A 109768-nucleotide genomic window follows, 5' to 3' on the forward strand; every position below is an offset into this window, starting at 1 on the left:
CTCGCCCCCGCCGACCTCGCCGGAGGCGGCGGCCTCGAAGAGGCCCTGCGCGCCCTCGCCGCCCGCGAGGCGACGGCCTTCCGGGTCGACGGGACCCCGGTGCCGCTGCCCGACCGCGTGCAGGCGGCGCTGCTGCGGATCGCCCAGGGCGCCCTCGCCAACATCCGCGAGCACGCCGACGCCGACTCCGCCGCCCTCACCCTCACGTACCTCGACGACCAGGTGGTCCTGGACGTCGCCGACGACGGCCGCGGCTTCGACCCGGCGCTCGCGCGCGAGCGGGCCGAGCGGGGTCACGGCCTGCCCGCGATGCGGGTGCGCGCCCAACAGCTCGGTGGCACCCTGACGGTCGAGTCCACCCCGGGCGAGGGCACGGTGCTCTCCGCCGCGATCCCGCTCCCCCTGGAGTCCTGATGTCCGTACGGATCCTCCTCTGCGACGACCACGTCGTCGTCCGCGCCGGCCTGCTCGCGCTGCTCGGCAGCACCCCCGACATCGAGGTGGTGGGCGAGGCGGGCAGCGGCGAGGAGGCCGTCGCGATGGCGGCGAAGCTCAAGCCGGACGTCGTCCTGATGGACCTCCAGCTCGGCGCGGGCATCGACGGCGTGGAGGCGACCCGGCGGATCGCGCCCACCGGCGTCCACGTCCTGGTCCTCACCACGTACGACACGGACGCGGACATCACGCGGGCGATCGAGGCGGGTGCGACGGGCTACCTGCTGAAGGCCGAGCGGCCCGAGGAGCTGTTCGCCGCGATCCACTCCGCCGCCCAGGGCCGCACGGCCCTCTCCCCGCCGGTCGCCAGCCGGGTCATGGACCGCATGCGGGGCGCGGCGGGCCCCTCGCTCACCGACCGGGAGCGGGACATCCTCGGACAGCTGGGGCGCGGCCTCGGCAACCGGGAGATCGCGCGGGCGCTGTTCATCAGCGAGGCGACGGTGAAGACGCACCTCGGCCGCATCTACGCCAAGCTCGGCGTCGACACCCGGGCCGGCGCGGTCGCGGTGGCGAAGGAACGCCGACTGCTGCCGTAGCCCGTTGGGCTGGCCCCCGGCGCCGTTCCCCGGCACCGCACGGCCTCCCACTGCTACCGTGCGTCGTCACTCGACCGCACGGTGTCATGTCTCAGTGGGAGCGCACGTGAAGCTCGCGATCGTCGGCGGCGGACCCGCCGGCCTCTACCTCTCGATCCTGCTGAAGCGGCAGGATCCGTCCCACGACATCACCGTGTACGAACGGAACCCGGCGGGCTCCACGTACGGCTGGGGCGTGACGTACTGGGCGGGGCTCCTCGACAAGCTGCGCGCCGGCGACCCCGAGTCCGCGGCCGCCGTCGCCGAGGCGTCCGTGACCTGGACCGACGGGGTCGCCATCGTCCGCGACGAGCGGACCGTCCACCGCGGCGACGCGGGCTTCGGCATCGGACGGCGACGGATGCTCGCACTGCTCGCCGACCGCGCCGAGGACCTCGGCGTACGGGTCGGGTTCGAGCACGGCATCCCCGGCCCGGACGCGCCCGAACTGGCCGGCGCGGGCCTGGTCGTCGCCGCCGACGGCGTCAACAGCGCGCTCCGCGAGGCGCACGCCGACCACTTCGGCAGCGAGGTCACCAGCGGCCGCAACCAGTACATCTGGCTCGGCACCACCAAGGTCTTCGACTCCTTCAGCTTCGCCTTCAAGGAGACCGAGCACGGCTGGATCTGGTGCTACGCCTACGGCTTCAGCGGCGAGCGCTCCACCTGCGTCGTCGAGTGCTCCCCGGAGACCTGGACCGGCCTCGGCCTCGACACGCGCGGCGAGGCCGACAGCCTGAACCTCCTGGAGAAGCTCTTCCACGACCTCCTCGACGGGCACGAGCTGATCGGCCGCGAACGCGCCGACGACGCCGCCCGCTGGCTGACCTTCCGCACCCTCACCAACCGGGTCTGGCACCGGGACAACCTCGTCCTCCTCGGCGACGCCGCCCACACCACCCACTACTCGATCGGCGCGGGCACCACCCTCGCCCTGGAGGACGCGCTCGTCCTCGCGGACGTCCTGCGCGCCCCCGGCGACCTCGACGCCGCCCTCACCGCGTACGGCAGGCGCCGGCGCGCCGAACTCGTCTCCGCGCAGAGCGCCGCCCGCTACAGCGCCCAGTGGTACGAGAACCTCCCGCGCTACATGAACCTGGAACCGGCCAAGATGTTCGCGCTCCTCGGCCAGCGCCACTCACCGCTGCTCCCGCACGTCCCGCCGCAGCTGTACTACCGGATCGACCGGGCCGCCGGACAACTGGAGCCCCTGCGCCGCCTCAAGCGCTGGCTGGGCCCCCGGGTGGCCCGGGCGGCGCACGGGCGCCGCTGAGCCCCGCACCGGCTCACACGTCCCGGCGGTGGACGGCGAGGAAGGCCACCGTCACGGCGCCCGCCGCCCAGGCCGCGTACACGGTCCACGCCCCGCCGGCGGTCCACGGATGGTCCACCGGCACCGGCGACACCCCGACCTCGGTGAGCCGCTTCCACGCCCCCTGCGGCAGGGCGTGCAGGAACACCGCGCCCCAGCGGTTGCGCTCGTCCATCAGGGCCGGCAGCAGGAGCAGCACACCGGTCAGGGAGACGATCGTCGTCGCGGTGTGCCGCAGCAGCGCCCCGAGGCCGAAGCCGGCGAGGGCGCACACCGGAGCGAGGAGCGCCGACGCGGCGACGGCCCGCAGCACGCCTTCGTCGCCGATCGCCATGCCGACGTCCCGGCCGTCGAGCACGGCCTGCGTGACGGCGAACGAGACCCCGGCGACCAGCGCGCCGTACGCCAGCATCACGGTGGCGAGGACGAGCGTCTTCGCCGCGACGACGGACCGGCGGGCCGGGACGGCCGCGAAGGTCGTCCGGATCTGACCCGTGCCGTACTCACCGACGATCACCAGCGCTCCGATCGAGCCGGTCGCGAGGGTGAAGACCATGGCCCCGCCGAGCGTGAACGCGTCGCGCATCGCCCAGACCGGCACGAAGAGCTCCTTGATGCCGTCCGAGTAGTTCGGGTAGTTGCGGTGGTCGGCGAGGGTCGCGTTGAGGTTGACGCCGAGGACGGCGACCGCGCCGACGGCGAAGGCCCAGGGCGTGGAGCGGAGCGACCACAGTTTCGTCCACTCGGCTGCGAGCAGGTCGCGGAAACGGGCGTGCGGCATCAGCGGTACTCCACACTGTCGGCGGTGAGCTCCATGAACGTCTCTTCGAGGGAGGAGGCGTGCGCGGTCAGTTCGGCGAGCGGGATGCCGTGCCGGAAGGCGAGGAGGCCGATCCGGTCCGCGTCGGCCCCGGTCACGGCGAGGCGTCCTCCTCGGTGCCGCACGGTCGCCCCCTCGGCCTCCAGGGCGTCGACGAGGCTCCGGGCGGCCGCCGGGTCGGCCGTCCGCACGGTCACGCTCCGGCGGGTGCCGCGCGCGGCGAAGGCGGCCACGCTCTCGGCCGCGATGAGCCGGCCGCGGCCGATGACGACGAGGTCGTCGGCGGTGTGTTCCATCTCGCTCATCAGATGGCTGGAGACGAACACCGTCCGGCCCTCGGCGGCGAGCCGCCGGAACAGCCCCCGCGCCCACAGGACGCCCTCCGGATCCAGGCCGTTGACCGGCTCGTCGAAAAGGAGCACGGGTGGGTCGCCGAGCAACGCGGCGGCGATGCCGAGGCGTTGCCTCATGCCGAGCGAGTAACCGCCGATCCGCCGCCGCCCCGCCCCGCCGAGCCCGACCTCGTCGAGGACCTCGCCGACCCGACGGCGCGGAATGCCGTTGGTGCGGGCGAGCGCCACCAGATGCGCTTCGGCGGTCCGGCCGCCGTGCACGTCGTGCGCGTCGAGCAGCGCACCGACGTGCCGCAGCCCGCGCGGCAGCTCCCGGAACCGCCGCCCGTCGACGGTGGCCGTCCCGGACGTCGGCTCGTTCAGCCCCAGGATCAGCCGCAGGGCCGTCGACTTCCCGGCCCCGTTGGGCCCGAGGAAGCCGGTCACCCGCCCGGGCTTCACGCTGAAGCTGAGCCGATCGACGGCGAGACGACCGGCGGCGGGGCGGTCGGCGGCGGGGCCCGTATCGGCCCCGGGGGCGGCGGCGGACACCGTACGGCCGGCGGCGGGACCGGCGGTGGACGCCGGTCGACGGATCCCGCCGACGCGCCGGAACCGGCTCGGACGGCCGTAGCGCTTGGTCAGTTCGTGGACTTCGATCATGCGACCCACGGTGACCGTCCGGCACCCCCCGGCACATCGGCCCGGCGGCCACAACCCGCCCGAGGGGGCAGCCCGGAGGCGTACGCCCGCAGGGCGATGTCCCGGCGTACGGCCACGCCTACGATCGGGGCCATGCCCGCCACCCCGACCGACCGCCCGCCCCACGACCGGGTGGCGGCGACCCTCGCCTGGGGCACGGCCGTCGCCCACCCCCTCCTGTTCCTCGCCGGCCTCCGGACCGGCCCGTACCGCCCCACCGAGCTGCGGTTCTTCCTCACCGCCGTCGCCGTGGGCCTGACACTGCCCCTGGTGCGCCGCAACCCGCCCGCCGCGCTCGGACTGCTGCTCGCCGGAATGCTCGCGGCGGCGACGACCCGCCCGGACGCCGTGTTCCTCTACCTTCCGGTCCTCGCCGCCGACGCCGTCGTCGGCCGGATCGCCCTCCTGTACCCGCTCCGGATCCTGCTGCCCACCGCCCTCGGCGCGCTCGGCGCCCAGATCGCGGCCGCGACCTACACCACCTCGGGGCAGGACGTCTTCGTCAGCACCGTCGTGGCCCTCGCGCTCGCCCTGCTCACCGCCGGACTCCTCGGCCGGTCCGTACGCGAACGGCGCAGCCACGCGGCGGAGTTGCGCGTCGCGACCGCCGCCGAGGCCGTCGCCGCCGAACGGCTCAGGATCGCCCGTGAACTGCACGACGTCGTCGCGCACAGCATCGGCGTCATCGCCATCCAGGCGGGCGTCGGCCGCCGGGTCATCGACACCCGGCCCGCCGAGGCCCGCAACGCCCTCGCCACCATCGAGACCACCGGCCGGGAGACCCTCGCCGGTCTGCGCCGCACCCTGGGCGCGCTGCGCGGTGCCGCCGCCGACGGCCGCCCCGCACCCCGCGACCCGGCGCCCGGCCTCGCCGACCTGGAACGGCTCGCCGCCTCCACGGCGGACGCGGGGGTACGGGTCGAACTGCGGCACCTCGGCAACCCCGACGTGTCGCTCCCGCCGGAGGTCGACCTCGCCGCGTACCGGATCGTGCAGGAGTCCCTCACCAACGTCGTCCGGCACGCGGCCGTCCCCACCTGCCGGGTGACGGTGGAGCGGCGCGCCGACACCCTGCTCGTCGAGATCGCCGACGACGGCCGCGGCACGCCCTGCGCGGAGCCCGGCGGCGGCTACGGCCTCGTCGGGATGCGCGAACGCGCCGCGCTCCTCGGCGGCAGCCTCAGCGCGGGCCCCCGGCCCGGCGGCGGCTTCCACGTCACGGCACTGCTGCCGCTGCCCGACCTCCTGGAAGGAACCCCCGCCCCGTGAGTCCCCGCATCCGCGTCCTCCTCGTCGACGACCAGCCACTGGTCCGGGCCGGGCTGCGCGTCCTCATGGCCGACACCCCCGACCTCGAGGTCGTCGGCGAGGCCGGCTCCGGCACGGAGGCGGTCGCCCTGTCCCGGAACCTCGGGCCCGACGTGGTGCTGATGGACGTGCGGATGCCCGGCATGGACGGCATCGAGGCCACCCGGATCGTCACGGCGGGACCCGGGGCGCCGCGCGTCCTCGTCCTGACCACCTTCGACGACGACGCGTACGTGTACGGCGCGCTCCGCTCCGGTGCGAGCGGCTTCCTCGTCAAGGACATGGCCCTCGACGACATCCTCCACGCGATCCGGGTGGTGGCCTCCGGCGACGCCCTGATCGCACCGGGCGTGACCCGCCGCCTGATCCAGGAGTTCGCGGCGCGCCCGGAACCCCGGGCGGTCCGGGGCGTGCCGCGCGGCCTCGACGGGGTCACCGAACGCGAACGGGAGGTCCTCGCCCTCGTCGGCCGGGGCCTCTCGAACGGCGAGATCGCGGAACGGCTCCACATCAGCGCGGCCACCGCGAAGGCGCACGTGGCGCGCCTCCTCTCCAAGCTGGACGCGCGCGACCGGGTGCAGCTGGTGATCCTCGCGTACGAGACGGAGCTGGTGCCGTGACACCATCGGTCCCGTGCTCGACATCGGCTACTCCCTCTCGCGTCGCTTCCCCGACCCGCCGCAGACCGACTACCGCCACGCGGACGTCCACGCCCTGCGCCACGACCTGTTCTGCGGGGACGTGTACCTCGCCGACACGGAGACCGACCGCGAGGTGTCCACGTCCTGGGGATGGGTGCCGGTGCTCGACTTCGCGTGGGCGCTGTGCGACATCGTCGAGCAGCTCGACCGGGACCCGCGCGGCAGCCGCGCCGCGCAGCCGCAGTACGCGGAGCTCGACTTCACCGAGTCCACGGACCGGATGCTCTTCGAGCGCCGCTTCGGATGGGTGGACGTCGAGGCCGACTGGATGCCGGGCGACGAGCCGCCGGTCACCTTCAACCACGCCGAGCTGCGGCGCGAGGCGCGGGACTTCCTGCACGACCTGATCGCGGACCTCACGGACATGCACGAGGGCCTGGCGGACAACCCCGCCATCTGGACCCTCCAGTCCCGCTTCCCCCGCCTGCCCTAGCCCGCGTACGGGACGGCGGGACGGCATCCCCCGTACGGGCACCGTTCCGTCCCCACGCCCCCCGTTGTGGGCGCGCCCTGCTGGGCGGCGCCCCTTCCGCCACCGCCGTGTGGGCGCGCGCCCGCCGGGGCCGGTCCCCCTGCCCGTGTGGGCAATCGTCCCGCCGGGCGAGGGGGGTCCCCCTGCTCGCCCCAGCGGAACGACTGCCCACAACAGGGCGCGAGGGGGCACCGCCCCGGCGGGCGCGCGCCCACGACGGGGGGCGCGGGAGCGGGCACCGTCCCCGGGGTGCCCGCACGCGGCGGGCGCCGCAGGCCGGGGTCACCCCTCCACCCGCACCCCCAGCCACGCCGCCAGCACCGGTGCCAGGTCCAGGAGTTGCGTCGCGGAGATCACCGCGCCCGCCAGGGACTCCACCCCCCGCGCGATCTCGAGGCGCTGCACCCCCCGCAGGTCCACGTCCGTGAGCCGCGCCCCCGTGAAGTCCACGCCCGTGAGCACGCAGTCCACGAACTCGACCCGCTCCAGGACCGCGCCCCCGAAGTCCGGCTCGCTCAGCACGCAGCCCTCGAAGACGACGTCCTTCAGCTTCGCCGCCCGCAGGTTGAGGTAGTCGCTCTTGCCGCCCCGGACGACGACCCGCTCCAGGACCGCCCCGTGCAGCTGCGCCCCGCCGAGCCGCGCCTCCACGAGTTCCACGTCCCGCAGCTGCGCCCCGGCGAGCTCGGTGCCCACCCCCCGTACCCCCGTCAGCACCGAGTCGAGGAACCGCGCCCCCGTGAGCCGCGTGCCGTCGAGCCCGCACTCGCGCAGCGCGCAATCCAGGAACCGGGCTCCTTCCCCCGACTGGCCCGCCAGGTCGAGCCCGGCCAGTTCGAGGCCGTCGTAGTCCCCGTCCGGTGCGAGCCCGCCGCCGTACGCCTCCAGGGGCGGCAGCCGGACCTCCGGCCGCCGTGCCCCCGCCACCTTCTTCTTGCGTGTCGCCGCCATGCCCCCATCGTGAGGTACGCCACTGACAACGCCCCGATGTCACATCCCGGGCCCCGCCGTCCGTCCCCGCTGTGAGACCGACACGAGGAGACGGACATGCGGAAGCTCACGATCATCGGCGGCGGCTTCGCCGGACTGACCGCCGCCCTCACGGCCGCCGAGGCCGGCACCGAGGTGACCGTCCACGAGGCGCACCGGACGCTCGGCGGCCGCGCGCGGACGGCCGACGGCCCGTACCGCACGAACGAGGGCCCGCACGCCCTCTACAGCGGCGGCCCCCACTGGACCTGGCTGAAGCAGCGCGGCCTCCTCGGCCCGCTCGCCGCGCTGCCGGCCGCCGAGGCCCTCCGGTTCCGCTTCCACCGCGACGGCGCCCTGCGCCGCACCCCGCCGTTCGGCCTGTTGCGCCAGGCCCGCCGTAAGGCCGAACAGGCCCCGGTGGAGCTCGACTTCCACACCTGGGCGACGGGCCTCGCGGGCGAGCGCACCGCGCGCGTGGCCGCGGCGTACAGCGGGGTCGCCCTCTTCCACCACGATCCCGGCTCCCTCTCGGCCCGCTTCGTGCAGGAGCGGCTGCACCGGGCCGCCGCCCTGCCGCCCGAGGCGCACTACGTCCGGGGAGGCTGGGGCGAGTTGATCGAGCGGATGGCCACGCGCGCGCGTGAACTGGGCGTACGGATCGAGACCTCGTCCCGGGTCGACGCCCTGCCGCTCGGCGGCGGTCCGGTGATCGTCGCGACCGCCCTGCCGGCGGCCGCCCGGCTCCTCGGCGACCCGTCGCTGGCCTGGGAGGGCGGCCGCACGGTCCTGTTCGACCTGGCGCTGCGCCGGCGGAAGGGCGACCCGTTCGTGGTCTCCGACCTGGACGCGCCGGGCTGGATCGAGCGGTTCACGGCGCAGGACCCCTCGCTGGCCCCCGCGGGACGGCAGCTGATCCAGGCGCAGTTGCCGATCGGCCCCGACGCGTCGAAGGCGGACGGCGTCGCCCATGCGGAACGGCTGCTCGACCTCGGCTTCCCGGGCTGGCGGGAGCGGACGGTGTGGCGTCGGGAGTCCGTCTCCCAGGGCCGTACGGGAGCGGTGGACCGCCCGGGCACGACCTGGCGCGACCGGCCGGCCGTCGACCGGGGCGACGGGGTGTACCTGGTGGGGGACGGGGTGGCGGCGCCGGGCGTGCTGTCGGAGGTGTCGTTCACGAGCGCGGTCGAGGCGGTGTCGCTGGCCCTGCGCGCGGACCTCCCGCTGAGGCGCCGCCTTGACCTCGAGCGCGCTTGAGGTCGGAGGCTGGGCACTCCGGTCCATCCGCACAACGACAGGGGAACGCCATGCACGCCATCCGCCTCCACGCCTTCGGCCCCGCCGAGAACCTCACCTACGAGGAGACGCCCGACCCCGTGCCGGGCCCCGGCCAGGTACGCGTCCGGGTCGCGGCGGCCGGCGTGCACCTCCTCGACACCGTCCTCCGCGAAGGCGCCACGGGGCCCTTCCCCGCGCCCGCCGAGCTCCCCACGATCCCCGGCCGCGAGGTCGCCGGCACCGTCGACGCCCTCGGCGAGGGCACCGACCCGGTCTGGCTCGGCCGGCGGGTCGTCGTCCACCTCGGCATGAACCCCGGCGGTTACGCCGAACTCGCCGTCGCCGACGCCGCCCGCCTGCACGCCCTGCCCGACCACCTCGGCGAGGCGGAGGCCGTCGCCATGATCGGCACCGGCCGCACGACCCTGGGCATCCTGGGATTCACCGAGCTCGGGCCCGACTCGGTCGCGATCGTCCCGGCCGCCGCCGGCGGCATCGGCACCCTGCTCGTCCAGTACGCCAAGAACGCCGGCGCCACCGTCATCGGCCTCGCCGGCGGCCCCGCGAAGGTCGCCCTCGTCGAGGCGAACGGCGCCGACCTGGCCGTCGACTACAAGCGGCCCGACTGGCCGGAGAAGGTCCGCGCGTACCTGGGCGACCGTCCGGCGACCGTCGTCTTCGACTCGGTCGGCGGCGCCACCGGCCGCGCCGCCGTCGACCTGCTCGGCAAGGGCGGACAGCACCTGGTCTTCGGCTGGTCCGGGGCCGGGCTCCACGACGGCGAACCGCTCGTCTTCACCGAGGAGGAGCTCACCGCCCGCGGGATCACCTCGGAGTCCGTCCTCGGCCCCGTCATGATCCAGAAGGCGGGCGGCGACATCCGCACCCTCGAACTCGCCGCCCTCGAAGCCGCCGCCACCGGCCGCCTCCGCCCGGCGCTCCACCGGTTCCCCCTCGCGCGGGCGGCGGAGGCCCACCGCACCCTGGAGAACCGGGGCACGACGGGCAAGGTGGTCCTGATCCCGTAGCGGGCAGCGGACGGCGGACGGCGGGCCGGGCGTCAGACGCCCAGCACGTCCCAGGAGTGCGCCTTGAACTCCTTCGTGAAGTCGGGGTGGTCCTCCCACATCCGGGCGACGGAGCGCAGCACGTCCCAGTTGTGCTCCAGCGCCTGGTCGACGACCTGCCGCAGCTCCGGCGCCGTCTCCCGCTTCTCCACGAGCCCGTTCACCGCCGACGCGGCCTGCACGGTGTAGCGCAGGGCCCGCAGCGCCCTCGACGTGTCGTCCATGCCGAATCCGTGGTCGCTGCCGTTGGCGGGGTCGAAGAGCGGCGTCAGCCGCGCCTCGATGAAGCCGGTGATCCGCTGGAACCGCTGCTCAATGTCCATGCCCCCTTCCTACACCGTCGCCCCGCCCAGCTCCGCCAGGGCCCCGTCCGTCAGCCGGTAGACCGTCCACTCGTCCTGCGGACGGGCGCCCAGCGACTCGTAGAAGTCGATCGAGGGCCGGTTCCAGTTCAGTACGGACCATTCCAGGCGCTCGTAGCCGCGCTCGACGCAGATGCGGGCCAGTTCGCGCAGCAGGGCCTTGCCGTGGCCGCCGCCCCGGGCCTCCGGGCGGACGTACAGGTCCTCCAGGTAGATGCCGTGGACCCCGCGCCAGGTCGAGAAGTTGAGGAACCAGAGCGCGAAGCCCACCGCCTCGCCCGCCTCCGTCTCGGCGATGTGCGCGAAGGCGGCGGGACGCTCGCCGAACAGGGCCTCGTGGAGCTGTTCGGGAGTCGTACGGACCTCGTCGAGGGCCTTCTCGTACTCGGCGAGGTCACGGATCAGGGCGTGGATGACGGGGACGTCGGCAGGCGTGGCTGTACGGATCATGCCCCCAGCCTGCCCGGCGCCACACCCTCCTGGCCAGCAGGATCCGCGCGACGGGCCCCCCGCCCCGCGTCCCGCCCTCCCGGGCCGGCAGGTGTCGTCCTCCGTCGAGCCGTTCCAGGAGCGGCGTCCCCGTCGGCGGTCCGCGTCACCGGCAGCACCGGCGAGGCCGTCCCGTACATCGACGGCCCGGACGGCCGCAACCCCCACCGGTCGAGGAAATGCGCGGCCCGGCCCGGCAGGGCGTCGATGAAGGCCCGACCCGCGTTTCCGTTGAACCGGAACTGCGTCTTCACCGGTTCTTCCGGAATCCCGATCACCCCGGAATGCTGGACACCGGCACACCGAGGGCGTGCCGCACGCACCCGCGTCATCCCCTTCGGCTCACTTCGGCTCACGAGGAACAGCATGAGCAGCACGGTCACGGTCAACGGCGGAATATCGTTCTGGTACGCGCAGCAGGGCGCCCCCGCGCCCCGCGAACCGCTCCCCGGCGACACCGCCGCCGACGTCTGCATCGTCGGCGGCGGATACACGGGACTGTGGACCGCCTACTACCTCAAGAAGGCCGTCCCCTTCCTCAACATCACCGTCCTCGAAGCCAAGTTCTGCGGATACGGCGCCTCCGGCCGCAACGGCGGCTGGCTCTACAACGGCATCGCCGGCCGCGACCGCTACGCCAGGCTCCACGGCCACGAGGCCGCCGTCCGCCTCCAGCAGGCCATGAACACCACCGTCACCGAGGTCCTCGACGTCTGCGACGCCGAGAAGATCGACGCCGACCAGCACCGCGGCGGCGTCCTGGAGGTGGCCCTCTCCCCCGCCCAGTTCGCCCGCCTCAAGGCCTTCCACGCCGCCGAACTCGCCTTCGGCGAGACCGACCGCGAGCTGTACGGCGCCCGCGAGACCGCCGGACGCATCCGCGTCGCCGGGGCCGTCGGCTCCTCCTGGACCCCGCACGGCGCCCGCCTCCACCCGGTCAAGCTCGTCCAGGGCCTCGCGGCGACCGTCGAGGCGCTCGGCGTCACGATCCACGAGTCGACCCCCGTCACCGAGATCAAGCCGAAGCACGCGATCACCCCGTACGGCACCGTCCGCGCCCCGTACGTCCTGCGCTGCACCGAGGGCTTCACCGCCTCCCTCGCCGGCCAGCGCCGCACCTGGCTCCCCATGAACTCCTCGATGATCGCCACCGAGCCCCTCACCGACGCCCAGTGGGAGTCCGTCGGCTGGGACGGCCGCGAGACCCTCGGCGACATGGCCCACGCCTACATGTACGCGCAGCGCACCGCCGACGGCCGCATCGCGCTCGGCGGCCGGGGCGTCCCGTACCGCTTCGGCTCGAAGACCGACAACGACGGCCGCACCCAGGCCCGGACCGTCGACGCCCTCCGCGAGATCCTGATCCGCTTCTTCCCGCAGCTGGCGGGCGTACGGATCGACCACGCGTGGTCCGGCGTCCTCGGCGTCCCCCGCGACTGGTGCGCCACCGTCACCCTCGACCGCTCCACCGGCCTCGGCTGGGCCGGCGGCTACGTCGGCTCCGGCGTCGCCACCGCCAACCTCGCGGCCCGCACCCTCCGCGACCTGATCCAGCAGGACTCGGGCCAGTCGGGCCCCACCGACCTCACGTCCCTCCCCTGGGTCGGTCACAAGGTCCGCAAGTGGGAGCCGGAGCCGCTGCGCTGGCTCGGCGTCCAGACCATGTACGCCGCCTTCCGGGGCGCCGACCGCCGCGAGACGACGGGCCGCACGGCGGCCACGGACCGGGTGGCGGTCCTGGCGAACCGCCTGAGCGGCCGCTGAGGAACACGCCGGGCGGGGCGCGTACCGCGCGCACCCGCCCGGCGGACCGGGCCCCACCCTGCGGACCGGCTCCCCACCCCGCGGACCGGCTCCCCACCCCGCGGACCGGCTCCCCACCCGGCGGACAGGGCCCCACCCCGCGGACCGGCTCCCCACCCGGGGGACAGGCCCGGCCTACTCCACCTCGATGCCGAAGTCCCCCACGAGCTCCTCGAGCCCGCCCCGGTACCCCTTCCCGCCGAGGACGAAGTCCCAGTCCCCGCCGGCCCGCCGCCGGAACGACCCGAGGACGAGCGCCTTCTCCCCCGGCCGCCCGTCGGACACCTCCAGCCGGTCGAGCTCGGCGCCCGCGTCGTCCCGCAGCCGTATCCCGGCCTCCGTGAACCCGCCCAGGTCCGCGTCGGGGTTCACCTCCGGGTCCACGGCCGCCACCAGGACCAGCCGGTCCGCCCGCGCGGGCAGCGCGTCGAAGCCGACCCGCACGGCCGCGCGGTCACCGGGGGCGGCCGCCACCACGGCGACCGAACCGTCCGGTGTCGCGGGGTTGTTGAAGAAGACGAACCACTCGTCGCCGAGGACCCGGTTCCCGGCGCAGACCAGCGCGCAGACGTCGAGGACCGCGGACCCCGACCACACCATTCCGAGCAGGCTGAAGTCCTCGGCGGCCTCGGCGGGAGCGGACGCGGGCACGGGCGCGGACCCGGACGCCAGCGGTCGGGCGGCCCCGCCCAACCGGCCCCGCAGACCGTGCTGGTGCAGCAGGTCCACCAGCTCGGTCCCCGAGATCAGCGTCAGCGGCTTGCCGTTGGCGAAGGCGTACGAGCCGGGCCCGAACTTCGACGTCGTGACGAGGACGCCCTTGTTGGCCCCCTTGTCCTGCACGGTCCCGAACAGGTCCCGTACGGCGCTCGGCGGCACGGTGTTCCGGTACCGCTTCACCTGCACCACGATCGACCCGCCGCTGATCGGATCGGGATCCAGCGCCTCCACGTCGACCCCGCCGTCACCCGACCGCCGCGTGGTCACCGCCTGGAGCCCCCGGGCCCGGAACAGCTCGGCCACGAGCCCCTCGAAGGCGATCGGATCCATGGCGAGCAGGTCCGGCTCCTCACCGTCCCCCCGGGACACCACGTCCGAGCCGACCTGGCCCGGCAGCCTCAGCGGCTCCACCGCCGCCCGCTCGTCCGGCTTCGCCGACAGACGGCCCCCGAGCGCCCCCGTCAGGCAGTCCACGGCCGCCACCAGCTCCAGGTTCAGCCGCTCGAAGGCCTGCCGCTCCACGACCACGGACGCCACGCACACCCGCGCGTCCAGGCCCGTCGCCGGGTTCACCCCGCTCACGTACCCGTTCAGCGCCACCCCGTCGAGCGCCCCGAAGCGATCCGCGGCGAACAGCTCCCGCACCGCGAGCAGCACGCTCTGCGCCAACACGTCCCGGTACAGCGCCCGCCGCTGCGTCACCGGCCGCGGGACCTCCCTCTCCTGGTCGGTGCTCGGCAGGTACTTGACCCCCTTGGCCCCCGGAACCACCTCGTACCCGGGCAGGTCCCAGTCGAGGACGAGCCCGCGTCCGGCCCGGTCGTAGGCGGCCGACACCTCGCGGGGAAACCCCTCGGGCCAGGCGGTCGACGCGAACAGCACGGCGGAGAAGTACTCGACGACCGTGTCGGCGTCCCCGTTCCGCAGGGCCGTGCCGGTCCCGTCGATCCCGCTGTTGTGGGCGCGCACCTCGGCGAGACGGGCGGCCGCCCAGGCGTCGTACTCCCGCCGGTACGCGGCGAGTTGCTCGACCCGCCGCGCCTCGGCGGCCTGCGCCGCGTACCAGTCGCGCTCGAACCGGGCCCGCGCGTCCCGCTCGGCCTGGGCACGACCGGAGGGCGTCCAGGCGGACTGCGCCTGGTAGAGGCGCTGATCGGGCATGGCGACGGGCTCGGCGAGCGGGCCGGGCGAGAAGGGCGCGACGTCCTCGGCGCGACGCAGGGACTCCACGGAGAAGGCGGGCGCGCGGCAGCCGGCCGCGAGCAGCCCCTCGAGGAGGGCGACCCGCTCCTCCAACTCGCGGGTGCGCCGCAGGGCGTCGGCTTCCCGCTGCTGCCGATAGGCGGCCCGCTGCTCCCGCTGCATCCGGGCGACGTCCCGCTCGTACGCCCGCTGCGCCCGCTCGGCGTCCCGCTGCTGCCGCAGCACCGCCTGGTGCTGCCCCTCCCGCTGCCTCTGCGCCACCCGCTGCTGCTCGGCCCACACCCCGATCAGCCCACCGGAACGCCGACTCATCCCCGCACCCCTCCCACGCCCCGACCACCCGCACGCCCCCCGTGTCGCACAAGTGTCCCTGACGGCGGCGGGCCGGGGCACGAGAACGCCGGAGTGCTCCCGCCTTCGTCGCACCCGCGGCCGCCGCCGACGGATCCGCGCCCCGGGAGCGGTCGCCGGGATCACGGCCCCGACCGCCGTACCGCAGGATCCGAACGGAGGTGGCCGTGGAACGACACCTGCTGGAAACGCTGTTAGCGGGTAATAACAAGGCGTCCGTGACGGCCCTGGCCACCCTCCGCAGCGGCGCCACCCATTGGGCGGCGGACCGGGCACCCCCGCCGGAGTCTTCGAGCACCGGCTTCGGCGCATGCGCACGCGCGGACTCGAACCCCTCGGGCCGGAACGAGCGGTGCGGACTCCTCCACGAACACGGCCGGCCCGTGCGCACAGGGCTGGTCGACGCCGCCGATCGGACATGGACCACCCCGCTCCTCCTCACCGAGGACGGCGGCACCCTGGTGGCCTGCGCCGACTGGCCACCACCACCGCCGGTCACCGGGAAGCCACCGCTCCAGGAGGGAGGATGGTGCTCATGCGCGCTCTTTTCGACCCCCCTGGGCCTCGCCGCGTCTCGCCGGGCGAGTACCCAGTGTGGGATCAGGCTCTCGCCCTTCTGAACCGGGACCTGGGGGCGACGCTTCCCCAGCTGGAACCCCTGCAGCTGCTGGCCCTTCCGTCCTATGACGCGGATGAGCCGGAGAACGTCTACGTCGCCATGGCCAACGGCGAGTGGCACGGCAACCACTTGGATCCGAACTCACAGGACAGCCTTGCCTCTGCACCGGCGAGCGTCGCCGATGCCGCGCAGGAGACCGTCATGGAGCTTCTGTGGCAGGCGTGGCCCCTCTGCCCCGAGCATGGCCTGGGCATGCATCCAAGGGAGGACACCGAAGAGCGACTGTCCTGGTGGTGCGCGGGAGAACGGTTGCGTCGCGGCCCGGCTCATGTCCACGCGGCCGTGGGTGCACTCGACGCTTTGGGAGCGTCGATCCGTACACGGTCTTGAAAACCGTCGTGGCAGCGATGTCACCGTGGTTTCGAATCCCACACCCACCCCAGGTGAACGGCCTCTGACCAGGATCCGTGGTTGGGGACCGTCGGCTTGTCCAGTGCCGCATCAGGGAACGTTTGTCCTGTTACGACGTGCCGTCCGGGTACTGCCGTCACCGGGAACTGTCCGGCCGATCACGGTCGCGTTCCATCGGGCGGAATGCCCTGGGTGGATGCCCTGGAGATCGAGAACCCCTGGACGCCCGCCCACCAAGCAGTGGAGTCGAGCGACCACACCACGCTCACGCGCATCCTCGACGAGGGAGCCGACGTTGACGAGGTCTGCTGCCAGATGACCGAAGACCCCCGACCAAGATCGGTCGGGGGTCTTCGCGTCTCCTACCCGGAGCCCCCTGTCGGGTTCGAACCGACGACCCCCGCTTTACAAGAGCGGTGCTCTGGCCAGCTGAGCTAAGGAGGCAGCAAGTGAAGTGTAACCAACCCGGCCCCGCCGGCGGTCGGAAATCTCACGGGGCCGCGGGTGCTGACAGATCGGCCTTCGCCAGGTAGCGTCGCCCGGAGTTCACCCTGGTGGACTAGACCTCAATCCTTCCTTTACTCGGATCGTCCGGCACGTTCCTGCCGGTGAAGGGACGCATCACCATGGCTTCCGTCACGTTCGACAAGGCCACCCGGGTCTACCCGGGTGCCACCAAGCCCTCCGTCGACCAGCTCGACATCGAGATCGCGGACGGCGAGTTCCTCGTCCTCGTCGGCCCCTCCGGCTGTGGCAAGTCGACCTCCCTGCGCATGCTCGCGGGTCTCGAGGACGTCAACGCCGGCTCCATCCGCATCGGTGACCGCGACGTCACGCACCTGCCGCCGAAGGACCGGGACATCGCGATGGTGTTCCAGAACTACGCGCTGTACCCGCACATGACCGTCGCCGACAACATGGGCTTCGCGCTCAAGATCGCGGGCGTCAACAAGTCCGAGATCCGCGCCAAGGTCGAGGAGGCGGCGAAGATCCTCGACCTCACCGAGTACCTGGACCGCAAGCCGAAGGCGCTCTCCGGCGGTCAGCGGCAGCGTGTCGCGATGGGCCGCGCCATCGTCCGCGAGCCGCAGGTCTTCCTCATGGACGAGCCCCTGTCGAACCTCGACGCCAAGCTCCGCGTCTCCACCCGTACGCAGATCGCCGGTCTGCAGCGCCGCCTGGGCATCACCACGGTCTACGTCACCCACGACCAGACCGAGGCCCTCACCATGGGCGACCGCGTCGCCGTCCTGAAGGACGGTCTGCTCCAGCAGGTCGATTCGCCGCGCAACATGTACGACAAGCCCGCGAACCTCTTCGTCGCCGGCTTCATCGGCTCCCCGGCCATGAACCTGGTCGAGGTCCCGATCACCGACGGCGGCGTGAAGTTCGGCAACAGCGTCGTCCCCGTCTCCCGCGACGCGATCGCCGCCGCGTCCGCCAAGGGCGACACCACGGTGACGGTCGGCGTCCGTCCCGAGCACTTCGACGTCTCGGGCCCGACGAGCAAGGACGGCCTGGCGGTGACGGTCAACGTCGTCGAGGAGCTGGGCTCGGACGGCTTCGTGTACGGCGCCACCCGCGTCGGCGGCGAGGACAAGGACCTGGTGGTCCGCGTCGGCGGCCGTGACGTGCCCGCCAAGGGCTCCACGCTGCACGTCGTCCCGCGCGCCGCCGAGCTGCACGTCTTCTCGACCTCCACGGGCGAGCGCCTCAGCGGCTGAGAACGTCCACGGGCGCGTCGCGGCGACCGGGACGCGCCCCGGGCTCTGCCGTACGGCCCCGCATCTGTCGCAGATGCGGGGCCGTTCGTTTAAACGGGCTTACCCCGGAAAACCCCGGCATTCGGGGCCCCGTCCCGCCCTCGCGTCAACACGGAATTCGAAAAGCCGCCTCGAACCATCCCTCGCGAGAGTGACTAAATGTCGCCATATCACTACCGGCCGCTACGCTCGCCTGCGTGACGCACACTGCCCGCCGAATCGGCCGCTCTCTCGCCCTCGTCCTGCCCGTCGTCCTGGTGCTCTCGGGAACGCTCGCGGTGTCCGCCGTTCCGTGGGCCGGCCAGGACTCCGGGACCCAGCTCACCGCGTCCTCCACGGACGTCTCCACCCGGGCCAAGTCCCGTGCCCCACAGGATATTCTCCGCGACCAGCTCCTCGCGGAGCTTCAGGAGAAGGACCCGGGCACGGCCCTCACCCACCTCCAGCGCGAGGTGGAGAACCGGCCCTCCCTCGCCCGGCACTGCTTCTCCATCGCCCGGGCCCTCGGCCGCGCCGCCGTGGAGCACTACGGCCCCGCGCGCGCCCAGTCCTTCTCCCGCCCGGTCTGCGACACCTCGTACGCGACCGGCGTGATGCGCGCGAGCTGAACGCACGCGCGCTGAACGGCCTGACGCATACCGGGCGCCTATCGTTCCCCGTATGCACACCACTCCGACGCAGGCCGTGGTCCTGGCGGGCGGCCAGGGCTCACGGCTCCGCCCGTACACCGACGACCGCCCCAAGCCGATGGTCGAGATCCCGGGCACCGGGACCCCGATCATCGGCCATCAGCTTTCCTGGCTGGCCGCCGAGGGCGTGACGGACGCCGTCGTCTCCTGCGGCCACCTCGCCGAGGTGCTCCAGGAGTGGCTGGCCTCCGCGGACCTGCCGCTGAGGGTGACGACGGTCGTCGAGACCGAACCCCTCGGCCGCGGTGGCGGCCTCAAGTACGCCGCCACGCACCTGCCCGCCCCGGACCGGCCCTGGTACGCCACCAACGGCGACATCTGGACCCGCTTCTCGCTGCGCGAGATGGCCGCCTTCCACACGGAGCGGGACGCCCTCGCGACGCTCGCCCTGGCCCGCCCCCGCATCCCGTGGGGCGCCGTCGAGACCGACACCTTCGGGAACATCACCGACTTCATCGAGGCGCCGCCCTCGCCGTTCCTGATCAACGCGGGCGTGTACGTCTTCTCCGCGGCCTTCGCCGAACTCCTCCCCGACGTCGGCGACCACGAGCGGGCCACCTTCCCCCGCCTCGCCCGCGAACGCCGCCTGGCGGGCTTCCCGCTGCCCCACGGCGCGTACTGGAGGGCCATCGACACCGCCAAGGACCTGACGGAGGCCGCCAAGGAACTGGCCGCCCGGAAGGCCTGACCCGCGGACGCGCGGGAAGGGCGGCACCGCCTCCTCGCGGTGCCGCCCTTCCCGTTCCCGTACCGGCGTCAGCCCAGCAGGCCGCCGATCGGGTTCCGCGCGCCGCCCGTCGTCGAGCCGCTCTCGGACGGGGTGCTGGTGGAGCCCGTCGAACCGCCGCTCGTCGTGCCGCCGGTGGTGCCGGCCGGGCTGTCGCTGGTGGTGGGCGGCGGCGCCGGCTCGGACTTCGGGGGCGTACGGCTGGTGGTGCCGCCGGTGCTCGTGCCCTGGGTGGCGGTCGGCCGCTGCTCCTGGGTCCGGGTGGACTCGCGGGTCGACTCGGTGGGGCGGGTGGCCTCCTGGGTCTCCTCCTCGCTCCGCACGGGCGCCTCGCTGGTCGCGGTGGCGGGCTCGGGCGCGGTGGAGGCGGCCTTCGACGGGGCGCTGCGCGTCGGCTCCTGGGGGAGCGGCCGGCCGGGGAGGTGGTTGATCGGGTCGTCGTTGGGGCCGGGAACGGTGACCATCTCGGTGGAGCGGACGGCGCCGCCGAGGACGGAGCCGACGAGGAGGGTGAGGCCGACGACGACGGCGGCGAGGAGGGTGCTGCGGCGGGTGACGCGGCGGCGGAGGTCCCAGAGTTCGGCGCGGGGGCCGAGGGTGCGCCAGGCCTCGCCGGCGAGGCGGCCGTCGAGGGAGTAGACGGGGGCGCCGGCGATGATCAGCGGGGACCAGGCGGCCAGGTAGATGATGTCGGCGGAGTCGTAGACCGGGACGGTCTTCCAGCTGACGGTCAGGAGGAGGGCGGCGGAGAGCAGGCCGCCGACGACGGCGGCGACGCGCTGCCAGAGTCCGAGGACCGTGAGGACGCCGACGACGACCTGGAGGAAGGCGACGGTGAGTCCGGCGCCGACGGGGTGCTGGAGGGCGAAGTCGCGCAGCGGTTCGGCGAGCGCCCAGGGGTGCAGGGAGTTGAGCCACTTCACCATGGAGCCGCGCTCGCCGCCGTCGAAGTAGACGGGGTCGCAGAGCTTGCCCATGCCCGCGTAGATGGAGATGAAGCCCAGGAAGACGCGGAGCGGGAGGAGGACGACGCCGAGGTTCATCCGGCGTCCGGGGTAGTAGGCGTGCCGGACGTTGTCCTGTCCGTGGCGCTGCGCGGTCCGGGCGCCCGGCTCGTCCTGCTCGTACGGCTCGGCGGGTTCGGGCCCGAGGTCGTACAGCTCGTCGTAGGCGCCCTCGGCGCGGCGCATCGGCGGCAGCAGGGGCGGGGCCCCGGCGGGCACCACCGGGGTGGCCGTGGTGGTGTCGACGCGCGGGATGGCCTGGGTGTCCCCGACGCCGTGGCCGCCGTGCCCGGGGGGTTCGAGCGTGGAGACGGACGACTCGCGCACGGCCTGGAGGAGGCCGGTCGCGCCCGGCGCGGACTTCCCGGTCCACACGACGGGGCGACGGCGCGGGCCGGCCGCGCCCGCTCCGGACAGGGCGGCGGTACGGGCCGCGAACTTCGGCTGCGGGGCCGGCGCGAGCCGCACACGGAAGCTGGCGTGGTTCACGATCACCTGGGCGGGATCGGAATCCACCTTGACCATGCTCAGCGCGGGCTGATCGTCGAACCCCGGCCGGGGCGTTCTGGTGTCCACACTCATCTAACCGAGTGATGTGCGGTTAGGACACTGCCTTGACGGTTGCCAAATGTCCGAGACCCGTCAAGATCACGGCCGGGGCGCGTCCCTCGTTCGGGTCAGCCCATGCGGCGGCGGGCCGCCTCGTAGAGGACGACACCGGCGGCGACACCGGCGTTGAGCGACTCGGCGCCGCCCGGCATCGGGATGCGGACGAGGAAGTCGCAGGTCTCGCCGACGAGACGGGAGAGGCCCTTGCCCTCGGAGCCGACCACGATGACGACCGGGCCGGCCAGCTCCTCCAGCTCGTGGACCTCGCGGTCGCCGTCGGCGGCGAGGCCGACGACCGTGAGGCCGGCCTTCTGGTACTGCTCCAGGCAGCGGGTCAGGTTGGTGGCGCGGGCGACCGGGGTGCGGGCGGCGGTGCCGGCCGAGGTCTTCCAGGCACCGGCGGTCATGCCGGCGGCGCGCCGCTCGGGGACGACGACGCCGTGGCCGCCGAAGGCGGAGACGGAGCGGACGACGGCGCCGAGGTTGCGCGGGTCGGTGACGCCGTCGAGGGCGACGATCAGCGGGTCCTCGTGGTCGTCGAAGGCGGCCGCGGCGAGGTCCTCGGGATGCGCGTACTCGTACGGCGGGACCTGGAGGACGAGGCCCTGGTGGTTGAGGCCGTTCGTCATCCGGTCGAGCTCGGGGCGCGGCGCCTCCATGATGTTGATGTTGCCGCGGCCGGTGGCGAGGTTGAGGGCCTCGCGCACGCGCTCGTCGTTGTCGATGAACTGCTGCACGTACAGCGTCGTGGCGGGCACGCCGTCGCGCAGGGCCTCGAAGACCGGGTTGCGGCCGACGACCATCTCGGACAGGCCCTTGCCGCCGCGGCGGACGACGGGCTTGCGCTTGGCCGCGTTCCGGGCCATCGCGTTGGAGACGCGGTACGCCTTGTGGCCCTTGCGGTTCTCGGCCTTGGGCGTCGGGCCCTTGCCTTCGAGGCCCTTGCGCCGCTGGCCACCGCTGCCGACCGTCGCACCCTTCTTGTTGGACGTGCGACGGTTCCTGCGCTGGCTGTTCCCGGCCATGACTACCCGATTTCCTCTGCTGACGTACGAAGTCTGTAACTGAAGTGTGCCGCCCGGAGTCCCGAGCGGCACTTCTTCTAACGGTTGCCCAGCGTCCAGCGGGGGCCGTCGGGGCTGTCCTCGATGGCGAGGCCGGACTGGGCCAGCTGGTCGCGGATCGCGTCCGCGGTCGCCCAGTCCTTGCGCTCGCGCGCCGACTCGCGCTGCTGGAGCACGAGGCGCACGAGGGTGTCGACGACGCCGTGGAGCTCCTCGCCGCCACCGGACTCCTCGGCCCAGTGCGGGTCGAGCGGGTCCAGGCCGAGGACGCCGAGCATGGCGCGGACCTCGGCGAGGCGGGCGATGGCCTCGTCCTTGTCGTCCGCGGCCAGGGCGCTGTTGCCCTGGCGGACGGTGGTGTGGATGATCGCCAGCGCGTGCGGCACGCCCAGGTCGTCGTCCATGGCCTCGGCGAAGGCGGGCGGCACCTCGGCGGCGGGGGCGACGGTCGTCCCGGCCTTCTCGGTGGCGCGCTGGACGAAGCCCTCGATGCGGGCGAACGCCGACTCGGCCTCGCGCAGGGACTCCTCGCTGTACTCGATCATCGAGCGGTAGTGCGGGGTGCCCAGGTAGTAGCGGAGCACGATGGGGCGCCAGTTCTTCACCATCTCGGACACCAGCACGCTGTTGCCGAGCGACTTCGACATCTTCTCGCCGCTCATGGTGACCCAGGCGTTGTGCACCCAGTACCGGGCGAACTCGTCGCCGAAGGCCTTGGCCTGGGCGATCTCGTTCTCGTGGTGCGGGAAGATCAGGTCGAGGCCGCCGCCGTGGACGTCGAAGGCTGAGCCCAGGTACTTGTGGGCCATGGCCGAGCACTCCAGGTGCCAGCCGGGACGGCCGCGGCCCCACGGCGTCTCCCAGTCGGGCTCGCCCGGCTTGGTCGCCTTCCACATGGCGAAGTCACGCGGGTCGCGCTTGCCGGTGATGCCTTCCTCGGCGGGCTGGCGGAGGTCGTCGATGTCCTGGTTGGACAGCTCCAGGTACCCCGGGAAGGAGCGCACGTCGAAGTAGACGCTGCCGTCCGCCTCGTAGGCGTGGCCGCGCTCGATCAGGCCCCGCATCATCTCGATCATCTCGGGGACGTGACCGGTGGCGCGGGGCTCGTAGGTCGGCGGGAGGCAGCCGAGCGCCTCGTAACCGGCGTTGAACGCGCGCTCGTTCTCGTAGCCGATGGACCACCAGGGACGGCCCTGCTCGGCGCCCTTCCTGATGATCTTGTCGTCGATGTCGGTGACGTTGCGGACGAACGTGACGTCGTAGCCGCGGTACGCGAACCAGCGGCGCATGATGTCGAAGTTCAGCCCCGACCTGATGTGGCCGATGTGCGGGGCCGCCTGCACGGTGGCACCACAGAGGTAGATCGAGACGCGGCCCGGCGTGAGCGGGGTGAAGTCACGGATCTGCCGGGCGCTGGTGTCGTACAGGCGAATGGTCACCACACCAGGGTAGTGGGCGCGTGGTGGTGCCCCGCGACCTGATCGGGGTCACGGATGACGTTTTTCACCGGCACCGGCGGCTCACGAGCGGGCCACGGGGTACACGAGGGCGGTCGCGAGGGCGGCGAGGCCCTCCGCGCGGCCGGTGAGGCCGAGTCCGTCCGTGGTGGTGCCGGAGACGGAGACGGGTGCGCCCGCCGCCTCGCTCAGCGCCTTCTGGGCCTCGTCGCGACGCTTGCCGATCTTGGGGCGGACCCCGACGACCTGCACGGCGATGTTCCCGATCTCGTACCCCTCGGCGCGCACGATGCGGGCGGCCTCGGCGAGCAGGGTGACGCCGGAGGCACCGGACCACTCGGGGCGCGAGGTCCCGAAGTGGGCGCCGAGGTCGCCGACGCCGGCGGCGGAGAAGAGCGCGTCGCAGGCGGCGTGGGCGGCGACGTCACCGTCGGAGTGCCCGGCGAGGCCGTACCCGTCGCTGTCGGGGCCTTCCCAGAGCAGGCCGGCGCACCACAGTTCGCGGCCCTCCTCGAAGGCGTGGACGTCGGTGCCGATGCCGGTCCGGGGAAGAAGCGGCGGCTCAGAAGCCATCGTTGGCCCTCCTGCGGGCGAGTACGGCCTCGGCGAGGACGAGGTCGAGGGGGCGGGTCACCTTGAAGGCCTCTTCGTGGCCGGGCACGACGACGACGGGCGCGCCGAGCTTCTCGACCATGCCGGCGTCGTCGGTGGCGCCCTCACCGGTGAGGGCGACGGTGGCGTGGGCGTTGACCAGGGTGTCGTGGTCGAAACCCTGCGGGGTCTGGACGGCGCGGAGGCGGGCGCGGACCGGGGTGGCGACGACCTGCTCGGGGTCGCCGGGCTTCTCGGCCGGCTCGACCTCCTTGACGGTGTCGGCGACGGGCAGCGCGGGGACGACGGCGACCGCCCCGTCCCGTACGGCCTCGATGACGGCGTCCACGGTCTCGACGGGGACCAGGGGGCGGGCCGCGTCGTGGACGAGGACGGTGGTGACGCCCTCGGGAAGCGCCTGAAGGCCGAGGTGGACGGACTCCTGGCGGGTCTCGCCGCCGGGGACGACGAGGTAGTCGGTCCGCTCGGGCAGGGCGTGGGCGTCGAGGAGGTTCTTGACCTCGGCCGCCCCGTCGGGGGGTGCGACCACGACGACGAGCGAGACCGCGCGGGAGGCGGCCATCGCGCGGACGGCGTGGATGAGCATGGGGGTGCCGTTCAGCGCGCGGAGCGCCTTGGGGGCGCCCGGGCCGAGGCGTACGCCCCGCCCTGCGGCCGGGATCACCACGGCGGTACGACGGGGACGCTCTTCGTCTGACATCGGTTGCACTCCGGCAGGTTTGTTTCCGCGGCCGACATGGGTATGGCCTTCACCGTGCCGGACGCTCCGCCTTGACCGGGCCCTTTCCGTGACGACGGTCGAGGCGTGGCCGCGTCGGCACAGGGGCTCGGACGTGGAGAAGTTCAGGGGGTGCGGGTCACTGCAGCGGTGCGGTCACGTGGACGGGCCGCATGGGTATGCGGACATGCCGCAGCGCCCGGCGACAGCACTGTGTGGATCACAGTACGCCAGCGGGCACCGCGGCATCGCTCACTACATTCGCCACTTCACGTGCTGCACCGCGGAGTCGCGGCTCAGGACGCGAGGACCTCGTCGAGGAGGGCCTCGGCCTTGTCCTCGTTCGTGTTCTCCGCGAGGGCCAGCTCGCTCACCAGAATCTGCCGAGCCTTGGCGAGCATGCGCTTCTCACCTGCGGAAAGTCCGCGCTCGCGCTCACGACGCCACAGGTCGCGCACCACTTCGGCGACCTTGATGACATCGCCGGAGGCGAGCTTCTCGAGATTTGCCTTGTAGCGACGGGACCAGTTCGTCGGCTCTTCGGCGTACGGCGCGCGCAGCACCTCGAAGACCCGGTCCAGCCCGTCCTGACCGACCACGTCGCGAACACCGACGAACTCCGCATTGTCCGCCGGCACGCGAACCGTCAGGTCGCCCTGCGCGACCTTGAGCACCAAGTAGGTCTTGTCCACGCCTTTGATCTGGCGAGTTTCGATGGCCTCGATCAGCGCGGCCCCGTGATGGGGATAGACCACGGTGTCGCCAACCTTGAACGTCATGTGACAGGTACCCCTTCCGTGGCTATCCAGGGTAACACGGATTCGGCTTCTTCTGAATGGCGTTTTCGCAGGTCAGGGCATATCTCGGGGCTTGACAACGGCGACACGGACGTGCTGCGGAGGGCTTCCGGAGGACGGTATTCGCAGGTCGGAGCGGCTGTGCGGACGGAGAGAAACGCGCACGTTACACCTACCCGGAGGCTCCCCGAGAGGGCCTGATGCCCCGTTTTGTCTGGTTCGGAGTGGCCTTCTTCACCTACTCCGTTCGAGGATCGCTCACCCGCACGGGGGCATGCGGGGGTGATTCCCGAAATTGATCAGTGGACATCAAGCGACACCGGTGCGGGATTTTCCCCGGGAGCGGCTGCGGAGAATGCGGGGACGCCTCCGAATTGATCAAGGCGGTTATGTGAACAACAGGTCAATGGGTCGTGATCCGGCCACATGGGCGGGTACGCGACGAGCGCGCCGACCGGCCGACGGCGAGCCGCGGGAGGGCCCCCGCGGGCCCCCGGCAGCGCCCCCGGAGACGGCTCCGTCCGGTTAGGGGCGGGTCGGGTGCGGGACGCGGAGCGAGGCTCGGTAACCTAAGCGCGCTGACACACCCTTAGCTGTCCCTCGGTTCCCACGCCCGTCCGTACGTCCTAGGAGATGCCGCCGCCGTGAGCCGCAGCCTTCGACGCGGCGCCCTCGCCGCCACCGCCATCGCTCTCTCCGTCGCCGCGCTGTCCGCCTGTGGTGCGGGCAACGACGCGCAGACGCTGCAAGTACGCCCGGACAACGCCGCCGTCACGGTGGACGACGTCAAGATCCAGAACGCGCTGGTCGTCACCCAGCCCGAGCCCGGCGCCAAGGGCCCGGCCGTCGTCTCGGCCAGCGTCTTCAACAACGGCGGCACGCCGCAGACCATCGACGCGATCACCCTGCCCGGCACGAAGGCCGTCGTGCAGCTGAAGGCGGCCGAGGGCACCGGCCCGATCACCGTCCCGGCCCACGGCTCCGTCCTGATCGGCGGCAAGGGCAACGCCTCCGCCGTCATCGAGAACGGCTCCGAGGCCGCCCGCAACGGCGACGCCCAGAACGTCGTCTTCAAGCTGAGCAAGACCGGCGACGTCGCCCTGAACGCCTTCATCGTCCCGGCGACGAGCTACTTCAAGGACTTCGGCCCCGAGGCCGTCCCGGCCGCCCCGACCACCGCCCCGGCCGCCACGCCGACCGGCACGCCGGCGACGCCGGCCTCCCCGGCGACGCCGTCGGGCGAGCCGACGACCGCCGGTCACTGAGGCACCCGGACGTACGCCGAAGGGGCGCCCCCGGACGGGGGCGCCCCTTCGGCGCGTGCACGACGGTCGTCTACGGCTCGAACTTGTACCCCAGGCCCCGCACCGTCACCAGGTACCGCGGCGCGCCCGGGTCCGGCTCGATCTTGGCGCGGAGGCGCTTGACGTGGACGTCGAGGGTCTTGGTGTCGCCGACGTAGTCCGCGCCCCACACCCGGTCGATGAGCTGCATGCGGGTCAGCACGCGGCCCGCGTTGCGCAGCAGCATCTCCAGGAGGTCGAACTCCTTCAGCGGCAGGTCGACCTTGCCGCCGGAGACCGTCACCACGTGGCGGTCGACGTCCATGCGGACCGGGCCGGCCTCCAGGGCCGCCGGGGCGACCTCCTCCGGCTCCCCGCGGCGGCGCAGCACCGCGCGGATGCGGGCGACCAGCTCGCGCGAGGAGAAGGGCTTGGTCACGTAGTCGTCGGCCCCTATCTCCAGGCCGACGACCTTGTCGATCTCGCTGTCCTTGGCGGTCACCATGATCACCGGGACGTTCGAGCGGCCGCGCAGCTGGCGGCACACCTCGGTGCCGGGCAGGCCCGGAAGCATCAGGTCGAGGAGGACGAGGTCGGCTCCGTTGCGCTCGAACTCGTCGAGGCCGTCGGGCCCGGTGGCCGCGACGGCGACCTCGAAGCCTTCCTTGCGGAGCATGTACGACAGGGCGTCGCTGAAGGATTCCTCATCCTCGACGACGAGCACTCGGGTCACGGAAGGACCTCCGGGGCGGGAAGCGGTTCGGTCATGAGATCGGGGGTGGCGGAAGAGTCGGGCCGGCGGTCCCGTACGGCGCCCGCCTCGGGCAGCCGCAAGGTGAAGGTGGAGCCCTGGCCCTCGGTGCTCCAGACGGTGACCTCCCCGCCGTGGGAGGCGGCCACGTGCTTGACGATGGCCAGGCCGAGTCCCGTACCGCCGGTGGCACGGGAGCGCGCCGGGTCGACGCGGTAGAAGCGCTCGAAGACGCGCTCCTTGTCCTTGTCGGGGATGCCGATGCCCTGGTCGGTGACGGCTATCTCGATCACGTCGCCGGCGGGCGCGGCGACGCGGCGGGCGGCGATGCCCACCCTCGTACGGGCCGGTGAGTAGTTGACGGCGTTCTCGACGAGGTTGCCGAGGGCCGCGGCGAGCTGGCCCCGGCTGCCCCACACGTGCAGGCCGGCGGCGCCGCCGGAGACCATGGTGATCTGCTTGGTGGAGGCCGGCTGCCGGGAGCGGTCGATCGCCTCGGCGACGAGCTCGTCCACGGAGACCGGCTCGGAGTCGTCCAGCGGGTCGTCGTTCTGCACGCGGGAGAGGTCGATGATCTCCTGCACGAGGTTGGTGAGGCGGGTCGCCTCGATCTGCATCCGGCCGGCGAAGCGGGTGACCGCCTCGGGGTCGTCCGAGGCGTCCATGACCGCTTCGGAGAGCAGGGAGAGCGCGCCGACGGGAGTCTTGAGCTCATGGCTCACGTTGGCGACGAAGTCGCGTCGCACCGCTTCGATGCGGCGGGCCTCGGTGAGGTCCTCGACCAGGAGCAGCACGAGCCGCGAGCCCAGCGGGGCGACCCGGGCGGAGACGGCGAGGGCCTCGCCGCGTCCGCTGCCGCGCCGGGCCAGGTCCAGCTCCACCTGCCGTATCTCCCCGTCGCGGCGGGTGTCGCGGGCCATGTTGAGCATGGGCTCGACCGCCAGCTTGCCGCCTCGGACCAGGCCGAGCGCGTACGCCGCCGAGCTGGCCTTCACCACGGAGTCGCTCTCGTCGAGGACGACCGCGGAGGAGCGCAGCACGGACAGCACGGTGTCGACGCCGGGCGGGAGCACGGCATCGGTGTGCAGGGAGGAGCGGGTGGGGCGCGCGTGGTCGCGCTCGCTCCAGCGGAACGCCAGCATGGCGATCACGCCGGTGCACACGCCGGCGATCGCTGCCAATGCGGCGACCGCCGCGTTCACGTCCATGTCCCCAAGGTTATGCGGGCTCAGGGACACTCTCCCAGCCGTCCGAGTGGCTGCTCGAACAGTCGTCGCCCAGAGTTCACCGAGGAGATGCGGCTGGTTCATTTGTCCCGGCGGGCGGAACGGCGCGCGTCGCCCAGAGTTCACCTGGGGGAAAGTGCCGGTTCACATCAGGGGGTGGAACCGGACGCACAGGGGGCCGAACGTGGGAGCGTGGGGGTCCGAAGCCCCACCCGGACCCCGGAGCTTTGCGTAGAGAGGGACATCCATGCGGGACGCGTACCACGAGGAACTGGACTCGATCGGCGAGGGCCTGGTCGAGATGGCCCGGCTCGTCGGGTCGGCGATCGGGCGCGCCACGACGGCGATGCTCGACGCGGACCTCAAGCTCGCGGAGAGCGTGATCGCGGCGGACCAGAAGGTCGACGACCTCCAGCACGACCTGGAGGCGCGGGCGATAGCGCTGCTGGCCCGGCAGCAGCCGGTGGCGACGGATCTGCGGATCGTGGTGACCTCGCTGCGGATGAGCGCCGACCTGGAGCGCTCCGGCGACCTGGCGCAGCACGTGGCGAAGCTGGCGCGGCTGCGGTTCCCGGACACGGCGGTGCCGCGGGACCTGCACGCGACCATCCTGGAGATGGGGCAGCTGGCGCAGCGCCTGATGGCGAAGGCGGCGGAGGTCATCATCACGAAGGACGTCGACCTGGCGCTCCAGCTGGAGCAGGACGACGACGAGATGGACCTGCTGCACCGGACGCTCTTCCAGCACCTGATGGACGACCGCTGGAAGCACGGCATCGAGACGGCCGTGGACGTGACGCTGCTCGGCCGGTACTACGAGCGGTTCGCGGACCACGCGGTGTCGGTGGCGAAGCGCGTCGTGTACCTGGTGACGGGGGAGCACGCGGACGAGCTGCAGGCGGCGGACGCGCCGGTGGAGGGCGCGTAGGCGCACGGGCGCCCGTGCGCCGTTGATGCGCCGGTCCGGGCGGGCATGCAATGGGGGGAGGCGAAGTCCGCCTCGAACAGGGAGGGACCCCCATGGCCGATTCCCCCATGCCGACCGACTCCACGCCGGAGCCGCCGCGTGAGGCGGTGTTCCTGCCCGTGCTCGGCGCCTGCGGCTGCGGCTCGGGCTGCGGATGCGGCTGCCAGTCGGGCTCCCCGTGCCAGTGCGGGGGCTGCTCGGGCTGACCGGTGGGCGGGGGTGGGGCGCGGCTTCCGCACCCCACCCCCGCCCCTGTGTCACAGGCCCCCACCGCCCCTGCCCATCGAGCACGCCGACGATCAGCCGCAGCCGGGCGTTCTCCCCGGAGGCGCGGGCCTCCGCGGTCGGTCCCGGTGAAGACCACCGCGTACGCGTCGGTGTCGTCGTGCGGCGCGAAGGCCTGCTCGAAGGCGTTCCGGGCCGGCGGCGTCCGGGGCGGCGGTGAGGGCGAGCGCGCCGCAGACGGCGGCGACGGAACGGCGGAGACGCGCGGGGTCCCGTTTCGACGGAGACGACCGGGGGCGCTCCGTCCCGGCCCCTCTCCCCCACCCCACGAGCTGCGCACCGCGGCCGGAAGGTTTCGTCCTCACCCGTCCGGCGCAGGGACGGGCGGTCCTACGGGGTGAAGACCTCTTCGAGACGGTGGACCGCCCCGTCGCCCCCGGTCTCGTACCGGAAGACCAGCCCCGAGTCGGGGTGGGCGTTCACCCAGTCGATCAGCTCCTGCACGCCGATCCGCCGGTTCTCGGTGCCGGCGACGATCGGGTTGGTGGCGGTGACGTACGCGGCCTGGTCGAGGGCCCAGCGGCTCTCCTCACCGGTGACGACGAACGGCCCTCCGTCGGAGTCCGCCGCACCGCACCCCCAAGCCCCGTGCTGCACCACGAGGTTCACCTTGCCCGTACTGCCGTCGAGCTCCTCGATCCGGTAGAGGGCGAACTCGTCGGGGTCGACGTCGTCGGGCCCGGGCGTCGAGTCGACACAGGCGGGTGCGGGCGCGGTGGTCTTGGGCTTCGGTGCGGGCGCGGGCTCGGAGGTCTTCGGGGCGGCCGGCTTCTTCACGGCCGGAGCGACGGTCGGGGCGGCGGTGGGAGCGGCGGTCGGCGTGCCGCCCCCGCCCGATCCGCCCGATCCGGCCGATTCACCCGCCCCGCCCGATCCGGCCGATCCGGGAGCCGCGGTGCTCGCGGCCGGCGCGCTCGGCGCGGCACCACCGGCGGCGGCACCGCCCTGCTGGCACCCGGTGAGCACGGCGGCGAGCGCGCCGGCGGCGAGCGCGAGGACGACGGGTCTGAGACGGTCGGCGTTCATCGGGAAGCCCCTCTTTCACGGGCGGCCGTCCACACGGCCGCCCCCTGGCCGGAACGTAGCAACGCCCCGCTTCCGGGCACAGCTCCTCACCCCGCGATGTCACACACCTGGTACGCCCTCCGGACAGTCCCTGGAACAAGGGGCCCGCGCCCCACGGCTGGACGGCTCCCCCCCCCTCGCCCCTGCCTGCCCTGCGCCCCGACGACGCGTACCGCCCCGGCCGCATGACGGCGCGCCGCCCGTCGACCCGGGCGCCGCGCGGTCCCGTCGTCCTGACGGCCCGCAGGACGGCCCCGCCGCACGAAGAAGCCCCCTTCCCGCGGTCCTTGCCGCGGGAAGGGGGCTTCTTCGTGGGCAGGGTTACTTCTTGCCCTGGTTCTTGATCCGACCTGGGGTGGTATCGGGCTGTTGGCCCCTGACCTGCGGCTCAGCGGTCATGATCTGTCACGGTTGGCCGCCCTCGATCGCCCTTCCACGGCCCAGACACGGCCCAGAGGCCGGCTACTTCCGCTTCTTCTTCGCCTTGCGCTTCTGAACCTCGTAGGAGGACCACTCGCCGCGGTGGCGGTCACACCTGGACGCTCCGATCATGGCAAGGCGCTGACACCGAGTCCCCTTCTGCGTGAGCGCTCCGCACTTGGACTGCGTTCGAGCCACTACTCCCCCTGGTGCCATCAGACGGACAGACCAGCAGAGTGTGTCGAGCGCTCCTGGCTCTGCGGAAGGCGCATGCGGGCGCATGACACCTGTCCGCAGGGGCATTGGGGCGCGCAACAGGTGAGAACACCTCTTTAGGAGTTCGATCGGTCTGACGCCGTCAGGGTCGGGCTACTGCTCGCAGACGCCGCGAGGAGCCGTGGGGGACTGCCGTCATCCACCGTCGTTGATGTCAGCCGTGGATGTCGGCTGCCGCCGATCCGCGAACGGCCGCCGATAGTCCGAGGCGTCCCCGACGGGGGGATAGTCCCTGCCGAACATCACGTAGACGGGGTTCTCGGCGTCTCCGGCTTCCAGCGCCAGGCAGATGTCCACGTCGTGGTTGGCGAACCGGTGCAGGTACTGGACGAACAGCTCCAGCTCCTCATCGGACAGCCGCTCGTCGTGCCGCTCGTTGTGCATGCCGCCCACCCCCATCAACCACTACCGGCCGGGACGGACGATACCCGGGCCGAAACAGACAGGCGGCTCCTGGGCGGCCACCGCTACCGTGCGGGCATGGGGAGAAGGCGAAAAGACTGGCGGGACAGCCTCGGGACACCGAAGACATTCGTCCTGTACCGCACGCCCGACGTGTGGCGCTATGCCATGTACTTCTCCGGCGGCATCGTCGACGGCTACCTCGCTGAGCCCAAGGCTGACAGCGAACTCGCCGAAGCTCAGACAGCCGCACACGACAAGGCCGAGGAACTGGCCGGCCGACCGCTCGCGATCCGCTGGGAGGCAAGCGACAAACCAGGCTGGTGGATGGGAGCCATCACGACTGACGCAGGAGAGTCAGTCTAGGACTGGCTCCGACTGATGGGGATCTCGTAGACGATCTCGCACAGGGCGGCCGGTACGACGATGTCCGCCGTCTCCACAGGACGCCCTTGGTCGCTGTAGTACGTCCGCCGGATGTGCGTGACGAGCGCGGCCTTCTGGATCCCGAGAAGTGAAGCCTCCTCGGCAGTCGCTTGCCGAGGTTCCGGCTGCTCGACGGCATGGCTGACCGTGACGCCGATCTCGGCCATCCGGTTCACAACACCGGCCCCGGCATGCGGCCCGCCCTCGGGAAGGACGACGAGGGTCCCGCCGGTGAGGTCGTACGGCTCCCAGCTCGTGGACAGCTGCACGGGGCGTCCATCGGCGAGGAACTCGTACACCGTCCGGACGCACAGCTCACCCTCATCGATCCCGAGCCGTGCAGCGATCTCCACCGGCGCGGGCACCTTCGCATCGGTCCTGCTCTCCCAGCCGCCCTTCCTACCCACGGCCTTCATGTCGGCCCGGAACGGCGACCCGTCAGGCTGCTCGCGCGCCGCAGACCGAACCATCCGCACCCGGCGCCGGGGCTCGGCCACGTAGGTCCCGGACCCGGCCCGCCCCTCCAACACGCCCTGGGAGATCAGCAACTCCTGGGCCCGACGGACGACGTTCTCGCCCACCCCGCACTCCTGGCCGATCTGGGCCCGAGAGGGCAGCCGGTCTCCAGGAGTCCACTCGTGCTCCGCGATCCGCCGCCGCAGTTCCTCGGCGATGCGGAGATAGGGCGGCTGCTCAGGCATATAGAAAATCTAGTCCACTAGCTCTAATCTAGTTAACTAGCTTCACTCAAAGTGATCGCCGGTGACGGAGGCTGCCCTGTGCCTGCTCCAGAAGTAAGCGCGGAGGCCCTCGCCGCCCGGTTGTCAGCCGTCGGACTCACCACACGCGTGGAAGAGCACCCGCGGCATACATCGATCGAAGCGGAGGTACCGGAGTCCCTCCCCGCCGAGACATGGCGGGAGGTCCTGGAAGTCGTGGCTGCGGCGGACCGATTCGGTCTCCTGGCCACCAGCCTGGGCGGCCGCACGCTCTGGGCCGCCGTGAACAAAGTGGTCCCCGCGACGGGCGTTGTCCGGGGACCTGGCCATCAGCGATAGGAGCTGATCAGCGTGTTCAACCGTATCCGCCGCGCCATCAGGCGCACCAGAGAGCGGTACGCCCAAAGGGCCCGGCACCGCGAGACCTTAACGACCCGCCCGACGCTCGTCCTTCCCATGCCGTCCGACGAACTGACCCTGTTCCTGCTGCAGCTCGGAAACCGCACGGACCTCCTCCCCGGCGAGGAGACGACACTCGTCCGCCCGTACGTCCTGGCCGTCGAGCAGCGCACCCGGCAGAGCTCGCCACCGGTCCCACAGCACCTCCTCGCCCGCACCTGCTTCGCGCCAGCGGAGGCCCACGGATGACCCGCGTCCCCACGGCGGTGACCACGCCCTACTGGTCCAGCGCGTGCCGGATCGGCACGCACCATGAGTGCGCGCACTCCTCCCCGAGGACGGCGCCGATCGGCATCCCGGTCGTCTATGAGGCGTGCGGCTGCTCCTGCCACTCCGCGGACACGGCGCCGGAGGCGGCCTCGTGAACGGCTTTCCTTCGGGCGGCGTACTCGCCTCCCCGGACGAGATCACCACGGCCACGGTGCAGCGCGGCGGCGTGATCCAAATTGGCGGCCAACCGTGCCGAGTAGCTGACCTCCGCCAACTGCCCGCCGGAGCCAAGCGCCTTCTCTTCGAGTCGGGCGAACTCCTGACGATGCACACCCGTACGCGCCTGATCACCTTACGGGTGCTCAGAAGGTGGTGATCGCCCCATGCCGTCCCTCCCCACGCCATCGCCGCCGACCTCAGGACCCAGATCACCGCTGGCCACCTCAAGGCCGGCGAACGCCTCCCTTCGGAGCCCCGACTCGCCACGGATTACAAGGTCAGCACCCCGACCCTGCGCAGCGCCCTGGCGCTCCTCCAGGCCGAGGGCCTGATCGAGAAGATCCACGGCAAGGGCAACTTCGTCCGCCACCCCCTTCGCAGACTTACGTACACGGGAGGCCGCCTCACCCCGGACGCAGACCTCCACGTCACGATCCGCACAACCAACCTCTGAGCACGCGGCGACTTGATCCCCCTACTCAAGGTCCCCTCGCGCACGCCACTGACGGAGTTCCTCTACCTCACTCACCAGAGCGAGTCGCCGCACAGCCTGGCCCGCATCTACGTGCCGCAAGACCTGACGCCGGCCGAACTGCCGTGGTGTCGACCCGGGTGGGCGGACACCCGAGAAACGGTCACGGCCCGACTCCCCACCCCGGAAGAGGCCTCCACCCTCCGGATCAGCTCGACGCTGGCCGTCCTCGCGATCACTCGCGTCTCATCCGACACCACCGGCCGCGTGGTCGAGGCGGCCCGCCTGGTCCTCCCTGGCGACCGCGCCAACGCACTCTTCATCACCCATCACACGACCGAAGGGAGGGGAACGGAAGGATGACAGCCCACAGCGAGTTCCGCCTCCTCCCGTGGTCGGGCCCCGACGGGAAGCCCTGCTACCTGAGCACCGACGACGACAACAGCCACCTGTCCCGCCTGGCCGACAAAACCGAAGCGCTCCACCTCGGCTTGGCAGCTGAGCTCCTGGACTACGTGGCCGACGTACTCGGCCGAGATGAGCTTGACCTGCAAGAGCTGAGCGCGCTGGCAGCGGACCTTACCGAAGCCTTGCGGAGCACACTCCGCGTAGCGGAAAGCCGCGCGCACCGCCTGTTGGCTCCGGCCCCGGACACCTGCGCCGATGTCATCGGCCCCACGCTGTCGGCGGCGGCCTTCGGCTGACGAGCGATACCCCAGCAACAAGGAGGAGCCCCGGACCCAGTCCGGGGCTTCATCCCTGGACTTGTGCACGTATGACTTCCGCAGTTTTAGTGATCCCCGGGTGCCAGCACGAGGCCGCTGGGTCGATCAGGCGCTACGGCGTGCAGAACGAAGACGGTTCCCTTGATTGCCCTGTGCGCCGCAACACCTAGTCACCGAGCTGATTGCCGCGCGCTCGAGCGATGTGCGGAGGCGGCACTCGGGCGGGTGAACCTGCGCTGCCACGTCCGAGATTTGGGGCTCATGGTAACAAAAACCTCATATCACCCCCGAGCCAGGCAAAGAATCAGATCAGCAGACAGGGGGTGGCTTGCCATGTTAAGCATGTGAGTTCAGGTGATCTGCGGGTGGGGAGCGAGCGTGTTTCTTAGTGATCTGGCGAATCTTTGCGGAACGCAGGGAACGTGGGCCGGCCTCATCTCTGAGTCGAAGGGCGTACGCGAAGAACGCGCGCCGAAGGCAAACTACGTCATCCCCGAGATGCGTATCGCGCATGCCAGTAATCCGGTGACCCCCTCCCTCATTCTCATCACAGCGCCAGCTGCCGTGGGAAAAACCACTGCGGCACGTTACCTGAGCCACAAGCTCAAGGCTCCTATCGTCGACCTCTCGACACTTCACGTAGGAAGTAACGCACTTGAAGGCGCATTGTGGAAGTCAATGGGTCCGGGGCAAGCTGGCCGCTTTGTCGAGGAAATGAAAGGCGGGCGAGCGACTCTTATTATCGACGCTCTAGATGAGGCGGAGATTCGATCTGGGTCGGCAAATTTTCAGGCCTTCCTCCGAGACGTCGCAGAGACTGCCTCCGATATGTCGGACAGGCCTGCGATGATTATGCTATCTCGGGCCGAAAGTGCAAGGTCTTTGACCGACCTCTTTAGAGAGCGAGGCCTCCAATACTCCCACTTTGAAATCCTCCCTTTCGGGCGCTTTCAGGCTGAGACGTATTTGGATTCCCGCATGGTTGAGGTGTATGCAGCCTCAGGGAAGGAAGCCGTACATCGCCGATACCAGCGCCCCTATGAAAGGGCGCGGGACACTCTGTTTTCTCTGCTGGCTTCTGTCATCTCTAGCGAAAGCTCGGATATCTGGGAAGATCCGCCTGTTCGAGATTTCCTCGGCTACGCTCCCGTCCTGGATGTTGCAGCAGAATTTCTGGCGGTGGATAATTTCACAACGCTGCATCGAGATTTCTCATCTTCAGGAGCGGCGGAAGGCACAGCGCATTGGCACCTCGTCGCACAGGTAATTGATCACCTATTGGTTCGGGAGCAAGAAAAGTTCGTAACCCAATTTATTGAAACCTCCGAGTTCGAGTCTTTCGGGGATCAGAGGCTGCCAGCCGCGCTCTACACCCCTGAGGAACAGTGCACGCGCCTCCTTGATTACGTCGAGAATATTTCGACTGCGGTAGAGCTTCCAGCAATTCTTCCCGATCGCCTGAGGGAGCCCTATGAAGTCGCCGTTACGGCGCAGTTGGTGAATCACCCCTTCGTGCGGGGCTCTGGATGGTTCAATGTAATCTTCCGTGATTACGTCACTGCACGCTCTCTAGCGAGCGTCACTACCGCAGGCGATTCCGGGGCGGTCATTCGGAGGCGATTGCTCTCCTCTGAGTGGAAGCATTCTCCGATGTTTGCCTATTTCACGCACGCTCTAACGCGAGTTCAAGGGGAGCCAGTCAGCTCGTGTCACTCCGAGCTGTTCGGCGCTCTCTATGAATCTTTCAAGTCGATGTGTATCGCAGGGGAAACTCTTCATTTCACCGCTTCGAGATCCGGAAATAGGATCCTCTCTTCTTACGCGGTATCGTCGAGTTTGCAAGGTGTAGCGCCTACTACCATGGGCCCTCTGGTCTTCGCCTCGCATGAGGGAAATTCGACCTTGACGTTCCCGCGCGAGCTGAGCCATGCGACGATTTACGAGGTTCCGGAGGTGATGCTTGGGGGTGAAGGCAGCTCCTTTAAGTTCGGGCCAAGCGTCTTCATCTCTTGCCACGACCTTCTCGTGATGGCTAGGGATATTCAAGTCTTCGGCACATCGGATGAGTCCGAAATGCCGGTGCTGTTGAACGTTGCAAACCTCATCAGCGATAACGTAAAAATCAGGGTAGAGTCCACGCATCTTCACGTTTTGTGTGATGAATTGACCTACCCTTGGACGCAGTACCAGAAGAAGCTAAACCCTTCCGAGCTTCTTTCGAACGCTCACGAAGCATCAGCGCTTTACCTTGAGATGCGGCGCATTGTTTTGCGATTCAAGGATGCGAAGAAGGGTGAGGCTGCGCTCTACCAGCCATTCGTAGACAATCTCGTGATCGGCGAGAATCGTCGAGCGCGTACGGCCTTAAATTTCCTAGAAAGCATTGGCTGTGTCGAGCTGCGAAACAGTATGTACTTGCTTGACCTTACGGAGTTCGCCAAGCTGGGGATTTCGCGGCCCCAGCTCCGCGATCTTGAAATGTCGGATGCGGTGGTAGCGGTCAGTCGTAGACTCGTCGAGTTCGGGTCGCGATAGCGGCGTTAGCTGAGGAATCGGTACGCTTGACTGCCGCATCGGGCCCTGCCGTTTCCGAGGACGACAGGGCCCGCAGGATGAAGAGTTGCCCTTACTGCGAGCGGGCCGTCGTTTCCGTTCCGCCCTTCGTTAGTTCTTTAAGTTCACCTGGAACTTCGAATAGATTGCGCAGTAGTTGGGTAGTGAAACGAAGTGCCCGTTCTGCAGTTTCTTGGTCCACCCGCTCATCGCTCGCATGAGCGCCCACATTACCGATAGATCTGATGTGGTGGAGCAGCGGCCCAAATGATTGCGTGACGTGGCCGTTGGAGATCAGCTTTTCGATGCTCCTCATGAGAATCTTTTCTCGGATCTCATAGTGAGCTGCGGCAGCTTCCAACGTGCGCCTGAGTTGAACAGCAGCGGCGTCTGGCACTCCGACGCGAAGCACAAGCAGGGCGTCATTGTAATAGCGTGCCACGTCCTCTGGCAGGTGGTTGATGGCTGTCTTGGCGTGAGATGAAGTCGGCACTACCTCGTAGGCTTTGGTGTCATCACTGTCGGGGACCCCGTGACGCACCAAGACGGCGTTGCCGCATGCTGGGCAACCGAGTGTCGCCCAGAACTTGCGCTCGCCCCACTTGTTAACCACTTGCTGGTCGACATTGATAGTCGTGAGTCGAGTATTGGTGAGACCGCACCAAGGGCAGTCTCGGAATGAGTATCGTTCGTCCCAAGGCATGAAAAGAGAATAGTTGGGCGGCAGGAGCTGACGGGCGTCTTTCCGAAAGGTCGGTGGAGCGGGTTTGGCCGGTGGCCTGCCCGGGCTGGGGTCGAGCATGAGTAGGGGGCCGTACGCTGGTTGGCAACTCGGTCAGGCTTTGGGCCTGACCGCAATGTGATCGAGTGGCCCCCTGGTCTTGCTCGACGCGGGTCCCTGACCGGGGAGGTGGCTAAAGCCGTGGAGCCGACCGGTTCCAGTCACAGAGGGGTTTCCCATCAATCTGAGCCGTCAGGCGTGCGGCCGGCGGTCGGGCTGGAGCGGGGGCGGAGACAGGAGCGCAGGCCCGGGCGACGGGCCGCGCGCGCCGCGCCGTGCGCGGCGGGTGCCTTGATGAGGTAGAGAAATCTGTAACAACTCCAGTGCCCTTATGGGTGGATGTACGCGATCGTGGCGTCGTCATGCTGTTTGCTTCGCGGCCATCGGCTGAGGTCGGAGTCGGATGCTTCCGCTTCACGGACCTGCCGGAGCACGTCGTGGGGACCACCGTGGCTGAGCAAGGTCATGTAGCCCTGCCAGTCGGTTGAGCGGAAGGTCGTCGCGAGTCGCCCAGCGCCGTCGGTCAGTAGGGCTGCGCCTTGGACCCGGGATGTACTCTCCGAGCCGGTGCCGGAGCGGGAGAAGGGGTAGCAGAGCCACGCCTCCGCGCGTGAGCACGGGATGCACGCGCTGCGGCACTTCTACGCCTCGGTGCTCCTGGACGCCGGAGAGAACATCAAGGCCCTGGCGGAGTACCTGGGGCACTCCGACCCCGGCCTGACGCTGCGCGTGTACGCGCACCTCATGCCGAGCAGCCGGGAGCGCACCCGAAAAGCCGTGGCTGACGTCTTCGAGGGCGCGTACGCTCCCCGCCACCAAGGAACTGGGGGGCGGGATGAATGACGGGGACGAGACCGAGTACATCACCCTGATCTGCGATGACCCGGCCTTCGATGTCGTGCTCCTCGACTGCGGGCCGCGTGAGGTGGACGTGGTCCGGGCCGTACGTCAGGTGACGGGGCTCAGCCTCTGGCACAGCAGGGTGCTCACGCGTCAGGTTCCCGTCACCGTCCTGGACACCTGGCCCGAGGACCTAGCCGACGATGCCGTCGCCGTACTGCGAAGCGCCGGCGCCTGGGCCGAAGCCAGGCAGAAACCGGAGTCCGCCGAGATTACGGCCCCGTCCCCCTGACGGCCCACAGACGGCCCCGGAGCACGAAGAAGCCCCCTCCCAGCGGAGAAACCGCAGGTAGGGGGCTCTTTCTTGGGTAAGAGTTACTTCTTGCCCTGGTTCTTGACGGCCTCGATGGCGGCCGCCGCGGCCTCCGGGTCGAGGTAGGTGCCGCCCGGGTTGAGGGGCTTGAAGTTCTCGTCCAGCTCGTAGGAGAGCGGGATGCCCGTCGGGATGTTGAGGCCCGCGATGTCGGCGTCCGAGATGCCGTCCAGGTGCTTCACCAGGGCGCGGAGGCTGTTGCCGTGGGCAGCGACCAGGACCGTGCGGCCGGCGAGGAGGTCCGGGACGATCGAGTCGTACCAGTAGGGGAGCATCCGCTCGACGACGTCCTTGAGGCACTCGGTCCGCGGGCGCAGCTCCGGCGGGATCGTCTGGTAGCGGGCGTCGTGGGCCTGCGCGTACTCGCTGTCGTCGGACAGGGCCGGCGGCGGGGTGTCGTACGAGCGGCGCCACAGCATGAACTGCTCCTCGCCGAACTCGGCGAGCGTCTGGGCCTTGTCCTTGCCCTGGAGGGCGCCGTAGTGGCGCTCGTTGAGGCGCCACGAGCGGCTGACCGGGATCCAGTGGCGGTCGGCGGCCTCGAGGGCGAGCTGCGCGGTGCGGATGGCGCGCTTCTGGAGGGAGGTGTGCAGCACGTCGGGCAGCAGGCCGGCGTCCTTGAGCAGCTCGCCGCCGCGCGTCGCCTCCTTCTCGCCCTTGGCGGTGAGGTTCACGTCCACCCATCCGGTGAACAGGTTCTTCTCGTTCCACTCGCTCTCGCCGTGGCGGAGGAGGATCAGCTTGTACGGTGCGTCGGCCATGCGTACGAGCCTAATAGACCGCTGACGATTGACGCGCGTCGTCAATTCGCTGGCGTCCGACGTATGAGATGCGTAAGTTACGAGAGCCGGAAGCAGGGCTTACGCACCACAGGGGGCCGCCACACATGTCCATCGATTCGCTCAGACGATCAGCCCGGGCGACGGTCTCCGGCCTTCCCCAGGGCTTCTGGTGGCTCTGGCTTTCGACCCTGGTCAACCGGACCGGTGCCTTCGTCCTGACCTTCCTCTCCCTCTACCTGACCGTCGAGCTCGGGCACTCCGCCTGGTTCGCCGGACTCGTCGTCGCCCTCCACGGCCTCGGCGGCGTGGCCGGATCCCCGCTCGGCGGCATGCTCACCGACCGCTGGGGCCGCCGGCCCACCATGGTCTCCATGCACCTCGCGGCCGCCGGCTGCGCCCTGCTGCTCGCCTTCGTCACCAGCGCCTGGGGCATCGCCCTCGTCGTGCTCCTCATGGGCGCCGCCATGCAGGCCGTCCGCCCCTCCATCAACGCGACCATCGCCGACATGGTCCCCGCCCACGACGTGCGCCGGGCCTACGCCCTCAACTACTGGGCCCTCAACCTCGGCTTCGCCATCGCCTCCATCGGCGGCGGTGCCGCCGCCTTCCTCGGCTACCGCACCCTCTTCGTCGTCGACGCCGTCGCCACCCTCCTCTGCGCCGTCATCGTCTTCCTCCGGCTCCCCGAGACCCGTCCCGAGGCCGCCGTCGACAAGCAGGGCGAGCCGGTCGCCGAGGAGAAGGTCAGCATGCTCACCGTGCTGCGCGACGCGCCCTTCCGCACGCTCGTCCTCCTCAACCTCCTCGTCTGCCTCGTCTTCACCGCCCCGTGGATCGGCCTGCCCCTCACCATGGCGGGCCAGGGCCTTGCCCCCTCCTCGTACGGCGTCGTCATCGCCGTCAACGGCATCGTGATCGTCGGCTTCCAACTGCTCGTCAACAAGCTGACCGACAAGCGTTCCCCGGTCCTGCTGCTGACCCTCTCCGCCCTCCTCTTCGCCCTCGGCACCGGCGCCACCGCCCTGGCGGGCTCCCCCGTCGCCTTCGCCGCGACCGTGGTCGTCTGGACGGTCGGCGAGATGATCCACGTCCCGACGAACGCCGCCGCCACCGCCCGCCTCGCCCCCGAGCACGCCCGGGGCCGCTACCAGGGCGTGATGGGCATGTCCTGGGCCGTCGCCGGCTTCGTCGCCCCGATCGGCGCCGGCGCGATCGTCGACGGGCCCGGGCCGGACGTCCTCTGGGCCGTGACCACCGCGATCGGCGTCGCCGCCGCCGTCGGGTACTTCACGCGGCTGCGGAGGGCTCTCTCCGAGGAGACCGAGAAGGACTCCGTGCCCGCCGTTCCCGTCGCCGAGGGCCCCGCGCCCTCCGCCCCCGTCGCCGAGGACCCCGCGCCCCCCGCCCCCGTGGCCCAGGCCCCGGTGCCGTCCGCTCCCGTCGCCGAGGGCGCCCCCGCCGAAGGCGCCGCGCCCTCCTCCGTCAGCGCCTGACCCCGGCCGTCCCGTCGTGGGCCGCCCAGCCGGCCAGGGCGAACCCCGTCCCCTCCCTGCGCACTTCGGCGGCGCCCGCCCCGCCGAAGTGCGCGGGGACGACCAGTTCCCCGTCGTCCGCCGCCCGTTCGAGGATCCGGCGGCGGCTGGTCGCCGCCCCCGCCGCGTCCAGGCAGAAACAGCTCGCGCGCGTCGGGTCGAGGATCTGCACGGGGCTGTGGAGGAGGTCGCCGACGAAGACCGCGCGGTCGCTCCCGGAGGCCAGCCGCAGCACGGCGGAGCCCGGCGTGTGACCGGGCGCCGACTCCAGGACGAGGTTCTCGTCGATGCGGTGGGAGCCGTCCCAGAGCGTGACCAGACCGGCGCGGTGCACGGGCGCCACGCTGTCCTCGTAGATCAGCCGGTCCTCCTCCCGGAGGCCGCCGCCGTACGCGTTCGCCGGGCCGAAGTGGAAGTCGTCGGCGGCCGGGAGGAGATAACGGGCGTTCGGGAACGTCGGCGCCCATTCCCCTTCCGCGTCCCGCGTGTTCCAGCCGACGTGGTCCGCGTGCAGATGGGTGTTGACGACGACGTCCACGTCCTCGGGGCCGATGCCCGCCCGCTCCAGACGGCCGAGGAAACCGTCCTGCCGCCGGTGGAAGTGCGGTGAGTGCGGCCGCTCCCGCCCGTCGCCCACGCCGGTGTCGACCAGGACGGTCCGTCCCCCGCTGCGCAGCACCCAGGTCTGCAGCGCCATGACCGCGTCGTCGCTCTCCGGCGCCCAGTGGTCCGGCGCCAGCCACTCCTCGTTGTCCTTCCACACCTCGGGCCCGGCGTCCGGGACGAGGGTGCGGGCGGGCGCGAACGGCCCCTGCCACTCGACGACCCGGATGATCTCGACGTCCCCCAGGACGATGGTCTGCGCGCTCTCGTTCGTCATGCGACCGACAGTAGGGAGGGGCCGGTGAGCCCCTCAATGCTCCAGCCGATCCTCCGGATGCGCAGAACGCTCACCTCCGCTGTCGGCGCTTCGGTACGCTCCCGGCCATGGACGTGGTGAGCGACGCGATCTCGGCCGTACGCGTCGGGCGGCCCTCCTCCGAACGGGTGCGGGTCGGCGGACGCTGGTGCGCGCGGTTCGACCCCTACGACGGAGCGGGCTTCCACGTCGTCCTCAGGGGCGGCTGCTGGCTCCTGCCCGACGGCGGCGAACCGGTCGTGCTCGGCGCGGGCGACGCGGTGCTGCTGCCGCACGGCACCGGCCACGTCATCGCCGACGCGCCCGCCGACGCGGCGACGGTGGCCCGGGCGGTGCCCTTCGACCGGTGGGCCGACGGGAGCCTTCCGCGCCCGACCCGGACGGCCGGTCACGGGCGCGAGGTCGAGATGGTCTGCGGCAAGTACCGGCTCGACCGCAGCCACGTGCACCCGCTCCTCGCGGAACTCCCGCCGCTCGTCCACCTGCCGGCCCGCGCCGACGGCGATCCCGGACTCAGGGGCGCCATCGCCCTCCTGGCGGGTGAGCTGGAGGAACAGCGACCGGGCGCCTCCCTCGCCCTCCCCAGCCTGCTCGACCTGCTGTTCGTCTACATGGTCCGGTCCTGGACGGCCGAGAGCACGGACGGGACGTGGCCCGCGGCCCTGGGCGACCGGGTGGCCGCCGCCGCGCTGCGCGCCCTGCACGCCGATCCGGCCGCGCCCTGGACGGTCGACCGCCTCGCGGCCGCGGCGGGCGTCTCCCGCCCCACCCTGGCCCGTCGCTTCACCGCCCTGGTGGGCCGGCCGCCGATGGCGTACCTCGCCTGGTGGCGGCTGACCCGCGCCGCCGCGCTGCTCCGGGACACCGGCGACCCGCTGGCCGCCGTCGCCCGCCGCGTGGGCTACGGCTCGCCGTACGCCCTGTCCCACGCCTTCCGCCGCGAGTTCGGCATGACGCCGGGTCGGTACCGGGCGGGACCGGGCGTCAGCTCGTGGGCTTCTGCGTCAGGTTCTTGAACGCGTCGAGGTTGCGGGTCGACTCGCCGCGCGAGACCCGCCACTCGTACTCCCGGCGGATCGCCGACGCGAAGCCCAGCTCCAGGAGCGTGTTGAAGTCGCCGTCCGCCGCCTCCAGGACCGAGCCGAGCAGCCGGTCCAGCTCCTCCGGCGTGACGGCGGAGAGCGGGAGCTTGCCGGCGAGGTAGACGTCGCCGAGGCCGTCGACCGCGTAACCCACGCCGTACAGCTTGAGGTTGCGCTCCAGGAGCCAGCGGTGGACGCCCGCCTCGTTCTCGTCCGGGTGCCGGATGACGAAGGCGTTGAGGGAGAGGGAGTGGCGGCCCACCCGGAGCGACAGGGTGGTGAACAGCTTGCGCGTGCCCGGGAGCTTCACGACGTACGAGCCGGGCTCCGGGGACTCCCAGTCCAGCTCCGCTTCGTCGAACGTGTCCTCGATGATCCGCCGAACGTCCTCAGCCATGGTGCGAGCGTACGCGACGGCGGTTCTCGCGCAGCCGGTGGTCGTGCATGGCGGCCGTGTACACGTCCGCCGTGGCCGAGGCCGCCGTGTCCCAGCCGAAGGAGCCCGCGTGCAGCGCCGCCGCCTCCCCCATCCGGGCCGACAGCGACGGGTCCGCCACGAACCGGCCGAGCGCCCGGGCGTAGTCCGCCGGGTCGTGCCCCTGCACGAGGAAGCCGGTCACCTCGTCCCGTACGGCCACGGGCAGACCGCCGACCGCCGCAGCGACGACCGGGGTGCCGGCCGCCTGCGCCTCGATCGCGACCAGGCCGAAGGACTCGCTGTACGAGGGCATGACGAGGACGCTCGCCGCGCGGAACCAGTCGGCCAGACGGTCCTGCCCCACCGGCGGGTGGAAGCGCACGACGTCGGAGATCCCCAGCTTGGCCGCCAGCTTCTGCAGCTGCTCCGGCTTGGCCAGGCCGCTGCCGCTCGGGCCGCCGACCACCGGGACGACCATCCGGGAGCGGAGGGAGGGGTCCTGCTGCAGGAGCCGGGCGGCGGCGCGGAGCAGGATGTCCGGGGCCTTCAGCGGCTGTATCCGGCCGGCGAAGACGGGGACGAACGCGTCCTGCGGCAGCCCGAGCCGGGCGCGGGCCGCGGCGCGTCCGTCGGCGGGCCGGAAGCGGTCGAGGTTGACGCCCGGGTGCACGACCGCGATCTTGCCGGGGTCCGCGTCGTAGAAGCGGGCGAGCTCGTCGGCCTCCTCCGCGGTGTTGGCGATCAGCCGGTCCGCGGCGGCGACGATCTGCGTCTCGCCGATCACCCGGGCCGCGGGCTCGGGCGTGTCGCCCTCGGCGAGCGCGGCGTTCTTGACCTTCGCCATGGTGTGCATGGCGTGGACGAGCGGGACGCCCCAGCGCTCGGCGGCCAGCCAGCCGACGTGGCCGGAGAGCCAGTAGTGGGAGTGGACGAGGTCGTAGTGGCCGGGGCGGTGCCCCGCCCACGCCTGCATCACGCCGTGCGTGAAGGCGCAGAGCTGCGCGGGCAGCTCCTCCTTGGCCAGCCCCTCGTACGGACCGGCGTCCACGTGCCGTACGAGCACGCCCGGCGTCAGTTCGACGACCGGGGGGAGGCCGCCGGTGGTGGCCCGGGTGAAGATCTCCACCTCGATGTCGATGGCCGCGAGCCGCTTGGCCAGCTCGACGATGTAGACGTTCATGCCGCCCGCGTCCCCCGTGCCGGGCTGGTGCAGCGGCGAGGTGTGGACGCTGAGCATGGCCACGCGCCGGGGGGTGCGGTGCCGGCCGGGGAGCCGGAGCCTGGCCGGCGCCGGGTGCCGGTGCCGGGTACCGGCGAACCGGGACACGTACTGGCTCACGTCGGCGGTCCTTCCGCTCGGGGGCCGCTCACGGGCCCCGGGGGCTGGGCTGAGCTGGGCGGGCATGGCAGGTGGAGGGCGTGGGACGTCCTCCAGCCGCGACAACGCCGGAATGGCCCCTTTCATTTCCGACAAAGGGGTGCTTTGCCAATTCGTTGCCGGGGACACCGCCCGGAGCGGGCCCTTTCGGTTCGGGGCGACCGCCCGGGACCGGCCCGCTTCCCGCCCCGGGCGACCGCCCGGAGCCCCTCTCGTTCCGCCCCGGGCGACCGCCCGGAGCCCCTCTCGTTCCGCCCCGGGCGACCGCCCGGAGCCCGTCTCGTTCCGCCCGGGGCGACCGCCCGGGGCGACCGCCCGGGGCCCGTCTCGTTCCGCCCGGGGCGACCGCCCGGGGCAGGTCCCCTTCCCTCCCGGGGCCACTGCCCGGGGCCCGCAGCCGTCGCCGGGGCCTCCCGCCCGACCCGGGCCCCTCCCCCGCACCCCTTACGCTCATGACATGGCCCCGCGCACCACCCGCCCCGTCGGCACCCCGACCCGCGGGACCACCAACCCGAACCGGCTGCGCCGCATGGACCGCTGGATCGCCGCCGTCCACGGCCCCGCCCTGCGCGGCTTCCCCGAGCCGCCGCTCGCCGTGGACCTCGGGTACGGGGCCGCCCCCTGGACCGCCGTGGAGCTCCTGGCCCGGCTCCGCACCGCCGAGCCCCGCACCCGGCTCTACGGCATCGAGATCGAACCGGCCAGGGTCGAGGCCGCGAAGCCGTACGAGCGGGAGGGCCTCTCCTTCCTGCACGGCGGCTTCGAGGTGCCGGTGCCCGGTCGGGTCGCCCTGATCCGGGCGGCGAACGTGCTGCGCCAGTACGACGAGGACCAGGTCGCGGCCGTCTGGGCCAGGCTCTGCGGGCGACTCGCCCCCGGCGGGCTGCTCGTGGAGGGGACCTGCGACGAGATCGGCCGCCGGCACGTGTGGGTGGCGCTCGACGCGGGCGGGCCGCGCACCGTGACCTTCGCGACCCGGCTCGGCTCGCTCGACCGGCCCTCGGACCTCGCGGAACGGCTGCCGAAGGCGCTGATCCACCGGAACGTGCCGGGCGAGCCGGTGCACGCCTTCCTGCGGGACTTCGACCGGGCGTGGGCGGCGGCCGCCCCGTACGCCTCGCTGGGCGCGCGACAGCGGTGGATCCGCTCCGCCCGCGACCTCGCGGCGGACTGGCCGCTGACGGACGGCCCGCGCCGCTGGCGACAGGGCGAGGTGACGGTGCGCTGGGAGGCGCTGGCACCGCGCGGGTGACGGGACGTCCGCCGGCGCGTCCGCGGGCGTGCTCCTCGGGGCCCCTCTCCGGGCTTCCCTCCGGGCTTCCCTCAGGGCTCCTCTCGGGGCCCTCCCTCGGGACTTCCCCTCGCTTCTCCCCAACTCCCGCTGAATTTCCCGTCCGGAGGGAACGCCACACGCACCCCACTCGTCCCCCGTGAGGGGGACGGGCCCGACAGGCCCAGGTTTCCTCTGTCGCTTTCCTGTTTCGCGTGGCACTATCGCCAGGCCGCCATCAGGTTACTGACGGTAAATCAGATTTGGGTCACTCGAGGGGGAGCTCGTGAACCGACGCCGCCACGCCACCGCCGCGATCACCGTGATCTGCGCCCTGACCGTGCTGGCCTCTCCCGCACTGACCCTCCAGGCCGCCGCCGCGCCGCTCCCGCCCTCCCCTCCGAGGAAGAGCCTGGAGGAGGTGCGCGCGGAGATCGACGACCTGTACCGGAAGGCCGCCGTCGCCACCGACGCGTACAACCTCGCCGAGGAGAGGACGAAGGAGCAGTCCGCCGAACTCGTCCGGCTCGCCCGGATGATCGTGGACGGCCGCGAGAAGATCGAGGACCTCAAGGCCAAGGCCGGCGCCGCCGCCCGCGCCCAGTACCGCAACGGCGGGCTCCCGGAGGGCGCGCAGCTCGTCCTCACGAACGACCCGCAGCTCTTCCTCGACGCCGCCGGACGGCTCAAGGACGGCGCGAAGGCCACCCACGACCTCCTGGGCGAGATGACCCGCGCCCAGGCCGAGTTGGACACCTACGCCAAGGACGCGGGCGCCAACTGGACCAAGCTGGAGGCCAACCGCGTCCGGCAGGCGAAGGCGAAGAAGGAGATCAACGACAAGATCGCCGCCGCCGAGAAGCTGGAGGCCGAACTCGCCGCCGAGGAGCGCGAGCGGCTGCGGCTCCTGGAGCAGCAGGCCCTGAACCGGGCCCAGACGACCTGGCTCGGCACCGGCGTCCTCAAGGGCCTGAAGGGGGACACGACCGAGGAGGGCAGGAAGGCGGTCGAGTTCGCGACGGCCCAGATCGGCAAGCCGTACGTCTGGGGTGCCGAGGGGCCGCTCTCGTACGACTGCTCCGGGCTGACCCAGCGCTCCTGGGGCGCGGCCGGCCGGGGCATCCCGCGCACCTCGCAGGAGCAGTGGCGGCTCCTGCCGCACGTGGACATCAAGGACATGCGGCCCGGCGACCTGATCGTCTACTTCAAGGACGCGAGCCACATCGGGATGTACGTCGGGAACGGGATGATCGTGCACGCGCCGCGCCCGGGGCGGAACGTGACCCTCGCGGGCGCGGGCTCGATGGAGATCCTGGGAGTGGTCCGCCCCGCGTGACCCGCCCGCCCCGCGTGACCCGCCCCCTCCTCCCTTCGTGACCCGCCCCCTCGCGCCCCGCCCCGCGTGACACGAGCCACCTCCGCGACCCGGCGGGCGTGACGGGAGCCACGTCCGGGGCGTGACGTTTCTCATGGGCCCGGGCCCCCGCGCGGGGGCAAGTACCTCCCCTTCCGCGGCATATGCCAAGCACGGCGCGTCCTCTCACGGGCTGATCGCCATTCCGTTGCGCACCGCCCTACCGCTATGGTCCGGGACGGGCGGGACGCCACCCGGCGCCCCGCGCACCCTCGGGGGGAGGGAAGGAAACCGGACCGATGCCCGTATCCGTACCGCGTCAGAGAAACGTCTCTGCCGCTGCGGGACCCGGCGAGGCCACCCCAATGGACGCCACTCCCATGACAGGCACAGTCACAGGAACCGATCGCAGCGATCTCACTCTCCTGGTCGTCGAGGACGACCCGGCGGGTGCCCTCGCCGTACCCGAACTGCTCGACGCGGCCGACGCCGCCGGCACCCGGGTCCGCATCCGCACCGCCCGGAACCTCACCGAGGCCGAGCGGCTCCTCACCGACGACGTCCACTGCGTCCTCGTCGACCTCTCCCTGCCCGGCCCCCGGGCCGCCGCCGGCGACGACCCGCTCGCCCCGCTGCGGCACATCCTGCGCCTCGCCCCGCGCCACGCCGTCCTCGCGCTCGCCGCCTCCGCCGACGCCGAGCTGGCGGCCGAGGCGGTACGCGTCGGGGCCCAGGACCACCTCTTCCGCGAGGAGCTCGACGGACGGCTGCTCAGCCGGGCCATCCGCTACGCCGTCGAGCGCAAGCGGGCCGACGCCGTCCAGGTGAAGCTCGCCGAGTCCCGGCTGCGCGCCCAGGAGAACGCCCGGCTGGAACGCGGCCTGCTGCCGACCCCGCTCCTGGAGGGCTCCGACCTGCGGTTCGCCTCCCACTACCGGCCCGGCCGCTCCCGCGCCCTGCTCGGCGGCGACTTCTACGACACCGTCCGCACCCCCGACGGCACCGTCCACGCCATGATCGGCGACGTCTGCGGGCACGGTCCCGACGAGGCCGCGCTCGGCGTCGAGCTGCGGATCGCCTGGCGGGCCCTGACCTTCGCGGGCCTCTGCGGGGACGAGCTGCTCTCGACGATGCAGCAGGTCCTGGAGCACGAGCGGGAGAGCGACGAGATCTTCGCGACCCTCTGCACCGTCGACATCGCGCCCGACGGACGCCGGGCCGGGCTCTGCCTGGCCGGCCACCCCTCGCCGCTGATCGCCCGGCACGGGCGGGCCGCGCGCCTCCTCCCGTACGAGGACGGCGGCCCGGCCCTCGGACTGCTGCCGCGCGCCCGCTGGCCGCGCCGGCAGGTCGAGCTGGGCGGGGCGTGGAGCCTGCTCATGTACACGGACGGGCTCATCGAGGGCCGTTCGGCGGGCCCCGGTTCCCCACGGCTCGGCCAGGACGGGATGGTCGAGATGATCAACCGCCAGCTGGCCTCGGGCCTGCGCGGCGAGGAGCTCCTGGAGGCGGCCGTGACGGAGGTCCGGTCCCTGAACGGCGGCGAGCTGACGGACGACGTCGCCGTCCTGGCCCTGGAAAGGGAGAGGACCCGGGGGTGAGCACCTCCCGGATCCCGGAAGAGGGACGGGGCCCGGGGTGAGCGCCTCCCGGGTCCCGGAAGAGGGACAGGACCCGGGGGTGAGCACCTCCCGGGTCCTGCCGTGGCGCTGCCTGCCGCCTATCGGCCGCCGTTGTAGGGGCCGTACGGTCCGTCACTGCTGGAGCCGCCGCCGCGGCGGCCGCCCCGGCCCCCGCCGGAGACCTGCGCGAGCGCGGGTCGCACGTCCACCATGAAGACGATGGCGGCGATCAGCCCCGCGATCTGCAGGAACAGCATCGGCAGCAGCAGGTTCAGGACGAGGTTGACGCCCAGGACGATCAGCCAGAACTTCTTCGTCTGCTTGTCGGCGGCGCGGTAGGCGTCCTCGCGCGCCATGGCGGCGAAGACGAGCGCGGCGACGGCGAAGCCGGTGAAGACCAGGAAGGTCACCAGGGAGAGAAGGGAATCGAATCCCGCGCGCAACATGCTGAGCACCGCCTAGTGGGATGGAGAGAGAGCGCCTCGCGGTCAAGGTACCCGGTACAACGCACCGGGTACCCCCAGGAGTGCCCGCCCTACTCCTTCTCGGCGGCGACGGCCGTCTTCTTGGCGGAGGCCTTGCGGACGGTGGTCTTCCGGGCGGACGCCTTCTCGGCCCCGGCCCCGGTCTCCGCCGCCGGGTCCTCCGCCTCCTCCGCCTTGGGCGCCGGCTCCGGCTCGACGACGACGGCGATCTCGGTGATCTCCTCGGCGACCTCGCCGCGCCAGGCCCGGACGGCCTCCTCGCCGTGCGCGGCGACCTCCTCGTACTTCTCGCGCGCCTTGACCGCGTACTCGGCGGCGACGCCGACCCCGCGCAGGGCCAGGTCCTGGGCGGTCTCGCCGAACTTCTTGAGGTCGGTGTCGAGGCCGCCGACGACCTCGGCGAACTTCGCCTGCACGGTGGCCTGGGCCTCCTTGGCCTGCGCGGTCACCTTCTCCTGCACGGCCTTCGGGTCGGTCTTCCGGACGGCGTCGATGCGGGCGGGCGCCTCGGCGGCGAGCTGCTCGATCAGCCCGGGTACCTTCCGGGCCTGCCGCACGGCGAGGTCGGCGGTGCCGGCGGCGAAGTAGAGGGGGGTACGCAGTTCGTCGATGATGGCCATGCTGGTGGTCCTCCCGGATGTGACGTACTGGGGCGTACTAGTGCGAAGGCGGCACGGTGCCCGTGTCGGCCGCGGCGGCGTCGGCGGCGTTCTCCTTGCGGAAGGAGTCGTAGATCTGGAGCAGCACCTGCTTCTGCCGCTCGTTGATCGAGGGATCGGCCAGGATGACGGCGCGCGTCTCCAGCTCCTCCCGCTCCTTCTCGTCGAGGATCCCGGCCCGTACGTAGAGCGTCTCGGCGGAGATCCGCAGCGCCTTCGCGACCTGCTGCAGGACCTCGGCGCTGGGCTTGCGCAGCCCGCGCTCGATCTGGCTGAGGTACGGATTCGACACCCCGGCGGCGTCGGCGAGCTGCCGCAGGGAGAGCTGCGCGGTCCGCCGCTGCTCGCGGAGGTACTCGCCGAGATTGCCGACGTTGAGCGATGCCATGCCCCGACCATGCCAGCCATTGCTAACTATTGCAAGCAGGTGCTTGCAAAAGTCGCGGCCGCGGCGGGGCGGGCCGTGCCATGCTGGGGGCGTGGATCTGGACGATCTGAGACGACTGCGCCGCGCGCGGGACACGATGGACCGCGACTACGCGTCCCCCCTGGACGTTCCGGCCCTGGCCAGGGTCGCCCTGATGTCGACCGGGCACTTCGCGCGCAGCTTCCGCACCGCGTTCGGGGAGACGCCGTACGGCTACCTCATGACCCGCCGCGTGGAGCGGGCGAAGGCGCTGCTGCGGCGGGGGGACCTGAGCGTGACCGAGGTCTGCTTCGAGGTGGGCTGCACGTCGCTCGGGTCGTTCAGCTCGCGCTTCACCGAGCTGGTCGGCGAGACGCCGAGCGCGTACCGGGCCCGGGCCCACGAGGAGGGCGCGGCGATGCCGGCGTGCGTCGCCAAGGTGCTCACCCGGCCGGCGAGGAACGGCGGGCCCGCCGAACCGGTCAGGAACGGAGAAGCGGGTCCGGACCCCTCGCCGTAGCGTCGACGGCATGGACAACGACATCAAGCTCTCGCAGTGCTTCGTCACCGTCGACGACGCCGACAAGGCGCTCGGTTTCTACCGCGACGCCCTGGGCCTGGAGGTCCGCGACGACGTCGGCCACGGGGGGATGCGCTGGGTGACCCTCGGCTCGCCCGCGCAGCCGGACGTGGCGGTCGTCCTGGAGCCCCCGCTCCCCGACCCCAACGCCTCGGAGGCCGACCGCCGGGCGGTCACGGACCTCCTCGCCAAGGGCCTGCTGCGCGGCGCGATCTTCTCGACGGAGGACGTCGACGCCACTTTCGAACGGATCCGGTCGGCCGGCTTCGAGGTCCTCCAGGAGCCGGTCGACCAGCACTACGGCGTTCGCGACTGCGCCTTCCGCGACCCGGCCGGCAACATGATCCGCTTCGCCCGGTCCACGGCCTGAACCTCCTCGTCGGCCCCCGGCGCCCCGCGCTCGTCCGCTTCGCAATCATCCGTGACGGATCGACCCTCGCTACGCTGGCAGGCATGACTTCCATGGCCCCCGCCCGCACCGAACCCGACCTCTCCTACCTCCTCGACCACACCAGCCACGTCCTGCGGACGCGGATGGCGGCCGCGCTCGGGGAGATCGGGCTCACCGCGCGGATGCACTGCGTGCTGGTGCACGCCCTGGAGGAGGAGCGGACGCAGGCGCAGCTCGCCGAGATCGGGGACATGGACAAGACCACGATGGTGGTGACCGTGGACGCCCTGGAGAAGGCCGGGCTCGCCGAGCGCAGGCCGTCGACCACCGACCGCCGGGCGCGGATCATCGCGGTGACCGAGGCGGGGGCGGAGGTGGCGCGGCAGAGCCAGGAGATCGTCGACGGGGTGCACGAGGGCGCCCTCTCCTCGCTGCCCGACGACGAGCGCGAGGTGCTGGTGCGCGCCCTCGGCCGGCTGGCCGCCGGGCATCTGGAGACGCCCGTCGAGAGCCCCAGGCCCGCACGCCGGGCCCGTCAGCGGGGATGAGGCCCCCACTCCTCCCGTAAAAAATAGTCTGCAACAAAACAATCTGTTAGCGTCTCTCCTGTCACCTCCGTCGGACAGGAGAGTCCCCATGCGCACGCCCACCGGCCCCCGCCTCGCCCTCGGCGTCCTCGCCACCGGCATGCTGATGACGGTGCTCGACGGCAGCATCGTCACCGTCGCCATGCCCGCCATCCAGCACGACCTCGGCTTCACCCCCGTCGGCCTCAGCTGGGTCGTCAACGCCTACCTGATCGCCTTCGGCTCGCTCCTCCTCCTCGCCGGCCGGCTCGGCGACCTCGTCGGCCGCAAGCGGATGTTCCTCGCCGGCACCGGGATCTTCACCGCCGCCTCGCTCCTCGCCGGCGTCGCCACCTCCCCCGCCGTCCTCGTCGCCGCCCGTTTCCTCCAGGGCGTCGGCAGCGCGACGGCCTCCGCCGTCGGCCTCGGCATCCTCGTCACCCTCTTCACCGAACCCCGCGAACGCGCCCGCGCCATCGCCGTGTTCAGCTTCACCGGCGCCGCCGGCGCCTCCCTCGGCCAGGTCCTCGGCGGCGTCCTCACCGACGCCCTCGCCTGGAACTGGATCTTCTTCATCAACCTGCCCATCGGCGCCGCCACCGTCCTCGTCGCCCTCCGCGCCCTCCCCGCCGACCGCGCCCGGGGCCTGAGCGCCGGTGCCGACGTCCTCGGCGCGCTGCTCGTGACCGCCGGCCTCATGACCGGGATCTACGCCGTCGTCAAGATCGAGGAGCACGGGGCCGGTTCGGCGCACACCCTCGGCTTCGGGGCCCTCGCCCTCGCCCTCCTGGCCAGCTTCCTGCTCCGCCAGGCGAAGGCCGCACAGCCCCTCATGCCGCTGCGGATCCTCCGCTCCCGCAACGTCGCCGGCGCGAACGCCGTCCAGATGCTGATGGTCGCCGCGCTCTTCTCCTTCCAGGTCCTCGTCGCCCTCTACCTGCAGAAGGTCCTCGGGTACGGGGCCGCCGGAACCGGCTTCGCGATGCTGCCCGCCGCGCTCGTCATCGGCGCCGTCTCGCTCGGCGTCTCGGCCCCCCTCATCGCCCGCTTCGGCGAGCGGAACGTCCTGCTCGCCGGCCTCGTCCTGCTCGTCGGCGTCCTCGGCCTGCTGGCCCGCGTCCCCGTCCACGCCTCGTACGCCACCGACCTGCTCCCCGTGATGCTGCTCGCCGCCGGCTTCGGCCTCGCGCTCCCCGCCCTCACCGCGCTCGCCATGTCCGGCGCGCGGGAGGCGGACGCCGGTCTGGCCTCCGGCGTCTTCAACACCACCCAGCAGATCGGCATGGCCCTCGGCGTCGCGGTCCTCTCCACCCTCGCCGCCGCCCGCACCGAGACCCTCACGGCGGCCGGAAAGCCCACCCCCGAGGCGCTGACGGGCGGCTACCACCTCGCCTTCGCCGTCGGCGCCGCTCTCCTCCTCCTCGCCCTGACCGTCGCCCTCACCGTCCTGCGCCCCACCTCCGCCGAAAGGGCCCCGCAGATGACAATGGCGGCATGAGAGCCGACCGACTCGTCGCCGCCCTGCTCTTCCTCCAGACGCGGCAGCGGATCACCGCCGCCGAACTCGCCGCCGAGCTGGGCGTGTCCGAGCGCACGGCCCGCCGGGACCTCGAAGCGCTCGCGAGCGCCGGGGTCCCGGTGTACTCGCAGGCGGGGCAGGGCGGCGGCTGGTCGCTCGTCGGCGGAGCCCGTACCGACCTGACCGGCCTGACCGCCCCGGAGATCCGCGCGCTGTTCCTGCTGACCGGGCCCGACGCCGACGCGAGCCCCCAGACCCGGACCGCCCTCCGCAAGCTCGTACGGGCCCTCCCCGCTCCCCTCCGCGAGGGCGCCGAGGCCGCCGCCCGCGCCGGGATCGCCGACGGCACCGACTGGACGGGAGCGGAGGCCGAGGAGGCCCAACTGGCCGCGCTCCAGCGGGCCGTGGTCGAGGCCCGGGAGCTGCGCATCGGGTACGCCCGCCCCGGCCGCGCGCCCCGCGAGCGGACCGTCCAGCCGCTGGGGATCGCCGCGAAGGCCGGGGTCCGCTACCTCCTCGCGGACACGGCCGACGGCCTGCGGACCTTCCGCGTCGGCCGGGTCACCTCGGTGGCCGAGACCGGCGCCCCCGCCGAGCGCCCCGAGGGCTTCGACCTCGCCACCGCCTGGCGCGCGCTCGCCGCCCGCATGGAGGACCGGATGGTCGCCGCGACGGTCCGGGGCCGGGCCGCCCCGGGCACCGAGTCCGTCCTGGAGGGCCTGCTCGGCGGGCGCGTGCGGTACGGGGAGCACGGCCCGGACGGCTGGACGTCCTTCGAGGCCGACGGCCCCTCCCCCGAGGTGGTCGCCGCCCGGCTGGCCGGGCTCGGCGCCCGCGTGGAGCTCCTCGACCCGCCGGAGGCGCGGACGGCCCTCGCCCGGATCGGCGCCGAACTCACGGAGTCGTACGGAGGCACTCCGGCAGCTCCGCCTCGTGCACCAGCGCGAGGCGCGACACCGCCCGGGTGAGCGCCACGTACAGCCGGTTCGGCCCGCGCGCCTCGGCCGCCACGATCGCGGCCGGTTCGACGACCACGACGTGGTCGAACTCCAGGCCCTTGACGAGGGACGCGGGCAGCACGCTCACCCGTTCCCCGTGCCCCCTCACCCCTTCGGCCACCGCGTCGACGAGGTGGTCGGCCGTGACGACCCCCACCGAGCCCTCCGCCGCGAGCGCGGCCCGCACGGCCTCGCGGGCCCCGGCGGCCAGGTCCGTCGTCCGGTGGACCGTCACCTCGCCGCCCCGGCGCACCGAACGCCCGGCGGGCACGTCGGCGCCGAGCCACGGCAGGACCCGGTTGGCGAGGTCGACGATCGCGGCGGGCACCCGGTGGCCGAGGGTCAGCGGCACGACCGGCGCCCCGGGCTTGCCCAGGTGCGCCAGCTGCTCGTCCCAGTCGCGGGCCGCCCACGGGGTGGTGCCCTGGGCGAGGTCCCCGAGGACGGTGAGCGAACCGAACTCGGTGCGGCGGGCGATGGCCCGGCACTGCATGGGCGAGAGGTCCTGGGCCTCGTCGACGACGACGTGCCCGTAGCTCTCGGGGCGTTCGATCAGGCCGGCGAGTTCGTCGAGGAGGACGAGGTCGGCGGCGGTCCAGCGCGCCGAACGGTACGAGCGGGGCGGCCGCGCCCAGCGGAGCACCGCGAACTCCTCCCCGAACACCGCCGGATCCGTCAGCACCTCGGCGAGGACCTCCTCCGGCGTCGTCCTCGGCCAGCACCGGTCGAGGAACGCCGTCACCGCCCGCGCCCGCTCGATCCGCCGCGCCCAGGCCGCGCCCATCGGCCCCGAGCGGCGTTCGGCCCGGAGCCGGAGGGCCCGGACGACGCGGGCCCGGACCCGTTCGCGGCCGGTCGCGTAGGGCGGGGCCTCCTCCCGTACCGCCGAGACGATCGCGGCGAGCTCGGCCGCCGGGAGCCGCCAGTGGTACGAGCCGTCGGGGACGGCCAGGTCCTCCGACGGGGCCGCGTCGACCCTGCCGTACAGCGCGCGGTGCAGCAGCTCCGCCGTGCGGGCGTCGTGCTTGACCCGGGCCACCGCCTCGTCGTCCTCGGCCCGGACCGGGTGGCGGGCGATCTCCTCGTCGAGGGTGGCCTGCCGGATCCCGGTCTCGCCGAGCGAGGGCAGCACCTCGGCGATGTACGCGAGGAAGGCCCGGTGGGGGCCGAGGACGAGGAGGCCGGAGCGGCGGATCCGCTGCGGGTGCGTGTAGAGGAGGTACGCGGCCCGGTGCAGGCCCACGGCGGTCTTGCCGGTGCCGGGGGCGCCCTGCACGCACAGGGAGGCGGCCGGCCCGGAGCGTACGAGGTCGTCCTGTTCGGGCTGGATGGTGGCCGCGATGTCCCGCATGGGGCCGACGCGGGGCCGCTCGATCTCCCCGGCGAGGAGGGCGCTGACCGTCCCCGTCCCCGCTCCGCCGTCCGTGAGGCGTTCGTCCTCCAGGGCGGTCAGGTCCTCGGTCGCGCCGGTGCTGTGGGGGGCCCAGCCGAAGCGGCGGCGGCGCAGGACGCCCTGCGGGTCGTGCGGGCCGGCCTGGTAGTAGGCGCGGGAGACGGGTGCGCGCCAGTCGACGACGAGGGGCGGGGCGGCGGGGTGCTCGGCGATCCGGCGGCGGCCGATGTGGTGGACCTGGCCGTCCTCGCGGTCGAGGCGGCCGAAGAACAGCGGTCCGGGGGGTTGTTCGGCCATCTCCTTGGCGCGGCTGCGCAGGTGGCGGCCGAGCACTTCGGCGTCGGCGCCGGAGGCGGCGACGTCCTCGCCGGTGACGACCTGTTCGGCCACGTCCTCGGTCATGCGGATCAGGGCGGCGCGGCAGGCGTCGTGGTGGGAGCGTTCGCGGGCGAGTTCTTCGCGGGCGAGTTCTTCGTGGGCGGGCTCGGGGTCCGGTGACGTCATTCCGTCGAGCCTAACGGAAAACGTTACCGAGTTACGTTTTTTACCTGGTCATAGGAGTGGTCAGTACGGCAGCCCCTCCCGCAACGACCGGAAGGCCGCCCCCGCCGCCGCCACCGCGTCCCCCGCCACCGCGTCCACCGCCTCGCCGGCCATCAGCCGCGCCACGTTCTCGTTCGCCAGGACCCGCAGCACGGCCACGACCTGCCCGGCCGCGAGCCGCGCCACCAGCGGATCGCCGCCCAGCGCCCGCGCGAGGACCTCCTCCGAGCGCTGCTGGTAGCCGTGGACGCCGGCGAGCAGGGCCGGAGTCCCGTACAGGAGCCGGTGGTACGCCAGGACCGCCGGCACGTCACAGAGCCCGGTGACCGGATCGCGCCGCTCCAGCCCGTCCAGGAGGTGCGCGTACAGCGCGTCGAGCGGCGCCGCGCCCCGGGCCCGCCCGGCCTCCACCACCCGCGCCGACTCGTCCTCGTGGTCGGCGAACCGGTGCAGGACCAGGTCCTCCTTGGCGGGGAAGTACCGGAAGAGGGTCGGCTTCGAGACCTCGGCGGCGGCGGCCACCTCCGCGACGGACACCGCGTCGAAGCCCTTCTCCAGGAAGAGCGCGATGGCCGCGTCCGACAGGGCCTGCCGGGTCCGCGCCTTCTTCCGCTCGCGAAGACCGGCCGGCCCGGTCACACCGTCCTCCGCCACCGGGCGCCTCCTTCGTAGGACGCCATCCTAGGACGCCCGCCCGACCGCCCCCGGCCTCAGAAGACGTCGGGCGAGAAGGGCCGCAGCGGGGTGCGGAACAGCAGATCGGCACGGGCGGCCGCGCCGGGCGTCAGCTCCTCCACGCGCCCCAGCCGGGACAGCCGTACCGCCGACTCGTCGCCGAACGCGAGCGGGCCCACCTCCGCGACGTCGAGGGCGAGATCGGCCGACGCGGTCGTACGGACACAGGCCGCGCCCGCCGGGGAGGCGTCGAGCCGGAAGCGCCCGCCCGCGAGCCCGCCGGCGTCCCGCACCTCCAGGACCAGGCCCCCCTCCACCGGATACGTCCGGCCCTCCAGGACCCGGACCACGTCCAGGACCCGGACCCACAGCATGTCCGCGTACGTCAGCATCCTGGCCGCGCGCGGATCGGGCAGCAGCAGCGGCAGCAGGTCGTCGGGCGACCGGTAGCCGGAGCGGACCGTGGCGATCCAGTCGATCGAGCAGAGGTAGTGCCACAGGGCGCGCTCGGCGGCCGGGGTGACGGCCATGAGGTCCCGCACGGTCGCCGTGTTCAGCGGGCGCTTCGCGTCGTCCCACTTGTCGTCGGCGGTGTACGCGACGTACCCCTCGACCTCGCCGGCCTCCGACCGGTACACCGCGTAGTACGGCTCCCGCCACGAGGCGATGGTCTGGGGGACGAGACCGGTGCTCCTCTCCCAGTCGCGCCTGTCGCGGTTCGTGACCCCGGCGCGGACGCCGGCCAGCCGGCGGTGCACCTCGGGACCCACCTTGCGGATCTCGGCGCCGTCCGTCAGGTCGATCCGGCCGCCGTCCTCCGGACGGCCCGAGCGGCGCGGGTCCAGACCGGCCCGGTTCACGTCGACGCTCCACTCGGCGGTCCAGCTCGCCGGACCGAAACCGAACCGCCCGTAGATCGGGTACTCGGCGGCGATCAGCGTCGCGATCGCGTCGCCCCGCTCCTTCGCGGCGGCGAGGTCCGCGGCCATCATCCGGCTCAGCAACCCGCGCCTGCGGTGCGTCGGCGAGACCGTGACCTGGGTGATCGCGTCGGCGGTCAGACCGCCCCCGCCGACCGTGCTGACCTCCTGGCGGAAGGAGCGGAAGGTGGCGACGATCCGGTCCCGGTCGAAGGCGCCGAGCGTCCGCGCCAGGTCCGCGTGGGCCAGCCGGTCCGCGGCCTCCTCGTCGGAGACGACCGGGACCTTCAGGAACCCGGTGCGCAGCGCCCGCTGCCAGTCGGGGAACTCGGACTCCGTCACCGTGCGCACATCGACAGTCATCCGCCGACCCTACGCACGGCGCGCCGGGCCCCGCACCCGGGTTTTCCGGTCCCGGCCCCGGCCCTCCGCCCGGACCCCGCACCCGGGTCCCCCCGGCCCCGGTCTCCGTCCCCGGTCAGGCCAGCAGGTCGTCGACCTGGGCCTCGCCCTCCCGGTAGCGGCGGGCGATCTCCGCGCTGCAGTCGTCGGCGGTCCGCTGGAGGTGCTGGCGGCGCCGCGAGACCTGCTGCTCGTACCCCGCGAGCCTGCCCATCGCCGCGTGCAGCTCGTCGTCCGTCCGGGCCGTCAGGTCCGACAGCTCGACCTCCGACAGCATCTCGGCCGCCAGCCGCCGGTACTCCTCGCCGCGCGGGGTCGACAGCGTCACGTGCCGCGCCGAGCTGCGGTGCCGGGAGGGCACGTCGGCGAGGATCTCGGAGAGCCGGTCGAGGACCGGGGCCTCCGGATCGGTCCGCCGCGCCAGCTCGGCCCGCAGGATGTCGATCCGGCCCTGGAGCATCCGGCGCACGTAGCTCAGGTCGGCCTCGTCGCTCTGCGCGTCCCGGCGCAGCGCCCGCAGCTCGGGCAGCCGCAGGGCGCCGAGATCGCGCCGCGTCCGGTCCGCCGGGTCGGCGACCCGCTGCACGGGTGGGCGCGTCAGGGGCCCTCCGCCCTGTCCTCCGCCCCGGGCTCCGGAGCGGGTCAGCGGTACGGGTCCGGACGGCGTCGGCCCGGTGCCAGGTGCACTCATGAGAATCGTCCCCTCGACCGGTGCGGTCGGCCGCACCGCCTCACACGCATGGTGCCACCCTGCACGCGCCCGTGCAGGCGCTCTGCACCCGTTCGGCCCCTCGTCCTTCGGCCCGCGGCCCGCTCGGTAGGTTGGGGGCATGCGAGCAGTGGTGCAGAGGGTCGACGGCGCGAGCGTCGTCGTCGCAGGGGAGACCGTCGGGGAGATCACCGGCGAAGGGCTGTGCGTCCTGGTCGGGGTGACCCACGACGACACCCCCGAGAAGGCCGCCCAATTGGCCAGAAAACTCTGGTCCGTCCGGGTGCTGAACGACGAGAAGTCGTGCTCCGACGTGAACGCGCCGCTGCTCGTCGTCTCCCAGTTCACCCTCTACGGAGACGCCCGCAAGGGCCGCCGCCCCACCTGGAACGCCGCCGCCCCCGGCCCGGTCGCCGAACCCCTCGTCGACGAGGTCGTCGCCCAGCTCCGCAACCTGGGCGCCCACGTGGAGACGGGCCGCTTCGGAGCGAAGATGCGCGTCTCCCTCACGAACGACGGCCCGTTCACGGTGCTCCTGGAGGTGTGATCAGGGCTCGACGACCGTCTCCTGCGCGGCGGCCGTCGTCCCGGCGACCAGCGGAGCGTCCACCGGCACGTTCCGCTTGACCAGGGCGAGGGCGATCGGACCGAGCTCGTGGTGGCGGACGGCGGTCGTCACGAAACCGAGCTGCCGGCCCTCCTCGCCGTCGGACGCGAGCCGGAGCGGGGTGCCGTGGGCGGGCAGCAGGACCTCGCTGCCGTCCAGGTGCAGGAAGACCAGGCGGCGCGGCGGCTTCCCCAGGTTCTGCACCCGGGCGACGGTCTCCTGTCCCCGGTAGCAGCCCTTCTGGAGGTGGACGGCGCTGCCGATGAGGCCGACCTCGTGCGGGATGGTCCGGTGGTCGGTCTCGAAGCCGAGCCGCGGCCGGTGCGCCTCGACCCGCAGCGCCTCGTACGCGAGGATCCCGGCGGCCGGCCCGTGCGAGGCCGCGAAGGACTCCAGGTCGGCGCGGGGCAGGAACAGCTCGCGGCCGTACGGGGTCTCCCGTACGACGACGCCCGGGGGCGCCTCGGCGATGGAGCCGGCCGGCAGGTGCACGACGGCGAAGTCCTCGGTCCGGTCGGCGACCTCCACCCGGTAGAAGAACTTCATCGACTCCAGGTACGCGACGAGCTCCTCGCGCGTCCCCGGCTCGACGTGCGCCCACACCGTCTCGCCGTCGTCGACGAGGTACAGGGCGTGCTCGATGTGCCCGTTGGCGGAGAGGATCAGCGCCTCGGTCGCCCGCCCGGGCGGCAGCTCGGTCATGTGCTGGGTGAGGAGCAGGTGCAGCCAGCTCAGCCGGTCGTCACCGGAGACGGCCACGACTCCCCGGTGCGAGAGGTCGACGAAGCCGTCGCCCTCGGCGAGGGCGCGCTGCTCGCGGAACAGGTCGCCGTAGTGCGCGGCGACGCCTTCGTCGCGGCCTTCGGCGGGGACGGCGCCGGGCAGGGACAACAGGGGGCTCTTCATGCTGTAGAGCCTACGACCCGACGGCGGCGTCCTCGCCGGAGTCCTCGTCCGGGCCCTTGTTCGCGCAGTCCCGGCACCGGCCGAAGATCGCGAAGTGCTTCATGTCCGTCTCGAACCCGAAGGTCTCGCGGAGCTTCCCGGTGAACTCGGCGGCCACCTCCACGTCCGCCTCGATCACCCCGGAGCAGTCCCGGCAGACCAGGTGCAGATGGTGGTGCCGGTCGGCGAGGTGGTACGTCGGGGCGCCGTGCCCCAGATGCGCGTGACTGACCAGACCCAGCTCCTCCAGGAGCTCCAGGGTCCGGTACACGGTGGAGATGTTCACCCCGGAGGCCGTCCTGCGGACCTCGCCGAGGATGTCGTCCGGGGTCGCGTGCTCCAGCCTGTCCACGGCTTCCAGGACAAGCTGGCGCTGCGGCGTCAGCCGATAGCCGCGCTGCCGCAGGTCGCTCTTCCAGTCGGTGCTCACCACGCCCCCCAGTGTACGGAGGGCGCGGCGCGCCACCCGGTGTGTCTAGCGGAAGAACGCGATGCCGTCGTCCGGCATGTCGGGCAGGTTGCGGGCCATCTCCGCGACCTCCTCCGGCGTGACGACCTTCTTCAGGTGCGCCGACATGTACGGGCGGAGCGGGACCTCGGGGGTCGCCTTCTCGCCGACCCACATCAGGTCGCTCTTCACGTAGCCGTAGAGCCGCTTGCCGCCGCTGTACGCGCCCGAGGCCGCGGTCCGGGCGACGGCGTCCGTCGCCAGGTCGATCTGCGGCTTCTGGTCGGCGAGCTCGCCGTACCAGATCTCGACGATTCCCTGGTCACGGACCATGACGACCTCGACCTTGCGGTCCTTGTCGATCCGCCAGTAGCCGCTCTCGCTCTCCAGCGGACGGACCTTGTTGCCGTCCTTGTCCAGGACCCACGAGTGGGAGCGGTACTCGAGGAAGTCCCGGCCGTCGTGGCTGAAGGTCACGGACTGGCCGAAGTTGCACTTCTCGGCACCGGGGAAGTCGGAGACGCCCGCGCCCTCCCACGTGCCGAGCAGGAACGCGAGGGGGACGAGGTCCGGGTTGAGGTCGGACGGGATCTCGATCATGAGCAGCTCTGGCGTTCTCTAGAAGTGGTTACCGCTGGCCCTGGTACAGCTTCTTCACGGTCAGGCCGGCGAAGGCGATCACGCCCACGGCGACCAGGACCAGGAGGGTTTCGAAGAAAGCGATCATGGGGTGCTCCTCGACTGAGCGGTGAAGGCGGAACGGGCCGGACCCCAGCTTAGTGGGCTGGGGTCCGGGCCACTCGGTGAGGTGGGTCTCGCCGACGATCAGCCGAGGAGCTGCGCCTGGAGGGCGACCGTCTGCCGGAACGGCACCGCCGGCGCCCCGCCCTTCCGGGTCTGGGTGACCACCGCGAGGGTGTCCCCGGCCTGGACGTAGGCCCAGCGGGTCTGCTCGGGACCGTACGGCCGCAGCTCCTCGTAGGCGTAGACGGAGACGTACGGCACGTCGGCGCCCTGGGCCTCCATGTCGATCTCCGCCGACTCGACCCCGTCGGGCAGCCGGCGGAGATGTGCCGAGACCTCACGCACCGCCTCGTCCTTGTGCGCCTCCGAGAACGCCACCGACGAGAACCGCAGCAGGTGGATCCGGGTGGTCGTGCCGTCCGGCATGGTCCAGCCGCGGGCGGCGACGTGCCGGAGCGCGGAGTCGGCCAGCTCCTGCTTCACCTCGCCCCGGTCCTTCTGCTTCATCAGCGCCAGGTAGGGGTCGAGCCCGACCCAGCCGCCGTCGAGCTCCGGGTCGACCGCGGCGCCCGCCGGGGCGGGCAGCAGGAGCTCGCGCAGGTCGGCGTGGTGGATCTCGCCCTCGTTGCCCTCGGTGAACGGCCGGAGGGCGTCCTCGGGCAGCGCCGGAAGGGCGAGCTCCGGGTACTCCCAGCGGCCGTCGGACTCGGTCGCGAGCCCCGGCACGTCGGTGCGCTCCATGGACGTGATCCCCATGGCCGTACCGGTTCCGACGGCGCCGCAGACGAGCACGGCGGCGGTCCAGCGGGCGATGCCCCGGAGCAGGGGCCCGCGGGACTTCCTCGGCTTCGCCGGCGCGGCCTCGGCCCTCGGCTCGGTCACCGGCTCGGAAGCGGCCTCGGCCCTCGGCTCGGCCACCGGCTCGGAAGCGGCCTCGGCCTTCGGCTCGGAGACGGGCTCGGAAGCGGTCCCGGCCACCGCCCGCGCGGGGGCGGACGTCTCGGTCTGCGTCTGCTCGGTCATACGTACTCCCCCGGGGATGCGATGTGGTCGAGCTGCTGCGTCAGCAGCTTCGCCACGCGCGCCTTGTCGAACGGCCTGGCTCCCGCCGCCTTCATCGTGACGAGGACCTCGGAGTCGTACGCGAGGCAGACCATCTCCTCCAGCTCCGCGGCCCGCTCCTCCTCGTCCAGCGAGTCGTCCACGGGCGCCGTGTAGCAGACGGCGTTCCGGTGGCCCTTCACCCGGGGGCCCTTCGGGAACTCCAGGGCGTCCATGACCCCCTTGCGGAGCCGGTAGCTGGTCTTGATCTGCTTCTTGTCCTTCATCCGCGCGAGCTCGAACGTGACGACGACGTCGCTCTCCGGGTCGGCGAAGGAGCGGACGCCGATGCCCTCGATGCCGAGCCCGTCGATGTCCTTCTCGAACGCGCGGCGCTTCTTCCCGGACAGCCCCTCACCCGCCTGCTTCATCAGCGCGGTGGCCTCCGCGGCGCCGAGCTCGCCGTCGTTCCCGTACAGCTCCTCGTCGGGGCCGAACTCGTAGCCCTCCGGCAGCGGCAGCAGGAGCTTGCTCAGCGGCGTGCCGGCCTTGCCGCGCGCGCGGGGCGCGGCCGGGTCCTCGTCGTCCTTCGCGCTCTTCTCCGTCTCGCCCCACAGCCGCGTCGGTGCGGTGCGGTCGGCGGAGGAGACGGTGACGGCGGTGTACGCGACGCCGCCGCCGATCAGGCCGAGGGCGACCACGGACGGCAGGACGACCCCGAGCAGGACCCGCCGCACACCCCGCTTCCCGGCTTCCCGGTCCACCACGGGCTCGGTCACGTCGTTCCGTTCCTCACTCACAGGCGCCCCAGCTGTCGCTCGGCCAGCGAACGGATCTCCTTCTCGGAGATCTTCTCGGTGTCGCCGACGAAGATCTCGACGGCGATGTCACCACGGTGGAAGTAGGCCCTGGCCTCGTAGAAGTCCAGGTAGCCGGCCTTCCGGTCGGCGGGGAAGAGGTAGTAGCGGCCCTCGGACGAGCCCTTGAGCTCCTTGCCCTCGTTGCCCGCGTAGTCCTCGTGCGGCATGTAGTCCTGCTGGTCCTCGACGAACTCCTGCGCGCCGAGGGTGTCGTTCGCGCGGTACTGGACCAGCCGGATCTCGATCCGCTTGTGCTCGCCGGTCACCCAGGACTCTGCCGCGACCCGGCGGATGCCCAGGTCCAACTGGTAGTCGAGGGCGCGGTCGGGCCTGTCGAACCTCGAGGCGAACTCGTACACCGGCATCCAGCCGTTGCCGCCGCCGAACTCGTCCTTCCTCGCCCCCGCCGGCCTCGGCAGCAGCAGCTTCCGCAGGTCGCCCTGCGCCTTCGTCCGGCGGTCCTCCTTCGCCGACAGCGGCGCCGGTTCCTGGCCCTTGGGCAGCGGCTTCGCCGGGTAGGCGAGGCCCGGCTGGTTCAGCGGAGGGAGCGCGGTCGGTTCGCGGTCGGCCTGGACGCGGTAGCCGACGGCGGTGCCGCCGACGAGGCCGACGACGGCGGCGACGGCGATCAGCCCCAGGGTACGGAGGCCGCGACGACGCGGACGTCGGACCGGAGGTGCGGGTTCCGTGACCGCGTCCGGCTCGGGCGGTGGTGCCGTATCCGCATCCCGGACACTTTCTTCGATGCTCAAGAGCCCCCCACGAGACCTGAAGCACGGATTCCGTCATCCGCGCACCCAGCTGACCCGTGAGGGACGCATGAGGTTGCACCGCCGCGCATTACAGTTCGGCATATGGCGAAGAAGCTCGTGATCAAGGTGACCGCAGGGGCCGACGCCCCCGAACGCTGCTCCCAGGCCTTCACGGTGGCCGCCGTCGCCGTCGCCAGCGGGGTCGAGGTCTCGCTCTGGCTGACCGGCGAGTCCTCCTGGTTCGCCCTTCCGGGCCGCGCGGCGGAGTTCGAGCTCCCGCACGCCGCGCCGCTGCCGGACCTGATCGACTCGGTCCTGGCGGCCGGCCGCGTCACGCTCTGCACGCAGTGCGCGGCCCGCCGCGAGATCACGGAGAAGGACGTCCTGGACGGCGTCCGCATCGCCGGCGCCCAGGTCTTCGTCCAGGAGGCGCTGTCCGACGAGACCCAGGCCCTCGTCTACTGATCCCCTCCTGATCCCCCTGTGGATCAGCCGGGACCCACGGCCCCGGCTGATCAGCGGGAGCTACGGCCCCCGGCGCTTCTTGCCGTCCAGCTCGTCCCACCACTCGTCGGACTTCGGGTCCCCGGACGGATCGTCCCACCAGCGGTCGTCCGGGCCCCGGCGGTTCGCGACCATCGCGGCGATCGGGGGGATGACCATGGCGACGACGCACATGCCGATGGCGGCCGGCATCGAGAACAGGCGCACGACGGCCCAGGCGCCCACGAAGAGCACCAGGCAGACGCCCATCATCCAGAAGTAGACGCGCCGACGTCGTGCGATCACACCTTCAGCGTACGACCGGGCGTGCCCCCCCGTCACCGGCGGCCGGAGCCCGGAACGGAACAGACCGGAGGGCCGTGCCCCAGGTCCTGGAATAGGCGTCCAACCCCCCAGGAGGCACGGCCCTCCGGCCGTTCGGGTGCGGTGCGTCACCGCGCTCGCGGATCAGACCGCGATGGCCACGTCCGTCAGGCTGCCGGCCTCGGTGACGACGACCTTGCGGTCGGCCTGGGCACCGGGGACCAGGGCGCGGAGGGTCCACTCGCCGGTCGCCGCGTAGAAGCGGAACTGGCCGGTGGCCGAGGTCGGGACCTCGGCGGTGAACTCGCCGGAGCCGTCGAGGAGGCGCACGTAACCGGTGACGGGCTCGCCGTCCTTGGTCACCTGGCCCTGGATGGCCGTCTCACCGGGCTTGAGCGTGCTGACGTCGGGGCCGCCGACCTGAGCTCCACACATGTTCTCTGTCCTGTCCTAGAGGTTTCGGGGTCGCGCGACCGGATTACTTGTTGGCGCCGAGCTCGATCGGCACGCCGACGAGGGAGCCGTACTCGGTCCAGGAACCGTCGTAGTTCTTGACGTTCGGGACCTCGAGCAGCTCGTGCAGGACGAACCAGGTGAGCGCGGAGCGCTCGCCGATGCGGCAGTAGGCGATGGTGTCCTTCGCCAGGTCGACCTGCTCGGCCTCGTAGAGGGCCTTGAGCTCGTCGTCCGACTTGAAGGTGCCGTCGTCGTTGGCGTTCTTCGACCACGGGATGTTGCGGGCGCTGGGCACGTGGCCGGGGCGCTGCGACTGCTCCTGCGGGAGGTGCGCCGGGGCGAGCAGCTTGCCGGAGAACTCGTCGGGCGAGCGGACGTCGACCAGGTTCTGGGCGCCGATCGCGGCCACGACGTCGTCGCGGAAGGCGCGGATCGAGGCGTCCTGGGCCTTGGCCTTGTACTCGGTGGCCGGGCGGGTCGGGACCTCGGCGACGAGGTCGCGGGAGTCGAGCTCCCACTTCTTGCGGCCGCCGTCGAGGAGCTTGACGTCCTGGTGGCCGTAGAGCTTGAAGTACCAGTAGGCGTAGGAGGCGAACCAGTTGTTGTTTCCGCCGTAGAGGACGACCGTGGTGTCGTTCGCGATGCCCTTGGCCGAGAGGAGCTTCTCGAAGCCCTCCTGGTCGATGAAGTCGCGGCGGACCGGGTCCTGCAGGTCCTTCGTCCAGTCGATGCGGATGGCGTTGCGGATGTGGTTCTTCTCGTAGGCCGAGGTGTCCTCGTCGACCTCGACGATGGCGACCTGCGGGTTGTCGAGGTTGGCCTCGACCCAGTCCGCGTCGACCAGGACGTCGCTGCGAGCCATGCTGTTCTCCTCCGGGGCAGTGTGCGGGGGTGTGCTGCGGTGGTGCGGGCGTGCGGTGCGGTACGCGTCGTCGCGTGCGTACGGACAGCGGACGTGCGTACGGCTCTGCACAGGGGCGGCCCGACATCGGTCAACGGGCCTGAGGGATACGGGAGTCGGCGTCCCGCTCAGACTGAGCGACAGAGCATGGCGGCGACGCGGCACAGGTCTACTGCCCGCCGCTTCGTGAGATCCGCCTGTCGCTTCATGCCCTCGATCGTAGGGACGGACGGGCGGCCGTGTCACCGGTGTGTCGTATTTTGAGACGCGATCGTCCGAGATGCGAGACGTGATCACGGTACGGGTCCGCTCCGGACGCCTCCGCGCCGAGGTGTCCGCTTCGTCTTCTGCGGATCGGACGGACCCGTCTCAGCATGTGACCAGGAGGGCCGTCCGGGCTCCCGTCAGCCCGCCAGGGCGACGTCCTCACCGGTCACGGTGACCGCCAGGCCGTCCGGGCGCGGCTCGACCTTCTCCACCTTCATGCCGGCGATCAGGCCGATCGGGCGCTCGAAGTCGGTGCGCGCGCGGACCAGGTCCTCCACGCCCGGGATGCCGGAGCCCGGCACCTCGTCGGCACGGACCCGGATGGTGTCGCCGTTCACGACGGTCACCGTGGACAGGACCGAACGGGTCAGGGCGCGGCCCAGGATCTTCACGCTGCCGGTGACCTTCACCTTGCCGTTCCCGCCGTAGGCGACGGACGCCTCGCGGTCGGAGGCGGCGGTGAGGTCCGCGTACGAGATGAGGGCCGTGCCGCTCGCCGAGCCCGCCTTCGCGCCCGCCCAGTCGCCGGTCACGGTCACGTCCCGCAGGGCCACGGTGAGCTCGCCGACCCGGATCTCCTTGTCACCGGCCTTCGCCCGCACGCCGGTCGCCCTGACGTCGACCTCGTCGAACCGCTTGTCCGCGACCTGGGTGAGGAAGGGGAAGCCCTTGATGTCGACCTCGATCGAGTCGCTGGTGGAGGCCGAGAGCTTCACCCGGCTCGACGCCTCCGACTCGGCGTACGCCACGGCCAGCCGGTCGATCCCCACGAGGATCCCGCCCAGCACGACGGCGACGATCAACAGAATCCGCAGTGCTCGCATGGGCTTCGCGTCCCCCCGTGATGGTTCCCGTAAAAGTTCCGGCCCCCCGACACAAGATCGACGTGTCGGAGGGCCGGTTGGTTCCCGCGTCCAGGACGGGCCGCGGGTCAGACCAGGGCGCGGCCCAGCAGGTAGACGGCGGGCGCGGCGGCGGTGAGCGGCAGCGCGACGCCCGCGGTCATGTGGACGAAGCGCGACGGGTAGTCGTAGGCGGCCGCCCGCAGGCCCACCAGCGCGCAGACCCCGGCGCCGAGGCCGAGCAGCGCCCCGGAGGTGCCCAGGCCGGTGAGGCCGCCGGCCGCGATCCCGGCGCCCGCCGAGGCGAGCAGGGCGGCAATCGGGGAGACCGGTCCGGGCAGCGGGAGCGCCCGGGCGAGGACGGCGGCGGCGACCGCGACCCCGCCGACGACCACGGCGTCCGGCGCGGCACCGAGGTGTCCGGTGGCGACGACGGTCAGGGCGGCGGAGGCGAGGGTGGCCATCAGGCCGTACATGCGCTCGTCGGGGTCGGCGTGGCTGCGCAGCTGGAGGACGAGGCAGAGCAGCACCCAGACGCCGAGGGTGCCCAGGATCGCGGCGGCCGCGTGCTCCCGGCCGGTGGCGAGCAGGGCGGCGTCGGCGACGAGGCCGCCGAGGAAGGCGAGGGCGATGCCCTGCCGGGCGGGCCACATGCCGTTGAGCCGGAACCAGCCGGCGGCGGTGAGGCCCTGGAGCAGGACGAGGGGGACGAGGAGCCCGTACGGGCCGAGGGCGGCGCCCCCCGCGAGCAGCAGGCCGAGGACGGCGGTGAGGGCGGCGGGCCGCATGCCGGGGTCGATGATCGGCGAGCGGCCCTCGGCGCGGGCGCGCTGGGCGTCGGTGAGGCGGGTGTGCCCGGAGGTGGTGGGCGAGGAGTAGGCGGGCCCGGCGTCGGCCGCGGGGGCGGTCGCCACGGGGTCTGCCGCCGGCGCGGGCTCGGCGAAGGCCGCCGGCGCGGGCTCGGCCACGGGCTCCGCGTAGTACGCGGCGGGGCTCCCCTGCGACGGGTACTGCTCGTACGGCTGGGGCTGCTGCGGGTACGGCTGCCGCCCGTACGGCTCCGGCGTCCCGTGGCCCGCGGGGTCCTGGTGCTGCGGCAGCGGTGCGGCCTGCGACTGGAAAGGGGTCCCGGGGGTCTGCCCCTGTGCCTGCGCCCGGGCCCGGTCGGCCTGGATCCGGTCGTACGAGACGGCCGGCTGGTACGTGGTGTCCCAGGTCTGGCCCTCCCACGTCTGGGTGACCTCCGCGGGGTTCCGCGGCCCGTTCGCGTCGGCGTACGGGTCGTGCTGCTGCCCGCCGTAGTAGTGGTCGTTGCTCATTGCTCTGGGGTTCACCCTCCTGCGAACGGGGGGAGCACCTCGACCGTGCCGCCCTCGGCAAGCCGTACCGTCTCATGGCTCCGGGTCCCGACGGGGTCTCCGTCGACCAGGAACGAGCACCGCTCGAGGACCTGGACGAGTTCGCCCGGGTGCTGCGCGCGGGCCGCGTCGAGGGCCTCGGCCAGGGTCTCGGCGGTGTACGGCTCCTCGGCGACACCGGCGGCGGCCTTGGCCGCGGCCCAGTAGCGGATGGTTCCCGCTGCCATAGCGGCGCTCCCTTCGTTCGTGTGCGCGCCGCTCCCCATGATGGGCTATGCGCGCGTGAGCCAGTCCCCCAGCCGGGCGAGCAGCTTCTCGTCGGCCGCGTTCTCGGCGTGTCCCATGCCCCGCTCCACCCAGAGCTCCGCGTCGCCCGCGGCGGCCAGCATGCGCGGGTGGTCGAGCGGGAAGTACGCGTCGCGGTCGCCGTGCACGATCAGCAGGGGGGTCGGCGCGATCAGCGGCACCGCCTCCACGGGGGACAGGGGCACGGGGTCCCAGGCCCTGCTGTCGATCCGGGTACCGAAGCCGTACCGCCCGACGAGGCGGCCCGCGGGCCGGGTGACCACCCAGTGGAGGCGGCGCATCGGGGCCGTGCCCCGGTAGTACCAGCGGGCGGGCGCGGACACGGCGGCCACCGCGTCGGCGCGGCTCTCCGTCCCCCGCTCCAGGGCCGCGTGGCGCAGGACCACGGAGCCGCCCATGGAGAAGCCGAGCGTCACCACGCGCGCGTGGCCGAGCCCACGGGCCCAGCGGACGGCGGCGGACAGGTCCAGGACCTCCCGGTCGCCGACGGTGGAGCGGCCACCCGAACGGCCGTGTCCGCGGAAGGAGAAGGTGACGACGGCCGCGCCGCGCTCCGCGAGGACGCCGGCGGCGCGCCGGACGGCGGGCCGGTCGGCCGACCCGGTGAAGCCGTGGGCGAGGACCACGGCCGTATCGGTGACACTTGCCCGTGAGGGTTCGTAAACCGCCTCGATCCGGACACCGTCATCGGTGCGCAGCATCGCGCGCCGGGGCGTCCGGGGATGGACGGAAGTGAGCGAGGAAACATCCACCATGTGAAATCGGCCCTCTGCCTCGGAACTCATGTGGGCTATTCTGCTTGCCAGAGGATCCGGGCAACGCAGCCCCCGGGTCCTTTTGTGTTTTCCGACCGTTGTTACGGATGGATGAACAAAAGCTCTCGGGGCGCGAGAGCCACACGTGAGCACACGTAGACGTCCTCGCAGGGACCGAGGAGGAACCGACGTCATGGACGAGCGAACGACGCACCACGGACCGAAGACGACCTGGGCAGGTGGCGCGCGATGAGTTCTCTGCTGCTCCTGACGAACGCCCTCCAGCCGTCGACCGAGGTGCTCCCCGCACTCGGCCTGCTGCTGCACAACGTACGCGTGGCCCCCGCGGAGGGGCCCGCGCTCGTGGACACCCCCGGCGCGGACGTGATCCTCGTCGACGGCCGGCGCGACCTCCCGCAGGTGCGCTCGCTCTGCCAGCTGCTGCGCTCCACCGGGCCCGGCTGTCCGCTGATCCTGGTCGTCACGGAGGGCGGTCTCGCGGCCGTCACCGCCGACTGGGGCATCGACGACGTCCTCCTCGACACGGCGGGCCCCGCCGAGGTCGAGGCGCGCCTCCGGCTCGCGATGGGCCGCCAGCAGATCGTCTCCGACGACTCCCCCATGGAGATCCGCAACGGCGACCTGTCGGTCGACGAGGCGACGTACAGCGCGAAGCTCAAGGGGCGGGTCCTGGACCTGACCTTCAAGGAGTTCGAGCTGCTCAAGTACCTGGCCCAGCATCCGGGCCGGGTCTTCACGCGCGCCCAGCTCCTCCAGGAGGTGTGGGGGTACGACTACTTCGGCGGCACCCGTACGGTCGACGTCCACGTGCGACGGCTGCGGGCCAAGCTCGGCCCCGAGCACGAGTCGCTCATCGGCACCGTCCGGAACGTCGGCTACCGCTTCGTCACGCCCGAGAAGGTGGAACGGGCGGCGGAGGAGGCCCGCGCCAAGGAGGGGACCCGGGCGGGCGGCCGGGTCAAGGGCGCCACGGAGGACATCACCCTCGCGGAGGACAGGAACGTGGCGGATGCCACAGTGCGACCTGCCGGTAGGTAGGTCCCCCCGCGTAGACTGCCGCGCGTGGCCAAGGTGACGCGGGATGACGTAGCTCGACTGGCAGGTACTTCTACCGCGGTCGTGAGCTACGTCATCAACAACGGACCCCGGCCGGTCGCCCCGGCCACGCGCGAGCGTGTCCTCGCCGCCATCAAGGAACTGGGCTACCGGCCCGACCGGGTGGCCCAGGCGATGGCCTCGCGGCGCACCGACCTCATAGGCATGATCGTCCCGGACGCGCGGCAGCCGTTCTTCGCCGAGATGGCGCACGCGGTCGAGCAGGCCGCCGCCGAGCGCGGGAAGATGGTCCTCGTCGGCAACTCCGACTACCGGACCGAGCGCGAGGTCCACTACCTGCGGGCCTTCCTCGGGATGCGGGTCTCCGGACTGATCCTGGTCAGCCAGGGCATGAGCGAGCAGGCCGCGAGCGAGATCGAGGCCTGGGACGCGCGCGTGGTGCTGCTGCACGAGCGGCCCGAGGCGATCGACGACGTGGCCGTCGTGACCGACGACATCGGCGGCGCCCAGCTCGCCACCCGGCACCTCCTGGAGCACGGCCACCCGTACGTGGCGTGCCTCGGCGGCGTCCCCAACACCCCGGCCGTCGGCGACCCGGTCGCCGACCACGTCGAGGGCTGGCGGCGCGCCATGCTGGAGGCGGGCCGCCCGACCGAGGGCCGGCTCTTCGAGGCCCCGTACAACCGGTACGACGCCTACCAGGTCGCCCTGAAGCTGCTCGCCGGCCCCGACAGGCCGCCGGCCATCTTCTGCTCCACCGACGACCAGGCCTTCGGCGTCCTGCGGGCCGCCCGCGAGCTGCGCATCGAGGTGCCGACGGAGCTGGCGGTCGCAGGCTTCGACGACGTGAAGGAGGCGGCGCTCACCGACCCGCCGCTGACCACGATCTCCTCGGACCGCCCCGCGATGGCCCGGGCGGCCGTGGACCTGGTCCTCGACGACTCGGTCCGCGTGTCCGGCTCGCGCCGGGAGCGCGTGAAGCTCTTCCCGTCGGCCCTGGTCGTCCGCCGCTCCTGCGGCTGCCACGAGTAGGGACCCCCGGGACCCGCCTCCCCGCGGGGCCGCCTTTACATCGGGCATACAGGCTTCTGTCGGGCTTCTCAGCCGCTCCTCAGACGGTTCTCATGTACGGCTCCGAGAGTCGTGGTCATGACGGACTTCCAGGAGCAGCAGCCGCAGCAGCCGCACTACCCGCCGAGGCCGCCGTACGAGCCGACGCGGCCGGCGCAGGGGCCGTACGAGCCGACGCGGCCGATCGCCACCGAGCCGGGCACCACGATCTGGCCCTCGGGCGGCCACGTGCCGCCGCCGGTGGACCCGCCCCTCGCCGCCGCCCCCGCTCCGGCCCCCTCGCCGCGCCGCCGCGCCAGGCGCGGGGCCGGACTCATGGCGGCCGTGGCCATCGCGGCCGCGGCGGTCGGCGGCGGCACGGCGACGCTGGTGCAGCAGCTCACCTCCGACTCCCCGGCGCGCGCGTCGGCCCCCGTCGTGAGCGGTGCCAACGTCTCCACCGGCACCAAGGGCACGGTCGCCGGGGTCGCCGAGGCCGTCTCCCCCTCCATCGTGGAGATCTCCGCGACCTCGAACTCCGGCAAGTCCACCGGCTCGGGCGTGATCATCACCTCCGACGGCGAGATCGTCACCAACAACCACGTGGTCTCCGGCGCCTCCTCCGTCACCGTCCAGCTCAGCGACGGCAAGACGTACGGGGCCGAGGTCGTCGGCACGGACCCCGACAAGGACCTCGCCCTGATCAAGCTCGAGGGCGCCTCCGGGCTCAGGGCCGCCACGCTCGGCGACTCCTCGAAGATCAGGGTCGGCGACGAGGTCGTCGCGATCGGCTCCCCGGAGGGCCTGACCGGCACCGTCACCAGCGGCATCGTCTCCGCGCTCGACCGGGACGTGACCGTCGCCAAGGACGACGGCGGCCAGGACCAGCAGCAGGGGGACCCGCGGCAGGGCTGGCCGTTCGAGTTCGGCGGGCAGCAGTTCAACGGCGACACCGGCTCGTCGAAGACCACGTACAAGGCGATCCAGACCGACGCCTCGCTCAATCCGGGGAATTCCGGCGGCGCGTTGATCAATATGAACGGCGAGATCGTCGGAATCAATTCGGCCATGTATGCGCCCAGCTCTTCGGGCGGCTCCACCGCCGGAAGCGTCGGCCTCGGATTCGCGATCCCGATCGACACGGTGAAGGCCGACCTGGACGGCCTCCGCTCGGGCGGTGGCAACTGAGCACGTGGGACGCTGATTCCATGACGGGACAGCCCTTGCCGGGACAGCAGAACGAAGCCGAGCGCATCCTCGTCGTCGACGACGAGCCCGCCGTGCGGGAGGCCCTGCGCCGCAGCCTCGCCTTCGAGGGGTACGCGACGAAGGACGCCGTCGACGGGCTCGACGCGCTCGCCGCGATGGAGTCGTACGCCCCCGATCTCGTCGTCCTCGACGTCCAGATGCCCCGCATGGACGGTCTGACGGCGGCCCGCCGGATCCGGGCCGCCGGCTCGACCGTGCCGATCCTGATGCTCACCGCCCGCGACACGGTCGGCGACCGGGTCACCGGCCTCGACGCCGGCGCGGACGACTACCTGGTGAAGCCCTTCGAGCTGGACGAGCTGTTCGCCCGCATCCGGGCGCTGCTCCGCCGCAGCTCCTACGCCTCGGCGTCGGCCGCCCCCGCCGAGGACGACGTGCTGGCCTTCGAGGACCTGCGGATGAACCTGGCCACGCGCGAGGTGACCCGGGGCGGGCGGACCGTGGAGCTGACGCGGACCGAGTTCACGCTCCTGGAGATGTTCCTGGCGCACCCGCGCCAGGTCCTGACCCGGGAGCAGATCCTGAAGGCCGTGTGGGGCTTCGACTTCGAGCCCAGTTCCAACTCGCTGGACGTGTACGTGATGTATCTGCGGCGCAAGACCGAGGCCGGCGGCGAGCCGCGCCTCGTCCACACCGTACGGGGCGTGGGCTACGCGCTGCGCGGAGGAGGCGGGGAGTGACGGGCCCCCTGAGGAACCCGTCGGCCTGGTTCCGCTCGCGGCCGCTGCGCTCGCGGCTCGCGCTGCTCACCGCGGCCGCGGTGGCGTTCGCGGTGGCGGCCGTCTCGCTGGCCTGCTGGTTCGTGACGCGGGCGCAGCTGGAGAACGAACTGGACTCCTCGCTGCGCAGCACCCGCCTGGACGCGAACGGCGTGAACAGGCTGCTCGCGATGTGCCGGGAGGGCACGACACCGCCGCCGGTGGGCGGCTCGTACACGGTGCAGGTCATCCTCGCCGACGGCGGCGTGTGCACCTCCGGCGAGGCCGCGATCCCCGCCGGGGCCGGCGACCTCGCGGTGGCGCGCGGGCAGCTGGACGGCGTCCTGCACACGGTGAAGGACGACGCCGGCCGCGAGATGCGGGTCTACACCTACCCGCAGGACGGCCCCGTCGGGCTCGCCGTGTCCGTCGCCCGCCCCCTCTCCGAGATCGACAACTCGATGTCCACGCTCCGCTGGGTGCTGCTCCTGGTCTCCGGGATCGGCGTCGTCGGCGCGGGCGCGGCCGGCCTGTGGGTCGCGCGGACCGGGCTCGAACCGGTGAACCGGCTGACCGACGCGGTGGAGCACGTCGCCGCGACCGAGGACCTGACCGTCCGCATCCCGGTGGAGGGCGAGGACGAGATCGCCCGCCTGTCGCGGTCGTTCAACGCGATGACGGCGGCGCTCGCGAGCTCCCGGGACCGGCAGGCGCAGCTCATCGCGGACGCCGGCCACGAACTCCGCACGCCCCTCACGTCCCTCCGTACGAACGTCGAACTGCTCGCGCGCAGCGAGGAGACCGGCCGGGCGATCCCGCCGGACGACCGGCGGGCCCTGATGGCCTCGGTGAAGGCGCAGATGACGGAGCTGGCCGCGCTGATCGGCGACCTCCAGGAGCTGGCCCGCCCGGACGCGGTGCAGCCGGGCCCCCTCGAAGTGGTGCCGCTGCACGCGATCCTGCGGACGGCCCTGGACCGGGCGCGGCTGCGCGGCCCGGAGCTGACCTTCGTCACGGACCTCGCGCCCTGGTACGTACGGGCCGAGGCACCGGCCCTCGAACGGGCCCTCGTGAACGTCCTGGACAACGCGGTGAAGTTCTCGCCGCCCCGGGGCACGGTCGAGGTGGCCCTGATGCGGGGCGAGCTGACCGTCCGCGACCACGGCCCCGGCATCGCCCCGGACGAGCTCCCGCACGTCTTCGACCGCTTCTGGCGCTCCCCGTCGGCCCGCAGCCTGCCGGGCTCGGGCCTGGGCCTGTCGATCGTCGCGCGTACGGTCGGGCAGGCGGGCGGCACGGTGTCCCTGGAACCGGCGGAGGGCGGCGGCACGGTGGCGAGACTGCGCCTCCCGGGGGCACCGACACCGCCGCCGGAGCTGTGAGGGCCGGCTCTCCGCGGAGACCGGCCCCGGGGACGGCCACGGCCTGGACCCCGGCGGCACGGTCGCGCGCGAGGCGCCGCGCTAGTTGTGCCGGAGCAGCGCCTCCACCAGCCCCGCCCTGGTGGCGGGGAAGTCCAGGGGCACGATCCCGAGGCCGACGCGGCCGGCCAGTTCGGAGCCGTCCAGGAAGCCGTGGACCCACGGGTTGAGCCGGTCGGAGTTCCAGCGGGGCGGCAGGTAGGCGGAGGTGCTGACGAAGTTCACGTAGAGCCGGCCGGGCTGGGCGACGGCGGCGCGGAACTGTGCCTGGATCTTGGGGTACTTGGCGTCGGGCAGGGCGTTCCAGTCGTCCTGGACGGAGAAGACGGCCGGGTCGGCCCACCTCAGCCCGGGGAGCCCTCCGTTGTCGGCGAGGAGCACGACCCGGCCGCGCGCCTCGCCGAGGAGGGGCAGGGCGTCCCCGATCCGGAAGAGGGGGCGCCAGCCGCGCCGGTCGAGGTAGTCGTCGAAGACGGCCCGGAAGGTGGCGTCGGACTCCTCGGAGTACTCCTGTTTGACCCGCATGAGGACGGTCTCGGAGGGGTGTGCGGCGAGGAAGTCCCGGCAGGCGACGAGGACGTCGCCGAACATCATGTTCTGGTAGGAGGCGCCGTGGTGGATGGCGAAGGAACCACTGGTCACCCGGCACCGCACGTCCAGGAACCGGACACCGCTGTCCAGCTGCTGGGCGATGGTGGTGTTCTGGCACTCGCTCCAGGGCCCGCCGTACCGGGCACCGGAGTCGTGCGTGCCGGGGATGGTGAGCCGTCGCAGATCGGTCCCGTCCCCGTGTGCCCCCATCCACGCGCGCGTGTCCACGGCGAAGGCGCTGGGCGCCCCGACGAACAGCGCGGCTCCGGCCCCCAGGGCCCCCATGAGTAAGCGTCGTCGCTCCATGACCCGGCACTATGACAGGTCCACAACAACACCACCAGGGTGCGTCCCGCCCGGAAGTCACCGGGCAAGGACGACGGCCCGCCTTCCGCGACGGTCCGCCCGCCTTCCGCTGCGGCCCGTCTCCCGCTGCGGCCCGTCTCCCGCTGCGGCCCGTCTCCCGCTGCGGCCCGCCGAGCCGGCCGAAGGCCGGTTCCCGACGGGGAACCGGCCTCCTCGACCGCCCGGGTGCGGCTCACGCGCGCAGGACGTGCGTCACCGCGTGACGGTGAACCCGCACCAGGGCGTCCAGTCCGAGGCCTGGTTGCCGCCGAGCGTGCGCAGACGGAACCGGTATCCACCCGGCTTCAGCTCGCCCGCGCCGAGGGCGAGGTTGAAGACCATGCCGTTCGGCCAGATCTTCTCGGTCCTGGTGATGAGCGTGGCCTCGCCCGGCCCGGCGACCTCGAAGGTGGCCTTCAGGGAGTGGTAGCTCCTGTTCTTGCCCGCGTCCTTGCCGAACGCGGTCGGCGAGGCGGCGAGCGCCCCTCCGGCCGCTCCGGAGATCACCGGGGTCGGGCCGTTCTCGCAGAACTGCGCCTGCTCGTACGGACCGGCGAAGACCCGGAGGGTCCCCGGCAGGCTGGGCTCGACCTGGGATCCCGTCGCGTTCGTCGCGCTGACGACCGCGACGGAGACGAGCGCGGCGACCACACCGGCGGTCGCGCCGAGGCGTCGGAGATGCTTCCTGTTCACGGGAAGACCGTCCTTTCCGGTACTAGCGCGGGACGTAGTAGAGGTGCGTGGAGCCGTCGTAGCCGTTCGCGCATCCGTACGAGTTCCAGATGAGCTGGTCGTAGACGTTGTCCGCCCCGTAGTCGTCGCACCAGTACCAGGAGGCGTGGGCACCGTCGTACAGGTTCCCCACGGTCGTGGCGCCCATGGGCTTGATCAGCCATCCCTTGCCCACGGTCGCGAGACGGGGGCTGCCGTACACGGGCGTCTTGTCGCTGTAACTCGTCGGCCCGTACGAGTTGTTGATGATCTGGCCGGCGGCCTTCCGGCCCGTCGCGACACCGAGGTCGCCGTCCCACTGGTAGTGCACCCCGAGGTAGACCCGGCTCCGGGCGTCCTCGGTGGCCGCCGCGCTGAAGTTGGGGAAGGTGCGGGTGACCCCGACCGCGTGCGGGTCCTGGGTGGTGCCGGTGAAGGAGATGTCGTCCGTGCCGAAGAACTGCTTCATCGACTCGGCCCACGCCCCGGCGAAGGTCGCGTGCCCGGAGACGTAGGCGGGGAACGGCGGGCTGAAGTGGTTCCCGGCCGCGTCGGCCGAGAGCGGCTGCCAGGAACCGTTCTGGGCGGTGTCCGGGTTGCCGTCGGAATCGGCCAGCCTGATGGCGCTCTCGGGCCGCCACAGATCGATGGGGGTCTGGTACTTCTGGTCCCAGGCGGAGATCCCCGCGTCCGCCATCGAACCCGCGACCAGCGCGAAGAGCTGGACGTTGGCGAGCTCGCCGAGTCCGCGCTGCGTGGAGACGGTCCGGGTGTGGGTGAAGAGCTGGCCCGGCGGCTTGTAGGTGCCGTTCAGGTCGTTGGCCCAGAACCAGGCGATCTGGGTCTGCTCCGGGGTCCGGGTCGCGCTGTCGGCCGCGCCGAGCTCGGCGACCTCCTTGAACTGGGCCGTGTAGGCCGGGCTCTTCAGCAGCTCGGGCATCGTCGCGATCCCGGCGGGCGGCTGCGGACGCAGGTCGGCCGCCGTGGTCTTGATGTGCGTCCACGGGTAGTCGCCGTAGTCGACGAACTTCTTGACCTTGCCCCAGTTCGGATCCGCCGCCGGACCGGAGCCCGTCGGCCGCCACTGGCCGGGCTCGGTGCTCGGGGTGTACGGCGTGGTGTCCTGGGACCCGTCGCCGGTGCGACGGGCGATCATCGCCGCCGCGGCCTTCTCGCCGACGCTCTTGCCCTCCGCGGTGGTCGCGTCGACCGGCTCGCCCGTGCGGGCCGCGGTGAGGTAGGGGGCGAAGTCGAGTGCGGGGAAGGTGGATCTGAGGACGTTGTAGGCGGCGTGGTCCAATGCCGCCTCGACGTCGGGAGCGACGCCGGCCTTCACGCTGATGCCGGAGGTGTAGAGCGCTCCGATGCAGTTCTCCGGCTTGAAGCCGCCGCTGCTGTGACAGCGGCTGGCGTTCGCGGCGTCGTACATGGCCAGGTGCATCATGGCCCCGGACCGCGCCAGGGGGCCGGGAGAGCCGCCCGTGGCGACGTAGGCGTCGAGCAGCGCGTCGTTCCAGTAGAGGACCCGGTCGCCCACGGTCGAACTGGCGTGTGCGGGCGCCGAGGTGCCCGCGCCTGCCAGTAACAGCGCCAGGACGACGGTGATGGAGCGTCTGACGGGATGTCTCACGGTCCTGCCTCTCCAGGGATCGCAGAAGTTGATCGTGCACCGACAAGATCACCCGCAGCATAGGGCCGCCGTCCGTCCGCGTCCCGGGTTCGGAACGAATGCCCGTGAGCCGTGGGGCCCGTACCGGGGCCGGTCCCCGCCCAGGACGCACGGGACCCCGCCGGGCCGTCACGGCCCGGCGGGGTCCCGGTGCTGCGTCCCGGAGGCCGGTTACGGCTTCGGGGGGTTCACCACGGTGATGCGGTCCGCCGCGGGCACCTGCAGCGGGTTCGCAGCCGAGGAGTGGGCCGCCAGGTAGGCGTTGAAGACGTCCAGGTCCGAGGCGCCGACCAGCTTGTTCGTGCCGGTGGCCAGGGCGCCGAAGCCGTCGCCGCCGCCCGCGAGGAACTCGTTCATCGCGACGCGGTAGGTCTTCGCCGGGTCGATCGCCTCGCCGTTCAGCTTGATCGTGCCGTCGACGACGCGGTCCGCGCCCGTCTTGGTCATGTCGAGCGTGTAGGTCAGGCCCTTGGAGACCTGGAGGATCTTCACCGACTTCAGGTTCGAGCCGCTGACCTGCTGCTTCAGCGCGGTGATGAGGTTCGCGCCGGTCAGGTCGACCACGTTCATCATGTTGGTGAAGGGCTGCACGTTGAAGGCCTCGCCGTACGTCACCACGCCGTCGCCCTCGGCGCCGGACGCCTTGTGAACGAGGTCGGAGCGGATGCCGCCCGGGTTCATCAGGGCCAGCTGCGCGCCGCCCTTGTCCGCCGGAGCCAGGCCCTCCAGCTGCGCGTCGGCGATCACGTCGCCGAGCGGCTTCTCGTACGCCGTGGAGCCGCGGCCGTTGATGTCGGCGGCGATGAAGCCCTGCGGCCGGTTGGCGATCGGGGCGGCGAGCGGGCGCCAGTCCTCGATCAGCTTCGTCATGTCCTCGGCCTTCGGCACGTCACGGGTGACGACGTGGTTGGCGGAGGCGACGGCCGTGCGCACGATGTCCTTGGTGGCGCGGTCGTACGTCAGCGTCGTGTCCGTGTACACCTTGCCGAACGAGGACGCCGAGGTGACCAGGCGCGGCTTGCCCGTCGGGTCCGGGATGGAGCACACGTACGCCTGGTGCGTGTGGCCGGTGACCAGCGCGTCGACCTGCGGCGATACGTTCTTGGCGATGTCGACGATCGCGCCGGAGACGCCCTCGCCCTCGCCGTCACCGTCGCCGTCGCAGTTGTAGTCGACCGACGACGAGGCCGGCATGCCGCCCTCGTGGACCAGGGCGACGATGGACTTGACGCCCTTGCGCTCCAGGACCTTCGTGTACTTGTTGATCGTCTCGACCTCGTCGCCGAACGCGAGGCCCTTGACGCCCTCGGCGGTGACGACGTTCGGGGTGCCCTCCAGGGTCACGCCGATGAAACCGATCTTGACGCCGTCCTTCTCCCAGACGTAGTACGGGTCGAGGATCGGCTTGCCGGTCTTCTCGTCCGTCACGTTCGCCGCGAGGTACGGGAAGTCGGCGCCCTGGAAGGTCTTGCCCTCGACGAAGCAGCCGGCGGTCGGGTGACAGCCGCCGCTCTGCATGCGGGCCAGCTCGCGCGCGCCCTCGTCGAACTCGTGGTTGCCGACCGAGGTGACGTTCAGGTCCAGCTGGTTCATCGCCTCGACGGTCGGCTCGTCGTGGAAGAGCGCGGACAGCAGCGGCGAGGCGCCGATCAGGTCACCGGCCGCGGCCGTGATGGAGTAACGGTTCCCCTCACGCGCCTGGCGCAGGTGCGTGGCCAGGTACTCGACGCCACCGGCGTTGACCGCCTCCGTCGTCCCGTCCTCCTTGGTCCGGGTGACCTGCCCGGACGTACCGGCCGGCGGCTCCAGGTTGCCGTGCAGGTCGTTGAAGGAGAGCAGCTGGACGTCGACCATCCGGCCCCATCCCTTGCCGTTCGTCCCCTGCCCGGCGGCGAACTGATCCCCGGCCGCCCCGGCCGACGGCATCGTGGCGACGAGCGCCCCGACGGTCGCGATCCCCGCACCGACGGCGAGAATTCGCCGTGCCGTCTTGTTCTTCCTCGGTGTCGCTGCCATCTCTCCCCTAGTCCCCTTGCCCCGTTTCGCGGGCCTTGATCTGCTTCCCCGTTGCGCGTGCAGCCTAGGGTCAACGCGCGTAGCGCAACAGGGGGGTGCTGGTTACAAGACAGTTGCCTCTTGCTGACGAGGTGTCGCCGTAGGCTCATAGCCATGACTTCCGACACGGTGCCGGCCCTCGAACCGGGACGGCAGATCCACACGTATGACGAGCTCACCCCCGAGCAGGTCCAGGACGTACTGGAACTGCTCGCGGCCGCCGACCAGGCCGACGGCATGCACGCCGTGTCCGAGCAGGGGCGGCTCTACCTGCGCCACGGCAGGCGCGAGGGCGTGCGCCACTTCCTCCTCACCGTCGGCCCCCGCCTCTACGGCTACGCCCAGCTGGAGGAGACCGACCCGATCGAGGCCCCGGCCGCCGAGCTGGTCGTCCACCCCTCCCACCGGGGCCGCGGCCACGGCCGGGCGCTCGGCACCGCCCTGCTCACCGCCTCCGGCAAGCGACTGCGGGTCTGGGCGCACGGCGGCAAGTCGGCGGCCCGCCACCTCGCCCAGGTCCTCGGCCTGACGCTCTTCCGCGAACTGCGCCAGCTGCGCCGCCCCCTGAAGCCGCTCGACATCCCGGAGCCGGTGCTGCCCGAGGGCGTCACCGTCCGCACCTTCGTCCCCGGCCGGGACGACACGGCCTGGCTCGCCGTCAACGCCGCCGCCTTCGCCCACCACCCGGAGCAGGGCTCGCTCACCCAGCGGGACCTGGACGACCGGATGGCCGAGCCGTGGTTCGACCCGAAGGGCTTCTTCCTCGCGGAGAAGGACGGGCGGCTCGTCGGCTTCCACTGGACGAAGACGCACGCCGAGGAGCAGCTCGGCGAGGTGTACGTGGTGGGCATCCTGCCGGACGCCCAGGGCGGCGGCCTCGGCAAGGCGCTGACCGCGATCGGCCTGCGGCACCTGGCGGAGCAGGGACTGCCGACGGCGATGCTGTACGTGGACGCGGACAACACGGCGGCGGTGCGGGTCTACGAGGGGATCGGGTTCACGACGCACGAGGTGGACCTGATGTACCGCACGGAGTCGTGAGTCCCCCCGGGACGAACACGTGAGGCACGGGGGCGGCCGACACCGCCCCCCTTCTTTCCACCGCCCTTTCACTGCTCGACCAGGGGGGAGACGCGGCTGGACCCTGCGGGAGTGCGGCTTCTCTCCCTCCCCGCCGGCCGGATCCGCGCCCCCGTCGGCCCCGTCGGCGCCGGCAAGCCCGCCCTCCTCGCCCTCGCGGCCCCCACGACCCGCGCCGCCTTCCGCGTGCTGCGCGCCCGGCTCCCGCAGCGCCGTCCCGGAGGACGTTCGCGGAGGACACCCGCGGAGGACACGCGTAGACCCACCGGTGGCGGGGCCCCGACAAGGGCCCCGCCACCGATTCCCGTACGACATGTCGTCGTTACCGGCCATTCAGACGCGCTTGCGACGCTCACGCAATGAAGCGCTCCGTGCCCGTTCTCCCCAAGGGGAGACTTCCCTCCCCCACGGCCCGCTCCGACGCGCCCGACCACCCCTTCACGCGGAAGAATGGGGCCATGAGCCAGCAGCCCGCCGAGGTCCCGGTCCAGTCCTCCGCCACGCCCTCCGCCCTGTCGTCCGAAGCGTCGTCCACCGCGCCGTCCCTCGGTTCCATCACCGCACACCGCGCGCACGTGGTGAACGGGGCCGTCGTGACCGACATCGACCCCGACCTGGACTCCGATCCCGACACGTACGAGGACGACGGCACGCTCGGCAGCGAGCTGCCGCAGGGCCGTTTCCTCGACCGGGAACGCAGCTGGCTCGCGTTCAACGAACGCGTCCTCGAACTCGCCGAGGACCCCACGACCCCCCTCCTCGAACGGGCGAACTTCCTCGCGATCTTCGCCTCGAACCTCGACGAGTTCTTCATGGTCCGCGTCGCCGGACTGAAGCGCCGCATCGCCACCGGCGTCGCCACCCGCTCCGCCTCCGGCCTCCAGCCCCGCGAGGTCCTCGACCTCATCTGGACCCGCTCGCGCGAGCTCATGGCCCGGCACGCCGCCTGCTACCAGCAGGACGTCGCCCCGGCCCTCGCCGACGAGGGCATCCACCTGATCCGCTGGCCCGAGCTCACGGAGAAGGAGCAGGCGCGGCTCTTCACCCTCTTCCGGCAGCAGATCTTCCCGGTCCTCACCCCGCTGGCCGTGGACCCGGCCCACCCCTTCCCGTACATCTCCGGCCTGAGCCTCAACCTCGCCGTGGTCGTGCGCAACCCGGTCAGCGGCCACCGCCACTTCGCGCGCGTGAAGGTGCCGCCGCTGCTCACCCGCTTCCTGGAGGCCTCCCCGCAGCGGTACGTGCCCCTGGAGGACGTCATCGCCGCGCACCTGGAGGAGCTGTTCCCCGGCATGGAGGTGCTGGCGCACCACATGTTCCGGGTGACCAGGAACGAGGACCTGGAGGTCGAGGAGGACGACACCGAGAACCTGCTCATGGCCCTGGAGAAGGAGCTCATGCGGCGCCGCTTCGGTCCCCCGGTGCGCCTGGAGGTCGAGGAGTCCATCGATCCGTACGTCCTCGACCTGCTGGTGCGCGAGCTGAAGGTCTCCGACGCCGAGGTCTACCCGCTGCCCGGCCCGCTCGACCTCACCGGCCTCTTCGGGATCGCCGGGCAGGACCGGCCCGAGCTGAAGTACCCGAAGTTCGTCGCCGGCACCCACCGGGACCTCGCCGAGGTCGAGTCGGCGTCCGCGCCCGACATATTCGCCGCGCTGCGCGAGCGGGACGTGCTCCTGCACCACCCGTACGACTCCTTCTCCACGTCCGTACAGGCCTTCCTGGAGCAGGCCGCCGCCGACCCGGACGTCCTCGCGATCAAGCAGACGCTGTACCGCACCTCCGGCGACTCCCCGATAGTCGACGCCCTCATCGACGCCGCCGAGTCCGGCAAGCAGGTCCTCGTCCTCGTCGAGATCAAGGCCCGCTTCGACGAGCAGGCCAACATCAAGTGGGCGCGCAAGCTGGAGGAGGCCGGCTGCCACGTCGTCTACGGCCTCGTCGGCCTGAAGACCCACTGCAAGCTGTCGCTGGTCGTCCGGCAGGAGGGCGAACTCCTGCGCCGCTACTCGCACGTCGGCACCGGCAACTACCACCCGAAGACGGCCCGCCTCTACGAGGACCTGGGCCTGCTCACCGCCGACCCGCAGGTCGGCGCCGACCTCTCCGACCTGTTCAACCGGCTCTCCGGCTACTCCCGCCGCGAGACGTACCGCCGGCTGCTCACCGCCCCCAAGTCCCTCCGGGACGGCCTGGTCTCCCGGATCACGAAGGAGATCGCGCACCACCGCGCGGGGCGGCCCGCGTACGTCCGCATCAAGGTCAACTCGATGGTCGACGAGGCCGTCATCGACGCCTGCTACCAGGCCTCCCGGGCCGGCGTCCCCGTCGACATCTGGGTCCGCGGCATCTGCGCCGTCCGCCCCGGCGTCACCGGCCTCTCGGAGAACATCCGGGTCCGCTCGATCCTCGGCCGCTTCCTGGAGCACTCCCGGGTCTTCGCCTTCGGCAACGGCGGCGAACCCGAGGTCTGGCTCGGCAGCGCCGACATGATGCACCGCAACCTGGACCGCCGGATCGAGGCCCTCGTACGGGTCTCCGACCCGGCGCACCGGGCGGCACTCACCCGGCTCCTGGAGACCGGGATGTCCGACACCACCTCCTCCTGGCACCTCGGCCCCGACGGGAACTGGACGCGGCACGCGACCGATCCCGAGGGCCGGCCCCTGCGGCACGTCCAGGAGATGCTCATCGACGCGCGGAGGCGCCGGCGTGCACAACCCTGACCACTCGCAGGACGTCACGGCGGGCGAGGTCCTGGCCCCCTATCTGCACGCGAGGGCCGCGGACTTCCTCCGCGGCCTGCGCCTGCACACCGAGAGCGTCTCCGACACGGCCGGAGCGGAGGAGGCCGCCCGTACGCTGCGGGGCGCGGCCCGCCGGATCGGCGGCACCCTCCACACCTTCCGGCCGCTCCTCGACACGGCCTGGGCCGACCAGCTGCGCACGGAACTCGCCTGGCTCTCCGGGACCCTGGCCCTGGAGCAGGCCTGCACCTCCCGCCTCGTCCGGCTGGTGGACGCGCTGTCCCGCCTGTCGAGCGGCGGGGGGCCGGTGCCGACGGCCAGGGGCACGGAGGGCGGCACGGGCCTCACGGTCGGCGCCGCCCGCGCCGGCGCCCTCCTCGAACGCCAGCTGACCCTGGCCCGTACGCGCGCCCACTCCGCCTCCCTCCAGGCGCTCGGCTCCGCCCGCTTCCACGCGATCGCCGACGCCGTCGCCCTCCTCGCCTCCGAGGTGCCCCTCGGGCCGGCGGGCTCCGCCCCGGCCGTCGAGGTCATCGACGCCCCCGCCGAACTCGCCGAACGGCGCCTCCTGGACGCGGTCGCCGCCCTCCCCCTCTCCCGGGCGGCCCACCCGTACAACGCGGACGCCCTCGCCCTGGCCGCCGGCGAGGGCCAGGACGCGCCCTGGCACCAGACCCGGCTCCTGCTGCGCCTGCACCGGTACGCCACCGAGGCCCTGCACACCGGCGGCGAACCCGACTCCCACCTGTACGAGGCCGCCCGCGCCCTCGACCGGCACCGCGACGCCGCCGAAGCGGCGACGGCGGCGGCCACGGCGGCCCGCACGCCCCGCATCGCCCCGGCCACCGCCTACGCCCTGGGCGTCCTCCACGCCGACCAGCGCCACGAGGTCGAAGCGGCGCGCTTCGCCTTCCAGCACGCCTGGCACAGAACGACGGCACCGGTCGTCTCATGACCGCCCCCACCACCCCCATCCTGGCGGCGGGCTGCGTCCTGTGGCGCCCGTCGGTTTCCGGCCACGGCATCGAGATCGCCCTGGTCCACCGGCCCAAGTGGGACGACTGGTCACACCCCAAGGGCAAGCGGAAGCGCGGCGAGACGGCGGAGGCGTGCGCGTTGCGCGAGGTCCTGGAGGAGACGGGGCGGCGCTGCGAGCTCGGCCCGCGCCTGCCGACGGTCCACTACACGGTGGACGGCCGGCCCAAGGAGGTCGCGTACTGGTGGGCCCGGGCGCTGGACGGCGGCTTCGTCCCGACGAGGGAGATCGACGCCCTCGTCTGGCTCCCCCCTTCGTCGGCCCACCACCGCCTCACCCAACCGAGAGACCGCGCCCTCCTGGACACGGCCCTGTCGATCCCCCACTCCTGACCCCCGGACCCCCGCCCGCGTGGGCAATCGTCCCGCTGGGGCGGGACGGGTGGGCACACGGGACGGCGCCCCCAGCGGCGCCTCCGCGTTCCGGGCCTGAACCCGCACCACGCGTGCGGCGCACAACGGGGTGCGGGTTCAGGCACGGGAGCCTCGGGCGCCGGCAAGGGCGCCGTCCCGTTGTGCCCACCCGCCCCCAAGCTCTCGGCTTCGCTCGAGCAGGGGCCCCCTCGCCCAGCGGAACGACCGCCCACAACGGCGGGGCAGGCGCAGCCCGCAACGGGAGCGGGGGCGGGCACCGCCCCGGCGGGCGCGCCCACGACGCGGGCGCGAGGGGCGGGCGCCGCCCCGGCGGAACGGTCGCGCACAACGGGGCGCGCGGGTGCCGCCCCAGTGGCCGCGGCCCACAATGGAAGCGGCAAGGCCCGCCGCCCGCCCCAGGGCCCCGCACCCGCCCTTCCGGCACGGTTCACTTCCCGTTCACCCTCCCCCGCCGACCGCTTCACCTGTTCTGCCTAATTTCGGCCGTACACGGTGCGAGGAGCAGAACGACGCACCGGCCAACCGACACACGCCGCCGTAGAACGGTCAGGACATGACGATCCGCGACAGGGCGGCTTCTGGAAGGAACACCCGAAAGTGAAGCTTTCGCGCAAGAACGGGCTTCGCGCCTCCGCGATCGGTGCCCTCGTCGTCTCCGGTGCGCTCGTCCTCTCGGCGTGTGGCTCGGACAACAACACGGAGACCCCGACGAAGGGCGGCGGCACCAAGTCCTCCGCCGCCGCGTCGAACATCGCGTGTGACGGCGCCAAGGGCCAGCTCCTCGCCGCCGGCTCCAGCGCGCAGAAGAACGCGATGGACCTGTGGGTCAAGAACTTCCAGGCCGCGTGCTCCGGCGTCGAGGTCAACTACCAGGCCATCGGCTCCGGCGGCGGCATCACCAAGTTCAACCAGGGCCAGGTCGCCTTCGCCGGCTCGGACTCCGCCCTCAAGGACGAAGAGGTCGCCGAGTCGCAGAAGATCTGCAAGGGCGGCAAGGGCGTCAACCTGCCGATGGTCGGCGGTCCGATCGCCATCGGCTACAAGCTGGAGGGCGTGGACAACCTGGTCCTGGACGCCCCCACCCTGGCCAAGATCTTCGACACGAAGATCACCAAGTGGAACGACCCGGCGATCGCCAAGCTGAACCCGGGCGCGAAGCTCCCCGACACCACCATCCAGGCCTTCCACCGCTCGGACGAGTCGGGCACCACCCAGAACCTGGGCAAGTACCTCTCGGCCACCGCGAAGGCCGACTGGAAGTACGACCCGAAGACGAAGTCGTGGCCCGCCCCGGGCGGCCAGGCCGCCAACGGCTCCTCCGGCGTCGCCACCGCGGTCAAGGACGCCGAGGGCTCCATCGGCTACTTCGAGCTCTCCTACGCGACGGCCAACAAGATCTCCACGGTCAGCATCAACACCGGTGCCGCCGCCCCGGTCGCCGCCTCCACGGAGAACGCCTCGAAGGCCATCGCCGCCGCCAAGGTCAAGGGCACCGGCAGCGACCTGGCCCTCTCCCTCGACTACACGACCAAGGCCGAGGGCGCCTACCCGATCACCCTGGTCACGTACGAGATCGCCTGCGACAAGGGCAACAAGGCGGAGACCCTGCCGACCCTGAAGGCGTTCCTCACCTACACCGCCAGCGAGGAGGGCCAGAAGGTCCTCTCCGACGCCGGCTACGCCCCGCTCCCGGCCGAGATCGCGGCCAAGGTCCGCGCGATCGTCCCGACCCTGTCCTGATCCCCGGCCGGGCCGGCCCCTCACCTCCCGTGGAGGGGCCGGCCCGGCATCCGGTGCACCGCCGCCAGGGCCCCCGTACCCCCGCAGGGGACGTACGGGACCCGCAGACCGGAGAAAACCGATGGCTACCACCACACCCGACATACAGGGGAGCCGGGGCGCCAAGAGCGCGACCCGCCCCGGGGACCGCATCTTCAGCGGCCTGTCCCGAGGCTCCGGCATCACCCTCCTCGTGATCATGGCCGCGATCGCGGTCTTCCTCACCTACCGTGCCGTCCTCGCCGTCTCGGACGACAGCACCAACTTCTTCACCACCTTCGAGTGGAACCCGGCGGGCAGCCCGCCGGTCTTCGGCATCGCCGTCCTCGCCTTCGGCACGGTCGTCTCCTCGGTCATCGCGATGCTCATCGCCGTGCCCGTCGCGATCGGGATCGCCCTCTTCATCTCGCACTACGCCCCGCGCAAGCTGGCCAAGCCGCTCGCGTACGTCGTCGACCTGCTCGCCGCCGTGCCCAGCATCATCTACGGCCTCTGGGGCGCGATCTTCCTCGTCCCGTACCTGGACGGCCTCAACAAGTGGCTCGACCAGTACCTGGGCTGGACGTACGTCTTCGACAAGTCCAGCGACGGCGTCGCCCGCAACCTCTTCACCGTGGGCATCCTGCTGGCGATCATGATCCTCCCGATCATCACCAACGTGACCCGCGAGGTCTTCCTCCAGGTCCCGAAGATGCACGAGGAAGCCGCCCTCGCCCTCGGCGCCACGCGCTGGGAGGTCATCCGCATGTCGGTGCTGCCCTTCGGCCGCTCCGGCATCATCTCCGCCTCCATGCTGGGCCTCGGCCGCGCACTCGGCGAGACGATGGCCGTCGCCGTCGTCCTCTCCCCCAGCTTCGTCCTCTCGGGCCACCTCCTCGACCCGGGCGGCGGCACCTTCGCCCAGAACATCGCCGCGAAGTTCAACGAGGCCAACGAGTACGGCCGGGACGCGCTGATCGCCTCCGGCCTCGTCCTCTTCGTCATCACCCTGCTGGTCAACGGCGCCGCCCGCTGGATCATCGGCCGCCGCAAGGAGTACTCGGGGGCCGCGGCATGAGCCACGCCATACAGGAACGTCCGGTCTCGGCGGCCCCGCGCCGCGGGTCCCTCTCCCACGCCCGGCTCCCCCGCTGGTCCCCGGCCGCCATCGCCGTCGGCTCCATCGCCGGAGGCATCGGCACCGGCCTGGCCGCCGGCTGGCACAGCAAGGTCCAGTGGGGCCTGACCGCCGCGCTCCTCTTCGTCCTCGTCACCTTCGCCGTGACCACCAAGGTCGAGGGCAGCCGCCAGGCCAAGGACCGCGTCGCCACCAGCCTCGTCTGGGTCTGCTTCGTCCTCGCCGTCGTCCCGCTGCTCTCCCTCGCCTGGGTCACGATCAGCAAGGGCCTCGACGTCCTCGACGGCTACTTCCTGACCCACTCGATGAACGGCGTCCTCGACGCCGAGGCCGGCGGCGGCGTCTACCACGCGCTGCTCGGCACCATCGAGCAGGTCGGCATCGCGACCCTGATCGCCGCCCCGATCGGCCTCCTCACCGCCGTCTACCTCGTCGAGTACGGCAACGGCAGCAGGCTCGCCAAGGCCGTCACCTTCTTCGTCGACGTCATGACGGGCATCCCGTCGATCGTCGCCGGCCTCTTCGTCCTCGCCACCTGGAACCTGATCCTGGGCTTCGGCCCCTCCGGTTTCGCCGGCGCGATGGCCCTCGCCATCCTGATGATGCCGGTCGTGGTCCGCTCCACCGAGGAGATGCTCAAGCTCGTCCCGAACGAGCTCCGCGAGGCCTCCCTCGCCCTCGGCATCCCCAAGTGGCGCACCATCCTGAAGGTGGTCCTGCCCACCGCGATCGGCGGCATCACCACGGGCGTCATGCTCGCGGTCGCCCGCATCACCGGTGAGACGGCCCCGGTCCTGCTCCTCGTGTTCGGCACGAAGCTCATCAACCCGAACCCGTTCGAAGGCGCCCAGTCCTCCCTGCCGCTCTACGTGTACGAGCAGTACGCGGTCGGCACCGACGCCGCCGTGGCCCGCGCCTGGGCCGCCGCGCTCGTCCTGATCGCCTTCGTCATGATCCTCAACCTGGTGGCCCGCGGCATCGCCCGCTGGAAGGCCCCCAAGACCGGCCGCTGACGCGGCACACTGGAAGTGATTGATATGGCCAAGCGAATCGACGTCAGCGGCCTCTCCGCCTACTACGGCGCCCACAAGGCGATCGACGACATCTCGATGACCGTCGAGCCCCGCTCCGTGACGGCCTTCATCGGCCCCTCCGGCTGCGGCAAGTCCACCTTCCTGCGCACCCTGAACCGCATGCACGAGGTCACCCCCGGCGGCCGCGTCGAGGGCAAGGTGATGCTCGACGACGAGAACCTGTACGGGACGAACGTCGACCCCGTCGCCGTGCGCCGCACGGTCGGCATGGTCTTCCAGCGCCCGAACCCCTTCCCCACCATGTCGATCTTCGACAACGTGGCGGCGGGCCTGCGCCTCAACGGCAACTACAAGAAGTCGCAGCTCGCCGACATCGTCGAGCGGTCCCTCAAGGGCGCCAACCTCTGGAACGAGGTCAAGGACCGCCTCAACAAGCCGGGCTCCGGCCTCTCCGGCGGCCAGCAGCAGCGCCTGTGCATCGCCCGCGCGATCGCGGTCGAGCCGGACGTGCTGCTGATGGACGAGCCCTGCTCGGCCCTCGACCCGATCTCCACCCTCGCCATCGAGGACCTGATCGGCGAGCTGAAGGAGCGCTTCACGATCGTCATCGTGACGCACAACATGCAGCAGGCCGCCCGCGTCTCGGACCGCACGGCCTTCTTCAACCTGGCGGCCGTCGGCCAGCCCGGCAAGCTGATCGAGCTGGACGACACCGAGCGCATCTTCTCCAACCCGAGCGTCCAGGCGACCGAGGACTACATCTCCGGCCGCTTCGGATAACCCAGACCCCATGCGGCTCCGCCGCGTGGCCGTCCTGCGGTGCTGCATGGCGGTGCCACCGCAAGACGAAGGGCCCGGCTCCCCCACGGGGGAGCCGGGCCCATCGACGTACGAAGGCCCTACCCGAAGACCAGCTGCACCGCGTAGTAGCTCACGGCGGCGACGATCGCCGCCGCCGGCATGGTGATGAACCAGCCGAGGACGATGTTCTTGGCGACGCCCCAGCGGACCGCGTTGACCCGCTTCGTGGCGCCCACGCCCATGATCGCCGAGGTGATGACGTGGGTCGTGGAGATCGGCGCCTTGAAGATGAAGGCGGTGACGAACATGATCGATGCGCCCGTCGTCTCCGCGGCGAAGCCCTGCGGCGGGTCCAGCTCGATGATCTTGCGGCCGAGGGTCCGCATGATCCGCCAGCCGCCCGCGTACGTACCGAGCGAGAGCATCACGGCGCAGGCGAACTTCACCCACACCGGGATCGGCGCGTCCGCGCTCTGCACGTCGCCGATGACCAGGGCCATCACCACGACGCCCATCGTCTTCTGCGCGTCCTGGAGACCGTGGCCCAGCGCCATGCCGGCGGCCGAGACGGTCTGCGCGATGCGGAAGCCGCGCTTGGCCTTGTGCGGATTGGCCTTGCGGAACATCCACAGGATCGCGGTCATCACCAGGTAACCGGCGATCAGACCGACCACCGGCGAGAGGAACATCGGGATGACGACCTTCTCCAGGACACCCGACCAGATGACCTCCGTGCCCCCCGCGAGCGCCGCGCCCACCATGCCGCCGAACAGGGCGTGCGAGGAGGACGAGGGAAGACCGAAGTACCAGGTGACCAGGTTCCAGACGATCGCGCCGAGCAGGGCGGCGAAGAGGATGCCCATCCCCGAATTGCCCGTCGGCGTCTCGATCAGGCCCTTGCTGACGGTGTGCGCGACACCGCTGCCGAGGAAGGCGCCGGCGAGGTTCATGACCGCCGCCATCGCCAGCGCCGCCCGGGGGGTCAGCGCCCGGGTCGACACCGAGGTGGCGATGGCGTTGGCGGAATCGTGGAAGCCGTTCGTATACGTGAAGCCGAGCGCGACCCCGATGGTCACGATCAGAGCGAAGGTGTCCACGAAGCTCAGGACTCCTTGACCGCGATGGTCTCCACCGTGTTGGCCACGTGCTCGAAGGCGTCGGCCGCCTCCTCCAGCACATCCACGACCTGCTTGAGCTTCAGCACCTCGATGGCGTCGTACTTGCCGTTGAAGAGGTGGGCGAGCAGCTTGCGGTGGATCTGGTCCGCCTGGTTCTCGAGGCGGTTGACCTCGATCCAGTACTCGGTGAGGTTGGACATCGTCCGCAGGTTCGGCATGGCCTCGGCGGTCAGCACCGCCGCCCGGGCCAGGACCTCGATCTGCTGCTCGACACCCTTGGGGAGCTCTTCGATGTTGTAGAGGACGACCAGGTCGACGGCCTCTTCCATGAAGTCCATGATGTCGTCGAGGGACGAAGCGAGGGAGTAGATGTCCTCGCGGTCGAACGGTGTGATGAAGGAGGAGTTCAGCTGGTGGAAGATCGCGTGGGTGGCGTCGTCACCGGCGTGCTCCGCTGCCCGCATCCGCTCCGCGATCTCGGCCCGGGCGGAAGGCTCCGCTCCGAGCAGTTCCATCAGGAGCTTGGAGCCCGTGACGATGTTGTCCGCGGACGCGGCGAACATGTCGTAGAAGCTCGTCTCCCTGGGGGTCAGACGAAATCGCACGTGAGGTCCTCGGGTGTGCTGGGTTTCGGTCAGGCTGATGCTAGGCGCATCATCCGGCCACGGCTAACCGGCGTCTCTCAGTGTCGCCCATCGGGCACAGTGAACTGCACGGGCCCCCGCCCGGACCGGCGGGGATCGGTACCATATACCCACGAGGGGTATACACCCCCTTTTATGGACAACGGGAGGACGCGATGACGACCACCGAGACGGACCAGGTCACCCCCGAGGCCGTCGGGGCCGTCGGGCCGGCCGACCACGCGCACGGGCACGACCACGGCGTGCACGGCTACCACAAGCAGAAGGACGAGCACCTCAAGCGGCTGCGCCGGATCGAGGGCCAGATCCGCGGCCTCCAGCGGATGGTCGACGAGGACGTCTACTGCATCGACATACTCACGCAGGTCTCCGCCTCGACGAAGGCGCTCCAGTCCTTCGCCCTCCAGCTCCTGGAGGAGCACCTGCGGCACTGCGTCGCGGACGCGGCGGCCACCGGCACGGGCATCGACGAGAAGGTCGAGGAGGCCACGAAGGCCATCGCCCGCATGATGCGCACCTGAGAGGGGGTGGACCGGGCCTCGCTCTCAGAGGTCCGCCGCCACCCGCAGCACCTCGTCGATCCGGTCGGCGCTGAGCCGCTCCCCGTCCGCGGCCGACGCCGCGATGATCAGCTCGCCGCAGAGCTCGATCTCCGCGAGGGCGACGCAGTCCGGGTCTGCGGGCACGGTTGCTGTACCGGGCGGGGCCACGCGCATCCACCTCTTCCTGCCGGCGTCGGTCTCCCAGCGGTCCCCCAGCGTAGGTACGGCGACGCGTACGGCGCATGACACGTCTGGACCATTTGCCGATGGCCCGTGCCGCCACCGGGCCCGGCCCCGGCTCGGGCTCCGCCTCGGCCACCGGCTCGGGCTCCGCCTCGGCCCCCGGCTCAGGCCCCGATCTTCCCCGCGTAGATGTCCCGGTGGTCCGGCAGCGTCACCTCGACGGGAACCCCGAAGCCGTACAGCAGGGTCGTCGAGGCGACCGCGACCGTCCGGCCCTGGTTGCTGAAGCTGAACCGGTGGCGCACCTTCCGCAGCCGCCCCTCGCCGTCGAGGTACGCGTCGAAGGGAACCGCGTCCTCGGCGAACCCTTTCGCCGCCGCGGCGAGCGCCCCCCGCACCTGCGGCGAGGCGGCCCGGGCGGCGTGCGCGAGGTCGGCGACGCCCCGGTAGTGGCCGACTTTCACCCCTGCCAGATCGACCTCGCCGAGGTACGTGACCTCGCGGGCGCCCCGCAGCAGCTCCGCCGCGGCGGCCGGGTCGGTGGCGCCGTTGGTGACGAGGTTCCCGTCGTCGAGGGCGGCGGTGTCGACGCGGACCCACTTGTCGGCGGGCACCCCGGCGCCCCGGTTCTTCATGTAGAGCGCGCCGGGGGTGAGGAGCTCGGTGATCGGCCGGTGCTCGCTCGCCCCCGCCGGGTCCTTCGGCAGCAACACCTGGAGCCGCCCGGTGCGGCGCCGGAAGTCGTAGCCGCCCTCGCCCCGGATGGTGACCCGGGTGCCGCCGGCGGCCATCTCCATGGAGGTGCTCGCCTTGGAGGTCCCGGCCCGCACCAGGGCGTCGGCCGCGCTCCGCACGGCGAGGGCGGGGTCGGCGGCCGCCGCCTTCGGATCCTCGGGGGCGGCGCAGCCCGTGACCGTGGCGGCCCCGACGAAGGAGCCGACCAGGACGGCGGCGACCGCCCCGCTCCCGAAGCCCCGCGGACTCCCGTACCGCTGCACCACCATCGCCGCCAACCCCCAACGCCTCACCGCTGTTTGCCCGGCACCGCCCTTCCCCGGGGCCCGCGGGCCCGGGGGCACCCGATCCGCATAACGACGCCGGGGGCGTGCCGTCACGCGCAGTACGGTGGTGGGGTGCACGCGCAGGCTTCCTCCCACACGACCACGACGACGGAGCGCGGATCGTTCGCGCTGGCACGGTGCAGTTGCGGCTGGACGGGCCCGGCCCGCAGATCCCGCGACAAGGCCCGCACGGACGCGGCGGAACACCTGCGGACCATCGGCTCCTAGGGGCTGCCCTCCGGACCGGGCCGCACTCCTCGATCGGTCCTGGTCCGCAAGACGGTCCCTAGGCGGCCAGGTCGTTCTGGCCGGTGCCGGCGGCGGGGCCGCCGAGCCGGGGCTCGGGGATGCCGACGGTCTCGTGGCGGCGCGCCGCGTCGCCCCGGCGGGAGCGGACCAGCCGGGCGCCGCGGCCGGAGCGGGCGACGGCGGAGACGAGGGGCGTCAGCAGGGCGAGCGCGACCGGGGCGAGGAGCAGCGCCACGGCCGTGCCGAGGGCGAAGCCCCCGATGACGTCGGTCGGATAGTGGACGCCCATGTAGACCCGGGCGAAGCCCTCGGCGAGGGCGAGGGCGATGGCGGCGAGGCCGAACCGGCGGTGGGCGACGAAGAGGCCGACGCCGAGCGCCATCGCCAGCGTGGCGTGGTCGCTGACGAAGGAGAAGTCGGTCTTCCCGTCGACGAGGACCTCGAGGCCCTGGTGGTCCCGGAAGGGCCGGGGGCGCTCCACGAAGCCGCGGATGGGGATGTTGACCAGCAGGGCGATGCCGGCCGCCAGCGGGGCCCACACGAGCCCGGCGACGGCCGAGACGGAGTCGGCGAGGGTGCCGCGCCTGCGGACGCTCCACCAGCACCAGAGCACGACGAGGACCATCGCGAGCACGATCCCGTACTCGCCGACGAACTCCATGACGCGGTCGAACCACGGCGGAGCGGCCTTGGCCAGTCCGTTGATGTCGTAGAGCAGGCCGACATCGGGGTTCGAGCCGTCCGATGCGAGTTCAGCCATCTGCTGCGGCCCCTTGCTCTCGTGTCTGGTTTCCAACCCCCGTGGTCAGAGCGGTCGGATCGGGGAACGAACCGCCTGAGGCGTACGTTCCGCTCTCTCCGGTGGATCATGCCGACGTTATCGAAGAGTGACGGCCCCCCGCAGCCCAGGGCCTGCGCATGACGGAGAGTTCCGGCCATGCCCCATACGCCCCGAAGGCCGCCCGACGGGCCGTCTCCTCCCCTCAGGTCCCCGGAAGATGGGTGGGCAGAGCCGCCGCGCCCTCCTGGGTGACCCGGGTGGCCCCGAAGTAGTCCGGGGTGTCGATCCGGTCGAAACGGATCACGGCCCCGGTCCGCGGGGCGTCGATCATGTAGCCGCCGCCGACGTAGATGCCGACGTGCCGGATGGCCCGGGAGTTCGTCAGGTCGTCCGAGAAGAACACGAGGTCGCCCGGGAGCAGCTCGTCCCGGCTCGGGTGCGGGCCCGCGTTGTACTGGTCGTTGGCGACGCGCGGCAACTGCACGCCGACGCTGTCGTACGCGGCCTGGGTGAGCCCGGAACAGTCGAAGCGCCCGTTCTGCGCGGCCGTGCCCGTACCGCCCCAGAGGTACGGCGTGCCCAGCTTCTCCTGCGCGTACGTGATGGCGCCCGCGGCCTGCTGCGAGGGCGCGACCCGGCCCACCGGCCGGGCGAAGCTCTTCTCCAGGGACCGGATGATGCGGACGTAGTTCTGCGTCTCGCTGATGGGCGGCACCCCGCCGTGCCGGATGACCCGGTACGCGCCCGCGTTGTACGCGGCCAGCATGTTGTCCGCCGGGTCCCCGGGAACGTCCTTCACGTAGCCGGCGATTTCGCAGTCGTACGAGGCGGCGGACGGAATGGCGTCCTGCGGGTCCCAGATGTCCCGGTCCCCGTCCCCGTCCCCGTCGATGCCGTGCCCCGCCCAGGTGCCGGGGATGAACTGGGCGATGCCCCGGGCATCGGCCGGGGAGACGGCCCGCGGGTTCCAGCCGCTCTCCTGGTAGAGCTGGGCGGCGAGCAGCGCCGGGTTGATGGCGGGGCACAGGTTCCCCCACCGCTGCACGAGCCCCTGGTAGAGCGCGGGAACGGCCCCCTTGGCGAGCGCGACGGCCCCGCCCCCGCCACTCACGCCGCCGGCGATACCGGCCGCCGCGGAGTACGTGCCGACGACGAGCAGCGCGACGAAGCCGAGACACACCCCCAGCCCCCCGCCGGCCCACCACCACGCCTTGCCAGCCCTACGCACCGTCAACCACCCCTCGGTTCATGGCAGTACGTCCGGGCGGTCAGTCTAGGCGTCGGGGCGCCGCGAGGGGATGGCGTCTGACGCGGCCCCAAGAGTGCAACAACGACAATCATTGCCCGGAGTCACTCTCCGTGATACACAGAGTGACCATACGCTTCTTCGCATGGAAACCGGCCACACCACCGCAGGTCAAGACGGTCGGACCGGTCAAGTGTGCGGGGATCGGGTAAAGAGAGCCGCCAAGCCGTCACACATGGGCGGTTTCATCAGCGAAGATAGGGCGATGACCCATGCCGTCCGGCAGGGGCGCACAAGTACCCAACAGGGGCGGTGAGTTATATGTACCTGGCGGCCGAAAAGGGCGACATCAACACCATCATCGGTGGAATCGCCCCCAACTGGGGACCTTTCGGGAGCCTGGGCGCCGAAGCCAAGGTGATGATCGAGGTCGTGATGGCCGTGGCCATCCTGCTCTGCCTCGGCATCGCCATCTGGGGAGCGGCCAAGCAGCGCATCGGCGCGACCGCCCTCCGGGACACGTTCAGCGCGGAACAGGGCAAGGGCCTGATCGTCGCCGGTCTGACCGGCGTCTTCATCATCGGATCGCTGGGAACGCTGTTCACCATCGTGTACGGGATGGCCGTCTGATCTCCCGTCGGACCCGACCCTCCTGAGAATGCGTTCCCTGATGCCCAGTCATGTTGAAGCACGGCCGTACCCGCGAACGAGTGAGGGGGCGTACCCGGCATGAGTCCCGGCGACGAGCACGACAGCTTCGGCGGCGTGGGCGGCTCGGGCCAGACCCGGACCCGCCTGCCCGAGGGCAACGGCGGCGACGTCTACGGCGGCGCCCGCCGCCCCGTCCGCAGCTCCCGATCCCTCATCACGGTCGTGGGCGTGATGGTCCTCCTCGTCGCCGCGATCGCCTTCGCCAACCGCGGCGACGGCGAACCGGCGGACGCGGCCGGCGCCCGCTCCGGCACACCGGACAGGACCGCCCCCACCGCCGCGACGGGCGTCCGCCCGGTCACCGGCAAGAACGGCGCGATCCCCACGGGCTACAGCCACGACGACCAGGGCGCCCAGAGCGCGGCGACGAACTACGCGGTGGCGCTGGGGTCGGTCGACATGTTCCAGGCCGGTCCCCGCGAAGGCATCGTGCGCGCCATCCACGATCCCAAGGTCGCGGACGACCTCGTGCGGGAGCTGAACGCCGCCTACACGGCCGACTTCCTGGCAGGCATCGGACTCGACGCCAACGGCACCGCTCCCTCCGGTCTGACCTTCGTGTCCCGCACGATCCCGGTCGGCGCCAAGGTCCGGGACTACACCGACACCTCCGCGACCGTCGAGGTCTGGTGCACCGGCCTGGTCGGCCTCGCCGGCACGGGCTCGACCAAGCCGGTCACGTCCACCTGGTTCACCCTCACGGAGAAGCTCACGTGGGTCGGGGACGACTGGCGCGTGGAGTCCTCCACCCAGAGCGAAGGCCCCACGCCGGTCAACGGCGACAACCGCGCCTCCACGGCCGACGAGATCGCCGAGGCCGTCCAGGGATACGGAGGGTTCACCTATGCCCGCTAGCCGAAGCCTGGCGGGTCGCGCGACGGCCGCACTCGCCGTCGCCTTCCTCAGCGCACCGCTCCTGCTCGCCTCCAACGCCCAGGCGGCGCCCACGCCGACCCCGCCGGGCCCGACGCCGACCCCGAGCGCCAGTGCCAACCCCTGCCGCCTCATCGTGGGGCAGGCACGGGACCTCTGCGAGAAGGGCCAGACCAACGGCGGAGCCGGCAAGACCACCGTCACCGACCCCACCACCGCCCTCGACCCCCTCACCTCCCTCTCCCGCGGCTTCGCCGACGCCGCCGTGGCGACCGTCGACTACCTCTCCAAGGCCGTCAAAGAGACCGTCGACGTCGACTTCACCAACACCGCCTTCCTCGGCCGCTACGCGATCGTCTTCGCCGCCTCGACCGTCCTCACCCTCCTCCTCTGGCTCCTCGCCGTCGCCAAGCGGGCCGTCCGCGGCGTCCCCCTCACCACGGCCCTCTCCGAAGCCATCGGCTTCCTCTGGCTGACGGTCCTCGCCTCCGCGTTCACCCCCCTGATCCTCTACACCGTCGTCAACGCCACCGACGCCGTCACCGAGGTCATCGCCTCCGGCACCGGCCAGCAGACCGACATCTTCTTCGGCAGCTTCAAGGAGGCCCTCCAGAAGGGCGACAGCATCGGTGGCGGCCCCATCATGCTGATCATCGTGTCCCTGGTGACCGTCCTCGCCGCCGGCGTCCTCTACCTGGAGCTGTTCCTCCGCGCCGTCATGCTGTACGTCGGCGCGCTCCTCGGCGTCGTCGTCTACTCCGGCCTGGTCGACAAGAACATGTGGGGCCACGTCCGCCGCTGGGCCGGCATCATGATCGCGATCATCCTGGTCAAGCCGGTCATCGTGATCGTCCTCGGCCTCGCCGGCGCCCTCTCCTCCGGCACCGGCCCGAACTCCTTCTCCGCCGTCGTCTCCGGCCTCGCGATCATCCTGCTCGCCATCTTCGCCTCCGCGATGATCTACCGCTTCGTCCCCGGCTTCGGCGACGAGATCGCCGCCTCCCGCAACAACCGCCTCCACCGCGCCGGTGAGAACGCGGCCGCGGCCGTCATCTCCTCCCCCGCGTCCCTCGTCTCCCAGGGCATCAAGACCCACAGCACCCGCGACAGCGGCGGCGGCCAGTCCCAGGGCTCCGCCCCCCGCCCCGCCAACCCCCTCTCCGGCGGCATGGCCGCGCACAGCAGCCGCGGCGGAGGCGGCGGCACCGGGGGCACCGGCGGCGCGACGCCCCCGCCCCGTAGCAGCAGCCCCACCGCGGGCACCCCGCACAGCAACCGCAAGAACTCTGGAGGTGCAGGGCGTTGACGACCCAGTCCCAGCCGGTCACGCCCCGCCGCACGTATCTCATCGGCCGCGCCCGGCCGAACGCGATCGTCGGCAAGAACCGCGAGACCGGCGAGATCGCCCTGATCATCGTCGGCGCCTTCCTCGGCATGATGAGCGGACTCCTCGTCCCCGCCCTCCCCCTGCGGATCGCGCTCCTCGCGGGCCTGCCCATGCTCGCGATCGCCGCCGTGTACCTCCCGTACAAGCACCGCACCTTCTACAAGTGGTTCGAGATCAACCGCAGCTACAAGCGGATGCTCAAGCGCGGCACGGCCTACCGCTCCGTCGCCCACGAGGCCGGCACCCGCATCGACGGCCGCGAGGTCGAGGTCGGCCCGCCCCCCGGCATCGGCAACATCGGCTGGCTCTCCGCCCCCTTCGGCCCGGACGAGATCGCCGTCCTCCTCCACGCCGACCGCCGCACCGTCACCGCCGCCATCGAGATCGAGGGCCCCGGCGTCGGCCTGCGCGACAGCGAGGACCAGGAGGCCCTGGTCGACCGCTTCGGCACCCTCCTCAAGCACGTCGCCAACGGCGACGGCTTCGTCACCCGCCTCCAGATGCTGGCCCGCACCCTTCCCGCCGACCCCGACGCGCACGCCAAGGACGTCGGCCAGCGCGGCGACCCGCACGCGCCCGCGTGGCTCCAGGAGTCGTACGACCAGCTCCAGTCGATGGTCTCCACCTCCAGCGAGCAGCACCGCGCCTACCTCGTCGCCTGCATGCACTACACCCGCGAGCTCGCCGCCGAGGCCAACGCCATGGCCCGCGCCGCCCGCCACGCCTCCGGCGCCCGCAAGCTCGACCGCGACGCGGGCCTCGCCGTCGTCATGGCCCGCGAGCTCACCGACATCTGCGCCCGCCTCGCCGAGGCCGACATCCGCGTCCGCCAGCCCCTCGGCCAGTCCCGCCTCGCGTCCCTCGTCCACTCCATGTACGACCCGGACCACCCCATCGACCACATCCAGGCCATGACGAAGCGGAACGCCTGGCCCGCCGAACTCGACGCGATGGAACCCACGTACCTCCAGGCGAAGACCCGCGAGTCCTCCACCCGCGCCCCCTGGTGCCACGCCACGGCCTGGGTCAAGGAGTGGCCGATGACCCCCGTCGGCGTCAACTTCCTCGCCCCGCTCCTCGTCCACACCCCCGACGTCATCCGCACGGTCGCCGTCACCATGGACCTGGAGCCCACCGAGGTCGCCATCGAGCGGATGCTCACCGAGAAGACCAACGACGAGGCCGACGCCAGCCGCGCCGCCAAGATGAACCGCACGGTCGACCCGCGCGACATCGCCGCCCACGGCCGGCTCGACCAGCGGGGTGAAGATCTCGCCAGCGGCGCGGCGGGAGTGAACCTCGTCGGGTACATCACGGTGTCGTCGCGTTCGCCCGAGGCCCTCGCCCGGGACAAGCGCACGATCAGGGCCTCCGCCGGCAAGTCGTACCTGAAGCTGGAGTGGTGCGACCGCGAGCACCACCGGGCCTTTGTGAACACCTTGCCGTTCGCGACCGGCATCCGCCGCTAGGGCCGAAGGGGCACAGACCCATGCGAGATCCGCTGTCCGTCCTCACCGAAGCCTTCACCTCCTTCCTCTTCGGGAAGGTGGAGACGACCCGCCTGCCCGTCCGCACCTCCACCGGGCAGGCCCAGGCCGTCTACCTGCCGACCGCCGCACCCGGCCTCGGCGACTCCGGCGTCATCATCGGCCGCGAGGTCTACAGCGGGAAGGGCTACATCTACGACCCCTTCCAGCTGTACGGTCAGCAGCTCCCCGCCCCGCACTGGCTGGTGCTGGGCGAATCCGGCAACGGAAAGTCGGCCCTGGAGAAGACGTACGTGCTCCGCCAGCTCCGCTTCCGCGACCGGCAGGTCGTCGTCCTCGACGCCCAGGGCGAGGACGGCGTCGGCGAATGGAACCTCATCGCCCAGGAGCTGGGGATAACCCCCATCCGCCTGGACCCGATGGTCGCCAACGACTCCGGGATCCGCCTCAACCCCCTCGACCCGTCGATCACCACGACGGGCCAGCTGGCCCTCCTCCGCACGATCATCGAGGTGGCGATGGGCCACGGCCTCGACGAGCGCTCCGGCTTCGCGCTCAAGGTCGCCCACGCCCACGTCACCGAGCACACCACCGACCGGCAGCCGATCCTCACCGACATCGTCGAACGCCTCCGCCACCCGGAGGCCGAATCGGCCGAGGCGATGAACGTCGACATAGACGACGTACGGGCCTGGGGCCTGGACGTCGCCCTCGTCCTCGACCGCCTCGTCGACGGCGACCTGCGCGGCATGTTCGACGGCCCCACCACGGTCGGCATCGACCTGGACGCCCCGCTCATCGTCTTCGACCTCTCCCACATCGACCGCAACTCCATCGCCATGCCCATCCTCATGGCGATCGTCGGCGTCTGGCTGGAACACACCTGGATCCGCCCCGACCGGAAGAAGCGCATCTTCCTGGTCGAGGAGGCCTGGCACATCATCAACAGCCCCTTCGTGGCCCAGCTGTTCCAGCGGCTCCTGAAGTTCGGCCGTCGCCTCGGCCTGTCCTTCGTCGCCGTCGTCCACCACCTCAGCGACGTGGTCGACGGAGCGGCGGCGAAGGAAGCCGCAGCCATCCTCAAGATGGCCTCCACCCGCACCATCTACGCCCAGAAGGCCGACGAGGCCCGCAACACGGGCCGCGTCCTGGGCCTCCCCCGCTGGGCCGTGGAGATCATCCCGACCCTCACCCCCGGCATCGCCGTCTGGGACGTCAACGGCAACGTCCAGGTGGTCAAACACCTCATCACCGAGAAGGAACGCCCGCTCGTCTACACCGACCGCGCCATGACCGAATCCTCCGTCGCGGACCCGGAACTGGAGTGGGAGACGGAGCAGCGGGCGATCCTCATCGAGCAGCAGATGAACGGCACTTCACAGTCGACGGTGGCGTAGATGGAACAGGCGCGGAAGGGAGGCGGAGGGATCTCCGACGGGCTGCTCCTCAGCCTGATCGCCCTCCTCCTCGGCCTCACGGTCCTGGTGTGGACGGCCACCGGCCTCGCCGGCCTCCTCACCCACGGCGCCTGGCCGCGGGGGATCGCCTTCACGGGCACCCCCTCGGCCCTGCGCTCCCTGGCGACGGCCCCGACGGACCTCCCGGCCGCCTGGCCGGCGACCCCGCCGGAGCAGCTGTCGGGGTACGGCCTCTTCTGGGGCCTGGTGATCGGCGAGGCGATGATCCTGATGGTCCTCGCCGTCTTCGTCCTCGGCACCCTGGCCCGCTGGCGCGCGGTCCGCGCGAACCGGAAGGCGGGAACGTACGAGACGACTCCCGCACGGGTACGGGAGGAGCCCCCCGCGCCCCCGGCCCCGCGCCACCCGACGGAGGAACTCCCCCCGGATCCGACACCGGCCCCGGCCCCGACCCCGACAGCGACGCCAACACCGGTGCCGGCAGCGGCACCGGCACCAGTGATCGCCCCCGCCCCTGCCACCGCCCCGCTCGCCCCCATAGCCACCCCCCGCACCCTCTACGGCCCCCCGGAGACCCGCCGCCCGGCCGCCGCACAGGCGATCCTGGACGCCGAGGGCCCGGTCCTGGTCGTCACCTCCGACCCCGCCGTCTGGTCCTCCACCAAGGACGCGCGCGGCAAGCTCGGCCCGGTCCTCGTGTACGACCCCGGCCACCTCTGCGACACCCCCGCCCGGCTCCACTGGTCACCGTCCGAGGGCTGCGAGGACCCGGCGGTGGCGCAGGAACGCGCGACCGCCCTGCTCGCCCCCGTGCGCCCGCACTCCCGCCTCGACGCGGCCACCGCCGACACCGCGGAGACGCTCCTGCGCTGCTGGCTGCACGCCGCCGCCGCCGACGGCCGCCCCTTCCGCCAGGTCCACCGCTGGGCACAGGGCGCGGGCGCCCACGAGCCCGTACGCATCCTCCGCAGCCACCCGAAGGCCGCCTCGGGCCTGGCGGGCCTCCTGGAGTCGGCGCTCACCGCCCACCCCGAAAGCCGCCGCCTGGCACAGGAACTGACGGCCCGTGCGCTCGCCTCCCTCTCCTCGATCCACATCAGGGAGGCATGCGTACCGAATCGAACTGATTCGCTGGCACTCGCATCTTTCCTCGCCGAAGGGGGCACGCTCTACGTGGTGGGCGAGGCGATCGAGGATCCCCGCACCCACCCCGGCGCGATGCCGCTCCTCACGGCCCTCGCCGCAAGCGTGGTCGAGCACGGCCGCCGCATGGCCGCACGGTCATCCGACGGTCGGCTCGACCCACCACTGACCCTCGTCCTCGACGACGTGGCCGCCGTGGCCCCCCTCCCCCAGCTCCCGGACCTCCTGGCGACGGGCCACGCCCAAGGCCTCCCGACCCTGGCCCTGATGCGCTCGGAGGAACAGGCGAAGAGCCGCTGGCGAGTCGTGGGCAGCCGTTCCGCCGGGGCGGAACGGGTGGGCACAACGGACGGGGCCCCCGGCCGCGCCTAGGCTCCCGCGCCTGACCCCGCGCCCGCCGAAGGCCGCACCACCTCGTACTCAAGCTCCAGCGCCGATTCGGACCCCGGCACCGCCACCGCCTCCCCCGTCGCCACGAACCCGAACCGCCGGTAGAACGCCGCGGCCCGCGCGTTCTCCTCGTGCACGTACAGCCGCACCCGCTCGATCACCGGCTCGGTCAGCCCCCAGGACCACTCCACCCCCGCCCGGAACAGCGCGTCGATCACCCCGGTCCCGCGCGCCTCGGGGCGCACGTACACGCCCACGATGTGCGTCTGCTCCACCTTCGCCGCCTCGCCGAACCGCACCTCGTCCGACGGCCGCTCCACGAGCAGCGAGATCGTGCCCGCCCAGCTGCCGTCCGGGGCCTCGGCCACGAACTGCCGCACCTTCCCGGCGCCGCTCTCGGACGCGCCCTCCGCCCGCTCCTTCCAGAATTCGTCGGACCGCCCGACGGCCGCCTCGTACGTGTCGAGAAACGCCAGGTGAGCGATCGGGTCCTGAAGGGCCGCCAGCCGGATCTCGCGGGTCTTCTCCCACTCGTCGGCGCGGATGGTGCGTATCGAATAGTCCATGCCGCCGATCCTGGCGAGCCCCACACCCCCCTGACAAGGCCTTTTCTCCGAAGCACGAGGCACGAAGCGCCAAGCACCAAGCACCAAGCCCGTCGTACCCGGGTACTACGCCCGCCCCCGCACACCCGTCCCCGGTCCGACGCCCCGCCCCCGCCCGCTCCCTAGCGTCGAAGGCATGATCCGAGCAGAGAACCTCACCAAACGGTACGGGGACACCACCGTCGTCCAGGACCTCAGCTTCACCGTCCACCCGGGCTCCGTCACCGGCTTCCTCGGCCCCAACGGCGCCGGCAAGTCCACCACCCTCCGCATGATCCTCGGCCTCGACGCCCCCACCCGCGGCCACGCCACCGTCGACGGCCGCCCCTACGCCGCCCACCGCGCCCCGCTCACCCACGTCGGCGCCCTCCTGGAAGCCCGCTCCGTGCACCCCGGCCGCTCCGCGCACCACCACCTCATGGCGCTCGCCCACACGCACGGCATCCCACGCGCCCGCGTGGAGCGGGTCCTCGCCCTCACCGGCCTCACCCACGTCGCCCACCAACGCGTCAAGGGCTTCTCCCTCGGCATGGGCCAGCGCCTCGGCATCGCCGCCGCGCTCCTCGGCGACCCGGCCACCGTCGTCCTCGACGAACCGGTCAACGGCCTCGACCCGGAGGGCGTCCTCTGGATCCGCACGCTCCTCAAGAACCTGGCGGCCGAGGGCCGTACCGTCCTCGTCTCCTCCCACCTCATGAGCGAGATGGCGCTCACCGCCGACCGCCTGATCGTCATCGGCAAGGGCCGTCTCCTCGCCGACACCACCGTCGACGAGCTCGTCCGCGCCTCGGGCGGCACGAGCGTCAAGGTCGTCACCCCGGAGGCGGACCGCCTGCGCGCACTCCTCCCCGACGCCCGGATCACCGCGGAGGGACCGGACACCCTCCTCGTCGCCGGCCTGGAGGCGCCGGAGATCGGCCGTGCGGCCGCCGCCCACGCCGTCCCCCTCCACGAGCTCACCCCGCAGGCCCCCTCGCTCGAGCAGGCGTTCATGGACCTCACCCGCGACTCCGTCGAGTACCAGGGGGCCTCCGCATGACCACCCCCGCGATCACCCCGGCCCGAGTCCTCCGTTCCGAGTGGCACAAGCTCCGGACCGTCCGCTCCACCTGGATCACCGTCCTCACCTCCGCCGCGCTCCTCCTCGGCGTCGGCATCCTCATGGGCGCCACCTACACCTCCGGCGGCGGAGACTCCGACGTCGACACCGTCGTCCTCACCTTGTACGGCTCCCAGCTCGGCGGCATCGCCCTCGCCGTCCTCGGCATCCTCGTCACCGCCGGCGAGTACGCGACGGGCATGATCCGCGCGACCCTCACCGCCGTCCCGAGCCGAGTCCCGGTCCTGTGGGCGAAGGCCACGGTCTACACGGTCACGGTCTTCACGACCTCCCTCCTCACCGCCCTGCTGACCTTCCTCACCGCCCAGGTCTTCCTCGCCGACACCGACCAGGCCGCTTCCCTCACCGACGACGGCATCCTCACCGCCATCGCCGGCAACGCCGCCGGCGTCACCCTCCTCGGCCTGATCGCCCTCGGCCTCGGCGCCGCCCTCCGCTCGGTGCCGGGCGCGATCGGCGCCTTCGTCGGCGGGGTCCTGATCCTCCCGGAGATCCTCGGAACGCTTCCGTACGAGGTGATGGACACCGTCGTCCGGTACTTCCCCACGCAGGCGGTCGGCGTCCTCGGCTCCGCGATCCCGCTCCCGGGCGCCGCCTCGCCCGGCGCGGCCTTCCTGGCCCTCCTTCTGTGGGCGGCCGCGGCACTCGCCGTCCCCGCCCTGTTGCTGAAGCGCCGCGACGTATGAGGAAGATGACGGGGTGACCACGGACACGGAGGAGACGCCGCGGCCGCCCGGTACGACGGGCCCGAGCAGACACGCCCAACGCCTCCTCGCCCGCATGCGGGCCTTCGACGGGAACCGCCCCTGGGCGTGGGACACCGCGGTGACCCTCCTCTGGACGGTCGCGGCCCTCGTGGACGCGGCCGGCGGCTGGCGGAACACCGCCCGCGACCCGTCCGTCCCGTCCTGGCTCGTGGTCACCCTGTCCCTGGCCCTCGCCGTACCGCTGTACTGGCGCCGGCGTCACCCCACGGCCGTCCTGGCGGTGATGGCCGGCGCGACCCTGGTCAGCGACGGTTCGGGGGCCTTCCTCCAGGCCGCGTACCTCCAGATGCTCCCGCTCTTCCACATCGCGCTCAGCCGCCCGCCCCGCGCACTCCTGTGGTCCCCGGCCCTGATCCTGCCGCCGCTCGTGACGGGAGCGGTCCGCTTCCCCTCGGGTTCCTGGGACCAGCGCGTCGTCCCCACCCTGTGGGCGTACGCCCTGGTCGCCCTCCTCGGCATCGTGGTCCGCTCCCGCAAGGACCACACCGCCGGCCTCGTCGACCGGGCCCGCCGCCTGGAGATCGAACGCGACCAGGAGGTCCGGCTCGCGGCGGCCGCCGAACGCACCCGCATCGCCCGCGAGATGCACGACATCATCGGCCACAACCTGTCCGTCATCACCGGCCTGGCGGACGGCGGCCGCTACGCGGCGGCCAGGAACCCGGAACGCGCCGCCCAGGCCCTCGAAGCCATCGGCACCACGGGCCGCCAGGCCCTCGCCGAACTCCGTCGCCTCCTCGGCGTCCTGCGCGACGACGAGGAGGACGCGGCCCGCGACCCCCAGCCCACCCTGGCCGACCTCGACGCCCTGATCACCGGCGTACGGAAGGCAGGCCTGCCCGTACGTTTCGAAACCCACGACGAACCGCCCGCACAGCCCCTTCCCCCGGGAGCCCAGCTGACGGTCTACCGCGTCGTCCAGGAAGCCCTGACGAACACCCTGAAGCACGCGGGCCCGGAAGCGAAGGCGCGGGTGATCCTCACGTACACACCGCACGACGTACGGGCGGAGGTCACGAACACCGGTGAGACGACCCCGACCCCCACCCCGGGCCGGGGCCAGGGACTCACCGGAATGCGCGAACGCGCTGCCCTCTACGACGGCACACTCGACTGCGGCCCGCTGCCGACCGGCGGCTGGGCCGTCCGACTCCGACTCCCCCGGGAGGACATCCCCTCGTGACGACCGTTCTCATCGCGGACGACCAGCCGATGCAACGCTTCGGCTTCCGCATGCTGCTCGAGAGCCAGGACGACATGACGGTCGTCGGCGAGGCCTCGAACGGCACGGAGGCGATCCGCCTGGTCGACCGGCACCACCCCGACGTCGTCCTGATGGACATCCGGATGCCCGGCCTGGACGGCATCGAGGCCACGCGCCGCGTCGTCGCCACCGGTGCCCGGACGCGGATCCTGATCGTCACGACCTTCGACCTCGACGAGTACGCGTACGACGGCCTCCGCGCCGGTGCCAGCGGCTTCCTGGTGAAGGACGCCCAGCCGGAGGAGCTCCTCGCGGGCATCCGAGCGGTGGCCGCCGGCGACGCGGTCGTCGCCCCGAGCCTCACCCGCCGTCTCCTGGACGCCTACATCCACCACCTGCCGCCGTCCCC

At 72.0% G+C, this 109768-nt stretch carries 114 protein-coding genes, 2 tRNA genes and 2 pseudogenes (1 of these 118 cut by a window edge); 63 read left to right on the forward strand and 55 right to left on the reverse strand.

The features are described 5' to 3' along the window. The 3 genes from IE180_RS32205 to IE180_RS32215 form a co-directional block, all read left to right on the forward strand. Positions 1–414, forward strand: a 414-nt coding sequence (locus tag IE180_RS32205) for a sensor histidine kinase (RefSeq protein WP_308434456.1), incomplete at its 5' end; no start/stop codon positions are given. Beyond that, a complete protein-coding gene (locus IE180_RS32210) occupies positions 414–1034 on the forward strand; it encodes a response regulator (RefSeq protein ID WP_015035223.1) in 621 nt (206 codons plus the stop codon). The genes IE180_RS32205 and IE180_RS32210, both read left to right, overlap by 1 nt. A 106-nt stretch (positions 1035–1140) precedes the next feature. Further along, on the forward strand, positions 1141–2346 hold the full coding sequence (locus tag IE180_RS32215; RefSeq protein WP_190160487.1) for an FAD-dependent monooxygenase: 1206 nt from the start codon (positions 1141–1143) through the stop codon (positions 2344–2346). Positions 2347–2359: 13 nt separating this feature from the next. Here the strand turns inward: IE180_RS32215 and IE180_RS32220 are convergent, their stop codons facing one another. Beyond that, the gene (locus tag IE180_RS32220; protein ID WP_190160488.1) at positions 2360–3166 is read right to left on the reverse strand and encodes an ABC transporter permease subunit; all 807 of its coding nucleotides are present in this window, start codon (positions 3164–3166) and stop codon (positions 2360–2362) included. Continuing rightward, positions 3166–4200, reverse strand: coding sequence for an ATP-binding cassette domain-containing protein (locus IE180_RS32225; RefSeq protein WP_190160489.1), 1035 nt, complete (start codon positions 4198–4200; stop codon positions 3166–3168). Before IE180_RS32225 ends, IE180_RS32220 begins: the two co-directional genes overlap by 1 nt. A gap of 132 nt (positions 4201–4332) precedes the next feature. On the opposite strand from IE180_RS32225, the gene IE180_RS32230 reads away from it, so the two are divergent. The 3 genes from IE180_RS32230 to IE180_RS32240 are packed head-to-tail and all read left to right on the forward strand — an operon-like array spanning position 4333 to position 6681. Then, positions 4333–5508 (forward strand): sensor histidine kinase, encoded by a 1176-nt coding sequence (locus tag IE180_RS32230; protein ID WP_190160490.1) that lies wholly within the window; start codon positions 4333–4335, stop codon positions 5506–5508. Beyond that, positions 5505–6167, forward strand: a complete 663-nt coding sequence (locus IE180_RS32235; RefSeq protein WP_229861119.1) for a response regulator — start codon at positions 5505–5507, stop codon at positions 6165–6167. Before IE180_RS32230 ends, IE180_RS32235 begins: the two co-directional genes overlap by 4 nt. A gap of 13 nt (positions 6168–6180) precedes the next feature. Beyond that, on the forward strand, positions 6181–6681 hold the full coding sequence (locus tag IE180_RS32240) for a hypothetical protein (protein ID WP_190160491.1): 501 nt from the start codon (positions 6181–6183) through the stop codon (positions 6679–6681). Positions 6682–7002: 321 nt separating this feature from the next. On the opposite strand, the gene IE180_RS32245 is transcribed toward IE180_RS32240, so the two are convergent. After that, positions 7003–7671: a pentapeptide repeat-containing protein gene (locus IE180_RS32245; protein ID WP_190160492.1), complete on the reverse strand. Its 669-nt coding sequence runs from the start codon at positions 7669–7671 to the stop codon at positions 7003–7005. Between the two features lie 96 nt (positions 7672–7767). Between IE180_RS32245 and IE180_RS32250 the strand changes: the two genes are divergently transcribed. Then, positions 7768–8946: an NAD(P)-binding protein gene (locus tag IE180_RS32250; protein ID WP_190160493.1), complete on the forward strand. Its 1179-nt coding sequence runs from the start codon at positions 7768–7770 to the stop codon at positions 8944–8946. Between the two features lie 50 nt (positions 8947–8996). After that, positions 8997–9995, forward strand: coding sequence for a zinc-binding dehydrogenase (locus tag IE180_RS32255; protein WP_190160494.1), 999 nt, complete (start codon positions 8997–8999; stop codon positions 9993–9995). Positions 9996–10027: 32 nt separating this feature from the next. On the opposite strand, the gene IE180_RS32260 is transcribed toward IE180_RS32255, so the two are convergent. Together IE180_RS32260 and IE180_RS32265 are read right to left on the reverse strand one after the other, a co-directional pair. After that, positions 10028–10357, reverse strand: a complete 330-nt coding sequence (locus tag IE180_RS32260) for a hypothetical protein (RefSeq protein WP_190160495.1) — start codon at positions 10355–10357, stop codon at positions 10028–10030. A 9-nt stretch (positions 10358–10366) separates the two neighbouring features. Continuing rightward, positions 10367–10846, reverse strand: coding sequence for a GNAT family N-acetyltransferase (locus IE180_RS32265; protein WP_190160496.1), 480 nt, complete (start codon positions 10844–10846; stop codon positions 10367–10369). 405 nt (positions 10847–11251) lie between these two features. On the opposite strand from IE180_RS32265, the gene IE180_RS32270 reads away from it, so the two are divergent. After that, positions 11252–12649, forward strand: a complete 1398-nt coding sequence (locus IE180_RS32270) for an NAD(P)/FAD-dependent oxidoreductase (RefSeq protein ID WP_190160497.1) — start codon at positions 11252–11254, stop codon at positions 12647–12649. Between the two features lie 174 nt (positions 12650–12823). On the opposite strand, the gene IE180_RS32275 is transcribed toward IE180_RS32270, so the two are convergent. Continuing rightward, positions 12824–14923: a restriction endonuclease gene (locus tag IE180_RS32275; RefSeq protein WP_190160498.1), complete on the reverse strand. Its 2100-nt coding sequence runs from the start codon at positions 14921–14923 to the stop codon at positions 12824–12826. A 565-nt stretch (positions 14924–15488) separates the two neighbouring features. Here IE180_RS32275 and IE180_RS32280 point away from each other — a divergent pair. Together IE180_RS32280 and IE180_RS32285 are read left to right on the forward strand one after the other, a co-directional pair. Next, positions 15489–15971 carry a hypothetical protein gene (locus IE180_RS32280; protein ID WP_308434457.1) on the forward strand — a complete coding sequence of 161 codons (483 nt, stop codon included), beginning with the start codon at positions 15489–15491 and terminating at the stop codon, positions 15969–15971. Further along, a tRNA-Ser gene (locus tag IE180_RS32285) sits at positions 15924–16023 on the forward strand. The genes IE180_RS32280 and IE180_RS32285 overlap by 48 nt, the downstream gene beginning before the upstream one ends. Before the next feature lie 339 nt (positions 16024–16362). Here the strand turns inward: IE180_RS32285 and IE180_RS32290 are convergent. After that, positions 16363–16436, reverse strand: a tRNA-Thr gene (locus IE180_RS32290). 182 nt (positions 16437–16618) lie between these two features. On the opposite strand from IE180_RS32290, the gene IE180_RS32295 reads away from it, so the two are divergent. From IE180_RS32295 to IE180_RS32305, 3 genes are all read left to right on the forward strand, one after another. Next, positions 16619–17716, forward strand: coding sequence for an ABC transporter ATP-binding protein (locus tag IE180_RS32295; RefSeq protein WP_190160499.1), 1098 nt, complete (start codon positions 16619–16621; stop codon positions 17714–17716). A 236-nt stretch (positions 17717–17952) separates the two neighbouring features. Then, the gene (locus IE180_RS32300) at positions 17953–18363 is read left to right on the forward strand and encodes a hypothetical protein (RefSeq protein WP_190160500.1); all 411 of its coding nucleotides are present in this window, start codon (positions 17953–17955) and stop codon (positions 18361–18363) included. Positions 18364–18415: 52 nt separating this feature from the next. Further along, the gene (locus tag IE180_RS32305; RefSeq protein WP_190160501.1) at positions 18416–19132 is read left to right on the forward strand and encodes a nucleotidyltransferase family protein; all 717 of its coding nucleotides are present in this window, start codon (positions 18416–18418) and stop codon (positions 19130–19132) included. 68 nt (positions 19133–19200) lie between these two features. Here IE180_RS32305 and IE180_RS32310 read toward each other — a convergent pair whose 3' ends face one another. The 6 genes from IE180_RS32310 to IE180_RS32335 form a co-directional block, all read right to left on the reverse strand. Continuing rightward, positions 19201–20757: a DoxX family membrane protein gene (locus IE180_RS32310; RefSeq protein WP_190160502.1), complete on the reverse strand. Its 1557-nt coding sequence runs from the start codon at positions 20755–20757 to the stop codon at positions 19201–19203. A 95-nt stretch (positions 20758–20852) separates the two neighbouring features. Then, positions 20853–21809, reverse strand: a complete 957-nt coding sequence (gene rlmB, locus IE180_RS32315; protein ID WP_190160503.1) for a 23S rRNA (guanosine(2251)-2'-O)-methyltransferase RlmB — start codon at positions 21807–21809, stop codon at positions 20853–20855. Positions 21810–21886: 77 nt separating this feature from the next. Next, on the reverse strand, positions 21887–23287 hold the full coding sequence (gene cysS / locus IE180_RS32320) for a cysteine--tRNA ligase (protein WP_190160504.1): 1401 nt from the start codon (positions 23285–23287) through the stop codon (positions 21887–21889). Between the two features lie 81 nt (positions 23288–23368). After that, positions 23369–23878, reverse strand: a complete 510-nt coding sequence (gene ispF, locus IE180_RS32325; RefSeq protein ID WP_190160505.1) for a 2-C-methyl-D-erythritol 2,4-cyclodiphosphate synthase — start codon at positions 23876–23878, stop codon at positions 23369–23371. After that, entirely contained in the window at positions 23868–24617 is a 750-nt protein-coding gene (gene ispD, locus IE180_RS32330) for a 2-C-methyl-D-erythritol 4-phosphate cytidylyltransferase (protein ID WP_190160506.1), read from the reverse strand. Before ispD ends, ispF begins: the two co-directional genes overlap by 11 nt. Positions 24618–24931: 314 nt before the next feature. Next, on the reverse strand, positions 24932–25414 hold the full coding sequence (locus IE180_RS32335) for a CarD family transcriptional regulator (RefSeq protein WP_003953493.1): 483 nt from the start codon (positions 25412–25414) through the stop codon (positions 24932–24934). Between the two features lie 662 nt (positions 25415–26076). Here IE180_RS32335 and IE180_RS32340 point away from each other — a divergent pair. After that, positions 26077–26697: a DUF461 domain-containing protein gene (locus IE180_RS32340; protein ID WP_190160507.1), complete on the forward strand. Its 621-nt coding sequence runs from the start codon at positions 26077–26079 to the stop codon at positions 26695–26697. A 70-nt stretch (positions 26698–26767) separates the two neighbouring features. On the opposite strand, the gene phoP is transcribed toward IE180_RS32340, so the two are convergent. Then, positions 26768–27439, reverse strand: coding sequence for a two-component system response regulator PhoP (phoP, locus tag IE180_RS32345; protein ID WP_466917248.1), 672 nt, complete (start codon positions 27437–27439; stop codon positions 26768–26770). 5 nt (positions 27440–27444) lie between these two features. Beyond that, on the reverse strand, positions 27445–28674 hold the full coding sequence (gene phoR / locus IE180_RS32350; RefSeq protein WP_190160508.1) for a two-component system sensor histidine kinase PhoR: 1230 nt from the start codon (positions 28672–28674) through the stop codon (positions 27445–27447). A 265-nt stretch (positions 28675–28939) separates the two neighbouring features. Between phoR and phoU the strand changes: the two genes are divergently transcribed. Together phoU and IE180_RS32360 are read left to right on the forward strand one after the other, a co-directional pair. Beyond that, a complete protein-coding gene (gene phoU / locus IE180_RS32355; protein ID WP_041130440.1) occupies positions 28940–29620 on the forward strand; it encodes a phosphate signaling complex protein PhoU in 681 nt (226 codons plus the stop codon). A gap of 92 nt (positions 29621–29712) precedes the next feature. Then, positions 29713–29865: a hypothetical protein gene (locus IE180_RS32360; RefSeq protein WP_190160509.1), complete on the forward strand. Its 153-nt coding sequence runs from the start codon at positions 29713–29715 to the stop codon at positions 29863–29865. A gap of 409 nt (positions 29866–30274) precedes the next feature. Here IE180_RS32360 and IE180_RS32365 read toward each other — a convergent pair whose 3' ends face one another. After that, a complete protein-coding gene (locus IE180_RS32365; RefSeq protein WP_190160510.1) occupies positions 30275–30970 on the reverse strand; it encodes a hypothetical protein in 696 nt (231 codons plus the stop codon). A gap of 870 nt (positions 30971–31840) precedes the next feature. Continuing rightward, a complete protein-coding gene (locus tag IE180_RS32370) occupies positions 31841–32089 on the reverse strand; it encodes a hypothetical protein (RefSeq protein WP_190160511.1) in 249 nt (82 codons plus the stop codon). 96 nt (positions 32090–32185) lie between these two features. Here IE180_RS32370 and IE180_RS32375 point away from each other — a divergent pair, with 96 nt between their 5' ends. After that, a complete protein-coding gene (locus tag IE180_RS32375; RefSeq protein ID WP_190160512.1) occupies positions 32186–32473 on the forward strand; it encodes a hypothetical protein in 288 nt (95 codons plus the stop codon). Here IE180_RS32375 and IE180_RS32380 read toward each other — a convergent pair. Beyond that, on the reverse strand, positions 32470–33234 hold the full coding sequence (locus IE180_RS32380; RefSeq protein WP_190160513.1) for a GntR family transcriptional regulator: 765 nt from the start codon (positions 33232–33234) through the stop codon (positions 32470–32472). The two genes, IE180_RS32375 and IE180_RS32380, sit on opposite strands and share 4 nt — an antisense overlap. Before the next feature lie 78 nt (positions 33235–33312). Here IE180_RS32380 and IE180_RS36885 point away from each other — a divergent pair, with 78 nt between their 5' ends. From IE180_RS36885 to IE180_RS32405, 6 genes and pseudogenes are all read left to right on the forward strand, one after another. Further along, positions 33313–33591, forward strand: a complete 279-nt coding sequence (locus IE180_RS36885; RefSeq protein ID WP_229861139.1) for a hypothetical protein — start codon at positions 33313–33315, stop codon at positions 33589–33591. 117 nt (positions 33592–33708) lie between these two features. Continuing rightward, positions 33709–33900 (forward strand): hypothetical protein, encoded by a 192-nt coding sequence (locus IE180_RS32385; RefSeq protein ID WP_190160514.1) that lies wholly within the window; start codon positions 33709–33711, stop codon positions 33898–33900. Continuing rightward, positions 33897–34076 carry a hypothetical protein gene (locus IE180_RS32390; protein ID WP_190160515.1) on the forward strand — a complete coding sequence of 60 codons (180 nt, stop codon included), beginning with the start codon at positions 33897–33899 and terminating at the stop codon, positions 34074–34076. The genes IE180_RS32385 and IE180_RS32390 overlap by 4 nt, the downstream gene beginning before the upstream one ends. A gap of 248 nt (positions 34077–34324) precedes the next feature. Then, a pseudogene (locus IE180_RS32395) lies at positions 34325–34975 on the forward strand (GntR family transcriptional regulator). Beyond that, positions 34972–35316, forward strand: a complete 345-nt coding sequence (locus tag IE180_RS32400) for a GNAT family protein (RefSeq protein ID WP_190160516.1) — start codon at positions 34972–34974, stop codon at positions 35314–35316. Before IE180_RS32395 ends, IE180_RS32400 begins: the two are co-directional and overlap by 4 nt. Before the next feature lie 399 nt (positions 35317–35715). Next, on the forward strand, positions 35716–37872 hold the full coding sequence (locus IE180_RS32405) for a hypothetical protein (RefSeq protein ID WP_190160517.1): 2157 nt from the start codon (positions 35716–35718) through the stop codon (positions 37870–37872). Between the two features lie 91 nt (positions 37873–37963). Here the strand turns inward: IE180_RS32405 and IE180_RS32410 are convergent, their stop codons facing one another. Then, positions 37964–38593 carry a DUF4145 domain-containing protein gene (locus IE180_RS32410; RefSeq protein ID WP_190160518.1) on the reverse strand — a complete coding sequence of 210 codons (630 nt, stop codon included), beginning with the start codon at positions 38591–38593 and terminating at the stop codon, positions 37964–37966. A gap of 669 nt (positions 38594–39262) precedes the next feature. Between IE180_RS32410 and IE180_RS32415 the strand changes: the two are divergent. Continuing rightward, a pseudogene (locus IE180_RS32415) lies at positions 39263–39514 on the forward strand (tyrosine-type recombinase/integrase); the annotation flags it as partial. Next, positions 39507–39803: a ribosomal protein L7/L12 gene (locus tag IE180_RS32420; protein WP_190160519.1), complete on the forward strand. Its 297-nt coding sequence runs from the start codon at positions 39507–39509 to the stop codon at positions 39801–39803. The pseudogene IE180_RS32415 and the gene IE180_RS32420, both read left to right, overlap by 8 nt. An 83-nt stretch (positions 39804–39886) precedes the next feature. On the opposite strand, the gene IE180_RS32425 is transcribed toward IE180_RS32420, so the two are convergent. Then, positions 39887–40645 (reverse strand): phosphoglyceromutase, encoded by a 759-nt coding sequence (locus IE180_RS32425; protein ID WP_190160520.1) that lies wholly within the window; start codon positions 40643–40645, stop codon positions 39887–39889. Positions 40646–40770: 125 nt separating this feature from the next. On the opposite strand from IE180_RS32425, the gene IE180_RS32430 reads away from it, so the two are divergent. Then, positions 40771–42159 carry an MDR family MFS transporter gene (locus tag IE180_RS32430; protein ID WP_190160521.1) on the forward strand — a complete coding sequence of 463 codons (1389 nt, stop codon included), beginning with the start codon at positions 40771–40773 and terminating at the stop codon, positions 42157–42159. Here IE180_RS32430 and IE180_RS32435 read toward each other — a convergent pair. Beyond that, positions 42149–43078, reverse strand: coding sequence for an MBL fold metallo-hydrolase (locus IE180_RS32435; protein WP_190160522.1), 930 nt, complete (start codon positions 43076–43078; stop codon positions 42149–42151). The genes IE180_RS32430 and IE180_RS32435 overlap by 11 nt on opposite strands. Before the next feature lie 107 nt (positions 43079–43185). Between IE180_RS32435 and IE180_RS32440 the strand changes: the two genes are divergently transcribed. Continuing rightward, a complete protein-coding gene (locus tag IE180_RS32440) occupies positions 43186–44133 on the forward strand; it encodes an AraC family transcriptional regulator (protein WP_190160523.1) in 948 nt (315 codons plus the stop codon). Here the strand turns inward: IE180_RS32440 and IE180_RS32445 are convergent. Next, the gene (locus IE180_RS32445) at positions 44102–44596 is read right to left on the reverse strand and encodes a type III secretion system chaperone family protein (RefSeq protein ID WP_190160524.1); all 495 of its coding nucleotides are present in this window, start codon (positions 44594–44596) and stop codon (positions 44102–44104) included. The genes IE180_RS32440 and IE180_RS32445 overlap by 32 nt on opposite strands. Further along, entirely contained in the window at positions 44589–45956 is a 1368-nt protein-coding gene (gene mshA, locus IE180_RS32450; RefSeq protein ID WP_190160525.1) for a D-inositol-3-phosphate glycosyltransferase, read from the reverse strand. Before mshA ends, IE180_RS32445 begins: the two co-directional genes overlap by 8 nt. Before the next feature lie 496 nt (positions 45957–46452). Here mshA and IE180_RS32455 point away from each other — a divergent pair, with 496 nt between their 5' ends. The 3 genes from IE180_RS32455 (at position 46453) to IE180_RS32465 (ending at position 50220) form a co-directional block, all read left to right on the forward strand. Beyond that, positions 46453–47247, forward strand: coding sequence for a class I SAM-dependent methyltransferase (locus IE180_RS32455; protein ID WP_190160526.1), 795 nt, complete (start codon positions 46453–46455; stop codon positions 47245–47247). 304 nt (positions 47248–47551) lie between these two features. Continuing rightward, positions 47552–48601, forward strand: a complete 1050-nt coding sequence (locus IE180_RS32460) for a C40 family peptidase (RefSeq protein WP_190160527.1) — start codon at positions 47552–47554, stop codon at positions 48599–48601. A gap of 317 nt (positions 48602–48918) precedes the next feature. Continuing rightward, on the forward strand, positions 48919–50220 hold the full coding sequence (locus IE180_RS32465; protein ID WP_373302848.1) for a PP2C family protein-serine/threonine phosphatase: 1302 nt from the start codon (positions 48919–48921) through the stop codon (positions 50218–50220). 119 nt (positions 50221–50339) lie between these two features. Here the strand turns inward: IE180_RS32465 and IE180_RS32470 are convergent, their stop codons facing one another. The 3 genes from IE180_RS32470 to IE180_RS32480 all read right to left on the reverse strand — a co-directional run bounded on the left by IE180_RS32470 (position 50340) and on the right by IE180_RS32480 (position 51773). Next, positions 50340–50687, reverse strand: a complete 348-nt coding sequence (locus IE180_RS32470) for a DUF2516 family protein (RefSeq protein ID WP_123457405.1) — start codon at positions 50685–50687, stop codon at positions 50340–50342. Between the two features lie 89 nt (positions 50688–50776). Continuing rightward, positions 50777–51346: a hypothetical protein gene (locus IE180_RS32475; RefSeq protein WP_190160529.1), complete on the reverse strand. Its 570-nt coding sequence runs from the start codon at positions 51344–51346 to the stop codon at positions 50777–50779. Between the two features lie 37 nt (positions 51347–51383). Beyond that, positions 51384–51773 (reverse strand): helix-turn-helix domain-containing protein, encoded by a 390-nt coding sequence (locus IE180_RS32480; protein WP_190160530.1) that lies wholly within the window; start codon positions 51771–51773, stop codon positions 51384–51386. 91 nt (positions 51774–51864) lie between these two features. Between IE180_RS32480 and IE180_RS32485 the strand changes: the two genes are divergently transcribed. The 5 genes from IE180_RS32485 (at position 51865) to IE180_RS32505 (ending at position 55815) form a co-directional block, all read left to right on the forward strand. After that, on the forward strand, positions 51865–52311 hold the full coding sequence (locus IE180_RS32485; protein ID WP_229861122.1) for a helix-turn-helix transcriptional regulator: 447 nt from the start codon (positions 51865–51867) through the stop codon (positions 52309–52311). A 10-nt stretch (positions 52312–52321) separates the two neighbouring features. Further along, positions 52322–52741, forward strand: coding sequence for a VOC family protein (locus IE180_RS32490; protein ID WP_190160531.1), 420 nt, complete (start codon positions 52322–52324; stop codon positions 52739–52741). An 83-nt stretch (positions 52742–52824) separates the two neighbouring features. Further along, a complete protein-coding gene (locus IE180_RS32495; RefSeq protein WP_190160532.1) occupies positions 52825–53310 on the forward strand; it encodes a MarR family winged helix-turn-helix transcriptional regulator in 486 nt (161 codons plus the stop codon). Positions 53311–53398: 88 nt separating this feature from the next. Then, positions 53399–54826, forward strand: coding sequence for an MFS transporter (locus IE180_RS32500; protein ID WP_229861124.1), 1428 nt, complete (start codon positions 53399–53401; stop codon positions 54824–54826). Beyond that, positions 54823–55815 carry a helix-turn-helix transcriptional regulator gene (locus IE180_RS32505; protein WP_190160533.1) on the forward strand — a complete coding sequence of 331 codons (993 nt, stop codon included), beginning with the start codon at positions 54823–54825 and terminating at the stop codon, positions 55813–55815. Before IE180_RS32500 ends, IE180_RS32505 begins: the two co-directional genes overlap by 4 nt. On the opposite strand, the gene IE180_RS32510 is transcribed toward IE180_RS32505, so the two are convergent. From IE180_RS32510 to IE180_RS32525, 4 genes are all read right to left on the reverse strand, one after another. Further along, positions 55742–57742, reverse strand: a complete 2001-nt coding sequence (locus tag IE180_RS32510; RefSeq protein WP_190160534.1) for a HelD family protein — start codon at positions 57740–57742, stop codon at positions 55742–55744. The two genes, IE180_RS32505 and IE180_RS32510, sit on opposite strands and share 74 nt — an antisense overlap. A gap of 60 nt (positions 57743–57802) precedes the next feature. Further along, positions 57803–58435, reverse strand: a complete 633-nt coding sequence (locus IE180_RS32515; protein WP_229861126.1) for a TetR/AcrR family transcriptional regulator — start codon at positions 58433–58435, stop codon at positions 57803–57805. 56 nt (positions 58436–58491) lie between these two features. Beyond that, entirely contained in the window at positions 58492–59739 is a 1248-nt protein-coding gene (locus IE180_RS32520) for a GNAT family N-acetyltransferase (RefSeq protein WP_190160535.1), read from the reverse strand. A 115-nt stretch (positions 59740–59854) separates the two neighbouring features. Further along, positions 59855–60469 (reverse strand): RsiG family protein, encoded by a 615-nt coding sequence (locus tag IE180_RS32525; RefSeq protein WP_190160536.1) that lies wholly within the window; start codon positions 60467–60469, stop codon positions 59855–59857. Between the two features lie 139 nt (positions 60470–60608). Between IE180_RS32525 and dtd the strand changes: the two genes are divergently transcribed. Beyond that, a complete protein-coding gene (gene dtd / locus IE180_RS32530; RefSeq protein WP_093874890.1) occupies positions 60609–61034 on the forward strand; it encodes a D-aminoacyl-tRNA deacylase in 426 nt (141 codons plus the stop codon). On the opposite strand, the gene ygfZ is transcribed toward dtd, so the two are convergent. From ygfZ to IE180_RS32560, 6 genes are all read right to left on the reverse strand, one after another. After that, complete coding sequence (gene ygfZ / locus IE180_RS32535; RefSeq protein ID WP_190160537.1) at positions 61035–62000, reverse strand: CAF17-like 4Fe-4S cluster assembly/insertion protein YgfZ; 966 nt, start codon at positions 61998–62000, stop codon at positions 61035–61037. It abuts the gene before it with no gap. Positions 62001–62010: 10 nt separating this feature from the next. After that, entirely contained in the window at positions 62011–62472 is a 462-nt protein-coding gene (locus IE180_RS32540; protein WP_190160538.1) for a Fur family transcriptional regulator, read from the reverse strand. A 42-nt stretch (positions 62473–62514) separates the two neighbouring features. Next, positions 62515–63087 carry a heme-binding beta-barrel domain-containing protein gene (locus tag IE180_RS32545; RefSeq protein ID WP_190160539.1) on the reverse strand — a complete coding sequence of 191 codons (573 nt, stop codon included), beginning with the start codon at positions 63085–63087 and terminating at the stop codon, positions 62515–62517. Between the two features lie 225 nt (positions 63088–63312). Next, entirely contained in the window at positions 63313–64254 is a 942-nt protein-coding gene (locus IE180_RS32550) for a hypothetical protein (RefSeq protein WP_190160540.1), read from the reverse strand. Continuing rightward, positions 64251–65051 carry a hypothetical protein gene (locus IE180_RS32555; protein ID WP_190160541.1) on the reverse strand — a complete coding sequence of 267 codons (801 nt, stop codon included), beginning with the start codon at positions 65049–65051 and terminating at the stop codon, positions 64251–64253. The genes IE180_RS32550 and IE180_RS32555 overlap by 4 nt, the downstream gene beginning before the upstream one ends. A gap of 17 nt (positions 65052–65068) precedes the next feature. Beyond that, positions 65069–65884: a hypothetical protein gene (locus IE180_RS32560; protein ID WP_229861128.1), complete on the reverse strand. Its 816-nt coding sequence runs from the start codon at positions 65882–65884 to the stop codon at positions 65069–65071. Between the two features lie 102 nt (positions 65885–65986). On the opposite strand from IE180_RS32560, the gene IE180_RS32565 reads away from it, so the two are divergent. Further along, the gene (locus IE180_RS32565; protein WP_190160542.1) at positions 65987–66349 is read left to right on the forward strand and encodes a DsrE family protein; all 363 of its coding nucleotides are present in this window, start codon (positions 65987–65989) and stop codon (positions 66347–66349) included. A gap of 60 nt (positions 66350–66409) precedes the next feature. Here IE180_RS32565 and IE180_RS32570 read toward each other — a convergent pair whose 3' ends face one another. The 8 genes from IE180_RS32570 to IE180_RS32600 all read right to left on the reverse strand — a co-directional run bounded on the left by IE180_RS32570 (position 66410) and on the right by IE180_RS32600 (position 71606). Further along, positions 66410–66709 (reverse strand): DUF3099 domain-containing protein, encoded by a 300-nt coding sequence (locus IE180_RS32570; protein WP_506005098.1) that lies wholly within the window; start codon positions 66707–66709, stop codon positions 66410–66412. Between the two features lie 126 nt (positions 66710–66835). Beyond that, positions 66836–67126: a DUF1416 domain-containing protein gene (locus tag IE180_RS32575; RefSeq protein WP_030693674.1), complete on the reverse strand. Its 291-nt coding sequence runs from the start codon at positions 67124–67126 to the stop codon at positions 66836–66838. Positions 67127–67169: 43 nt separating this feature from the next. Beyond that, positions 67170–68009 (reverse strand): sulfurtransferase, encoded by an 840-nt coding sequence (locus tag IE180_RS32580; RefSeq protein ID WP_190160544.1) that lies wholly within the window; start codon positions 68007–68009, stop codon positions 67170–67172. A gap of 167 nt (positions 68010–68176) precedes the next feature. Next, complete coding sequence (locus IE180_RS37620; protein ID WP_350497993.1) at positions 68177–68257, reverse strand: putative leader peptide; 81 nt, start codon at positions 68255–68257, stop codon at positions 68177–68179. Positions 68258–68452: 195 nt separating this feature from the next. Further along, a complete protein-coding gene (locus IE180_RS32585; RefSeq protein WP_190160545.1) occupies positions 68453–69139 on the reverse strand; it encodes an LmeA family phospholipid-binding protein in 687 nt (228 codons plus the stop codon). A 107-nt stretch (positions 69140–69246) separates the two neighbouring features. Next, positions 69247–70476 carry a hypothetical protein gene (locus tag IE180_RS32590; RefSeq protein ID WP_190160546.1) on the reverse strand — a complete coding sequence of 410 codons (1230 nt, stop codon included), beginning with the start codon at positions 70474–70476 and terminating at the stop codon, positions 69247–69249. 11 nt (positions 70477–70487) lie between these two features. Further along, positions 70488–70742 carry a MoaD/ThiS family protein gene (locus IE180_RS32595; protein WP_190160547.1) on the reverse strand — a complete coding sequence of 85 codons (255 nt, stop codon included), beginning with the start codon at positions 70740–70742 and terminating at the stop codon, positions 70488–70490. A gap of 45 nt (positions 70743–70787) precedes the next feature. After that, positions 70788–71606, reverse strand: a complete 819-nt coding sequence (locus IE180_RS32600; protein ID WP_190160548.1) for an alpha/beta hydrolase — start codon at positions 71604–71606, stop codon at positions 70788–70790. 219 nt (positions 71607–71825) lie between these two features. Here IE180_RS32600 and IE180_RS32605 point away from each other — a divergent pair, with 219 nt between their 5' ends. The 5 genes from IE180_RS32605 to IE180_RS32625 all read left to right on the forward strand — a co-directional run bounded on the left by IE180_RS32605 (position 71826) and on the right by IE180_RS32625 (position 77052). Further along, complete coding sequence (locus IE180_RS32605; RefSeq protein WP_190160549.1) at positions 71826–72635, forward strand: response regulator transcription factor; 810 nt, start codon at positions 71826–71828, stop codon at positions 72633–72635. 24 nt (positions 72636–72659) lie between these two features. Continuing rightward, positions 72660–73685, forward strand: a complete 1026-nt coding sequence (locus tag IE180_RS32610; RefSeq protein WP_190160550.1) for a LacI family DNA-binding transcriptional regulator — start codon at positions 72660–72662, stop codon at positions 73683–73685. Positions 73686–73802: 117 nt separating this feature from the next. Next, on the forward strand, positions 73803–74891 hold the full coding sequence (locus IE180_RS32615) for a S1C family serine protease (RefSeq protein WP_190160551.1): 1089 nt from the start codon (positions 73803–73805) through the stop codon (positions 74889–74891). A 20-nt stretch (positions 74892–74911) separates the two neighbouring features. Continuing rightward, complete coding sequence (locus tag IE180_RS32620; RefSeq protein WP_190160552.1) at positions 74912–75652, forward strand: response regulator transcription factor; 741 nt, start codon at positions 74912–74914, stop codon at positions 75650–75652. Further along, positions 75649–77052: a sensor histidine kinase gene (locus IE180_RS32625; protein ID WP_229861130.1), complete on the forward strand. Its 1404-nt coding sequence runs from the start codon at positions 75649–75651 to the stop codon at positions 77050–77052. The genes IE180_RS32620 and IE180_RS32625 overlap by 4 nt, the downstream gene beginning before the upstream one ends. Positions 77053–77133: 81 nt before the next feature. On the opposite strand, the gene IE180_RS32630 is transcribed toward IE180_RS32625, so the two are convergent. The 4 genes from IE180_RS32630 to IE180_RS32645 form a co-directional block, all read right to left on the reverse strand. Further along, positions 77134–77988 (reverse strand): phosphatidylinositol-specific phospholipase C, encoded by an 855-nt coding sequence (locus IE180_RS32630; RefSeq protein ID WP_506005099.1) that lies wholly within the window; start codon positions 77986–77988, stop codon positions 77134–77136. Positions 77989–78240: 252 nt separating this feature from the next. Further along, complete coding sequence (locus tag IE180_RS32635) at positions 78241–78720, reverse strand: hypothetical protein (protein ID WP_190160554.1); 480 nt, start codon at positions 78718–78720, stop codon at positions 78241–78243. Positions 78721–78742: 22 nt separating this feature from the next. Continuing rightward, entirely contained in the window at positions 78743–80368 is a 1626-nt protein-coding gene (locus IE180_RS32640) for a vanadium-dependent haloperoxidase (RefSeq protein WP_229861132.1), read from the reverse strand. Positions 80369–80578: 210 nt separating this feature from the next. Then, on the reverse strand, positions 80579–82423 hold the full coding sequence (locus tag IE180_RS32645) for a bifunctional metallophosphatase/5'-nucleotidase (protein WP_190160555.1): 1845 nt from the start codon (positions 82421–82423) through the stop codon (positions 80579–80581). Positions 82424–82576: 153 nt separating this feature from the next. Here IE180_RS32645 and mshD point away from each other — a divergent pair, with 153 nt between their 5' ends. The 8 genes from mshD to pstB all read left to right on the forward strand — a co-directional run bounded on the left by mshD (position 82577) and on the right by pstB (position 92409). After that, entirely contained in the window at positions 82577–83503 is a 927-nt protein-coding gene (gene mshD, locus IE180_RS32650; protein WP_190160556.1) for a mycothiol synthase, read from the forward strand. A gap of 497 nt (positions 83504–84000) precedes the next feature. Next, complete coding sequence (locus IE180_RS32655; RefSeq protein ID WP_190160557.1) at positions 84001–86268, forward strand: RNA degradosome polyphosphate kinase; 2268 nt, start codon at positions 84001–84003, stop codon at positions 86266–86268. After that, on the forward strand, positions 86255–87244 hold the full coding sequence (locus IE180_RS32660) for a CHAD domain-containing protein (protein WP_190160558.1): 990 nt from the start codon (positions 86255–86257) through the stop codon (positions 87242–87244). Before IE180_RS32655 ends, IE180_RS32660 begins: the two co-directional genes overlap by 14 nt. After that, positions 87241–87657 (forward strand): NUDIX hydrolase, encoded by a 417-nt coding sequence (locus IE180_RS32665; RefSeq protein ID WP_190160559.1) that lies wholly within the window; start codon positions 87241–87243, stop codon positions 87655–87657. The genes IE180_RS32660 and IE180_RS32665 overlap by 4 nt, the downstream gene beginning before the upstream one ends. A 639-nt stretch (positions 87658–88296) precedes the next feature. After that, positions 88297–89439, forward strand: a complete 1143-nt coding sequence (pstS, locus tag IE180_RS32670) for a phosphate ABC transporter substrate-binding protein PstS (RefSeq protein WP_190160560.1) — start codon at positions 88297–88299, stop codon at positions 89437–89439. 121 nt (positions 89440–89560) lie between these two features. Beyond that, a complete protein-coding gene (gene pstC / locus IE180_RS32675) occupies positions 89561–90535 on the forward strand; it encodes a phosphate ABC transporter permease subunit PstC (protein ID WP_190160561.1) in 975 nt (324 codons plus the stop codon). Continuing rightward, positions 90532–91608, forward strand: coding sequence for a phosphate ABC transporter permease PstA (pstA, locus tag IE180_RS32680; RefSeq protein WP_190160562.1), 1077 nt, complete (start codon positions 90532–90534; stop codon positions 91606–91608). The genes pstC and pstA overlap by 4 nt, the downstream gene beginning before the upstream one ends. A 24-nt stretch (positions 91609–91632) precedes the next feature. Next, complete coding sequence (pstB, locus tag IE180_RS32685; protein WP_093874921.1) at positions 91633–92409, forward strand: phosphate ABC transporter ATP-binding protein PstB; 777 nt, start codon at positions 91633–91635, stop codon at positions 92407–92409. 119 nt (positions 92410–92528) lie between these two features. Here pstB and IE180_RS32690 read toward each other — a convergent pair whose 3' ends face one another. Together IE180_RS32690 and IE180_RS32695 are read right to left on the reverse strand one after the other, a co-directional pair. Further along, on the reverse strand, positions 92529–93527 hold the full coding sequence (locus tag IE180_RS32690) for an inorganic phosphate transporter (RefSeq protein WP_190160563.1): 999 nt from the start codon (positions 93525–93527) through the stop codon (positions 92529–92531). A gap of 5 nt (positions 93528–93532) precedes the next feature. Next, positions 93533–94153, reverse strand: coding sequence for a DUF47 domain-containing protein (locus IE180_RS32695; protein WP_190160564.1), 621 nt, complete (start codon positions 94151–94153; stop codon positions 93533–93535). A 194-nt stretch (positions 94154–94347) separates the two neighbouring features. On the opposite strand from IE180_RS32695, the gene IE180_RS32700 reads away from it, so the two are divergent. Further along, the gene (locus tag IE180_RS32700; protein ID WP_229861134.1) at positions 94348–94713 is read left to right on the forward strand and encodes a metal-sensitive transcriptional regulator; all 366 of its coding nucleotides are present in this window, start codon (positions 94348–94350) and stop codon (positions 94711–94713) included. Positions 94714–94737: 24 nt separating this feature from the next. On the opposite strand, the gene IE180_RS32705 is transcribed toward IE180_RS32700, so the two are convergent. Together IE180_RS32705 and IE180_RS32710 are read right to left on the reverse strand one after the other, a co-directional pair. Then, a complete protein-coding gene (locus IE180_RS32705; protein WP_190160585.1) occupies positions 94738–94983 on the reverse strand; it encodes a hypothetical protein in 246 nt (81 codons plus the stop codon). A gap of 98 nt (positions 94984–95081) precedes the next feature. Further along, positions 95082–95921 carry an SCO4651 family lipoprotein gene (locus IE180_RS32710; RefSeq protein ID WP_190160565.1) on the reverse strand — a complete coding sequence of 280 codons (840 nt, stop codon included), beginning with the start codon at positions 95919–95921 and terminating at the stop codon, positions 95082–95084. 129 nt (positions 95922–96050) lie between these two features. On the opposite strand from IE180_RS32710, the gene IE180_RS32715 reads away from it, so the two are divergent. Continuing rightward, positions 96051–96206, forward strand: coding sequence for a hypothetical protein (locus IE180_RS32715; protein WP_190160566.1), 156 nt, complete (start codon positions 96051–96053; stop codon positions 96204–96206). A 58-nt stretch (positions 96207–96264) separates the two neighbouring features. On the opposite strand, the gene IE180_RS32720 is transcribed toward IE180_RS32715, so the two are convergent. Both IE180_RS32720 and IE180_RS32725 read right to left on the reverse strand, forming a co-directional pair. Beyond that, complete coding sequence (locus IE180_RS32720) at positions 96265–96987, reverse strand: phosphatase PAP2 family protein (protein ID WP_190160567.1); 723 nt, start codon at positions 96985–96987, stop codon at positions 96265–96267. A gap of 223 nt (positions 96988–97210) precedes the next feature. Continuing rightward, a complete protein-coding gene (locus tag IE180_RS32725; RefSeq protein ID WP_190160568.1) occupies positions 97211–98236 on the reverse strand; it encodes a C40 family peptidase in 1026 nt (341 codons plus the stop codon). Between the two features lie 339 nt (positions 98237–98575). Between IE180_RS32725 and IE180_RS32730 the strand changes: the two genes are divergently transcribed. The 6 genes from IE180_RS32730 (at position 98576) to IE180_RS32755 (ending at position 105645) form a co-directional block, all read left to right on the forward strand. Further along, positions 98576–98884, forward strand: coding sequence for a DUF8827 family protein (locus IE180_RS32730; protein WP_093874928.1), 309 nt, complete (start codon positions 98576–98578; stop codon positions 98882–98884). A 99-nt stretch (positions 98885–98983) separates the two neighbouring features. Beyond that, positions 98984–99820, forward strand: coding sequence for a hypothetical protein (locus IE180_RS32735; protein ID WP_190160569.1), 837 nt, complete (start codon positions 98984–98986; stop codon positions 99818–99820). Then, entirely contained in the window at positions 99810–101144 is a 1335-nt protein-coding gene (locus IE180_RS32740) for a hypothetical protein (protein ID WP_190160570.1), read from the forward strand. Before IE180_RS32735 ends, IE180_RS32740 begins: the two co-directional genes overlap by 11 nt. Beyond that, positions 101141–102694, forward strand: a complete 1554-nt coding sequence (locus IE180_RS32745; protein ID WP_190160571.1) for an SCO6880 family protein — start codon at positions 101141–101143, stop codon at positions 102692–102694. Before IE180_RS32740 ends, IE180_RS32745 begins: the two co-directional genes overlap by 4 nt. 20 nt (positions 102695–102714) lie before the next feature. Beyond that, complete coding sequence (locus IE180_RS32750; RefSeq protein ID WP_190160572.1) at positions 102715–104109, forward strand: ATP-binding protein; 1395 nt, start codon at positions 102715–102717, stop codon at positions 104107–104109. After that, positions 104110–105645: a type IV secretory system conjugative DNA transfer family protein gene (locus IE180_RS32755; protein ID WP_229861135.1), complete on the forward strand. Its 1536-nt coding sequence runs from the start codon at positions 104110–104112 to the stop codon at positions 105643–105645. Here the strand turns inward: IE180_RS32755 and IE180_RS32760 are convergent. After that, positions 105642–106229: a GNAT family N-acetyltransferase gene (locus IE180_RS32760; RefSeq protein ID WP_190160573.1), complete on the reverse strand. Its 588-nt coding sequence runs from the start codon at positions 106227–106229 to the stop codon at positions 105642–105644. The genes IE180_RS32755 and IE180_RS32760 overlap by 4 nt on opposite strands. Before the next feature lie 175 nt (positions 106230–106404). Between IE180_RS32760 and IE180_RS32765 the strand changes: the two genes are divergently transcribed. The 4 genes in view from IE180_RS32765 to IE180_RS32780 are tightly spaced (at most 13 nt apart) and all read left to right on the forward strand, a layout consistent with a single transcriptional unit that may run on beyond the window. Beyond that, complete coding sequence (locus IE180_RS32765; RefSeq protein WP_190160574.1) at positions 106405–107307, forward strand: ABC transporter ATP-binding protein; 903 nt, start codon at positions 106405–106407, stop codon at positions 107305–107307. After that, positions 107304–108074 carry an ABC transporter permease gene (locus IE180_RS32770; RefSeq protein WP_190160575.1) on the forward strand — a complete coding sequence of 257 codons (771 nt, stop codon included), beginning with the start codon at positions 107304–107306 and terminating at the stop codon, positions 108072–108074. The genes IE180_RS32765 and IE180_RS32770 overlap by 4 nt, the downstream gene beginning before the upstream one ends. Before the next feature lie 13 nt (positions 108075–108087). Further along, positions 108088–109338, forward strand: coding sequence for a sensor histidine kinase (locus IE180_RS32775; protein WP_229861137.1), 1251 nt, complete (start codon positions 108088–108090; stop codon positions 109336–109338). After that, positions 109335–109768 carry the 5' portion of a response regulator gene (locus IE180_RS32780; protein ID WP_190160576.1) on the forward strand. 235 nt of this gene lie beyond the right edge of the window, so 434 of the gene's 669 nt are visible here — the first part of the coding sequence; the start codon lies at positions 109335–109337; its stop codon lies beyond the right edge, outside the window. The genes IE180_RS32775 and IE180_RS32780 overlap by 4 nt, the downstream gene beginning before the upstream one ends.

The sequence above is a fragment of the Streptomyces litmocidini genome, assembly GCF_014649755.1.
GTDB lineage: Bacteria > Actinomycetota > Actinomycetes > Streptomycetales > Streptomycetaceae > Streptomyces > Streptomyces litmocidini.

What these genes read in the sequence shown, in the direction of transcription:
- IE180_RS32210 (WP_015035223.1), top strand. Translation starts at nt 414, where the DNA reads ATGTCCGTACGGATCCTCCTCTGCGACGACCACGTCGTCGTCCGCGCC.
- IE180_RS32220 (WP_190160488.1), bottom strand. Translation starts at nt 3,166, where the DNA reads ATGCCGCACGCCCGTTTCCGCGACCTGCTCGCAGCCGAGTGGACGAAA.
- IE180_RS32225 (WP_190160489.1), bottom strand. Translation starts at nt 4,200, where the DNA reads ATGATCGAAGTCCACGAACTGACCAAGCGCTACGGCCGTCCGAGCCGG.
- IE180_RS32230 (WP_190160490.1), top strand. Translation starts at nt 4,333, where the DNA reads ATGCCCGCCACCCCGACCGACCGCCCGCCCCACGACCGGGTGGCGGCG.
- IE180_RS32245 (WP_190160492.1), bottom strand. Translation starts at nt 7,671, where the DNA reads ATGGCGGCGACACGCAAGAAGAAGGTGGCGGGGGCACGGCGGCCGGAG.
- IE180_RS32250 (WP_190160493.1), top strand. Translation starts at nt 7,768, where the DNA reads ATGCGGAAGCTCACGATCATCGGCGGCGGCTTCGCCGGACTGACCGCC.
- IE180_RS32255 (WP_190160494.1), top strand. Translation starts at nt 8,997, where the DNA reads ATGCACGCCATCCGCCTCCACGCCTTCGGCCCCGCCGAGAACCTCACC.
- IE180_RS32260 (WP_190160495.1), bottom strand. Translation starts at nt 10,357, where the DNA reads ATGGACATTGAGCAGCGGTTCCAGCGGATCACCGGCTTCATCGAGGCG.
- IE180_RS32265 (WP_190160496.1), bottom strand. Translation starts at nt 10,846, where the DNA reads ATGATCCGTACAGCCACGCCTGCCGACGTCCCCGTCATCCACGCCCTG.
- IE180_RS32270 (WP_190160497.1), top strand. Translation starts at nt 11,252, where the DNA reads ATGAGCAGCACGGTCACGGTCAACGGCGGAATATCGTTCTGGTACGCG.
- IE180_RS32275 (WP_190160498.1), bottom strand. Translation starts at nt 14,923, where the DNA reads ATGAGTCGGCGTTCCGGTGGGCTGATCGGGGTGTGGGCCGAGCAGCAG.
- IE180_RS32280 (WP_308434457.1), top strand. Translation starts at nt 15,489, where the DNA reads ATGGTGCTCATGCGCGCTCTTTTCGACCCCCCTGGGCCTCGCCGCGTC.
- IE180_RS32295 (WP_190160499.1), top strand. Translation starts at nt 16,619, where the DNA reads ATGGCTTCCGTCACGTTCGACAAGGCCACCCGGGTCTACCCGGGTGCC.
- IE180_RS32305 (WP_190160501.1), top strand. Translation starts at nt 18,416, where the DNA reads ATGCACACCACTCCGACGCAGGCCGTGGTCCTGGCGGGCGGCCAGGGC.
- IE180_RS32310 (WP_190160502.1), bottom strand. Translation starts at nt 20,757, where the DNA reads ATGAGTGTGGACACCAGAACGCCCCGGCCGGGGTTCGACGATCAGCCC.
- rlmB (WP_190160503.1), bottom strand. Translation starts at nt 21,809, where the DNA reads ATGGCCGGGAACAGCCAGCGCAGGAACCGTCGCACGTCCAACAAGAAG.
- ispF (WP_190160505.1), bottom strand. Translation starts at nt 23,878, where the DNA reads ATGGCTTCTGAGCCGCCGCTTCTTCCCCGGACCGGCATCGGCACCGAC.
- ispD (WP_190160506.1), bottom strand. Translation starts at nt 24,617, where the DNA reads ATGTCAGACGAAGAGCGTCCCCGTCGTACCGCCGTGGTGATCCCGGCC.
- IE180_RS32335 (WP_003953493.1), bottom strand. Translation starts at nt 25,414, where the DNA reads ATGACGTTCAAGGTTGGCGACACCGTGGTCTATCCCCATCACGGGGCC.
- phoR (WP_190160508.1), bottom strand. Translation starts at nt 28,674, where the DNA reads ATGGACGTGAACGCGGCGGTCGCCGCATTGGCAGCGATCGCCGGCGTG.
- phoU (WP_041130440.1), top strand. Translation starts at nt 28,940, where the DNA reads ATGCGGGACGCGTACCACGAGGAACTGGACTCGATCGGCGAGGGCCTG.
- IE180_RS32360 (WP_190160509.1), top strand. Translation starts at nt 29,713, where the DNA reads ATGGCCGATTCCCCCATGCCGACCGACTCCACGCCGGAGCCGCCGCGT.
- IE180_RS32365 (WP_190160510.1), bottom strand. Translation starts at nt 30,970, where the DNA reads ATGAACGCCGACCGTCTCAGACCCGTCGTCCTCGCGCTCGCCGCCGGC.
- IE180_RS32370 (WP_190160511.1), bottom strand. Translation starts at nt 32,089, where the DNA reads ATGCACAACGAGCGGCACGACGAGCGGCTGTCCGATGAGGAGCTGGAG.
- IE180_RS32375 (WP_190160512.1), top strand. Translation starts at nt 32,186, where the DNA reads ATGGGGAGAAGGCGAAAAGACTGGCGGGACAGCCTCGGGACACCGAAG.
- IE180_RS32380 (WP_190160513.1), bottom strand. Translation starts at nt 33,234, where the DNA reads ATGCCTGAGCAGCCGCCCTATCTCCGCATCGCCGAGGAACTGCGGCGG.
- IE180_RS32385 (WP_190160514.1), top strand. Translation starts at nt 33,709, where the DNA reads ATGCCGTCCGACGAACTGACCCTGTTCCTGCTGCAGCTCGGAAACCGC.
- IE180_RS32390 (WP_190160515.1), top strand. Translation starts at nt 33,897, where the DNA reads ATGACCCGCGTCCCCACGGCGGTGACCACGCCCTACTGGTCCAGCGCG.
- IE180_RS32400 (WP_190160516.1), top strand. Translation starts at nt 34,972, where the DNA reads ATGACAGCCCACAGCGAGTTCCGCCTCCTCCCGTGGTCGGGCCCCGAC.
- IE180_RS32410 (WP_190160518.1), bottom strand. Translation starts at nt 38,593, where the DNA reads ATGCCTTGGGACGAACGATACTCATTCCGAGACTGCCCTTGGTGCGGT.
- IE180_RS32420 (WP_190160519.1), top strand. Translation starts at nt 39,507, where the DNA reads ATGAATGACGGGGACGAGACCGAGTACATCACCCTGATCTGCGATGAC.
- IE180_RS32425 (WP_190160520.1), bottom strand. Translation starts at nt 40,645, where the DNA reads ATGGCCGACGCACCGTACAAGCTGATCCTCCTCCGCCACGGCGAGAGC.
- IE180_RS32430 (WP_190160521.1), top strand. Translation starts at nt 40,771, where the DNA reads ATGTCCATCGATTCGCTCAGACGATCAGCCCGGGCGACGGTCTCCGGC.
- IE180_RS32435 (WP_190160522.1), bottom strand. Translation starts at nt 43,078, where the DNA reads ATGACGAACGAGAGCGCGCAGACCATCGTCCTGGGGGACGTCGAGATC.
- IE180_RS32440 (WP_190160523.1), top strand. Translation starts at nt 43,186, where the DNA reads ATGGACGTGGTGAGCGACGCGATCTCGGCCGTACGCGTCGGGCGGCCC.
- IE180_RS32445 (WP_190160524.1), bottom strand. Translation starts at nt 44,596, where the DNA reads ATGGCTGAGGACGTTCGGCGGATCATCGAGGACACGTTCGACGAAGCG.
- IE180_RS32455 (WP_190160526.1), top strand. Translation starts at nt 46,453, where the DNA reads ATGGCCCCGCGCACCACCCGCCCCGTCGGCACCCCGACCCGCGGGACC.
- IE180_RS32465 (WP_373302848.1), top strand. Translation starts at nt 48,919, where the DNA reads ATGCCCGTATCCGTACCGCGTCAGAGAAACGTCTCTGCCGCTGCGGGA.
- IE180_RS32470 (WP_123457405.1), bottom strand. Translation starts at nt 50,687, where the DNA reads ATGTTGCGCGCGGGATTCGATTCCCTTCTCTCCCTGGTGACCTTCCTG.
- IE180_RS32475 (WP_190160529.1), bottom strand. Translation starts at nt 51,346, where the DNA reads ATGGCCATCATCGACGAACTGCGTACCCCCCTCTACTTCGCCGCCGGC.
- IE180_RS32480 (WP_190160530.1), bottom strand. Translation starts at nt 51,773, where the DNA reads ATGGCATCGCTCAACGTCGGCAATCTCGGCGAGTACCTCCGCGAGCAG.
- IE180_RS32490 (WP_190160531.1), top strand. Translation starts at nt 52,322, where the DNA reads ATGGACAACGACATCAAGCTCTCGCAGTGCTTCGTCACCGTCGACGAC.
- IE180_RS32495 (WP_190160532.1), top strand. Translation starts at nt 52,825, where the DNA reads ATGACTTCCATGGCCCCCGCCCGCACCGAACCCGACCTCTCCTACCTC.
- IE180_RS32500 (WP_229861124.1), top strand. Translation starts at nt 53,399, where the DNA reads ATGCGCACGCCCACCGGCCCCCGCCTCGCCCTCGGCGTCCTCGCCACC.
- IE180_RS32505 (WP_190160533.1), top strand. Translation starts at nt 54,823, where the DNA reads ATGAGAGCCGACCGACTCGTCGCCGCCCTGCTCTTCCTCCAGACGCGG.
- IE180_RS32510 (WP_190160534.1), bottom strand. Translation starts at nt 57,742, where the DNA reads ATGACGTCACCGGACCCCGAGCCCGCCCACGAAGAACTCGCCCGCGAA.
- IE180_RS32520 (WP_190160535.1), bottom strand. Translation starts at nt 59,739, where the DNA reads ATGACTGTCGATGTGCGCACGGTGACGGAGTCCGAGTTCCCCGACTGG.
- IE180_RS32525 (WP_190160536.1), bottom strand. Translation starts at nt 60,469, where the DNA reads ATGAGTGCACCTGGCACCGGGCCGACGCCGTCCGGACCCGTACCGCTG.
- dtd (WP_093874890.1), top strand. Translation starts at nt 60,609, where the DNA reads ATGCGAGCAGTGGTGCAGAGGGTCGACGGCGCGAGCGTCGTCGTCGCA.
- ygfZ (WP_190160537.1), bottom strand. Translation starts at nt 62,000, where the DNA reads ATGAAGAGCCCCCTGTTGTCCCTGCCCGGCGCCGTCCCCGCCGAAGGC.
- IE180_RS32545 (WP_190160539.1), bottom strand. Translation starts at nt 63,087, where the DNA reads ATGATCGAGATCCCGTCCGACCTCAACCCGGACCTCGTCCCCCTCGCG.
- IE180_RS32550 (WP_190160540.1), bottom strand. Translation starts at nt 64,254, where the DNA reads ATGACCGAGCAGACGCAGACCGAGACGTCCGCCCCCGCGCGGGCGGTG.
- IE180_RS32565 (WP_190160542.1), top strand. Translation starts at nt 65,987, where the DNA reads ATGGCGAAGAAGCTCGTGATCAAGGTGACCGCAGGGGCCGACGCCCCC.
- IE180_RS32575 (WP_030693674.1), bottom strand. Translation starts at nt 67,126, where the DNA reads ATGTGTGGAGCTCAGGTCGGCGGCCCCGACGTCAGCACGCTCAAGCCC.
- IE180_RS32580 (WP_190160544.1), bottom strand. Translation starts at nt 68,009, where the DNA reads ATGGCTCGCAGCGACGTCCTGGTCGACGCGGACTGGGTCGAGGCCAAC.
- IE180_RS37620 (WP_350497993.1), bottom strand. Translation starts at nt 68,257, where the DNA reads ATGAAGCGACAGGCGGATCTCACGAAGCGGCGGGCAGTAGACCTGTGC.
- IE180_RS32585 (WP_190160545.1), bottom strand. Translation starts at nt 69,139, where the DNA reads ATGCGAGCACTGCGGATTCTGTTGATCGTCGCCGTCGTGCTGGGCGGG.
- IE180_RS32590 (WP_190160546.1), bottom strand. Translation starts at nt 70,476, where the DNA reads ATGAGCAACGACCACTACTACGGCGGGCAGCAGCACGACCCGTACGCC.
- IE180_RS32595 (WP_190160547.1), bottom strand. Translation starts at nt 70,742, where the DNA reads ATGGCAGCGGGAACCATCCGCTACTGGGCCGCGGCCAAGGCCGCCGCC.
- IE180_RS32600 (WP_190160548.1), bottom strand. Translation starts at nt 71,606, where the DNA reads ATGAGTTCCGAGGCAGAGGGCCGATTTCACATGGTGGATGTTTCCTCG.
- IE180_RS32605 (WP_190160549.1), top strand. Translation starts at nt 71,826, where the DNA reads ATGAGTTCTCTGCTGCTCCTGACGAACGCCCTCCAGCCGTCGACCGAG.
- IE180_RS32615 (WP_190160551.1), top strand. Translation starts at nt 73,803, where the DNA reads ATGACGGACTTCCAGGAGCAGCAGCCGCAGCAGCCGCACTACCCGCCG.
- IE180_RS32620 (WP_190160552.1), top strand. Translation starts at nt 74,912, where the DNA reads ATGACGGGACAGCCCTTGCCGGGACAGCAGAACGAAGCCGAGCGCATC.
- IE180_RS32630 (WP_506005099.1), bottom strand. Translation starts at nt 77,988, where the DNA reads ATGGAGCGACGACGCTTACTCATGGGGGCCCTGGGGGCCGGAGCCGCG.
- IE180_RS32645 (WP_190160555.1), bottom strand. Translation starts at nt 82,423, where the DNA reads ATGGCAGCGACACCGAGGAAGAACAAGACGGCACGGCGAATTCTCGCC.
- mshD (WP_190160556.1), top strand. Translation starts at nt 82,577, where the DNA reads ATGACTTCCGACACGGTGCCGGCCCTCGAACCGGGACGGCAGATCCAC.
- IE180_RS32655 (WP_190160557.1), top strand. Translation starts at nt 84,001, where the DNA reads ATGAGCCAGCAGCCCGCCGAGGTCCCGGTCCAGTCCTCCGCCACGCCC.
- IE180_RS32665 (WP_190160559.1), top strand. Translation starts at nt 87,241, where the DNA reads ATGACCGCCCCCACCACCCCCATCCTGGCGGCGGGCTGCGTCCTGTGG.
- pstC (WP_190160561.1), top strand. Translation starts at nt 89,561, where the DNA reads ATGGCTACCACCACACCCGACATACAGGGGAGCCGGGGCGCCAAGAGC.
- pstA (WP_190160562.1), top strand. Translation starts at nt 90,532, where the DNA reads ATGAGCCACGCCATACAGGAACGTCCGGTCTCGGCGGCCCCGCGCCGC.
- pstB (WP_093874921.1), top strand. Translation starts at nt 91,633, where the DNA reads ATGGCCAAGCGAATCGACGTCAGCGGCCTCTCCGCCTACTACGGCGCC.
- IE180_RS32700 (WP_229861134.1), top strand. Translation starts at nt 94,348, where the DNA reads ATGACGACCACCGAGACGGACCAGGTCACCCCCGAGGCCGTCGGGGCC.
- IE180_RS32710 (WP_190160565.1), bottom strand. Translation starts at nt 95,921, where the DNA reads ATGGTGGTGCAGCGGTACGGGAGTCCGCGGGGCTTCGGGAGCGGGGCG.
- IE180_RS32720 (WP_190160567.1), bottom strand. Translation starts at nt 96,987, where the DNA reads ATGGCTGAACTCGCATCGGACGGCTCGAACCCCGATGTCGGCCTGCTC.
- IE180_RS32730 (WP_093874928.1), top strand. Translation starts at nt 98,576, where the DNA reads ATGTACCTGGCGGCCGAAAAGGGCGACATCAACACCATCATCGGTGGA.
- IE180_RS32735 (WP_190160569.1), top strand. Translation starts at nt 98,984, where the DNA reads ATGAGTCCCGGCGACGAGCACGACAGCTTCGGCGGCGTGGGCGGCTCG.
- IE180_RS32740 (WP_190160570.1), top strand. Translation starts at nt 99,810, where the DNA reads ATGCCCGCTAGCCGAAGCCTGGCGGGTCGCGCGACGGCCGCACTCGCC.
- IE180_RS32750 (WP_190160572.1), top strand. Translation starts at nt 102,715, where the DNA reads ATGCGAGATCCGCTGTCCGTCCTCACCGAAGCCTTCACCTCCTTCCTC.
- IE180_RS32755 (WP_229861135.1), top strand. Translation starts at nt 104,110, where the DNA reads ATGGAACAGGCGCGGAAGGGAGGCGGAGGGATCTCCGACGGGCTGCTC.
- IE180_RS32760 (WP_190160573.1), bottom strand. Translation starts at nt 106,229, where the DNA reads ATGGACTATTCGATACGCACCATCCGCGCCGACGAGTGGGAGAAGACC.
- IE180_RS32765 (WP_190160574.1), top strand. Translation starts at nt 106,405, where the DNA reads ATGATCCGAGCAGAGAACCTCACCAAACGGTACGGGGACACCACCGTC.
- IE180_RS32770 (WP_190160575.1), top strand. Translation starts at nt 107,304, where the DNA reads ATGACCACCCCCGCGATCACCCCGGCCCGAGTCCTCCGTTCCGAGTGG.